The sequence below is a fragment of the Dyadobacter frigoris genome (assembly GCF_005280585.1).
Lineage (GTDB): Bacteria > Bacteroidota > Bacteroidia > Cytophagales > Spirosomataceae > Dyadobacter > Dyadobacter frigoris.
In genome coordinates, this window is record NZ_SZVO01000016.1 from 1 (window position 1) to 115343 (window position 115343).

Below are 115343 nucleotides of genomic sequence, written 5' to 3' on the forward strand. Positions count from 1 at the left end.
CGGGGGGCGAACGTGGGGAACTGAAACATCTAAGTACCCACAGGAGAAGAAAATAATAATGATTCCGCAAGTAGTGGCGAGCGAACGCGGAAGAGCCCAAACCGGCCTGGTTACGGCCAGACCGGGGTTGTAGGACTCACCAAGTGTATAACAATTGAACTGGAATGGCGTGGGAAAGCCAACCATAGAGGGTGAGAGTCCTGTACAGGTAAGAGCGTTATATGAGTGAGTATCCTGAGTAGGTGGGGACCGGAGAAATCCCCTTCGAATCCGGCGGCACCATCCGCCAAGGCTAAATACTCCTGAGAGACCGATAGTGAACGAGTACCGTGAGGGAAAGGTGAAAAGTACCGCGAGCAGCGGGGTGAAATAGAACTTGAAACCATGCGCTTACAAGCGGACGGAGCCTGGGGCGCAAGCCTTCGGGTGACGTCGTGCCTTTTGCATAATGAGCCTACGAGTTACGGTCACTGGCGAGGTTAATTCATTTAAATGAAGGAGCCGAAGCGAAAGCGAGTCTGAAATGGGCGATTAGTCAGTGGCTGTAGACGCGAAACTTGGTGATCTACCCTTGGTCAGGTTGAAGCGCTGGTAACACATCGTGGAGGACCGAACCGGTAAACGTTGAAAAGTTTTCGGATGAACTGAGGGTAGGGGTGAAAGGCCAATCAAACTGAGAAATAGCTCGTACTCCCCGAAATGTTTTTAGGAACAGCGTCGTGGTTGAGTCATGGTCAGGTAGAGCTACTGATAGGGCTAGGGGGAGTCAAATCCTACCAAACTCTGACAAACTCCGAATGGGCTATGATATACACGGCAGTGAGGGCTGGGGTGCTAAGGTCCCAGTCCGAGAGGGGAACAACCCAGAGCATCAGCTAAGGTCCCAAAATATATGCTAAGTTGAACTAAGGGGGTCCGACTGCAGAGACAGCCAGGATGTTAGCTTGGAAGCAGCTATACATTTAAAGAGTGCGTAACAGCTCACTGGTCGAGCGGGGCGGGCATCGATAATAAACGGGCATCAAGCATATTACCGAAGCTATGCGATAGTAATTTATTACGATCGGTAGGGGAGCATTCTCACAGGGGTGAAGGTTWGGCGTAAGCYGGGCTGGACTGGTGAGAAAAGCAAATGTAGGCATAAGTAACGATAATGCGGATGAGAAATCCGCACACCGAAAGACTAAGGATTCCTCCGCTATGCTAATCAACGGAGGGTTAGGCGGGGCCTAAGGTATAGCCGAACGGCGATTACCGATGGACAGCAGGTTAATATTCCTGCCCCTGCGTTCAGTGTGAAAGAGTGACGGAGCAGTGTGGTATGTACGTACTGACGGAATAGTGCGTTGAGCATAGCCTACGGGCGAAGCGAACATGCGAAACAGCTTCCAAGAAAAGCTTTTGAAACATCAGCTGAATGCAGCCCGTACCGTAAACCGACACAGGTAGTCGAGAAGAATATTCTAAGGTGCTCGAGTGAATCACGGCTAAGGAACTCGGCAAATTAACCCTGTAACTTCGGGAGAAGGGGAGCCTCCTCGCAAGAGAGGCCGCAGAGAAATGGCCCAGGCGACTGTTTAGCAAAAACACAGGGCTCTGCCAAAACGCAAGTTGACGTATAGGGCCTGACACCTGCCCGGTGCTGGAAGGTTAAGAGGGGATGTCAGCCGCAAGGTAAAGCATTGAATCGAAGCCCCAGTAAACGGCGGCCGTAACTATAACGGTCCTAAGGTAGCGAAATTCCTTGTCGGGTAAGTTCCGACCTGCACGAATGGTGTAACGATCTGGGCACTGTCTCGGCCGTGAGCTCGGTGAAATTGTAGTAGCGGTGAAGATGCCGCTTACCCGCCACGGGACGGAAAGACCCCGTGCACCTTTACTATAGCTTTGCATTGTTTTCGGGTCAGGGATGTGTAGGATAGGTGGGAGGCTTTGAAGTTGCGTCGCCAGGCGTGATGGAGCCAACGTTGAAATACCACCCTTCGCTGGCCTGGGATCTAACTGCTCAAAGAGCAGGACCGTGCATGGTGGGTAGTTTGACTGGGGTGGTCGCCTCCAAAAGTGTAACGGAGGCTTCCAAAGGTCTGCTCAACACGCTTGGTAACCGTGTGTGGAGTGCAATAGTACAAGCAGGCTTGACTGTGAGACCGACGGGTCGAGCAGGTGGGAAACCAGGGTATAGTGATCCGGTGGTTCTGTATGGAAGGGCCATCGCTCAAAGGATAAAAGGTACGCCGGGGATAACAGGCTGATCTCCCCCAAGAGCTCACATCGACGGGGAGGTTTGGCACCTCGATGTCGGCTCGTCACATCCTGGGGCTGGAGAAGGTCCCAAGGGTTGAGCTGTTCGCTCATTAAAGTGGCACGCGAGCTGGGTTCAGAACGTCGTGAGACAGTTCGGTCCCTATCTGTGGTGGGCGTAGGAAGATTGACGGGGGCTGCCCTTAGTACGAGAGGACCGGGGTGGACCCACCGCTGGTGAATCGGTTGTCCCGCCAGGGGCATGGCCGAGTAGCTATGTGGGGAATAGATAAGCGCTGAAAGCATCTAAGTGCGAAACTAGCCCGAAGATGAATCTTCCACACAAGGGTCGTTGTAGACTACGACGTTGATAGGCTGCAGGTGTACGTGTAGAAATACATTCAGCTGAGCAGTACTAATTACCCAACAGCTTGCACAATCTTTTCTCATTCTCTTTTGCTTCCAATATGACATGAAATTCAATGAGTGAATTTTGAATGAGTGAATAAATGAATGACTGCATCGGCAGCCACCATTCAAAACTCTATCATTCGGCCTCAACTCTTCTCATACCACAAATCAACAGAAAATCTTGTTGGTGGCTATTGGAACGGTCTGGGGCGACACTCGCTTCAACTCTTCTCATACCACAAATCAACAGAAAATCTTGTTGGTGGCTATTGGCTCGGTGTTCACCTCTTCCCATCCCGAACAGAGAAGTTAAGCCCGGAACCGCCGATGATACTTGGGTCAAACCTGGTAAAGTAGGTAGCCGCCACAATACTATTAAAATCAAAAGACCATCTCGAAAGGATGGTCTTTTTTTGTTGTTCACCTCTTCGGCGATGCGCAGTCCCAAGCCTGCGCGGCGCGGTATAATCGGATCAAGTCGAAAACTCGTGGAGTGCATAGGATTTTTCTAGGTTTGTATTTTTAATCAAACCTATTTGTTTTGGAGAGTTTCTTACCATTATTCAGTTCTTATTACCTGAATTTATTCTTGACTGGCGTCTTTGTGAATTTTGAATTAACCTATGCATCGTGAAGACGGTACTTTTCACGTTCACATCGTTATCTGAGCAACGAAGCTAAAGATCTCTAATAGTGTTTTGTACAATAGGATAGTTTTATGGAAGTAATGTCTTGTACACCAATATCGTGATTGCCAGACTGGATATTGGAACTCTCAGTCTACTCTTCATCGTATCATTATAAATGAAAAAATATTCTTAATCTGATGCTTCATTGGTTCAAAAGTTTCCGGATTATTCAAAAGGCTCAATATGAATAAGAACAAATTCTATTTCCGGAATTTCCAGCTGTAACTTGTCTTTAAGTCTGTGAGCTAACAGGTGCCCTTGTTTTACTGAAATATGGGCATCCACGGTTGCATGTAAATCAACCAGATATTTCATTCCTGATTTTCTGATCAGGCACTTTTCCGTGCCTAAAATGCCGTCAACGGTTAATGCAATTCGTCTGATTTCTTCAATTAAATCTTCATAAAGATTTTCATCCATAATCTCTCCAAGAGCCGGTCTGAAAATTAAATAACTGTTGTAAAGAATGAAACCAGATGCGAAAAGTGCCGCCCAGTCATCGGCAGATTCGTAACCTTTTCCAAATATAAGTGCAATGGAAATTCCGATAAATGCAGCTACTGAGGTAATTGCGTCGCTTCTATGATGCCAGGCATCTGCTTTTAAAGATGAGCTCTTAGTTTCCACACTTTTCTTCAGCACCAGTCTGAACGAAATTTCTTTCCAGACAATTATCGCTCCTAAAACTAAAAGTGTGAAGGGTTTGGGTAAACCATGTGGGGTGCGAATATTTTCTATGCTTTCATAGGCAATCACAACGGCAGAAGTGATCAAAAAACCAACGACAAGAAATGTAATCAACGGCTCAGCCCGACCGTGTCCGTAGGGGTGATTTTTATCGGCAGGACGACTGGCATATTTAATTCCGAAGAGTACCAGAAGGGATGAGAAAATATCACCTGTTGATTCAATAGCATCAGCAATAAGCGCATAAGAATTACCGAAATAACCGGCCAAACCTTTTATAATTGCTAAACTGGTATTACCAATAATACTAAAATAGGTTGCGTTGACCGCCTTTTCTTCGTTTGTCATTACTTTTGTGGCGGTTTAGTTTAAGCGTAGAAAAATTCGGATTTCAAATACAAAATTATATGATTAACAGGGAATTTTTCTCATCCCGACAGATTTGTTTGCCCCAAAATGTAAAATGGAATGATAACCTCTTTCAAATAGATAAACCATACCGCTAACCAGTTTACAAATGCAACCAATGCAGTTTTCACTTCCAATGCGATTGACGGAATTGCACCCGCCTATGCGCGCAGCTTCTTTTTTACCTTACAGTTTAAATTGTGATCATTATGATTTAACTTCAAAAATCTCAAACAGAGCAAAATCATGAATAACACAAAAATAGGTTGGATAGGTCTTGGGAAAATGGGAATTCCTATGTCCCGGCAATTAATCAAAGCAGGATTCCCTGTAACCGTTTTTAACCGGAGTAAGAATAAAGAAAAAGATTTGAAAGAGGCCGGGGCAGAGATAGCTTCTACTCCGGCAGAACTAATTCAGCAAACGGATGTGATAATCATGATGGTATCGGATGATCAGGCGATCCGTGATATTTTTAGTGGAGACAAGGGACTTTTAAGAGCCGGAACGCATGGTAAAATCATCATCAATATGAGCACAGTTTCTCCCGCGATCAGTAAAGAGTTTGCCGGCTTGTGTAAAAATCAGGAAAATGATTATCTGGATGCTCCTGTATCTGGCAGCGTAAAACAGGCTGAGGAAGGACAGCTCGTCATAATGGTCGGTGGTGACGATGAGATATTTCAAAAGGTGAAAGCTGTGTTGGAAAAACTGGGAAAACTCGCAATACGTGTAGGCGATAGCGGTGCCGGGAACTCGGCCAAACTGGCAGTTAATACCCTACTTGGATTCCATGCTCAGGGGCTTGCCGAAGCTGTGATTTTTGCCAATAAAAACGGAATATCTACCGAAGATTTAATGACAGTCATCAACAACAGTGCCATAGGAAATGTGTTTGGTAAAATCAAGGGAGAAGCGATTATCAATGACAATTACCAGGCCGCTTTTGCCTTGAAACATATTGCCAAAGATTTACGTCTGGCAAAAGCTGAAGGGCTGGATACACCTTTGGGTGAGACGGTTTACAAAACTTTTCAGCAAGCGGAATCGGGTTTTGGAGAAGAAGATATAATTGCAGTGATTAAACAGTTGAAGTAAGACCCGTTTGTAAAGCCGGTGTGTTAAGTAAGGTAACCTTATTAGGTTTGTAAAAATAATTTCCGGAACGTATGTTAATTACAAGTGCGCTCTTTTAAAATACTGATTAACAGTTTTACATATGAAGTTTGCATAAAATTGAAAATGCCAGCAAAACAGTTGCACCTGGCAACAGGATAGTTAATATTTTTGAAGACTTTGCCATAGCCTTATCTGTTTAAAATTGGAAACCTAACGTCATCTGGCATGAAAAGCGGTCGGCGCTGCTAATGCCAAAAGCTGAATTTTATATGATGAATGCTATGAGGTATAACTCAGTGAAATTGCTGGCGCTAAGTTTCGTCACCAAACGACATTAAGTTTCATATTACAAGATATTGCATTCTTAAAGCCCGTGAAATGGCTCAATAATGGGATTGATTGTATATTAAAACGATATTCTTGATTACCACTTTCTATATTCCAACACCTAATTCTAAATATTTTCAATTCAGGATTTTCGCAATTCGTGCAATCAGATAATGTTTTTACATTTTCTTTATGATAACAAAATTGCAGTATAATGACTGGAAATGAAATGGTTAAACCGTGCATTGTGATGTACTAATTATGGTTTTAACAAAAATGTAAGGTTTTGGTTTTAAGTGATATTATACGAAAAAGCGCAAACAGAAATAAATCTGTCTGCGCCTGTAAAAAATTCAAATCCGGCGAATTAATTATTTACCAGTTTCATAGAGCCTTCGTTGTATCGTTCGCCGGTATTGGGATATCGTGCTATTAATTCATCAACTGTTTTCAGGTCGTCAGCTGATAAATTAACGTCAACTGCACCGGAATTTTCTTCCAGATATTTCCGTTTTTTTGTACCCGGAATTGGAATAATATCCTCTCCCTGAGCCAATACCCACGCAAGTGCCAATTGGGCCGGTGTACAGTTTTTACCGGCCGCAATTTCCGCAAAACCACTTACGAGCTTTGCATTATTGTCGGCATTTTCCTGCTGATAACGCGGTAATGATTTGCGAAAATCATCGTCGGCCAACGTGTCAAGATCCAATTTGTTTGTAACAAGTCCTCTTGCCAAAGGAGAATAGGGAACAAGCGAAATACCAAGCTCACGTATTGTTGACAATATTTTACCTTCGACATCCCGCGTCAGTAAAGAATATTCGCTTTGCAATGCAGCAATCGGGTGTATTGCCTGCGCTTTGCGGATAGATTCTGCCGACGCCTCACTCAATCCAAGATAACGCACTTTTCCTTCTTTAACCAATTCTGCCATAGCGCTAACAGTTTCTTCGATTGGTACGTTTTTATCAACTCTGTGGGCGTAATAAAGGTCGATAGTATCTATTTTTAACCTTCTCAGACTTTTTTCAACCGCCACTTTTATCCATTCGGGAGATCCGTCAAAATAGGTTCCGGCGGCATTGCTTGGACCTGCAACGTCGTCTTTGAAACGGAATCCAAATTTGGTGGCTATAAAAATTTTGTCCCTGTTTGGAACCAGTACTTTTGATACAAGTTCTTCATTCAAACCATTGCCATACATATCGGCCGTATCCCAAAAATTAATGCCCAAATCCAGTGCTTTGTGCAATGTGGCGATACTTTCGGTGTCGTCAGTAGGGCCGTAAGCAAAGCTCATACCCATGCAGCCCAGCCCCAGGGCTGAAAGTTTTTCTGCTGTTGTTCCAAGATTTCTGTACTTCATAATTCCTGATTTTTGTTGGAACAAAATTAACAGAACCGGCCATGAATTATTCTAAAATATTCAAACAGATATTTGTAAAATTCAAACAGTCGGATTTCTTATTTCACCGGGGGGGACGCCAATATGTTTTTTGAAAAAATTGGTAAAATAGGCAGGATATTCAAAACCCAGACTATAAGCAATTTCCGAAATATCCCAGTCGGTATGTTGTAATAATGCATGAGCTTCACGGGTTATTCTTGAAGCAATATGTTCTGTGGTAGTTTTTCCCGTAGTTTCCTTTACCGACCGGTTCAAATGGTTAACATGCACTGAAAGATTAAGGGCATAATCGTTTGCCGTTTTCATTTTCAGAGCGGCTTCCGGCGTATCGATAGGGAATTGTCTTTCAAGCAGTTCAATAAAAAGCGAAGTGATCCTGGAAGATGCATTTACATGTTTCTCAAAATTTTCCGCAGGATTCATTTTCATGGCTTCATGAATGATCAAATGAAGATAATTTCGCAGCAAACTGTACTTATGCGTGTATTCGGAGGCAATTTCACGCATCATTTTTTTGAAAATGCCCGATACTTCTTCCAATTGCAAGTCATCAATAAAAAATATGGGATTTCCTCCGATTTTGAATAAAGGTGATTCTTGTAAGCTTTGATTGCGTTCATCCGGTTGCAGAAAGGCCTCGGTAAAAAGGCAAAACCAGCCTTGTTGTATTTGAGATTCAGCCTCCCAGGAATAGGGTACCACGGGATTTGAAAAGAGGAGCGCAGGTCTGTCAATAGCGATCCATTTATCTGCATAATGTAGTTTTCCTGTGCCAATAATAAGAGAAACTTTATAAAAATCACGGCGACTGTATGGTGTAATGACAGCACAGGATTCTCGTGAAAAAACATTGAAATGCCCTGCGCCGGCATTGTTCATGGGCAGACCAAGTCGGTTAGCTGCTGGCACACGACTGTAAAATTCCTGAACAGTTTCTGAATTAGTCATTGTTTAAAGTTATAAAAATCAAACGTGGGAGGGTAATGTATCTGGTATTTTCTTGCTCGCAAATTTATTACTAAAAGTCAGTTTTAAAATTACAAGCTCCTAAAATATTCCTAAGAACTTATTTTACGGAAGGTTTTCTTCTGGCGGATTTGCTATGGAAGAGAAAGTTCAATTAAGTTTTAGAGGACACAATCCATACTTATTTAGAACGTATGCGTATTATACTTCATTTCTTCGATGTTGATAAAGTCCCCATAAATTTCCGTAAGGATCACTGAATTGGGCTGTGATTTCAGGTAAATGTTTCCCCACTTCTTCCGTTATTTTTCCGCCGTTTTTTGTTATCAGCTTCATGGTAATATTGATATCATCCACCATAAGCGATATCATTAAACCAATTTCTGTGCTTGCTTTTCTGTCTGTAATCCAGGTTCCGCTTACTTCACCGGCGCCATCATCAAAGGAGACGCTTCCGTCATCGCGGCGACGTATTTTCCAGCCAAAAACGGTTTCATAAAATGCAGATGATACATCTACATCATCCGAAGGGATTTCAATGTAACAGACTTTTCCGTTTGCGAAAGTGGGATGTGTATTTTCCATTTCCAGATTTATAAAGATTTTATAATATGCTGAATCACAGAAGAAATATAAAGATTTAATTTGTCTTTTTGGGATTAAAAATATTGAAATGCGTGCTCAGTGATTTTATTGCTATTGAAAGTGGTAACTCCGATAGCAGTTTTATCTTAAATACCGTCTTTCGCCCTCAGATTTATAATATTGATCACAATTTTGACATGCTGAACATTCTTTCCGGTAACTTGTAATTTATTAAGATAAAGTTCTGAATGAAAATGGCGCAACCTAAAAACCAATATCTGTATCACATTCTGGGATGTCTTGCATTTCTCGTTTTGCCGCTTACCTTATCTCCCAGACCGCCCGAAGAGGTTGGCTTTTTTTTATCCAGGCCAACGCAAAGGGACTTTGTAGTGAACTTGCTGATGCTGGTTTTTTTTTATATCAATTATTACATCCTGATACCAAAGGTTTATTTCAAAGAAAAATACCTTATTTATTCGTTATGCCTCGCTGCTGGTTTTGCGTTGCTTTTATATTTTCCCTCCTTTGTTACAGGCAACTTTTTTTGGCAGGATCATCCCGGCAGAATGATTGTTCCGAATTCAGCGAATGGTCACTTTATGCCTGCAAGACCTGCTGGCAGTGTCTTTTTTGAAGAAGTAAAACATCATATTTATCTGTTTGCCGTGGTTGCTCTTTTTTCAATTTTATTGCAGGTCAACAGTCGTTTATTGCAGGCGGAAAAGGAACGGCTTGCGGCGGAACTGGCACATCTGAAAGCGCAGATTCATCCGCATTTCTTATTCAATACGCTCAACAGTATTTATGCCCTTACGATCAGAAAGGATGATAAGGCGCCGGATTCAATTGTGAAACTTTCGGAATTTATGCGCTATCTGTTAAAGGATGCCAATGAAAATGAAGTTTTCGTACATAAGGAAATCGCGTATATTACCAATTATATCGACTTGCAGATTTCACGTTTAAGAGATTCTGTCAAGCTGAATTTCGCGGTAAACGGAACGGCAAAAAATCAGAAGATTGCTCCGCTTTTACTTTTTTCATTTATTGAAAATGCATTTAAGCACGGTGTAAACCCGGATGAAGATTCGGAAATTGATATTCAGGTTGATATAAAAAATGAATCTGTTTATTTATTGGTGATAAATAAAAAAGTAACGATCCGGAATAAGGAATATTCAACCAATATCGGTCTGGCGAATACAAAGGAGCGTTTGCATCTTTTTTATCCCAATAAACATAAGCTGCAGATTGACAACAATGCTGAATTTTTTAAAGTTGAACTTGAAATTGAACTGACATGATCACGGCGATGGCATTGGATGATGAACGACCTGCCTTGGAAGTGCTGGACGCATTTTGCAGTCAGGTTAATTTTATTAATCTCAAAAGAACGTTTTCAAAGACCGGTGAAGCAAATCTTTATCTGGAAGAAAATCCGGTCGATCTCGTATTTCTGGATATTAATATGCCGGCCGTTTCCGGAATAGATTTTTACAAGACAATGCCGCATCCTGCCATGGTAATTTTTACTACTGCTTATAATGAATATGCGGTTGAAAGCTATGAACTTGATGCAGTGGATTATCTGCTGAAACCTTTCACGTTTGACCGGTTTTTGAAGGCAGTCACCAAGGCACAGGGTTTGCAAAAATTACATCAGCAATCGTCAGATAATCAGGAAAGGTATCTCTATTTCCGGGTCGATTATAGTCTTGTAAAAGTGGCCATAACCGATATTATTTTTATTGAAGGACTGGATAATTATCTTAAAATTCATTTAACCGGACAAAAGCCAGTTGTTGTAAGATTAACGATGAAGGCAATTTTGGAAAAACTTCCTGAAAAGGGTTTTCTTCGTGTGCATCGTTCCTACATTGTTTCTCTTGACAAAATTATTCTGGTTCGAAACAAGATCATCAAAGTTGGAGAAGAGGAAATTCCACTTGGAAGTAGTTTTGAAGAGGGATTTAATGCGGTGTTTGGCATTTAACTATTTGTCTGTTAATCCTTAAATGACATTTTCGAAGGCCGCTTTTTTATTTAACCGGCCATTCACCACAACAATCTACCAGTTCACCACAAACATTTGATGAAGGAAAAAAGTACTGCGTTATAGGTTTATATCTGATCACCTAATTTCATTTACATGAAAGCGCAACGATTTTCGTCCAAATTATTACTATTATTCTTTTTCGCTTTTTTCATTTGCTGCAAGTCAAGTACGGATGACGATGTCACTTCTGAAACTGCTGCAATTACGGCTTTAACATGTACTTCTGCCACTTTTTCATCCACCGCAATTAACGGATCAGCGTATACCGGAACGGTTACTGTACCTTATACTGGCGGAAATGCAGTGGCTTATAGTGCTGGTTCTGCAATTTCTTCTACCGGTGTAACAGGTCTCACTGCTACTTTACAGGCAGGAACATTAGCGTCCGGTGCAGGAAATCTGGCTTATACAATCACAGGGACACCGACTTCGGTAGGGACGGCAATTTTTGCAATTACTTTTGGAAGTATGAGCTGTAATATTTCCTTGACAGTTTCGGCTGCTACAACCAGTACTGTCGATTGCAGTACGGCCACAACAACGGTTGCAAAAGTTGTTTGTGCGGTTGAGGCATTTAAAGCAACACTTTCTGCAACGCAGCTTGCAACCGTTCAGATCAGTCTTACAAAGGCAAATGCTATAAAATGGTCAAACCTTCCGGGGGGAGTTTCAATCCGTAACGGAATTGAATTCAGTACGTTGAGTGCAACCCAGCTGGCTGCGGCAAAAGCCGTGATTGCGGCCGCATCCGGTACTACGTCTAATGATGGGTACGATGAATTTAGCCAAATTAATGCAGCTGATAATGTTTTAAATTCCAAAGCAGGAAGCGGGTATGGTTCAGGATTGTATATCATTGCATTTTTGGGGACGCCAAGTGTGACAGGAACCTGGATGCTGCAATTTGGTGGCCATCATTATGCTCAGAATATAACGTACAACGCCGGAGCTGTGGCCAGTGCAACGCCTTCTCATCAAGGAATTGAACCAAAAACCTGGACTACCGGAACAACTACTTATGCGCCTTTGGCTGTTGAACACGATGCGATGGCTGCAATGCTGGCGTCACTTTCAACAGCTCAGCTGGCATCTGCAAAATTATCAACAACTTTCAGCGATGTTTCTTTGGGGCCGAATAAGGATGGACAATTTCCAACTACCAAACTGGGTGTTGCCGTTAGTACATTAAGTGATGCCCAGAAACTTCTGGTACTGGCGGCCATGAAACCGTGGACAAATGATGTAGATGATGCAACAGGCATTGTAAATCTCAAACTTTACGAAAACGAGCTGGCAGGAACATATATTTCCTTTTCCGGTAATGCCACGCTTGCCAATAATGCAGATTATGTTCGGATTGATGGGCCAAGTGTATGGATCGAATTTGTTTGTCAGTCAGGCGTGGTTTATCAAAATGAAATTCACTATCACTCTGTGTATCGTGATCATACACGGGATTATAACGGGCTGTAACAATTGCTCAGCAATATGAATAAATCCATTTCAAACATCAGTCGCCGGTATCAGCGACTGATGTTAATGCTTCTGATTCTGTTTTGTATTTCGGGAAATGTGTCAGCGCACCCGATGCCAAATTCCGTTGTATTTCTGGATATACAGCCTGGTAAAGTCTTTGCAGAATTACAACTTCCTTTAAATGAGCTTGAACTGGCATTCGGGCATCAGGTAAATCAGCATCCGGAAGCACTTGTAAGCCGACTCTCACCCGAACTGAAATCTTACATTATCAGTCATATTCACCCGGTGAGTAAAGATGGAAAAACGTGGACCGTTTCCGTTGAGGATCTTTTGGTACAAAAAATTCCGGCCAGCGCCAGCGGGCCTTATTACGAGCTTCATGCGAAAGTTTTAATGATTCCATCGCAAGGTGAAAGTACTAGAGAATTTGATCTGAACTATGATGTGATCATACATCAGGTCGTTACCCATTTTGCTTTGATTTCAGTCCGTCAGGATTGGGAAACAGGGCTTTATGGAGAAAAACCGGTTGAGCTTGGTGTAATTTCCCTGGATATTCGGAGCAATACCATTTTTCCGTTTAAAGTAAATCTGGCAGAAGGCGGGATTTGGAAAGGATTTAAGCAAACCGTAGTTTTGGGTATGCACCACATCGCTGAAGGAACGGATCATTTATTATTCCTTCTAGTACTTTTACTTCCGGCGCCTTTGCTGGTCAATCGCAAACGTTGGGGAACATTTGGCGGCTGGCGTTACAGCTGGGTCCGGCTTTTAAAAATTGTAACAGCCTTCACAATCGGTCATTCGCTTACGCTAATTGCAGGCGCCTTAGGTCTGTTTACTTTTCCTTCGCAGATGGTTGAAATTGTGATTGCTTTTTCCATTATTATTTCAGCCATTCACGCTTTTCGGCCCGTTTTTTCAGGAAAAGAGGCCGTTGTAGCGGTGGGTTTTGGATTGATCCATGGCATGGCTTTCGCGGGAACACTCGTCAATCTGGATCTTGATATATACCATTTAGGACTGAGTATTCTGGGATTTAATCTTGGTATTGAACTGATGCAGCTTTTTGTAATTGCCGCCGTATTTCCCTGGCTGATTATTTTAAGCAAAAGTAAACTTTATTCAATTATCAGGATATCGGGTGCCGTATTTTCTACCATTGCGGCGTCAGGATGGATGGTGGAAAGAATAACACAGAATCCCAATTTTATAACGGTATTAACGCAAAGAATAGTAGGTCACGCGCCGTGGCTCATTTTATTTGTTGCTGTTGCTGCAATTGCAAGTTTGTCAATAAATATTGTTTCAAAATTCAACCGGAAAAACGAATTTTCAAAAGCTGTTGAAACATAGTTTTGCCAATAGTCTTTAAAGCTAAATGATTACGCAGCAAAAAGTCAAATTTTAATTTAAAACCGCTGTTAAGGTAAAGCAAAAGAAACAAACGGATCACCTGATTTTGTATTAAGCTTTCCGCCGCCGCAGGCAATGACAATGTACTGTTTGCCATTTACGGAATAAGTGCTCGGCGAGGCGTAACCGGCAAAAGGGAGTTTGGCACTCCATAGAATGTTACCGGTTTCCTTGTCAAAAGCCCGGATATATTCGTCTTTGGAAGCGGCAATAAACAGCAATCCGCTTGCCGTTACCAGCGGACCGCCATAATTATCTGTTCCGGTTGGATTTATTCCTTTGGCTGTCAGTTCTTTATATTCCCCTAGCGGAACCTGCCATTTTCGTTGCCCGGAATTTAAATCTACGGCAGTAAGCGTTCCCCAGGGCGGCTGACTGATCGGAAATCCGTTTCTGTCATACCATCGATTATAGCCTGTATGCTGGTATGGAACTTCACTTTTTTGTGTTGATGTAATTTCTTTTTCAGATTTTTTACCAAAAATAAAATCGACAATGGACGTTCTTTCCGCTTCTGAAATATGCGAGAAAGATGGCATCATGCCCCGGCCTTTTAATAAAAGCTGATGAACTTGTTTTTGATTTAATCTTTTGTCGATATTGATCAAAGAAGGATAGGAGCCGTCGTGATTTCCATTGCTGTCTGCTCCGTGACAAGCTGCGCAATTGAGCTGATAAAGTCTGGAAGTACCCGCTGTATTTTCATTGGTTGAAGGTTTTTTGACCAGAGAAGTGTAAACCGGAATTTCTTTGGCCGGGACATACAAAATTCCTTCATTATCTGCCGCTGCGCCTCCCCATTGTGCACCTCCGTCAGTTCCTGGATAGAAAATGGTCATGTCAAAACCAATCGGAATATAAGGGCTTCCCGTTCTTGCTTTGCGGATGAGCCCGGCGAGCGAATCCCTGTCTGCTACAAACGGATTAAGGTCTTTTTCGGTAAAACTTTGACGGGTAAATGGTAAAGGAAGAGTTGGTATCGGCTGCGTGGGATTTGGCTTTTCACCTGGAACTCCATCCATTGGAAATGCCGTTTCTTTGATCGGAAATAACGGTTTTCCATTTTCCCTGTCAAAAACAAAAACATAACCCTGCTTGGTAATTTGCACAACGGCATCGACTTTTTTTCCATCATGTACTACCGTTACCAGGTTAGGCGGACAAGGCGGATCGCGGTCCCAGATATCATGATGCACCAATTGATAATGCCAAATCATTTTTCCGGTTTCAGCATTTAGCGCGAGAAGACAATTCGCATAAAGATTTTTTCCGGGCCTGTTGCCACCATAAAAATCGTAAGCTGCCGAACCCGTTGGGATATAGACAATCCCCCGTTTTCTGTCGATAGCCATGCCGGCCCAGGAATTTGCCCCGCCGATATTTTGCCTTGCCGGTTGTTTCAGCCAGGTTTCATAACCCGGTTTGCCTTTTTCCGGAATGGTATGAAACGTCCAGATTTTCTTGCCTGTCATTACATCAAATGCGCGGATATCTCCCAGCAGGGCAGTTTCAGATTCACTGACCCGGGTTCCGGTAATGATCAGATTTTTGAAGATCGTATTTGGTGTGTTGGAAAGTACATAATCATCCGCGCCGGGGCGTTCTATGCCTTCTTTCAGGTTTATTCTTCCATGCTGTCCAAAATTTTCAATTGGTTTTCCTGTATTGGCATTTAATGCATAAAGCCATTCCCCCGCTCCGAAAAAAATCCTTTTATCTTCTTTGTCTGACCAAAAAGTTACACCACGACTGGTGGTTCCGCCGTTATCGGATAGGTTTGTTTTCCAAAGCTGCTTTCCGGTAACAGCGTCAATAGCAAACGCCTGGGTTTCGGCGGAAACGCCATACAAAATGCCTTTTATAATGATGGGATTACACTGCATCTGTGTCCGGTTTCCGGCAGTATCAGAACCTCCGGAATGATAGGTCCAGGCAACTTTAAGCCGAGTTACATTTTCCTTATCAATCTGTTTTAAGGCAGAGAAATGATTTCTGTCACCATTTCCATTGTATTCCGGCCAATCTTCATCCGGAATATCTGGTATTGAAATAAAAGCGCAGACCATTATTGTCAGTATGGATACCAGAAAAATAAGGTACGTTTTCATTTGCAGGTGGAATTTTATTTGAAATTAGTCAGATAACTTTTTGATATACAGAAAATTGAGACGCGATAGTAAAGCACTACTTCGCCGATAAATTTAAAAGATCAGTAATGAGAAATTATAATATCTAAAAATAAATTAACAGCTATTATAATTTTCCTTAAATTTGCGTAATCAGTTACGTAATTAATATTATATGGATTTTTTCAATCATATCGGCAAAATGGCTTTAGGCAGCAGGCTTAGAATGCTGACAGAAAAGATAACAGAAGATGCAGCTCAAATTTATAAGTTGTACGACATTGATATGCAGCCAAAATGGTTTCCGGTGTTTTATGTTTTATCAAAAGGAGAAGAAAAAACGATCACGGCTATTGCCCGGGAAATCGGGCATTCGCATCCTTCGGTGAGTAAGATTATTAGTGAAATGTCAAAAAAAGGTTTTGTCACGGAGAAAAAGGACGAAACCGATGGCCGCAGAAATGTGGTTTGTTTATCAGAAATAGGAATGCAGGTTACGCATCAGATTGAAGATCAGTATGTTGATGTTGCAAGTGCCATTGACGAAATTGCAGCGCAGACGCGGAATGATCTGTGGAAAGCGATAGAAGAATGGGAATTTGTTTTGGAACAAAAAACACTGCTAAGAAGGGTACAGGAGCAGAAAAAGTTACGGGAAAGTAGCCAGGTGAGAATTGTGGATTACCGGCGTGAATATCAACTAGCTTTCCGGAATTTGAACCAGGAGTGGATTTCTGCTTACTTCAAAATGGAAGAATCAGATTTCAAAGCGCTTGATGATCCGGAAGGTTATATTTTGAATAAAGGTGGAAAAATTCTGGTCGCTCTTTATAAGGAAGAACCACTGGGAGTATGTGCTTTAATCAAAATGGACGATCCTGATTATGATTTTGAACTTGCCAAAATGGCCGTTTCTCCCAAAGCTCAGGGAAAAAGTATCGGCTGGCTTTTAGGTCAGGCCATTATTTCAAAAGCAAAAGAACTGGGTGCATCGAAGATTTATCTAGAAAGTAATACGATTCTGAAACCTGCTATTAATCTATACCATAAACTTGGTTTTCAGAAGGTTGCGGGCAGGATCACGCCTTATGAACGCTGCAATATCCAAATGGAATTAATTATAAAATAGCTACTGCATATAAGTATGAACGACAAAGGAACCTTTTATTCGGTAACGAGCGGCTTGGTGCTCCCTGTACCTCCTAAAGAACGGCTGGAGATGCAGTCAAAAATCTGATCGGGTTAGATATTTTTGTTGCTAATAATATTATCTAAAAGTATTGTACATATCACAATGGGAATGATTTGTTATCTTTTAAATTTCTCTTGTTTTAACCAAATATAGTAAAGATAAAATTGTATTTTAATAAGTAATGTTTAGGAAATCTGCTTAAAGTTCTAGCAAAAAAATGGCAGACTAAGGTTTTTAAAATTGCTTTCTTTTTACAAAAAGATAGTTTTGATTTGCTTGTGATTAGTCCGATTTAGCTATTAATTTTCAGTAAAAATATTTCTCATGGAACTCAGCGTTAATGAAGAATTAGTTCAGCCTAAACTTCCAATACCCAAAAATGAGATGGCAGGGATCATCAGCCTTTCCGAACTGGATATGGATTTTTCCGATCCTCACACTCACTTTAAAGATCTTGCACTTCCGGCACTACTGACGGAGGTACGGTTATGGCTTTGGACTGGCTTGGTAAAACACCTTATCGAAAGTCTGAAAGGTAATTTGAGTATTACATCCGTGCCGGGAGAAGGAGATGTTTTTTATGTTGAATTACCGCAGAACTAAACAGAGTGTTCCGGATTCCGGAACACTCTCTGGGACTTATTTAGTTTAGGTTATTGTTTTAATTTACTGTTAGCCAGGAAGATTCGTTTTGTGCTAACACCGGAAGCTTTTCCTTGTAATTACTTCTTGGTGTGAAGATTTCGTTTGTTAAATTTAGTGATGAAAGTGTAACGCCTCTGACTGACCGAAACTCATGGTAAGAGGAAAGTGAACCTGTTTTCCAGCCTTCTTTATTTTCTCCTGCTTTAAAAAAGGTTTCCATTAAACAAAAGAATATGTATCCCTCCGGTGTTTCTCTGATGGCATAAGCGTAGTAATCGTCTCTGCTGTTGCTATTTTCGTAACGTATTATTTTTTTATTATTCATTGCTTCCGAGAATAGACTAAAATATTCCTGGTTTGTCATTCCAAATCGTTTTCGTTGAACATCGTACCGTTTTGAAAAACTTACGCTTTTAAAGATGAGATAGATTTTTAATACTTAAATTTTTTATCTTTTTCTTATTAAACGGTTGGGGAAATGTTCTGTCAAAGTGTTAAGTAAAATTGATTTGCTTCCAGGATTGCTTCATTCCCGATACGTATTACGTTCGTTACCGACGTAGCAAGTGTTTCTTTATCAGGATTTTCACTTTCAATTATGTCCAGGTTTTCGCTCAAAAGGTTGTCAAGGCCCATGATAGAAATACTGGTTTTCATGTTGTGGCCAATGCGTTTAAGATTTTCGTTATCCTGATTTGTAAATGCCTCAGACAGTGCGGATAATTCTTTTGGAAGTAAGGTTATGAATTGTTCAGTGACCAGTTTTTCATAATCACGGTCGCCCTTGCTGATTTCTTTCATGTAGTGCAGGTTGATAACTAGGAAGTCATTTTCAAGGTCAGACTTTTCTTTTTTGAAAGATCGGATAGAAAAAATACTATCTGAATATCGGTTTATCATGTCAATCAATGCACTTTCCCGTACCGGTTTTGACAGATAATCATTCATCCCCAGAGCCATGCATTTTTCGCGTTCACCAGCCATTGCATTGGCAGTCATGGCTACAATCGGAATATCAAGTTCCAGTTTTTGCCGGATATGGTGCGCCGCCGAATATCCATCCATTTCCGGCATTTGGATATCCATAAAAACAAGATCGAAATATTCATTTTCAATAAGCTCAATAGCTTTTTTTCCATTTCCAGCGATTGAATAATGCATATTCCATTCTTGTAAAAAACGTGACATCAATCCCTGGTTAATTTCGTTATCCTCAACGATAAGTATCTTAAGATCAGGTTTGAAATTGGGTAAAATGACGTTGTTTTCAGAAATGGTATTTTTATTTTGACCAGCCGGTTTTCTGTAAGAAATTGAAAAAGAAACTTTTGTGCCTTTACCCGAGCTGCTTTCCACGTCAATATTACCATGCTGCAAGTATACCAGATCTCTCACAATGGATAAGCCCAGGCCTGTACCGCCGTATTTTCTGGTAGTGGAATCTTCTGCCTGACGGAACCTTTCAAAGATCGTTTCGAGCTTTTCAGTCTCAATGCCAATGCCGGTATCGGAAATACGAAATCCGATCAGGATCGCTTCTGAACTTTCCGTTTTTTTATAAATATCAAGACTTATACTGCCTTTTGAAGTAAACTTGACGGCATTTCCGAGAAGATTTACCAGGATTTGGGTCAGTCTTGTTGCATCACCTGAAAGCGTTTCCGGAATGTCAGTTGCTATGGAAATAAACAGTTCTAAATTTTTCTCCTCGATTTTGTGGTGAAACATTGCTGTTACAGCATGAATAACAGCTCTGATATTAAATGGCGCCATTTCAATCCGCATCATACCGGATTCAATTTTCGATAAATCCAGAATATCATTCACGATAGATAATAGCGTTTCGCCGGATTTGTGGACTGTACATACATGAAGCATGGTTTCTTTATCCAGATTTTTCCGTTGTAATAAATGTGTATATCCCAATATGGCGTTCAGAGGCGTACGGATTTCATGACTCATATTTGCCAGGAAATTCTCTTTTATTTGTGCAGCTTCTTTTAATTTCTTTTCGCTTGTATTAAGCTGATTTATCAGTTCTGCCTGTTTTTTCATTCTGTTTACGATAATTAGAAAAACAGCTGTAAATAGAAATAATACTAATAAGATGATATAGTAATTCCAATCCAAAACGCGCTGCCCGCTTTTATCAACATATTTAATTTTTTGAGCCAGGGCTATTCTGCCGCTGGTATCAATTTTATGGGTAAGGTTTGTGATCGTTTCTGACAGTTTAAGCCCATGATCCGTTGCCAATATGTTTTCTGAGGCGGGCCGTCCGGCGCGATAAAAGCTATCAACCATTTGATGGCTGAATACTATTTTCTGATTGATCAGTGCATCCAGTTCCTGCATGTATTTCAATGAAGCAATCTCTCCATCGGTCTTTTTAAGGTTATCCAGATCTTCCCTGACCTTTATAATCCCTAGTTTGAAATCCTTTATTTGGGTTGAATCTCCGGTAATTACAGCGGTTTTTGTTTTGTTATCCAAAAGAAGAAGATCTTTCTGAAGCCTGACCAGTTCATTGCTGACTTTATATTCCTGCAATAAATTTTCATTGCTGCTGATCAGTTCCTTCACGTTGTTACTGGTTATATACTGGACCAAAACAAGTGTTATTGTTCCAATAATAAAGCCGGTAATAATGTAATAAAGAAGCGTCCTGATTCTCATTGTATTAAATCATGAAAAGTAATTGTACAGCTGATTTTAAAGTTATAACGAACGTTGAGGTATAGCAATAGCCGAAAGATGGAAAGGGTATTTCAGCAGTTGATACGGTAAAAAGGAACCGCAAAGTGTTATAAAATTTTTAGTCGCTGGTTGAGAGCAGCCCTGTATGTGTCGGCAACAGGAATCATTTTACGGTTGATGATCAAAGTGCCGCCCTCGATGGTATCTATTTTTCCAACCTGAATAATAAATGAACGGTGAACGCGCAGGAATTTACTTTCGGGAAGTTTGCTTTCTACTTCTTTTAAGGAAGAATGTACAGAATAAAATTTTTCGGAAGTGTACAATTTTACATAGTCACCCATGGCTTCTGCAAAGAGAATTTCATCCAGTTTCAGGCGCCGAACGATGTTGGAATCGCGGATGAAAATGAAAGAATCTTCATCCTTTTTTATAATCTGCTTTTTGCTTTTATGAATTTCCCATGCTTTTTCAATAGCTTGTAAAAACCTGACAGTAGTAACTGGTTTTGTAATATAATCTGCCACGTGCAGCTCGAAAGCTTCTGCTGCATAATCTTTTTTTGATGTTGTAAAAATGATAATCGGATGCTTTTCTCCCAGACTTTTCACCAGTTCAATGCCGCTCATACCTTTCATTTCAATATCCAATAGCAGCAAATCGACAGGCATAGATGTAATGGTACGATACGCCTCCATGGCATCCGCGCATTCTCCCGCAAGAATAAGTTCGGGATTTTGTTTTACCAGTTGTTTCAGAGTTGTTCTGGCAATAATGTTGTCGTCTACAATCAAACACTTCATAGCAGCGTGCGGTATTTATCCATGAAATAATTTCATACAAAGTACGCATTATAAAGACACTTTGACGCTGTTCAACTATGACTTTTGCCTTTCTGCCTATTTGCTGTTTCGTGGCTTTCTTTTGGCAGTTAGCTTTGGATTATTAATTCACTTTCAACTTAAAAAAACAGCACAATGAAAAATTTAATCGCACCCGCCATTGTTTTCGTATTCGCCGCAGTTACTGTGCCGTTGCATGCACAATCCTTAGCGAAAGCAGATAGAAAAGAATTGAAAGCAGAAGCCCGCCAGGAGCGCAAGTTAGAAGCGGATGATGTGCGTACTGCTTCAAAAACCCGCTTTCTTGAAGATTTTGGAAATGTAAATGATGTGAAATGGGTTAGAGGAGTTCAATTTGACGAAGCCACTTTCACTTTAAATAATCAGTTGACTACTGCCTTTTATGACTTCAACTCAGAGTTGGTGGGTACAACAATGATCAAAAAATTTGCAGATATACCTGCAAATGCCCAGAAGGAAATCAAAAAACGTTATAAAGGTTACACGATAGGAGCGGTTATTATGTTTGACGACAATGAATCCAACGATACCAATATGTACATGTATGGTAACCAGTTTGAAGATGCTGACCACTACTTTGTTACAGTGGCAAAAGGTAAATCTGAAATTATTTTGAAAGTTGCTGCGGATGGGGAAGTTTCGTATTTTAAAGAAGTCTAGGTATTACTTTTCCCTTCTTGAATCAATAATCCTGCGATTTTTTAGTCGCAGGATTATTGATTTATAGCACTTTCAGGAATATTAGGTTTACGAAAAGTTACTACGTGTATTACCAAACGTTAATATTATAGTAAGAATAAATACTTGTTAATTTGAGATAATTTCGAATGCCGGGTGAAAAACAGGAAGTAAAAGTATATCTTTCAGCTTCTGACTAATTATGAGTAGAATAAGCAATAAAAATCTTTTATTCGAGTTTGATTAGTATTAGAACTTTGAATTGTGCAAGTTGGAAATGTTAAAGAGGGGCTGTTTTACAGGAGCAAAAGATTGGCGAAGAATAGACTTAAAATTACGATATCTGAATAATTACGTTGGAATAACCCGTTTTGAAAATTTAGTTTTATATCAAGTGATTGATCTGCTGCCATTTTTCAAGACAGTCGGCAAAGAATAGGACTGTTAATACTTTTAAATATAATAACTCAATGGCATTTTTGGATCACGTATTACAAACCCCCTCTTATGGATGGAAGGATGATGAAGGCAATTTAATTAAACCGGATGCAGGTCAGATTTTTAAGGAATTTTTTGCAAAACTTAACGTTTTTGGAGATCTAAAGAACTGGCTTCCGTTTTTTAGCTGGCTAAAAGTTTTATGTCTTGCCCCTTTCTTTTTTCTGTTTATTTTTCAGTTTTTCAGTTTTCCTTTATTGGCAATTGCTTTTGTATACAGCATGATAATCATGGGGACGCATGGTACCATCTGGCATCACAGATATTGCACACATGGAGCTTATAAGTTTAAAAATAAATTTTGGCGTTTTTTTACACAGAACCTGACAATCAACGTGATACCGGAAGAGATTTACGTAATCTCTCATCATGTTCACCACGCAAAATCTGATCAGCCTGGCGATCCTTACAATGCAGAAGCAGGTTTTTTATACTGTTTTTTAGCCGATGTAAATCACCAGCCGATCGCAAAAGATTTGAGCGAAGCAGATTATGACCGGGTCAAATTATTGATGAAACACACGGGTGTAACAGCAAATACTTATGCGCAATATTTGAAATGGGGCTCTTATGTAAATCCGGGCCGGGCTGTTCTTTCATGGGTGCTGAACTGGGCATTCTGGTATACTACCTTCTATCTTCTAGGCGGACATGCGCTTGCTTGTACACTGTTTGGTGCGGCAGGATTCTGGGCAGTTGGCGTTCGTACATTTAACTATGAAGGTCACGCAAAAGGAGAGGATAAACAACAGGAAGGTGTAGATTATAACTTTAAAGATAAGTCGATCAATCAGTTATGGCCAGGTTTGGTTGCGGGTGAGTGGCACAATAACCATCATCTTTTTCCAAAAAGTGCAAGAAGTGGTTTCAAACCTTATCAGATTGACATGGCTTTTTATTATATTAAATTCATGAGTCTTACAGGTGCAGTAAGCTCTTATACTGATTCAAAAAAACAATTTAATCAGCAGTATTATTTACCGTATTTGGCTAAGAAAAAGGCGGTTGTGAAGTTTGAGGAAAAGGTGGAAGTGGAGTAGGGAATTCTTTAAAATAACAAATATAAAAATGAAGAATGCGGTTATGCATTCTTCATTTTTTGTTCTATAAAGTCTTTGTGGCGTTTTAATTCTTCGTTGACTATTGTGTTGATTTCGTCTTCTGTTAGCTGGTCCTGATAATTTTTTTCTAATGTTTGGTTAGTTCTTTCGTTTCTAACGATATATGTGTTACTATTTAGCATAACATCTATGTTCGTAAAGAAGTCGAAATTTCCATATTCAGAATGTCTAAATACTTTGTAGGAGGCTGAAAAGCCAAACGTAGTTATATCGAAATTGATTTTATTCTTGACAATGGGAATCGCAGTTGTAATATTATCACTGGCATAATCAGTTGCACGAAGAAAACGCTTTGTTTCAATGTAAAATGTATCGAATTTTTTGCACCCCTCTACAAAGTTTAGTATTAGCGGTACAACTGATTTGTCATACAATTCATAAATCAACTCAACTGTCTTTTCCACTTCCTGATTTCCTCTGTTCAACCTCGCTTCCAAAATCGCTAATTCCTTATCCAAATCATCCGGTTCTTCGATACTTTCACCTTTCGCGCCACGTATCATTATTTCAAGAGAATTTACCAGATTATCGGCAATGTAGTTTACGAAGGCTTCGATCAGCCCACTATCAGCCTGTCTTAAAGCAAAAAAGTATTTATTTTTCTCTTCTGTTTTAATAATGACGGGTGGAAACTGAAATTGCATTAGAATAAAATTCATCAGAATCCTTGCTGTTCTACCGTTTCCATCGTCAAAAGGATGAATTCTGATAAAGCGATAATGAAATTCTGCTGCAAGTAAAATCGGATTGACGTTATTTTGACTGCTTTTATCACGATACCAGTCGATCAATTCGCCCATCATGGCTGGCGTTTCTTCGGGTGTAGCGAAACGGAAAATTTCACCTGTACTTGTCAAAACGTGGTTAGGCTGACTTTTATATTTACCAATTTCCACACGTTTTGTTGTGGGCAACCCTTCTGCTGTAATGGCATTAACCGTGTAAGATTCCTTTAATAAAAGCGAATGTATTTGACGAATAAAGGATTCCGTCATCGGATATTCTCCCTTGATTATATCCAGAATCCACTCAATCGCCTCATTATGTCCCTCTATTTCAATATGATCTTTTAAAGGCTTTCCTTGCGCAGTCAGGCCAAAAAGTATTAATGCTTTCGTTTCTCCGTAGGTAAGTGAATTGCCTTCCAAATTGTTGGAATGGTAATTCCAATCAAGCCGAAATTTTTGCATTATCTTTAATTCCTGCGCTTTGCTGATTGGTCTTAAAGAATCAAGTTGTTCTTTAAGTTGCAAAGCTTTTTCTATTGATCCCATTGGCAATACTATTGTTTTATGTAAAGCTATTTAATCATAGCGCATAAATTAAGAAATGCCGGATAATTTTTGAGAATCTGTAACCTGAATGTGAAAGAGAAATATTGATCTATATCAAACAGATTAATGATAAAATTATATTTTCAAAAGCTTTCAAAAATTCAGCCACGAATACACAAATTTTCATGAAGTAACATTAATGAAAAATTCGTGTATTCCTGGCAAAATAACAAATAGCTAAAACGTAATTTATTCTGATTTCAGAGATTTTACGGGATTCATCAAAGCAGCTTTAACACTTTGAAAGCTCACCGTGAACAAAGCGACACTAACGGCAATTCCACCCGCGAGCATAAAAATGCCCCAGGATAAATCGATATGATATACAAAATCTTGCAGCCATTTGTCCATTACGTACCATGCAAGTGGCGAAGCAAGAACAATAGAAACCAGAATCAGCTTAATAAAATCTTTCGAAAGCAAAGCGATTACACTGGCAACATTGGCGCCCAATACTTTTCTGATCCCGATTTCCTTGGTACGCTGTTCGGCCGTAAAGGCTGCTAAGCCTAATAGTCCAAGACAGGAAATGACGATGGCCAATATTCCAAAATATTTGATCAGCGTATTGACAATCATTTCTGAACGGTACATTTTTTCATAATCCTCATCCAGGAAATGGTAGGTAAAAGGATAGTCAGGATTAAATGAACGGGTTATTTTTTCAACATAGGCTATCGCCTCTTTTGTTTTTCCGGGTTTGGTTTTGATCATCATATATTCCGTGTTCAGGCCTTTATAATTAACCAGAATAAGCGGCTGAATAGCCTGATGAAATGAACTAAGATGGAAATCTTTCATGACACCAACGATGGTTCCTTTGCCCATCCAGAATTTCACCTGTTTCCCTACCGGATCTTTCATTTTCATCATCTTGACTGCCGCTTCGTTGACAATATAATTAGCGGTATCCGCAGCAAAATCCTTGGAGAAATCCCGGCCATCCAGCATTTCAATATTCATCGTTTTGGCAAAATCATAACCAACAAAAGTTGCGCTGACGGTATTGACCAAATCCTTGTCACGACCATCCCAATCCAGATCACCGGAGCTTCCCTGAATATTTGTCGGCATAGAACCGGTTGTGGTAGCCGAGGAAATGAAAGGAGAATTCAGGACTTCCTGGCGAAAAACTTCAAGTTTGTTATATAAATTGCCTTCCAGTGAAATGTAAAGTACATTTTCCTTATTCAGTCCCAGGCGTTTTGTTTGAATATATTTCATCTGACGGCCAATAACCAGCATGCCTATAATCAGGAATATTGAAAGTCCGAATTGAAAAACCACAAGCCCTTTTCTTAGAAAAGCACCTTTGTTGGTAAATGTCAGTCTTCCCTTTAAAATTCTAATGGGCTGTAAGGAAGAGAGATACAAGGCCGGATAACTGCCGGCAACCATTCCTGTAATCAGCACCAGAGAAATAATTGAAAGCCATAAAACCGGATCCAGCGCTTTAAGGCTGATCTGTTTTTGAACTACTTCATTAAATGCCGGCAACAGACTGATTACGAAAACCATGGCTAAAAGTGCAGCAAGTCCGCTTACAATCAGTGATTCTCCTAAAAACTGCATCACCAGAAATTTTCGTTCCGCACCCACGACTTTTCTGACACCCACTTCCTTAGCTCTTTTGACGGAACGTGCAGTAGACAAATTCATGAAATTAACACAGGCAATCAGCAAAATGAATATAGCTACTATGGAAAAAACACGTACATATTCTATCCGGCCACCGGAAGGCCTCAGATTTTCATATTCGCCGTAAAGGTACAGATCTTTTAAGCCCTGAAGAATCGGGAAACTTACAAACTGTGGAGGCATATTTTTCTTAATTACCTTTTTGATGATTGCATCAGCGTGGACGGGATCAGCCTGCGGGTTAAGACGAACAAATGTTTTGAAGCTGAAATTTCCCCAGGTTTTCATCCAGTCCTGTTCCTGAACTTTAAAATTGATAACCCAGTCGAGCTGGACTGAGGCATTTTGCGGTATATTTTCGAAAACCGCGCTAACAGTATAATCCTTTGAGTTGTCCATTTTAAGTGTTTTTCCAACTGCATTTGAACTGCCGAAATATTTTTCTGCCAGTTTTCGTGAAATTGCGATGGAGGTTGGCTGTTCAATTGCGGATTTTGCATTACCATCTAAAAAGGGTGTTTGAAATACCTTGAAGAAATCCGGTGTAGCATAAATCCCATTTTCCTTGGTGGATTTTTCACCAACTTTAACGAGTAAATCTCTATTCCAGGTTATTTTGGTGAGTGCTGCAACTTCCGGTACTTCTTTCTGAATAACTTCCGACCACGGCCCGGGCGTTGCTTCTCCTACAATTTTTTCGCCTTTCCAATCAGAGCCTGCCCGAACCAGATAAATTTGTTCGAGGTCGGGATAGAAACTATTGTAGGAAATTTCGTCTCTTACCCAAAGCCATATCAGCATACTGCACGACATGCCCAGCGCCAGGCCAAAAATATTGATAAACGAGAAAAGTTTATTTTTCAATAAACTACGGATCGCGATTTTAAAGTAATTTTTGAACATGGCCGGAAAGTGTTAGAACTTTATGTAAAGGATTGAATTTCAGGGATAGGACTGCCTGTGATGCACAAATTATGTACCAAACTGAGTATTGTTTTTTAAGGGTCTGAAAGTCAAATTGTTATAATGGATACCTGTTTTTGGAATGTTCATTTTTGAACAGTATTTTAACGTAAATGAACGCAGGCATCGTTAGATTTTCAGGTAGCAGGAACATTCTTGAATCCGAAAATGTAATAGAAATAAGTATCTTACTCGTCCGGTTTCGCTAAAATTAATTCGCATTCATGTTATCCGTTTTTAAAAAATACCTTACAGAAAAAGCCACGCTATCCGAGGAAGAATGGGAGATTATCGCATCCGTTTGTATTGTAAAGAAAATCAGGAAACAGCAATTTCTTTTGGAGCAGGGCGAAGTTTGGCGGTATAATGCATTTGTTTGTGAAGGATGTTTGAGAAGATATAGTATTGACGATAAAGGGATTGAACATATAATCCAGTTCAGTACCGAAAACTGGTGGGCAGGTGACCGACAAAGTCTGATGCATGAGACGCCGTCGAAATATAATGTTGATGCCATTGAAAATTCGGTAGTAATTCTGATTCGGAAGGCAGATTTTGAAATAATCTGCAAAAAAATACCAGCCTTTTACGAGCTTTCAAATGCGATATTACAGAGAAGTTTTAACGCTTCACAAGAAAGAATAAACGCAGTGATCAGTTTGACTGCGGAAGAAAAATACCTCAACTTTTTAACTTCATTTCCGGGTTTGGCCAATCGTGTTCCCCGTCATATGGTGGCTTCATATCTGGGTATTACGCCTGAAACGCTTAGCAGGATAAAAAAACAGGTTATGGGAAAATGATTTTTTACTGCTCCTTGTTTCGATTTTAAATCAAAATTATTCTAATCAATAACCTGAATGACGGCTTCGGAGTGGATCGTATTTCCTCTATTGGTAATGCCCTCAACAACGACCCGGAAATTCCCCGTTTGTTCGGATGTGAAAAAAGAAAGCTCAGCGGGTACATGGGTGGATATTATTTCAACACGAGGATTCCAGTAGAGCGTTGAACGATTATCAGCACGACTTGCATCTGGCTTGAAAATATCATAATCCGGTTGTGGAAAAGGCATTGTCCGGTCAAACCCTTGCGCACCAAAATAGGATAATGCCCTGGCATCAACTTCGTTAGTCTTTTTTGTGAAAACGCTAACAAGACCATTAGCGCCATTTGCTCCCTGGTTGGCGGTGATCATGCCGTTGACTTCAATATGATCAATCATAGCGGGATTAAGTTGGAACAATCTGTTACCCGCAGTTTCACCGGTAACCATCACATTGTCAATATACAGGTTTGGTTCGTTCGGACGTCCGTCTCTTCCGGTTATTGTAAAGCGATTCCATATTAAATACCAGTTATTATCCTCGGAAATTAATTTGAAACCCGGAACCTTGGCCGCAATAGCTTCGGCCGCACTGCCGAAATTTCCCATACTTTGGCCTTTAATATAGAAATCCGGATTTGCATATCCATTCTCCTGTTTAACTATTTTGCTGCCTGTTACCTTAAATTCTTTGAGCAAAGTGGCCCGAAGTGTATCATTAGAATTGTAAATACGAGGAGTCGCAAGAAATTTATGCTTCAAATTAGATACGGGTAGTTTCTCGGGAAGATAGGGCGAGTCTTTGTTTACGATAATAACTTTCCCTTCCGAAGGCTGAAAAACGAATTTCGTGCTATCATAAAACGTCAGATTTTTCAGAGAAAATTCGCCATTATTGGTTGTGGAAGCCTGGTAAATTCCACCCATATTTTCAGGAATCAAGGTCAGTTTCGCTTTCTTCGGTTTCCCTTTTTTGTCCTGATAAATTCCTTCCAGCGAAATACCCGATTCTATTGGATATTTAAAATCCGGAGCTATTTCTTTGGGCATGGCCGACATCTCAAAATCATTTTTGATACCTGTCGATTCTGTTGTCGGAATAGTCAGCTTTTCGTCCAGTACGGTAACGGAAAAGCTGCCTTTTTCCAGATTATTTAAAAGGGCGCTGTCGAGTCCAATAGTCATTTTGACCTTACTTTTTGTCTTGTAGTCCGTTTTATCAAATTTTATTTTTAGCAAATTATCAGCAACAGGTTGGGAAGAGATTCCATCTATACCTTCTGTCGGACTTAAAATTACAACAGGTTTATAAAAGAACTGCTCAATACCATAGTTTCTCATCCATTGTGTATACGCCCTCAAAACATAGTTTCCAGGCACTATTTTCGAAGAAATTTGTATGGATCCCGCCGCTCTTCCGCTATCGATCGGGATAACAAGATTTTTACTGATTGTTTTGTCAGCCGCAATTAGATCAACATATAAAACCTTGCTTAACGTATCCATAAGCCCGGGAGTGTTGTAATTCATGAAACCGCTGAACCAGATATTTTCTCCGGGATAATAATAAGGCCGGTCGGTTTGCAGATACACTTTTTCCTGAAGGCTTTTTGCCAGCAAACTTTCTGGCGACTGGACTGTAATGATACTACCCGGCTTGTAATCAAACGGCAGCATTCCGGATACGCGCCCATCGGCCATAGCGCCGGAAATAGCAACATCTGTAGGGTTCAAAATGGTGCCTTCTTTATTGATCAGGACGTAGCCATTTCTCACTTCAAGCCAGCTGACGGGATTGCTGACATCCATATAAAAACGATTTTTGGTATAATCCAGTTTGTTATGAACCTCCATTTTATCTTTCACACCAATCCGGAACTCATTGATTCCCGATAGGCGGGCAACCATGCCTGTTGTATCATAAGGCAAAAGATTATGCTTTATTTCCAGACTGAAATTATCGCTTCGGGGGCTTCCTTTTAATTTATCTTTATACAAAACAAAACCATGTTTGCTCATGTTGCCATCCAGTATGGACTTCATCAGAAATTTCGCAGAAGCCCGGTAAGCACTTTCCCGGTTTTTCATCCAGGTTGCGGCCACGGACTTATCGGTTGTTTCCATTTCTGTAAACCTGATATTACCTACAATAGAAAATTCAGTGGCCGAAAAGCCGAATTTTTTTAACTGAAAGAAGAGTTTGTAGCCTAGTATATTGTTTTCAATTTCCAGCGGAATAGGCGCTTTGGCGGTCATAGCATTGTTTTCCTCAGTAAAATCAAGTACCCAGGAATTGAGTATTTTGCAATTGGCGGTATTCCCAAAGAAAACTTTCTCGAATTTTTTTAATTGCTTTTCCCAGTTTTTATCTCTTCCGGATTTTATAGCAACTTCCAATAATTGCTGGGAGTCGGCGGTCAGTGAGATAGTTAACGGATTGTTACCAGTTTCCTTCACTACAATTTTCAATTGCTGAGGAATGTACCCTATGAAGGAAAAAACAATTTCAGTTGAGCCTAATGGCAGATTTGGCAGAACAAACTTACCGGATGTATCAGTTGTGACACCGATGGTTGTGTTGTTGATATACACATTGGTAAAAGGCAGCGGTTCCAGCGTTTTAGCGTCAATTACACGGCCGGAAATTTTTCCTGTTTGTGCAAATACATTACTGAAAATAAAAATAAAGAGGATGAGGAGTGAAACGTGCTTCATATATTATGATTTATGACATCAATATACGTCAAAATTCTCTGTTTTCTTTAAGCAAGTAACTATAATTTATTTGCTTAACCGGGAAGTCGTTTTCTTGATATTTGTCAAGACCGATTGTATCATTTATCAATGGAGCGGGCCTATCTGCCGGGTAACTTTGTATCAACAAATTTAAACAGCGATACAAAATGTCAAGTATTATTTTAATAACAGGAACAAGTACAGGTTTTGGTAAATTGATGACTATAACCTTATCAGAAGCAGGTCATACCGTGATTGCGGGTATGCGCGGCGTAAATGGCAAAAATGCAGAACCGGCAAAAGAATTATCCGCTTTGCCTAATGTTGAGGTTGTGGAACTTGAAATAACCAGCGAAGAATCCATTCAAAAAGCAGTGGCTCATACCTTGGCCAAATATGGTAAAATTGATGTATTGATCAACAATGCAGCCGTTTCAGGTTTTGGGCTGCTGGAAGCTTATTCTATCGGGCAGGTTAAAAATATGTTTGATGTAAATTTCTTTAGTGTATTGAGAACTTACCAGGCAGTTTTACCATCCATGCGTCAAAATAAAAACGGCTTGATTATCAACATTACTTCCGGTGCAAGTGGACACACTTTGCCATTTATGATTCCATATTTGGCTTCAAAATTTGGCGTGGAAAGCATTACGGAAGGTATGCAGGATGAATTGAGCGATTATGGAATTGAAAATGTCAGCATTCAGCCAGGCGTTTATCCAACTGAAATGAATAATGGAAGCAAATCCGGAATGAGTGCTGACAAGCTAGAAATTATTGAGGAATATGGTAACGCAGCCACTCAGAAATTCAATGCTTTGGGCGCAGCTTTATTTGGAAAAATGGCAACTTATAATATGAATCCGCAAACCATTGCCGACGGTGTGTTAAAACTTGTCAACATGGAAATGGGGACGAGACCTTTACGTTTACCATTGGATGCCATTGCAGAAGGAACTGATATTGAGTTTATTAATGCCAGGGCAGAAATAAAAAGCAAATGGGTAGCCAAGTATAATTAAAGTTAAGTTTTATAACAAAAAATGTCCTTGCTACATCGGCAAGGACATTTTTTGTTATATGTGCCTCAGTTAATTTTCAGCCATCCGGTAATGCTCATTCTGGGTTTGTTAGTCAGCAAAACTTCATGTTCCAGTTCACTGCTTTTGAAAAAAACGCTTTTCCCGTTATTTGGGGATATATTTTGTAAGTTATCTTCATGGTGAATGCATAATTCTCCGCCGTCATTTTCCTGCCAGTCGGCGTTCAGGTACATGATCATGGAATATTGCCGACTGCTGTTGTTTTTAAACTGATCAATATGTTTTGTGTAAAAACTGCCTTTTTCGTACATCGTATAATGGAATTCGTACCCTGTGATCCCGGTGTAACAAGTGCTGTTCAGGTGACTGATAAAACCATCCATCAGATCGAAAAAGTCATTTTCAAAGGGATCGTTATGCTTGCGGTCGAGCCAGTAAATTTTATCACTTCTTACCAGTTTGTTGTGGGAAGAAGTGATATCATTCCCGGTCCCTGCCGACAAGAGCCGTTTTCCTGAATACAATTCGTTCAGGTTATCTTTCAAATGTGCAGCCAGTGACGGGCTTAAAAAATTTTCTGCAATGCCCACCTTGTTGTCTATGAAACTGTCGATGAGGGTATTAAAGATATCTACCAAGCAGATGTGGAGAAGAATGAATTTAGCAAAATGCCCTTTATGTAAGGTACGTCTTATTTATGGTTTATTAACCTGAAATAATCCACTCGGAAAATACTGTACGTTCGCGAACTGAATTGTTCGGAAATGAACAGTTTTTGATTTTTACAAATAAGTTAATGTATTGATTATGAGTTGTTTATAAATTTAAGAACTTCTGGCAGGTTATTTGTACGACAAAATAGAAACTAATCATTCTGGCGGATGAAACGAACTTATTTGGGTGAATTTGAAGAAATAGTATTGCTCATGGCAGTCATTCTGGATGAACATGCTTACGGAGCGACAATCAATCAGGAAATCGAAGAGCGAACCGGGCGCAAAGTTACCTTCGGGACGGTTCATAACACCTTGATAAGATTGGAAGAAAAAGGATTTCTAACGTCACGTCTTGGTGGCGCAACTACGGAAAGAGGAGGGCGCCGGAAAAGGATTTTTACGGTGACTGCCTTGGGCAGCCGTGCACTTCATGATATTCAGCAGTTGCGTAAGGAACTTTGGGAACTCGTGCCTCCAAATGTAATTCAACTGAGCAGTTTATGAAATCTTCAAACAAAAACTATCCGCCGCGCTGGATTGAAAGATTGTTAACCTGGTTTCATCCCGAAGAAACCAGGGAAGAAGTATTAGGAGATCTGGAAGAATTGTATGCTTACTGGTATGGGGAAAGGGGAAGCTATTATGCAGCCTTCCGCTATATTTTTAGTGTATTTTCTGTTTTACCTCCGTTTGTTCGTCGTCGAAAACCTGCACATAAATATTCAAAACCTTTAATTTTTCATCCGGATATGATACAAAATTATTTTAAGATCGCTTTCCGAAATCTGCAAAAGAATAAGCTGTATTCTTTCATTAACCTGACGGGCCTGACGCTCGGTCTGGGAGTGGCCATTGCTTTGTTCTGGATTGTAAGGTTTGAATATAGTTTTGATAATTATCATTCAAAAGCTGACCGGATTTATAGAGTTTCTTCTACTGATAAATTTGGAGCGGAACAATCCCATATACCTCAGGGTGTAATTAAAGCACTTAATACGCAAATCCCGGGTGTTGAAATGGCAGCGAACTTACAAGCCGTTAGTTCGGCCAGTATTAAAGTGGGAACTGAAATATTTGACCAGAAAAATGTTTTCTTTTCGCCCCCCCAAATACTGAAAATTTTGGACGCCAAATGGATTGAGGGCTCACCGGAAAATTCTTTGAGCGCCGTAGGAAATGTGGTTCTGGATGAAGAAACAGCTAAGAAATTGTTTCATGGTGATGATGCTATGCACAAGACTTTTCGTTTTGATAATCAAGTGGATCTGACTGTTTCCGGAATTATTAAGAAGGTGCCGTCCAATTCTGAATTTCCTTTTCAAATGATCATTTCGAGAGAAACCTGGAAGCAAATGCAACCGGAATTTCAGAATGAAGAATATTGGGGCGGGGGAGATTCCATGAATCAAGGTTTTGTTCTGATGAAGGAAAAAAGTTCTCCGGAATCAGTGAACCGCCAACTGACAAAAATGGTCCAAAAACATAAATACGAAACCATTATCAGCTCCTATGAATTGCAGCCGATTTCGAAAATGCATTTTGATACGTACAAAGACAGCTATAACTATTCCATGCCACAATGGCTGATTTACACGCTAATCAGCATCGGTCTGTTTTTGATTTTTATTGCTTGCATCAATTTTGTAAATCTTGCTACTGTTCAGGCCATTCAGCGTAGCCGCGAAATTGCGATGCGAAAAATACTCGGAAGCGGAAAAGGACAATTAATCGCACAGTTTTTCGGAGAAACTTTTGTGTTGGTTTTCATTGCTCTTCTGTTGGGCAGTTTTTTTGCCACAAACCTGATACAATATTCAGCCGAACTTATCAATACAAAAGTTGCTGATTCAGCCGTCTGGGGTTTCAGTACTATGGTTTTTCTTTTTTTTCTGGGTTTGGTTGTAACATTATTGGCTGGTATATATCCTGCTATGTTACTAACAGGATTTCAGCCGATCAAAGCATTGCAAAACAAAGTTTTTGTGCCGACAGGAAAGGGAATTTCATTGCGTTCAACACTCGTGGTTCTTCAATTTGTTATTGCGCAAGTACTTATTATCTGCACCATTCTTGGTATAAAACAGATCAGATATTTTTATGAAAAAGACCTCGGTTTTGAAAAAAGTGCAATTTTAACGATACCAATGCCGGAACGTGGAAATAATAATTTAAGAGAGCGTTTCAGGCAGGATTTATCACGTCACGCTGAAATAAAAGGTGTCACATTCGGTCTTACCACGCCCGCCAGTAAAAGAAATCACTGGTGGGGTACTGTATTAAATCCGAATTTTCAAGGAAATGAAAAATCATTCCGCATCCAACACGTGGATACAAATTATTTCAGTTTTTTCCATATTCCTTTGCTCGCTGGCCGTGGACTTACTTCCTCCGATACCACAACCGGTATGAAGACCAGTTCAGAAAATACGGATGTACTTATTAATGAGAAGGCAGCCAGAGACATGGGTTTTAAAGATCCGGAAAAGGCGCTGGGGCAGAGACTGGAAATTTGGGATGGTAAAGCGACGGTCGTTGGTGTAGTAAAAAATTATTATTCAGAGAGCCTGAAGGGTAATCTCATGCCGCATGTTTTTTTATACCGCTCCTGGAATTTTCAGCTCGCCAGTATTCGAATTGATCCTGCTCACAAAGCAGAGGCCATCCAACATATCGGTCAGGATTGGAAAGTTCTTTTTCCAAATAATTATTACGACCCTAAATTTCTGGAAGATGACATTAAAAGTTTTTATGACAATGAACAAAAGCTTTCAAATTTTCTCACACTTTTTGCCGGCGTCGGTATTATCATCGGAAGTCTGGGGCTTTTCGGACTTGTTTCGTTTGTTGTGACGCAGAGAACAAAAGAAATCGGCGTTAGAAAAGTGCTTGGAGCGACTGTAGGTAGTATTATTACACTTTTGTCAAGAGATTTTCTGGCAATGGTAGCTATTGCTTTTGTGATCGCTTCACCGTTGGCCTGGTATGTTATGAAAGTATTTCTTTCGGATTACACATACAAAATTGATATTGAAATCTGGGTTTTTGCTATTGCCGGAATCGTTACAATCGGCGTGGCTTTTTTGACAGTCAGTTTTCAAAGTATCAAAGCCGCTTTAATGAATCCGGTCAAAAGTTTGAAATCGGAATAATTGGATTAATCCGGTTTCCGGAATACAAATTAATATTGTATCCTGGCCTGGGATCCGAGTCCTGTTTGCATGGTTTTTGTATCAGTTTAAAAATAAAAAAGAATTTATGACCGCAGAAGAAACCGATAGAATAATTGAAATGGCCTGGGAAGACAGAACGCCATTTGAAGCCATTGACGCTCAATTTGGAATATCCGAAAGCAAAGTGATTCAATTGATGCGAGGCGAATTAAAACGAAGTAGTTTTAATTTATGGAGAAAGAGAGTCAACAGCGGAATCAGTCAGAAACATCTGCTAAAAAGAGACTCTGCCATAAACCGTTTCAAATCCAAAATGCAACGAGCCGTTTCAATGAACGCTATTAGTAAACGTTAGATATGAGCGTGTTTACAGTTCTGCCAGAATCGGTAACAAATAATCAATCTCGTTTTCCAGTTCGGTCAGTAATTTTTCAATAACAGTTTTGTCAAAAATAAGAAGGTGTTCCAACAGACCGGCGAGTTTGGCAACTTGATTGAGATAGACAGATGAAGATGAGCCTTTCAATTTATGTCCGGAAGCTTTGATAGCGGCCAGGTCTTCTTTTGCGTAGGATTTTTTCAAATCCAACAAATCATTATTTAACCCGTTTATGGTCAGATCCAGCAATTCACGAATGAACTCCTTGTCATTCATGAAAGTATTGTTAAGTTTTTCAATATCAAAATGACTGATATCGGAAACAAAAGTGTTTTCTGTTTTTTTCTCCTTATTTTGAGGACTGTCCAGTCCAACAAATTTATTGAGCATCTGCCAGATCATGTCTTCAACAAAGGGCTTGGTAACAAAGTCGTCCATACCTGCTTCCAGGCATTTTTCCTTTTCACCTTTTACGTTTCCGGCTGTCAGCGCAATGATCGGGACATGGTTTTCTCCTTCAAGATCTCTAATAGCCACAGTAGCTTCGTAACCGTTCATTTCAGGCATTTGTACGTCCATAAAAATGATAGCAGGCAATTGTTTCTTACATAACTCTACCGCTTTTACCCCGTTTTCGGCTTCGATAATCTCAGCGTTTGGTGCGATTTTTCTTATCACTGTTTTAGCCAGAAACATATTGACCGGATTATCTTCTGCTATCAGGATGAGAAGTCCGCCAGTATCGATCTCATTATTTCCAGGCAAAAGATTGTACTCTTCGAATTTTCCTTTTTGGGATAACCGGGAAAGAGAAAGAAAAATATCATTAAGCTTGATCGGTTTCATCAAACGATAATTTACTTTTAAATCTTCACAGCCTTTTAAAACAATGGCGTCGTCCGCGGAGCTGTTCAGCAACACAATTGGAAGTTGATCTGCATTCATCCCGTAAGTTATTCTCAGTAACTTTATTGTTTCCAGTCCATCCAGTTGGGGCATATGATAGTCCATCAGGACAGCGTCAAAAACCGTTTTTCCATTCATGATCATTTCCACAGCTTCCATGCCGTTTTTAGCCTGAGAAGATTCAATTTTCAGGATTTCAAGCATTTTTTCAAGGATGATACGATTGTTGTCGTTGTCATCTACGATTAAAACACGCTTGATGGAATCGACATGCTCCCAGATAATAGGCTCTCCGGGTTCTGATTTCAGGGTAAGGTCAAAAAAGAAAGTACTGCCAATTCCGGGAATACTTTTGAGTTGAAGATGACTTCCCATCATCCCCAAAAGTTTGTTTGAGATCGTCAGCCCCAGCCCCGTACCTCCATATTTTTTTGTTGTGGAACCGTCTTCCTGTAAAAAGGCTTCGAAAATTTTCGCCTGTTTTTCTTCTCTGATTCCAATACCGGTATCACGTACTGAAAACCGGCAGGTAACTTCATTACTCTCTTCCGGCGTGTATTCCAGCATTTCAATTTTTAGCTCAATTTCTCCGCTTTCGGTAAATTTGGCTGCGTTACTTAGCAGATTAATCAAAACCTGTTTCAGCCTGATTTCATCTACCCAGACAAACCGCGGTAAATCGGCGGGAATATTTAGCAGCATTTCCAAGCCTTTGTTTTGAACAGGAAATGAAATAATATCGGCGGATTGAGAGGCTATTTCGAAAATATCAGATTTGTCAATATCAAGTTCCAGCTTACCTGCTTCAATTTTTGAAAAGTCGAGTATGTCATTGATAATGTTGAGAAGCGCCGTCCCCGATTGATTCACAATTCCTAAATATTGCTTTTGCGTGTCAGTTAGCTGCGTCTTTAACACAAGATCCGTAAAGCCGATTATTCCGTTAAGGGGAGTTCTGATCTCGTGGCTCATGTTTGCAAGAAATTCTGACTTGGCGATATTGGCTTGTTCAGCCAGAAGTTTGGCGTGCTTTAATTCTTCTCTGCCCAGCGCAATTTCTGTAATATCCTGTGTGAACATCATTATCCCACCGATCGAACCATCAAACTGATACCACGGCCGGACTTCCCATTTAAGATATTGTTCATGATCCCATCCCGGTGGTATCCACATTTCCTCTTCTTTTGTGATAATGGCACCTTGCAAAGCTCTTTGATGAATCTCTTTCCATTGATCGCCAATGGTGGGAAAAACTTCATAATATGTCAATCCAATAATATCGCGGTCTGTCAAATGATATTCTTCCAGCCATTTTCTGCTGATTGCCAGATATTTAATGTCTTTATCAAACATGGCAACCGCTGCTGGCGCGTGCTCGACAAATGCCAGCAATCTGGCTCTTTGTGTAATAAGTTCATGCTCCGCCTTTTTACTTGCCGACAAATCCGTTGCTACACCCAGATATCCTATGATTGCATTGTCAAGATCGCGAATCATTGTTACTGCCAGCGAAACTGGAAAAAGTACACCTGTTTTTGTTTTATAAGTCCATTCTTTTACTTCAAAACCATCTGTTTTTGCTTTTTCAATCAGAGCTCCGAGTCCGTTAATTTGTATACCATATTCTTCACCCAATTCTTCTGAGCGCTTTTTTAACTCTTCGGGAATGTGAAAGATTTCAGGTGTGAAATGCCCAATTACATCTTCGCACGCATAACCCAAAAGGTTTTCAGCACCTTTATTAAATACCGTGATAATGCCACTGGTATCGGTGGCTATAATACTGACAGCAGAAGCTGCGTTCAGTACGTCATCAAGTAATTTTCGGGATTTGGCTGTTTCAAGTTCGGCTCTTTTTTTTGCGTCAATATCCTGAAATGTTCCGTAAATTCTTTTGCATTTTCCATTTTCTATTTCCGCATTGCCGATGCTTCGGACCCAGACAGAATTACCCTTTGCCGTAGTTAATTCAAGTTCAAGATCGTAACCTTTTCCATCGGAAACGGCCAGGTCGACAGCCTTTATTAGTGTTTTGCGGCCATCTTCATCCTGGTAAAACTGAAATGCTGTTGCTAAATCCGGTTCATAATCGACATCAACCTCATGGATTTGTTTGGTAACTTCGGACCAGTTTACTTTCCCGGAAAGAATGTCAACTTCCCATCCGCCTACGCGAGCCGTGCGATTGGTCTGCACCAGCATTTCCTGAGTTCTCTGAAGGCGTTTAGCAAGTTGCTGGCTTTCAGTTACATCGATAGAATTGCCTACAACATAATCTTCACCATATGGATTATGAACAAGAATATTATGATAACTCCATATCAGATAACCTCCGTTTTTATGCTGAGTGGTCATCAAACCGCTCGACTTTCCAGTTTCCCTGATTTCCCACAAATAATATTTCAGGGCTTGATGATGTTTCACAGGAATCAGATCGGCCAGCCCCATCGTCAAAACCTCCCTTGTGGAATAGCCAAGTAATTCTGCACCGGCCGCATTAACTGTTATAAAATTCCCTTTGAGATCATGTGTACACATTAATCCTTGTGAATTTTCAAAAAAAGACCGGAAGTTATCTTCACTGGTCTGTAATTTCTGCTCTTGTATTTTTTCTTCGGTGATATTTCGTGCGATCGCGAAGAAATTTCCAGTTGAAGGTTCAGGCGTGGCTACCCATTGCAAGTATAAATATTCGCCGCTTTTTTGACGGAATCTTTGTGTGAAATTTATGCCTGGGATTCCGGACGAAAGCTTTGAAATCTGCTCGTACGTTTTTTCAAGATCATCCGGATGTGTAAGCTCAAAAAAAGAAGTTTTGAGAAGAAATTGCTCATCCCAGCCCAGCAATTGTTCAAAAGCAGGATTGATCTGCCTGAAATATCCATCAGCGCCCGCAATACAGATCAGGTCGTTGGATAATTGAAAAAGCCGTTCAAAATATTTCAATTCCTGACGTTTTCGCTGATCCACGATTAGTGACATGACCTGCTCGGCAATAAGTTTCAGAGCACTTTTTTGTTGGTGGTTAAGTTTCCTGACTTTATTATCAATAACGCACAGCGTCCCAAGGGAAAATCCTTTTGGATCTATCAAAGGATAACCTGCGTAAAAACGAATATGCGGATTTCCCGTTACGAAAATATTATCCTTAAAACGTTCATCACTGGTAGCGTCTTCAACCTCAAAAATTACATTTTCCATAATTGCATATTGGCAAAATGCAAGATCACGTGACGTCTCAGGAATATCCAGTCCTTTGTTCGATTTGAACCACTGCCGTTTTTCATCAATAAGTGATATGAGTGAAATAGGAGTGTCGCAAATGACAGAAGCAAGCTCAGTAAGTCTGTCAAATTCTTTTTCACTATAGGTGTCCAGAATCTGGTAGTCTTTCAGTGCTTTTAACCTTTCATTTTCATTATGAGGAATGGGAAGGTATTTCATTGTGCGTTGAGTAATTCGAGTTCAAAATCTTCTAAATATGCAATTTTTTTCTGGATTAATAAAGAAATGTAACCGATATGTACTTTATCAAGACCTATTTTTTTTCTATTTCATATAAACCGAGGACGACGGGATATTTTCTGAACCGGAAAATGCGCGCATGTATTTTGTTTTATAGGTTGCCAACTGATCATTTTTCCGTTGCGCTTTCAGACTTTTTGACAATCCTATTAAAGACCAGCCATTACCGGGATTTAATTCCAAATCTTCGCGGTACACTTTTTCTGCCAAAGCAGATTTTCCGGTTTTCAGAAGAAAAGCGCCTAAAAACTGTCTCGCCGGAATCGGCCAGTCGGTTGGCTCAGTATAGACAAGGTTGTCTTCAATTTTAATTGCTTTGTTCAGGTCGCTAAAAGCTTCATCATATTTCTTTTCAGAAAACAGGATGGACGCATGCAGGATTTTTCCGGCGATGCTGGCCATGGAAACCGGCGCATTAAAAGGAATCCGAACTTTGGTCAATATGGGGTCTTTACTATTCTGGTGGAGCAATTCCAGCTGTTTTTTCGCAGCGGTTACCTCACCCGTATTTACATACGCAAGCCCTTTGGCAAAATTGGAAAGGAGTGAAGCATAGCTCCATTTAGGATCCGGCATAATACTGTCTTTCAGGATTTCATTCCATTTTCCAAGTCTTACCAAAGTAAGGACCGGCATCATAAACATATATTGGTCGTAGGTTTGCTGAGCCGTTGGAGCAACACTTTTCCTGCATCGCAACGCATCCCGCATTCCTGTTTGGTACATTCCACCGCTCAATGCACAATAGGTTTGCACCGCATAGTAGTGCGTACTGCGTTTATTCAATTGCAGATAAGGGGCCAGAGAGTCATAATGAAGCAAATTTCCATCCGCAAGATCGTTGACTTCAACCCCTTTTGCATACATGCCATTTCGCTGATATTCATGACTTGACATGTGCACCATATGGGCAACTCCCGGCAAAAGATTTTTCAGTTTATCAGCATTTGGCAGCGCAGTTTCGGGGTGTCTGGAAGCTTCGGTGAGATGGATATGATAATGTAGCGCCGCCGGGTGGTTGGGGTTTTCCTTTAAAATGGTCTCACATAAAGATACCAGTTCTTGCGTCCATGGTTTTGCGGAACCGTCTGCATTCCAGAAGTCCCATGCGTGAATAAGCATGACCGCATCCACGTACAATGCCTTTACATCCACATTACTCGTATGTGACGTCACGAGTTTTTTCATAGCATCTGCGTAAGCAATATTTAAATTTTTCCTGTTTGCATCGGAAATATCATTGCTGTAACGCAGTGTCATTGTTTTGATCAGCGTATTTTCATCATCATTTCCATACGTCGCTGTCTCGTTCATTTTGGTTACAATTTCCGGAATAGCTGCGGGCAAAAGATAGGAATGCGCCGCATTGTAGTAGGGCCCCATCGCAAGCGCCTGTCCCCAATAGGGCATAGGATGACGCGGATCAAACCGGGAAGCTTCCATGAAAGAAGCCAATGCTTCTTTCATATGATAACTGTAATACATCGTCAGTCCCTGGTTGAAGTAGAACTGGGCACTGTCGTTGGTGGTAGAAATTTTATAGGAATATTGTCCGGAACCAGGTAAAGGCATAATAAATTTACCGTTTTCACTTTTTCCCGGATTTCCTGATGGCTGCTGTCCGCAAAAGGGAATTGTTTCCTGTTTATAAAAATTAGTCTGTGCGGCGTTTTCCTGATTATTTTTAAGTACGAAAACGCCTGAAACTATAACGAAAAAAGCGAACGATAGGAGCAAAGTTTTCATTGGGCACAATTAGTTAAGCGGATTTGATTTTCTGTTATCCCGCTGCCGGATGTCAATAAATCATCTTTAAAGGTAAAAATAGTACGCAACATTACAGAATAAAACAACCGTTAAGGTAAAGATTTGGTCAAAATAGTTAATGGGTTGCTGGATTTTGAAATATTTATATATTTTTCGAGTATAAGTTATTGATGTTTAGTTTATTAACTTAAATAATTATTGTCAGATTCATCAATTATGGGTTCAAAAGCGATTCAGGGAGAACTTTGGGGACAACAGCCAAAAAACTGGGCAGAAATTCAGGAACAAACCGGTAAGGCAGGTTACGATTATGCACTGAATTTTCTGGATCTAAAAACGGGAGACAAGTTGCTTGACGTTGGTTGCGGATCGGGATTATTCAGTAGTTTCGCGAGTGCAGCCGGTGCAGAAGTCACTGCGATTGACGCGAGTGAAAAATTAATTGAAGAGGCAAAACGACGTACAAATTCAGTTGATTTTTTAATTGGGGAGATGGAAGAACTTCCTTTTGATCACAACACTTTTGATATTGTCTGCGGTTTTAATTCATTTCAATATGCTGCAAACGTGAAAAATGCACTGGAAGAAGCCGGAAGAGTTTTAAAAAAGCACGGCAGGATCGTGGTGATGATTTGGGGAAATAAGGAAGATTGTGAGGCTGCCACTTATTTAAAAGCTGTTGGGAGTTTGCTGCCGCCTCCGCCTCCGGGAGCGCCGGGCCCTTTTGCACTTTCAGAAAATCGTTTGCTCGAAAATATACTGGAAGAGTCAGGATTTAAAATTATTGATAATACCGATATCAGTTCGGTTTGGGATTATCCGGATAAAGACATAGCACTTAAAGGATTAATTTCCGCCGGACCTGTTGCAAGAGCTATTCAGAATAGCGGATTTGAAAAAGTATATGAAACGGTATCAAAAGCTGTTGGGCCTTATGTCAAAAATGACGGACACGTGGTTTACCATAATAAATTCAGGATTGTTATCGCGAAAAGTAACAAGGTTGTGTAATGTTTGTGATGAAGTAAAAATAGCCGAAATTATAACCTTTAAGTAGTAGCGGAAAATTGTTATCATATCAAAAGCAATGGTTTCAAAATTATCGCATTTTATATGACCATTCTAATTCACTCAATCCAAAAATGCCCGGCGGCGTATGTTTTTGCTTTTCCGCCAATTAAAACCCGATCGCCTTGATCGAAACAAAGCAACTTTCCGGATCTTTCCGAAATTTGTTCAGCTTTCATTTCTTTTTTACCAAACTTTTCACTCCAATAGGGTATAAGTGTACAATGCGCTGAACCCGTAACCGGATCTTCCAATATGGAAGCCTGCGGTGTGAAGAAGCGGGAAACAAAATCACAATCATTACCCTTTGCCGTTACAATAACACCGCCGGGATCCAGGTTGATCTGATCAAATAAATGCCTGTCGATTTTGATATTTCTGATTTCACTTTCGGTATCATAGACCAAAACGTAATCTCTTGCTTTTAGAACAGATTTTGGCTCTATGTTTAATGATTTTTTGATGTTTTCCGGTAAGTCGGCAGGTATGGCTTTTCTTGATGGGAAATTTAAAAAATACATGTCCTCACTTGTGGTCACCACAAGCTCTCCACTCAAAGTGTCGAAAATGATTTCATCTTTCGGATAGTTTGAAATCGTTTTAAGCGCATGTGCCGTAGCTAATGTGGCATGTCCGCAGAGATCCATTTCAATTTCAGGCGTAAACCATCTAAGGTGAATGCGGTCACCGGTTATTACAAAAAAAGCAGTCTCTGCGACGGCATTTTCCTTTGTTATTTTTAAAAGCAGATCATCCGGCAGCCAGTTTTCCAGCGGTACCACACAAGCCGGATTTCCTCCGAAAATTTTTTCCGTAAAAGCGTCAATTTGATATAACTCGAATTTCATTGTTTCCTTTTTGATATGAAGTCAGAATATTGACTAAAAGTAGCCGCCAAGGTCCCTGGCAATTTAGCAGAAAGAGCAGTAAGTTGATATGGAAAATCGTTTTAGTTCTTCCTTTTTATTATTGATTTTAAAAATCGATGACAGATTCAGTTGTTTATTTGAAGAAATATGCATTGGATGAATTTACAGTTTGTTTAGTATTAATTAACATTTACTTAATATAAGTTAAATTTAAACCACTTAATTTTACATCATTAAAATTATTTTTTTCTTATATTGTTAAATATTTATTAACTTTTATTTGGTGATATTTTATATTTAAAGTATTTTTAACTTGTAAATGTAATAGTTAGCAAATATTAAAAAATTGAAAAGTTAAGTAATAGTATATTTTCTGTGTTCACATGTTTCAATAATTTGTTAGTTAACTATTTTTTGGATTTCTTTAAAGTTTAGTATTAGTTCACCAATTAAACAGATATAAAATGTCAATTGAACTTGTTGTGTTTGATATGGCCGGCACCACAGTAAAAGATAAAAATTACGTGGGTGTAGCATTTCAGAATGCGATGGATAATTACGGCTACCCGATTGCGATTGAAAACATCAATCCGATTATGGGATATGAAAAACCGGTTGCTATTAAAATGATGCTCGAAAAGCACGAGCCCGAAAAGCAAAAAATAACAGCAGCGCTAATAGATAGCATTCATACTGAATTTGTTGACAGCATGATTAAATTCTATGAAACCTCGGATGATATTGTTCCGCTTCCAAATGTGGAGGAAACATTTTTGAAACTGCGTGAGGCAGGGATAAAAATTGCGCTGGATACCGGTTTTTCAAGAAACATTGCAGATGTGATAATGGATCGTCTGGGCTGGGCAGACAAAGTTGATTTTCTTGTAGCAAGTGATGAAGTGGAAAATGGTCGTCCTTTTCCTGATATGATAGAAAAAATTAAGGCTGCACTTGAAATTAAATCTTCTGAAGTGATAGCCAAAGTAGGCGATACCGAAGTAGATATTAATGAGGGAATTAATAGCGGCTGCAAATACGTGATTGGAATTACAACCGGAGCTTTTACACGCGACGAATTAATTCCATACAACCCTACGCATATTATCGATGATATTTCGGATGTCATCAATATCATTATGCCTCAAACAGTAACGACTCAACAAGATTAGATAGAAAAATGGGCAAATCAGCAATTGTGATCGGTGCAGGAATTGTTGGGCTGGCAACGGCACGCGCATTAGGTGCAAGAGGCTATCAGGTCACGGTTATAGAAAGATCGAGTAAGGCAGTTGGCGCATCGATCCGGAATTTTGGTATGGTTTGGCCGATTGGTCAGCCGGAAGGAAAAATGTATGAAAGAGCATTAAAAGCCAAAAGCATCTGGAAAGAGGTCTTGACGGGAGGTAAACTCTGGTTTCACGAAGGCGGAAGTTTGCATATGGCTTACCATCAGGATGAGCTGAATGTAGTGAAAGAGATCGTTGAAGTGAGTGATAAACGACCTGTTCGGGTACTTTCTGCTCAGGAAACACTGAATATGTCGCCGGCTGTGAATGCAAACGGATTGTTGGGTTCTCTGTTTTGTGAAGATGAAATGATTGTGGATCCAAGGCAGGCAATCGCAGGAATTCCTGCTTACCTGACTGAAAAATATGGTGTGGATTTTATCTGGGATACGGCAATTTCTGAGGTTGATCATCCAACGGTGAGATCAGGTGCGAAACAGTGGGCGGCGGACGAAATTTTTGTATGCAGCGGTGCTGATTTTGAAACGCTGTATCCGGAATTATTTTCATCGTCACCTTTGACAAAATGTAAGCTTCAAATGTTACGCCTTGAAGCGCAGCCTGACAACTGGAAAATTGGTCCGTCGTTGTGCGGAGGACTTTCTTTAATTCATTATGACGGTTTCAAAGCAGCACCGTCTCTTGAAATTCTGAAAGCAAGATATAAAGAAGAATATGCAGAATATTTGAAATGGGGAATTCACGTGATGGCTTCACAAAATGGCCTTGGTGAGATTACAGTGGGTGATTCGCATGAATACGCACTGACTTTTGATCCTTTTGACCGTGAGTTTATCAACACCATGATCCTTGATTACCTGGCTACTTTTGCGCAATTCAAATCGCCGAAGGTATTTGAGACATGGCATGGAATTTACCCGAAAATGACAAATGGAAATACCGAAATTGTTTTAAAACCTGAAGGCGGTGTGACAATCATTAACGGATTGGGTGGTGCAGGAATGACACTTTCATTCGGCCTTTGCGACCAGGTGATCGGCGGAACGTATCAATAGAAATAATTTTGATCTGTGAGGATTCTTAATCCTCACAGATCATAGAAAAGAATACAAATATCGGATCAGGTAATTGAGCCAATTTGCAGCAAGCAGAGTGGTAATGGCATTGTATTGAACATATGGCAGCTTTTTGCCTGTGTTTACCGGACAAGGATTGAATAAATCAAAGCATATACCCATAAACTTGATACTAGTATGAAACCTCTCTCTACAAAACGTTTCCAGCTGAAAAGGGCCGGATTGTTTGCGTTTGGGATGCTGATTGCCAACGGGACTTTCGTCCCGGTACATGCCGCAGTCAAAACCCGATTTCCGGATTCGGAAATCAGCAAATCCGAGACAAATACCTTGGCTGGAAAGCATAAGGCGATAGAAAATGTTCTAGCGTATAACATTAATCGTTCGATATCAGGCGCCGTAAATGCCGATATTAACATCAAAGGAAGAATTACCGATTCGAAAGGACAGACACTTCCAGGTGTTAATATTGTTATCAAAGATTCACAAAAAGGTACCGCCAGTGATGCTGACGGAAATTTTCAGATTACGGTCGGTTCATCGGCTGACATACTTGTATTTTCTTTTATCGGTTATAAAACCCAGCAAGTAATAGTAGGTGGAAAAACCTCTATAGACATAACCATGCAAGAAGATAACAACGTTCTGGATGAAGTTGTTGTAACAGCACTTGGTATCAGCAGAGAGAAAAAATCACTTGGATACTCGACACAGCAGGTTAAGGGAGAGATACTTAACGAATCTCCTGCTTCCAACTTTGTCAATAACCTTTCCGGTAAAATCGCAGGTGTTAATATCAGCGGAGCAGGTGGTGTTGGGTCATCTGCCAGGATTGTTATCAGAGGAGAATCTTCCTTGTCTATGCAAAGTCAGCCACTTTTTATTATTGACGGTGTGCCGGTTGGTAATGACAATACTAATAACAGTGGATCAGCGGATTATGGTAATAGTGCTTCTGAAATTAATCCGGCTGATATTGAGTCGGTTAACGTGTTGAAAGGTCCTGCCGCTGCGGCTTTGTACGGCTCACGTGCGGCGAGAGGTGCGATTGTGATCACCACAAAAAAAGGCAGCAACAGAAAAGGAGTTGGCGTGAGTTTCAATTCCTATTTATTCGTTACCAAAGTAGGCCGGTTACCGAAATTTCAAAATAAATTCGGACAAGGAAATAATGGACAGTATGATGGATCCAACTTTGGAGCAAGCTGGTCGGCATATCCAAATGGAAATAATGATGATTATGATGAAAGCTGGGGCCCAAGAATGGATATCGGAACAACAAGAGCTCAGTTTGATTCTCCAACAACGAACGGTTACCGCGGAGGTGATGTCGCGATTAGCAACAGAGGTGATGTTCTTCAGACACCATGGGTTTCTCAGCCGAACAACATAAAGAACTTCTTTACAAACGGAAAAAAATACTATAACAACATCGCGTTTTCTGGTGGAAATGAGCATGGAGATTATCGTCTTTCACTTACTTCATTAAATGAAAAAGGCGTTATCCCAAATAACAATCTTGACCGCTATCAGGTTAATTTGAACAGCTCTTATAAACTGTCGAAAAAACTTACTTCTTCGATCAATATCAATTATGTTAGACAAACGAGTGATAACCGTCCGGATAATGGTTACGGCCGCAGTACATTCATGTATTTCTTTACCTGGATGGGAAGAAATGTAAACATGAACAGTCTTAAAAATTATTGGCAGCCAGGTTTGGAAGGAATTCGTCAGTATCAATATAACTACGGTGAGAATCATAACAACCCTTTCTTTTTACAATATCAGGATACAAAAGGGCAGAACAAGGATCGCGTTTATGGTAATGTAGCCTTAGAATACGCTTTCACAGATCATTTGAAATTAAAAGCGCGTGTTGCAGACGATTTTTACAACGATTTCAGGCCGATGCAATGGGCTGTAAGTACGGTTGATTATGAAAGTGGCCGGTACGAAATTGTTCAAATTAAAAATGAAGAACGCAATGCCGATTTCTTGCTGACGTATAACAATACAACCAAAAACGGAGATTTCGGTATCAATGTTTCTGCTGGTGGAAACCGGTTTGACAACAACGGTCATAGTGAAGATGTTGCTGCTCCGCAATTATTAATTCCGGGTGTTTATAGCATTGGAAATACCGGAACAGCTTTAACGGGTTCTTCAAATAAATTCAAAAAACGTATCAACAGTCTTTACGGTACTGCCAATTTGAATTACAAAGATTACGTATATCTTGACGTTACTGCACGGAATGACTGGTCGAGTACTTTACCAGCCGGAAACAATTCTTATTTCTATCCGTCGGTCAGTGTCAACGGAAACCTGAAAAGTATTTTCAACCTTCCCGAAGTTTTTAGTCAGGTTCAGTTAAGAGGAAGCTGGGCGAAAGTGGGTAACGATACAGGCCCTTATGCTTTGAAAAATACTTACAATTATGCGTCGCCATGGGGCAGTAATTATGCGCTGGTTGGTACAGGATCTCTTTTGAATCCAAAATTGAAGCCAGAAATTATCACAACCTACGAAATTGGAACAGCAGTAAGCTTTTTCCAAAACCGTTTGGGATTTGATGTGACCTATTACAATGCGTTATCCAAAAACCAGATCATTAGCCTTCCGTCTGTGCAAAGCTCAGGCGCTACCAGCAGACAGATCAATGCAGGTGAAATTAGAAATAAAGGTGTAGAAGTTGTCTTGAATTTCACACCAATAAAAACGGCTGATTTCAAATGGAATATTACAGTAAACTGGGCACACAACGTCGGTAAGCTACTTTCTTTGACCAGTGATGTTGATAAAATCGTTCAGGCTGCACCGGGCGAAGATGCTTCTATTCAGGCTCGGGTTGGTCAAAAAATGGGATCAATCTGGGGGCCTGGTTACCAGAGAGTTCAGGACGGACCAATGAAAGGAAATGTCATTATTTTCAATGATTCATACCCAAGAGGAACAAGCGAGGATATTTATCTGGGAAATTATCATCCGGACTGGACTGGTGGTATCTATAACCAGTTGACATACAAAGGGCTGAGTTTGAACTTTATGTTCGGTGGACAATACGGTGGCAAATTTGTTTCTCGTTTTTACAACAAAGCCACGGGCGCGGGTCAATTGGAAGAAAGTGCATTGGGCCGCGGCGCTCGTACGCCGGGTCAGGAATACGATGGGAAGTACTACATTCCGGGTGCTGCACTTATGGCCGACGGATCGTACCAGCCTAATAATACAAGTACAGATGGAACGTACAGTGCAGGTGTTTACGGAACAAACGCACGATATTTTATCAAAAAACCGCTGGATCATATTTCAGAAGCGCAGCTTTTCAGCTCTACGTATTTCAAACTGCGTGAACTTTCGATTGGGTATGCTTTGCCTTCAAAATGGTTGGCTAATGGCAAATTTATCAAAACGGCTAAAATCTCGGTTACCGGTAGAAACCTGTTCCTGGTCACGCCGAAAAGTAACAAACATTTTGATCCGGAAGTTACCACGGCGACAGATGGCAGCGGTTTGATCCCGGGATTTGAAAACATGAGTACTCCTTCCACAAGGGAATTGGGTGTTAGTTTGAATTTGATTTTTTAAACGGCAAAACCAGAAATTATGAAAAAGTTAAGCTTTATACCATTCTTGTTACTGCTGCTGAGTTTAAGCTGTACCAATGACTTTGAAGAAATAAATACAAATCCCAATTCGCCTGATGAAGTGACCAATGTTGGCCTGCTTCTACCAAATGTGATCCGTTCCGCTGTCAATAGAAACTTCGAAAGTTCATACGACAGAGGAAGTGTTGCTGCGAATTTACTTGCTTCTGATTATGCAAGTAATTTCAGTAACTGGGCCAGAGCTGATGCGAGCGGCTACTTTTTGTGGAGTAATTATGATTATATCCGCGATCTGAACGAAGTCATTATGCTTTCTGAAGAGAAAGGTTTGAAAAATTACAAAGGAATTGCGATGGTACTTCGGTCATGGATGTTCCAAAACCTTACCGATATCTACGGTCCGATTCCTTTTCGTGATGCTGCAAGTGCAAAACTTACGGGTATAAGTAACCCGACCTATGAATCTCAGGAAGCTGTTTATGCGGGATTATTGTCGGATCTTGACGAAGCGAATACTTTGCTAAGTACAGGAACAGAATCTGTAACGGGTGATATTCTTTATAACGGAAGTACTGCAAGCTGGAGAAAATTCGCGAACAGTTTAAGATTGCGGTTATTGATGCGTCAGTCGAAAAGAGTTGATCCGACGGCTGCAATGAAAAAAATTGTGGAAGACGTGGCGACTTATCCGGTTTTTACATCAAATGCAGATCAGGCGTCGCTGGAATATCTGGCTGATATTCCAGCGAATGAATCTCCGTTTTATCGTTCAGGAAATGGCGGAACAAGTACAAAAGTTACCAAACAGCTGATCGATTATCTTGCGCAAATGAACGACAAAAGAATGTACGTTTACGCACTTCCAACCCCAGCGAGCAGCGCTGTTGACGCAAGCGGAAATCGCCCGGATCCTTCTAAATTCGTTTATGCAGGAGATTTGAACGGAATTGGATCACTTCCAAATGCCAATATTACTTCGCCATCGGGTATGTTATGGATGTCGATTCAGTATAGTCCGGATCTTGCTAATGCAAAAGCAGGTGAGGGGATTTTGATGAGTTATTCAGAAGTACAATTTATTCTGGCTGAGGCTGCCGAAAAAGGATATATTTCGGGTGGAAGTACAGCGGCTGAAAGTTATTATCTGAAAGGAATAAAAGACCAGTTTACTTACCTGGCTTCCCGGATTCCGGCCAATTACGCAACATCTTATCTGAAATTGGCTCCGGCAAGTATTACCGCTGATGACACCTATTTCAAACAGGACGCTGTTTCTTACACAGGTACGTCGGCTAAAAAGCTTGAAAAAATAGCGATTCAAAAATGGATTTCCCTTTATCTTGTTGGTTATGAGGCTTGGTCAGAATGGAGAAGAACTGGAATTCCTGTTATTCCGGTAGGGCCCGTAGGGCCTGGTTATGTGCCAAGAAGAATGTTCTATCCCGCGGATGAATTACGGATTAATGAAGCAAATTATGCAAAAGGCGTTGCTTTGCTTGGCGGAGCAGATGATTTAAAAACACATGTTTGGTGGGATAAACAATAAAATATAATTGATTTCGGGTAGTAAATATTTGATGTAATGAAATTTAAAACTTCCAAAACCCTTACTTTTCTTGCCTTTGCAGGTCTATTTATATCCTGCAAAAAAGAAAGTGAAAAATTTCCTGACGGTATTGAGCACGTAATAGTCATTGGTGTGGACGGTTTAAGTCCGGATGGAATTCAAAAATCCAAATCGCCGATTATTCATGACATGATTGCCAATGGCAGCGTGAAGTGGAACGTCCGCACGGTATTGACTTCGAGCAGCAGCCAAAACTGGGCATCGATGATTTCCGGAGCCGGGCCCGAACAGCACGGCGTGATCAATAACGACTGGGAGCTTGATGATCATAGTTTGCCACCGATTGTACAGGAGGCGGATGGTCGTTTTCCAACCATTTTCAGCGTGCTTCATCGCGAAAAACCTGAGGTGGAAATTGGTACTGTTTATCATTGGGACGGTTTTGGAAGATTATTTCAAAAAAGTGCTGTCAATTACGATAAACGCTTTTCTACGGAAGATTCTACTGCAACTGATTTTATTAAGTATATCAAAGAGAAAAAACCTACACTTGGTTTTGTTCATTTTGATCATGTGGATCATGCCGGGCATCACGGTGGCCACGGTTCTCCGGAATATTATCAGTCGGTAGCGAAAACGGATTCTCTGGTAGGTCAGATTTTGAAAGGAATTAAAGACGCCGGAATTGAAGAAAATACACTGGTTATTATTTGGGCGGATCATGGAGGAATTGGGTATGGACATGGTGGTGCAACACCTCAGGAAGCTGAAATTGCCGGTATTTTTTATGGCAAAGATGTGAAAAAAGGTTATAAAGTTGAGCAGCAGGTCTATACTTACGATTTGGCAGCCACAATTGCTTTTGCATTAAAATTGACGCCTCCGTACGCATGGATCGGCCGACCTGTCAAATCTGTTTTCGAAGGATTTTCGGAACCTGAAAATTTGTATCTCGGAGAAAAAACGGTTGATCAACCCGTTATTTATCCTGAAAGAAAACTGTATCAGCAAGCCGGTGGATTGTATACTACTGAAACAGCAACAGTGAAGATTGATACAAAAGCAGAAAAAGGTGTAACACACTACACGACAGACGGATCTGATCCAAAAACTTCGTCTCCGGTTTACAAAGTTCCTTTTACAGTAAATAAGACAACGGTAGTAAAAGCAAAAAGTTATGATGAAAAAGGCAATGGAAGTCCACTTTCAACCGCGTATTTTCGCCTTGTCAAACCGGGTTTGGGAAATGGTTTGAATACAACATTTTATCAGGGAAAAGATCTGACGAAAGTTCCTGTTTTCGCGAATTTGAAAAAGGGTTCGGCCTGGGTTAGTCCTGAATTTAACATCAACCGCGACCAGATTAACGGCATTGTGGAAAATGATAATTTCAGTTTTGCGTTACAGTTTTCGGGTTTTATACAAATTGATACCCCTGGAAAATATATTTTTTCGACGCAGTCCGATGATGGCAGCAAACTTTTTATTGATGGCAAAGAAGTTGTCAATAATGATGGAAATCATGGCGTTCAGGAACAAACGGGTTCTGTTGAATTGACAGCTGGAAAACATACGATCCGGGTGGATTATTATAACAACGGAGGCGGTTTCTGGCTTGATGCATTTTATAAAGGCCCGGGCCTAACTAAACAGCTGATTCCGGCCGACAAACTTTTTACCAAATAATACCCGACTATTCCTAAACTACCCGGGGCGAAAGTCCCGGGTTAATTTAATATCTTGGATAACCAATTCTGATACGGTGAAATTTTTATTATAATGAGTGAAAAACAACACAACAGAACCGAAGGAGACATTAATCTGACCTCAGAAAGAAGCAATTGGTATGCTATCATTGAAGATGCAGATACGCTTTCTTATCTGGAAGAGGATGCAGAATATTTTTTACACCAGGCATTGTCTACGCCTTGTCTGGATGTTCTGGCGTCTTGCGAAGGAATTTATCTGACCGATATTCAGGGGAAAAAGTACATGGATTTTCATGGCAATAATGTTCATCAGGTCGGTTACCGGAATCCTTACGTTCTTGATAAAATTAAGGCGCAGCTGGATATTCTTCCTTTTTCTCCGAGACGATATACCAACGTTCCTGCCATTGAACTGGCCAAAAAACTGGGTTCACTTTTACCAGGTGATTTAAAACGTGTTTTATTCGCTCCAGGCGGAACTTCTTCCATCAGTATGGCGCTTAAACTGGCGCGTATTGTAACCGGAAAACATAAAATCATTTCGCTCTGGGATTCTTTTCATGGCGCATCTCTTGATGCAATTTCGGCTGGTGGAGAACTGGATTTTCGTAAAGATATGGGACCACTTATGCCCGGCGTGGAAAGAATTCCTCCGCCGATGACTTACCGCGGACCTTTCTTTTCTTCCGGTAACAGTGATTTGGCTTATGCAGATTATCTTGAATATGTGATTGAAAAAGAAGGTGATATCGGTGCTTTTGTCATAGAAACAATAAGGAATACAGACGTTCAAATTCCGTCACAAGCCTATTGGGATAGGGTTCGGGAAATATGTACGCGTCATAAAGTACTGCTGATTTTAGATGAAATTCCAATTGCTTTCGGCCGTACAGGTAAAATGTTTGCCTTTGAAAATTATGGTTTTGAACCGGATATTATTTGTCTGGGTAAAGGACTTGGGGCGGGAGTAATGCCTATGGCCGCCATCGTTGCGCGTGAAAGTTATAATGTTGCCGGAAGTATTTCATTGGGGCATTTTACCCATGAAAAAAGTCCATTAGGAAGTGTAGCTGCATTGGCTATGCTTGAATTTATTGAACAAAACAATATCCTGGAAAAAGTGCAGAATGACGCTTTATTCATGCAGGAAGAAATTGACAAGCTGGCTGAAAAATTCCCGCTTATTGGCGACATTCGAGGAATAGGCCTGCTCTGGGGGATTGAATTGGTAAAAGATAAAGAGACAAAGGAAAAGGCGGTGCGCGAAGCAGAAATTGTGATGTATGAATGTTTGAAAAACGGCATGAGCTTCAAGGTTTCCCAAGGCAATGTATTGCAACTATCACCTCCATTGACGATCACGCGTGAGGAATTGAAAGCAGCATTACAAATTCTGGAAAATGCCTTGGAAGTAGCCTCCTTGGTAGAAAAATATTAATTGAAAATACCGGATCATGCAAGTGAAGAAAGCATTGTTAAACTCAAATACGTTATTTGTTATCTGGTCAATTGTAGCGTCTTTTGGTGCCTACTTTTGCATGTATGCTTTCAGAAAACCCTTTAATTCTGGTCTTTATCAGGGGTTGGAGCTTTGGGGAATTGGCTATAAATCGATATTGATATTAGCTCAGGTTGCGGGTTATACTTTGTCCAAATTTGCCGGAATCAAAGTCATTTCGGAATTAAAAGCATCGGATAGGGTTAAGCTGATTATTCTCCTGATCGTGGTTGCAGAGGTTGCGCTGCTATTTTTTGGCTTGGTTCCTTACCCTTATAATTTCATTTTCCTGTTTATAAATGGCTTGCCGTTAGGCATGGTTTATGGCGTTGTTTTTAGCTTTCTGGAAGGTCGCCGTTTTACCGAAATGATTGCAATGGGTTTGAACATCAGCATTATAGCAGCTTCCGGGATGCTTAAAACTACTTATTTGGAAGTTCATTACTGGTTACCTTATATTACAGAATTCTGGATGCCGTTTCTGATGGGATTATTGTTTCTTCCGTTTTTCCTCTTTTTTGTCTGGATGTTGCATGTGATGCCTGCGCCGACAAAGGAGGATGTAATATTGCGTACTGAAAGAGAACCCATGACAGATTTTGACAAAAAAAATGCGCTTAAAGAATATGGTTTTCCTGTCTTATGTATACTTGTTTGTTATGCCCTTCTGATCGTAGGACGGGATTTTCGGGATAACTTTACAATAGAGATATGGAATGAAATTTCCGCGGGTTGGGTAAGTTCTGTTTTATCACAAACAGAAATGATTACCGGATTTGTGGTACTGATCGTCGTTGCAAGTCTGGCTTTTATCAAAAATAATCTTATCGGTTTTCGAATGACAAATCTTGTCATTTTCACGGGAGTTGTCATGAGCGGGGTTTCCAGTTTTCTTTTTGAAATGCATCTGATCAGCGGTTTTTACTGGATGTTAACAATCGGAACAGGAATGTTTTTGGGATTTACTGTGATTCAATCTGCATTGTTTGACCGCATGATCGCATTGTTCCGGATCAGGGCCAACGCCGGATTTTTTGTTTACATGTGTGAAAGTATCGGATATCTGGGCAGCGCCGGACTTTTGTTATTCAAGGAATTGTTTATGAAGCAGTTAAGTTGGTCAAAAGTATTGATACAGTTTACTTACCTGCAAGCCGCTGTCAGCCTGACTTTGCTTATATGCGGAAATCTATATCTCGAAAGACATCGAAGAAATTTAAAGAAAAAGGAAAGCGAAAGATTAGTATCTGTTGCTTAGTATTATCATGTAATAGCTAAACGTCCGATGTTTTTGTGGTTTTACTGCAAATACTTCGGACGTTTAGCTATTAAGTCTTAAAAAGTTATACATTATTCTAAGGTAATACTGCCGCGCGCTGACCCGAAATAAACTCAATTCTTTTCACAGCAGTTTCAAAATCCCGTTTTCCTAAGTGTAAATTTTTCCCTTTATAATATTCCAAAATTGCTGAATCCGGAGCCTGGTATTTTACGATTTCAATGGATTTTATTTCCCCGGGAATATTCGCGCCATACCAATGAATATCTTCTTTCTGGGACCAGGTGACAAGCGACAATTCTGACCCAATAGGATAGTGGTGATCAACCGAATTTCTTGCATGTTCAACCGCAATATCGTTCCCATATAACGTAGACATGGTTTTTTCTTTTTTATCAACCATCGAAGTGATTACTTTTCCCTCCAAAACCTGCGTGATTTTGGTACTATCAGCAAGAGAAGCACTTTCATTATATAAGTTTTCTTTTGAACAACCTGTCAAAATAAGCGTTGCTAGAAAGCTTAATACGATTAGATTTTTCATGATTATTTCGATTTAAGATGAAGGGGCATCGTGAAAACAAAATCATTGTCTTTCACAGGTTTGTGACAGTTAATACATTCCTGGGTAAATGTTTCGGTTTTCCCATAAGGTGCCAGTTGTATTCCCTTCCACCTGGCCCATCCCCATCCGGCCGTTTTTTCGTATTTTTTATCGTCCTTAATCATAAATTCAACCTGCTTGAATTCTCCCGTCTGCACTTTTCCGGTTGAATCTATCAACTCTTCCCAGGCAATTTTTGCAAAAGTTGCCCCGTTTGGCCATGGATTTATATGATTTTCCTTAATCGCTTTTATGGCAATATCATTCGCCACCATAACCCGCATAGTCCCGTTATCAAAACGATCGGAAGTGCTGATTGCTTTCCAGTTTCTAAAATCCGGAATGTATTCAATACCATTGGGTGCAGGTTTTACTTTTACAAATCTAGTTTTGGCGCCTATCCATTCGTTATATTGTTTATTCGCAGCATTAATTCTGGAAGTATCAGAAGTTTTAACAGAAACCAGACTTGATATATATGTCTTTAAAATTGAAATATCACCAGCGGTTAATTTCGCTTCGGAATGAAGCGCGGAATATTGTTTCAGAGGCATAGCGCCTAAAGAAATCTGGTTGAAGGCCTCAAATAATTTTCCCTTCTGGTCTGCTGGTGCAAGACTGCCCCAGGTTGAAAAATTGAGCACTTTTCTGGCATCGGTAATATCCTTTGCGACCATCCAGGAAGCCGGTGCGATTTTGTCGAACCATAAAAGTTTGGTTTCATTGGAATGACAATCGTAACAGGCTCTTTTCAGAATAACGCGGACATCGTGCGGAACGGATAATTCTGTGGTAACCGGCAAATTTTTTATGTTTGGTCCGGCAAATTGGATTCCGGTAAAAACGGCCAGAATTATGGCAATAATCAATAGATTATTTTTTTTAGCTCTTTTCATAAAGTATACGTTTACCGATTGAATTTCTTTAACTGAAATAATGCTCTTTGAAACGATTCCTTATATTAATCATTAACGGGACCGAAATCGACATCCCGGGAGCTAATATTTTCATAATCAGCCAAAAATATTTCAACTGGCAGATTAGAATAACTTTAATTGTTATAACACACAACAATTTGCATCAAATAGTACCTACTTTGCGTAAAATGCAAAAATGGAGGATCTTTGTGCAAAAAAATAAGTAGAATAATTGCAATAAAAAATATAATTTTGTTGAAATGCACGTTTACTGATTTAAGCAAAGTCCAATTACCGGATTGTGAACAAATTGACAATGGTAGATTATAAAAAACCGTCCGAAGGGGATTTGATTGAGGGTTTGAAAAACGGAGACAGGGGTGCCTTTACTATCATTTATAAGGAATACTGGTACAGAATGTTTACGGTAGCGCACCGCAAATTACAAAACCGTGAACTGGCGGAAGAACTCATTCAGGACATTTTTACCAGACTTTGGAAAGAGCGGGAAACAATCCGGATAACACAACTGGATTTTTACCTTTTCTCGGCGGTTCGTTATGAGGTAATTGACCAGATCCGCGCGGCCAGCCGCCAGCATACGTATGCTGAATATTATAAAGCGTTTTCTTCTTTTGAAGATTTAAACACCGAAAATACAGTAGCCTTTAACGATCTGGTACAAATGATTGATAAAGGACTGGAAATCCTCCCTGCCAAATCCCGGGAAATATTCAAACTGAACCGCTTTCAACATTTAGCTGTGGCTCAAATTGCCATTCAAATGGAATTGTCGGAAAAAGCAGTAGAATATCATCTTACCAAAGCCACTAAATCCATCCGAATTTATTTAAAGGAAATCTTGATTTCCATTCTTGCACTGACTATTGCATTTCTGCAATAATTCCCATCACTAAATTCTTTCTGACGAAACTTTGATAGTATTATTTAAAGTTTGTTTAGTTATTAATACCTATATCGTATAAACTTTCGAAGAATAAATAAAATCATTTAGGGTGCGTGAGCAGTTGTACGGCTTGTAAGTATAGTCAGGTATCAAACTAAGCCCATTAATTTTTTTACAAGTAAAGTTATTTTCAAATGTCAGATCGCGAAATTCAGGAACTCCTTTTACGTTACCGACATGGAAATTGTACGGCAGATGAAATCACGAGGATTCATTTGTGGTATGAAAGCCTGAATAAAAATTTTTCTTCTTCTCTTGATTTTGATGAAAAATCTTTTCTGGAAGAGAAACTTTTGGCAAAAATCAGTCATGAAATAGAACAGCCTACATTACGTATATACGAAGAAGAACCGGTTAATCCCAAGGCATGGTGGAAGTCGACCCCGGTTAAATATGGCATTGCAGCTTCGGTTATCTTACTGCTTGGTCTTTCATTCTTATTTAAGAAGAGTCAGGAGCATGTTGCCATGAAAAGCGAATCTCTGGTAATTCATTCACAAAAAGGGAATTTAAAATCCTCCCTCAACAGTTCAAAATCGGTACAGCGGATACGTCTGGAAGACAATAGCCTGATCACATTATCACCCGGCAGCCGCATTTCTTATCCTAATGTATTTTCAGACGATAAACGAGAGGTCCAGCTGGAAGGAGACGCATTTTTTGAAATATCAAAGAATCCTGCAAAACCTTTTTTTGTATACAGCGGTAAGTTGGTTACCAAAGTTTTGGGTACAAGTTTCTGGGTCAAAACAAATGAGGAAACTTTTACAACCGAAGTGGAAGTGATAACCGGAAAGGTATCTGTTTTTGAAAATCATTTTTTGAGTAATATTAACAGTAGAAAATTGGGTAAGGGCTCTCAGGGAGTAGTTTTAACTCCAAATCAAAAGGTTTCTTATTATGAGGAAAGTGGCCATTTACTGACAAGTATCGTGGAGGAACCCATGATAATCCCTGAAAATGATACACCTGTAAACCTTGTATTCAACAATGAATCCTTATCATATATAACAGCCGCTCTCCAAAAAGAGTATGGCATCGAAATTGTATTTGCTAATGACCTGCTTGAAAAATGCACGTTCACCGGCGATATATCCGAAATTCCGCTTTATGACAAACTGGAATTAATATGCAAGGCAAATACCGCCTGTTATGAAATAAAGGGGACGAGAATATTGATCAGCGGAAACGGATGTGACTGATCAGCTAAAAAAATTATTAACAATAAACCAGTGCATATGAGAATATAAGCTCTCCAGGACTTATCCTCTTCTTAACCGGAAGGGATAAAAAAAGCCGATAACGGTGGAACGCTACCGGCTTCGTAATACCTTCTTTCCAACAAGTATCCGGCAAGATACGGGAGGGAGAAAATATCAAACTTATTTTTTTTACAAAAAACAATCGAAACTATGAAAAAAAATCGACAAAGGAAAGGTCGTGCCTGTCTCTATCTGCTCATGAAAATTTCGTTGACACAAATTATATTTTGCTTATCCTTCGCGGGATTCACGTATGCCGGACATGTAGGAAGAGCTCAGGAAGTTTTGGAGCGCACAGTTACTGTAAATGTTGAAAAAACGGAATTAAGACATATTTTAAACCAGATTGAAAGCAGGGCTGATGTAAAATTTGTATATAGTAACAAAGCGATCGGTGCAAGCCGTGAAGTCGTTTTTCATGTGACAAATCAAAAATTATCTGCTGTTTTAAATTCACTTTTGATACCGCTGGGAATTTCTTATGAGCTGACGAAGTCGGGGAGGATTTTACTTACTGCTGAAAAACCAGTTATTTCAAGAGATGAGTCTTCACTTTTAACTGAACTGAAAACATTCGCTGATCTTAAAGTTTCAGGGAAAGTTACAGATGAAAAAGGTGAGGGGCTTCCCGGGGTGAGTGTCCGGGTAAGAGGCACGCAATCCGGTACCGTTTCTGACGTAAATGGTGGATATAATGTTGAAGTTGCGGATAAATCGGCTGTGCTTGTATTCAGTTTCGTTGGTTATAAAACTATGGAACTGGCAGTAGGAGACAGATCCGTTTTTGATGTAAGTTTGGTTCCTGACGACAAATCGCTGAATGAAGTAGTCGTAATTGGTTATGGTACTTCACGAAAAAAAGACGTTGTAGGTGCTGTGGACATCGTTTCTGCCAAAGATGCGGGTTCAACAACGGCAACAAATGCATCTCAATTATTGATCGGTAAATCTGCCGGGGTGCAGGTTTTGCAGTCAAACGGTACGCCAGGTTCTGATTCCCAGATACTTATTCGTGGAACAGGTTCTTTTACGGGCGTTGATCCTTTGTATGTCATTGACGGAATTCAGGGGAGTAAAACGATGTTTAACACACTAGGCCCTCAGGATATTGAAAATATCACCATTTTGAAAGATGCGTCTTCAACGGCAATTTATGGTTCTGCTGCTGCAAATGGTGTGGTTATTATCACCACGAAAAAGGGAATTTCAGGTGCGCCAAAAATTAGTTTCACTTCGCAGTGGGGTGTGGCAAAAGCGTGGAAACAACTGGATTTGCTAAATGCTTCTCAATATGTTGATTTATTAAAAGATTTTGCTGCTACTACCAATTCAGTTTTGCCGGAGAAATTCAGCACAGCCGACGTTCGTGTTGACAGAAATGACTGGCAGAAACAGATTTTCCAATCCGCACTGGTATCTCAGAATAACCTTAGTATCAGCGGAGGAAGTGAAAAGGTTACTTACAATTTCTCGCTTGGTTATATGAACCAGCAGGCCATTGTGAAAAACTATACTGACAAAAGGGTAAACGGAAGATTTAGTCTTGACGAATCACTTGGCCGTTTTCATTTGGGACAAACACTGAATGTCCGTTATGTAAAAGATGAAGGGCAGCTGGCGAATATTACTGAAGCGGTTTCGTATGCCCCTTATAAGGACATTCTTGATCCAAAAATTCCGGGTGGTTATTCTATCACAACAAACGTGGATGACTTCAACGGTGGAAATAATCCTTTGGCAGCAATTAATTTGAATCATCCTGTAACACAAGGATTCGTATTCTTTCCACAAGTGTTTGCAGAAGTGGATCTGATCAAAGGTTTGCGTTTCAGGACACAGCTTTCTGCTGAAATCGGTGGCGGCAAAAACAGTGGTTATCAATATGGCTACACAGCAGGTAACAATCTTACGCAACCTCAGCAAGCTACTTTGGGATATAATAATTATTCATTTTACACACTTGAAAATTATTTCTCCTACAATAAATCATTTGGAAAGCATTCGATTTCAGCCACTTTGGGTAACAGTTATCTTGATCCCGGACATTCATCAAGTGTGGATGCAAAGGGAACAAATATCCCTAATAACTCTATTCAGAATATCAGTGTAGCGCAGTCGCAAACAGTTTCCGGTTCAAGTTATGGATATGCACGGGCCTCGGTAATTTCTTATTTTGCCCGCGGTATGTATTCCTTCAACGACAAGTATGTTTTGACGGGAAGTTTTCGCCGGGATGGTGCCTCCAACTTTGGAGCGAATAACCGTTTTGGTAATTTTTACGGAGTTGGATTAGCATGGAGATTTATTGACGAGGATTTTGTTAAAAACAATCTGTCATTTCTTTCTGATGGTAAGTTGAGAGTGGGACAAGGACGTACGGGAAATAATACTATTCCGACAACCGGAATCACCAACGTTTTGACTTTCAGTGGAAATCCTAACGGAAACCTGGTTTATTCTTTGGGTACAAATGAAGGATTTAATCCTGGAACAACCATTAGTACGCTATCAAATCCAAACATCCGCTGGGAAACTACGGACCAGACTGACGTAGGATTAGACCTGGGTTTTCTGCACAATAAATTGTCTGTGACCATCGATTATTACAACCGAAAGAGTACAGGTTTGCTGGTAAGTGTACCAGTTTCTGGTAGTACAGGCGCATCTTTGAGCGGTACACAGCCAAGCAAATATGCCAACGCTGCGAGTGCACAAAATAAAGGGCTGGAATTTTCGGCAGGATACAGAGGTTCAACGGGCAACGGTTTGACTTACACCATCAACGGTAATATTGCGCACAATAAAAACATAGTAAATTCTTTGGGGAGCCAATTCGCTGCGCCTATTCAGGCAGGTTCTTTTAGTAACTTACCAACTTTTACTTACACGGCGGCGGGTTCTCCAATCGGATCTTTTTACGGATATAATAAGGATCATGTAGCGAAAGACCAGGCAGAAATTGACGCCTTGAATGCCGCAGCGAAAGCAAAATCGGGCGACGCCTCGGCTGTGTATCAGGCAGGTTTGCTACCAGGTGATTTTATCTTTAAAGATCTTAACGGAGACGGAAAAGTGGATGCAACGGATCAGAAGATACTTGGTAACCCTATTCCGAAAATCGTTTACGGTTTCAATGCCGGACTTAATTTCAAAAACTTTGACTTCAATATGGTCGTATCCGGAGTTTCGGGATTGAAATTGCTGAACGCATTTAAATTCGTAACACTCAATGAATCTACCGGACATAATGCAACAACCGGTATTCTTGACAGATGGAAAAAATCAGGTGATGTAGCCGCACTTCCAAGAGCAGGACAAAGTGCAACAGGTGACGGAAACCTTAGGCCGTCCGATTGGTGGCTGGAAAATGGTGCTTACATGCGACTTAGAAATATCACACTAGGTTACACAATTCCAAAGTCCCTTATTAGTAATATTGGTAACGGACACGTTTTCAGCAGTATCCGTTTTTATGTTGCAGCTCAGAATTTGCTGACTATTACCAAATATAAAGGTTATGATCCTGAGGTAAGCGCACAGAATACCGGAGGTAGCACCGCTAATGGAGTAGGGATTCAAAATGGCGGAAGTTATATATTTTCACGTGGTATTGATGACCGCACGCAATTGCCTCAGCCAAGAACCTTCCTGGGCGGTATACAACTTGGATTTTAATAATTGGGAATTACTAACAGAGAATCGAAATGAAAAAAATAGCAATATATATTTTGGGGTTGTTGGCCGTAGTTAATATAGCCGGCTGCGACGAATCAAAACTGGAACTAACAAGTCAGAGCAGTTATGATTACAGTACTTATTTTACGACAAGTGACGGACTGAATCAGGCAGTGATTGCGACTTATGCAACGCTTCTACACGACGGGTTATGGTCAAGAGAGTATTATTTTATCTTCGACCTTTTGGGTTATGATGCCAAAAAGACTACGAATCTTCAAGGGGATATGGCACAGCTGGCTGATTATTCATTTGGCACAAGTCAAACCCAGATCGGGCAGCTTTGGAATAGCCTTTATCGTCTGATCCTGCGCTCTAATGTGGTGATTGACAGAGCCAATGTATGGGCGCCAACCGTTGCTGCGGACCAGGCCAATGCAAAACAATACATCGCCGAAGCCAGATTTTTACGGTCTTATGCCTATTTCAATATTGTGAATCTTTGGGGGAAAGCTCCTTTGATCACAACCTATGATAGTACTGTTGCCAACAATTATTTTCCTCGCGCTGCAACAGGTGCCATGTGGAGTTTTATTGAAAACGACCTTACACTTGCTGTTGCGGATCTTCCTTTAACATACCCCGCGGCCACAGGACTTGGTCGCGCTACGAAGGGTGCTGCGCTTGCTTTGTTGGGCAAAACATATCTTTATCAGGGTAAATTTGCTCAGGCACAGGCGACATTTACGCAGCTTACAACAGCTCCTTATGCTTATACTTTGGATACTTCCTATGACAACCTTTTCAGCACATCCAACCAGAGCAGTCCGGAAAATATTTTCCAGGTTATGAATGCGGCATGGACGGATTGGGGAATTGGAAACCAGTATTATGTTTTTGGCGGACAAGAAACGTGGGGTGGCAAAGCAACCCATTCGGACCGTGCCCAGGAATATGGATTTAACGACTGGTTTAACGTGTATGTAACCACGGCGGCGGTAAAAGCGTTTAAATACACAAATCCTGCGACAGGGTCAACGTATACGGATCCACGGGCATATTCAACTTTTTATGGAAGCGCAGAAAGTGGTGGTGATACCGTGTATTGCGAAAAATGTGCGTCGGGTAAAATTTCATTTCCGTTCAAGACAGCGGATCCGCAAGGATATTATGTTTGGAGAAAATATGAGTATTACAATGAAGTAGCAACTTATGGCGGACCTGCAAGCAGTATCAACGGGCAGGTGATCAGATATGCCGATGTTTTGCTTATGCTTGCGGAATCTTATATCAAACAGGGGAAAACCGGAGCTGAGCCGCTTGCGTTAATCAATCAGGTTAGAAAAAGAGTAAATGCATTCCAGTATACAACATTGGGTGCGAGTCAAAGTGATGCAATGGCCGTTTTGATGCGAGAGAGACAACTTGAATTTACTGGAGAACAAACCCGCTATTTTGACCTGATCAGATGGGGAATTGCCAAACAAACCATCAATGCAACAAGAGCCGCAGAACCAGGTGATGGGAAATCGCCATTCCAGGATAAAAACGTTTTATTGCCAATCCCGGATGTTGAAAAAAATTATAATCCGAATGTGGCAAAAGACATTGCAAACAGCTGGAATTAAAGATTGCCTGAACTGAAATTTGAATTTTTGGAAAAGAGACACCGGAGATATTCTTTGGTGTCTCTTTTATTGTTGAAATTTAATAGCTTTCTTTTAACAGCTGCCCGATATCGGCAGATAGTTGTTGTACTTCAAGTTCCAGTGTTCCATTATAAATCCCGCGTATTCGTCTGTGTTTGTCAACGAGGATTATATGTTCTGTATGGAGAAATTGCGTACTGTCTTTTGTGAAACCCAGGTCTTCTTCCGCAAAATATGATTTGCGCGCAAGTGTGTATATCTGGGAGGTACTTCCTGTTAGCAAGTGCCAGTTAGGCACTGTAATCTGATTTTGTACGGCAAATTGATGTAAACGTTTTACATTGTCTATCCAGGGTGTTACACTGAATGATAACATCACCACCTCCGGATTGTTGTAAAACTGTTTTTGAATGAGCTTCATGTGCTTGGTCATTACTGGACAGATACTGATACAGCTGGTGAAAATAAAATTGGCAATGTGAATTTTACCCTCAATTTTACGGTCAGTTACCTGCTTTCCGTTTTGGTCGGTAAAAGAGAAGGAGGGAATCGTATGGGTTATCTTTTCTTTAATTTCTTTGGTTGAGGATAAAAATTGAGGTGAAAAATCTGCTGTGTTATAGTAGGGCAGATTTCTTGTTTCCGTTTTTCCTGAGCACTCAATAAAGCAGGCAGAAATAAAAGCGATACTAATTTTTAAGTACACTGTCCGAGACATTAACACAGTTTTTGGTTCCGAGTAATCCATATCTTCTTCCGTTTAATATGACATAATTCGCCCTTACCTTTCCATTGTCATAATACAGCTTTTGCGGACCTTCCTCATGACCATTAGCATAATTCATCTCTCTGATCAATCTCCCATAACGGTTCCATTCCTGACATGTCCCATCATATTCATCGTTTTTGAAATGGTATTTGAGCATTTTATCTCCATTGTCCCACCAGGCGTAATATATTCCCGTTTTTTTACCCTGGTTAAATTCTCTTTTCTCCCTCAATCTCCCGCCGGGATAGAATTTCTTACGTATGCCATGCTCGTTGCCATCCAAAAATCCTGAAATTTCTGCTGTATCTCCCGAAGGGTACAGATCATAGATGTACCCTGTGAACAGTGTTTTTCCCAGAAACTTGCGACCATTTACGGAACTCAAATGAGGTGTTTCGCTACTGATCAACATCTTTTTGCTATTTGTATCGGAGTTACAACCTGTAAAAATCAATAATAGGCATAAGAAGCTTAAACTATTGAGAAATAGTGCCCGCTGTGCCATAAAATCCACTTCCGTTGATGTAAGGATCTGTATTTGTAATGTGGTAATGATATATACCGTTTGGATAATCTGCCGTAGCTGATGTGTGTCCATGGTAAGCATCGAGGGAAGCGGTGGTTACAAGTGCTCCGTTTTCCTCGGGTCCGTATACAGGAAATCCGTCAAGCAGAAAACCTAGTAGTGCCGACTTGGATGTTTTAACCGTCGTTAAATAAAGCGGCTCAACATGATAATGATATTGACCGGTTTGCTGAGGATGTCCCCAATACTGATCAAAGCTGGTTACCTCATTTGTGAGCGGCTGATTCGGACCCGCATATTGATTAAAAAAAGGCACTCCGTTTAGTGCTACACCAATAGGGCCAAGAGGCGTTGCAGCATGTGCGGAGGCAACTTTGGGATCAAGCGGGATTTTGAAAGTAAATGTTTGTTCGGAAATGGAATTTGGATTTTTATTAAAGGTATTTCCCCCAAAAGTGCTGCCACTAAAATTCTCGTATAGGCTGTTGGACGTTGCATAATAAATACTTTTGTGATCAGGGAGGCCTGTTGTTTTAATGGTGAGATAAGTGCCATCCGAAGTAATGCTTTTAGCTCCATAAATTTTGGAATAAATGGCCGGGATTTCTTTATCCGTTTCGGTCACATCGTCATGATTGTTACTGCATCCGATGAAAAGGATCGAATAAAATGTAAGCAAGAGCGGGAGGTTTTTTTTCATAATTGTCCGGGTTATAAAATAGAGTATAAACTACCTGCAAATTATCTGATAAACTAATAATCTGCCTGATTTATGATTTAGACAAATTTTGCGTTTTTAGGTAACGGAAGAATTGCTGCCTGGAAATAAGTAATTTGTCTTTCAGGATTAAAACCCTCGTTATTTGGACTGACATGCCGGAGATATAGTTAAGACAGGTTAAGTATTAATAATATGGTTTTTCAGAGTATTAATTGACATTTTGCTGCTTTTCTATTTGTGTTATTAAGCTTTAAAGTTTTGATTTCAAATTAAATCGCTGATATTTTTGATATGAGTATTCTAAGATCCCTTCCACTCTTTTTGCTTTTTATTTTCCTGAACTTAGGTTTCCCCTTTCAGGAGAAAAAGGAGGAGCATAAAGGAAAACTTGCAAAAGATTCCCAGCTCCACATTGTCCAAAATCAATCTGCTGAAACAATCAGTATTTTCCGGGAAAATGAAACGAAACCGATTTTAACGCAAAATGCCAAAGCAAATTTCCGGCCTTATCTGCATCCGTTGGTTGCACCGGATGGAAAAGGTGTACTAACGGAATATAGTCCCGGGCATCACAAACACCAAACCGGAATTTATTGGGGTTATACCCGAGTGAATGGGAGAGATTATTTCCATCATCCGGATCAAGGTTATTGGCGTCGGGTTTCGGCAAAAGTGATTGAAGCAAAAGGTGTGGAAGTAAAATGGCAAACAGTGTATGATCTGCTTGATTCCACGGGGACGGCTGTTTTGACAGAAACGCAAAACTGGTCGATGCGCGAAAAAGACGGAAAATATTTGCTGGATCTGGAATGGAGTGGTGAGGCCCAAACTGATGTGACAATCGGGAAATATGATTACGGCGGATTGTTTGTTCGTATGCCCTGGAAAGAGGGAATTAAAGGTGAAGTAATCAATGCTGCCCGTCAGCGCAATGAAAAAGCAGAAGGCCAACCCGCACTTTGGGTTGATATAGCCATGCAGGTAGAAGGAAGAAATGACCTGGCACATATAGCCATATTTGATCATCCTGAAAACAAAGGATATCCGCAAACCTGGCGTGTTGACAGTCAATTGGGTGCTGGCCCAGCCCGTGCGCGGAAAGAAGACTGGCATATCAAGAAAGGTGAAACAGAGGTAATTAAGCATGAATTGGTAGTTTATACCGGTGAGCTTAATGACGTAACATTGACAAAAACATTCGGCGATTTTATTGGTAATAATGGTACTTACAATACGGCTGCGCTTTGGGCAATTGCACAAAAAGAAGGCCGGGAAGCAAAATTCCTGAATGCGCAGGAAGCTGTTGCCGCGATGACAATTAAAGATGGTTTTATCGTAAATGCCTATGCATCCGAACCGATGATGACGCAGCCTATGGCATTTTGCTGGGATGACCGTGGACGGATGTGGATTGCTGAAAATAAAGATTACGAATCCCGCGGAAAGGGTTTTTCCAATGCAGGAGACAGCCGGATTCTGATCTTGGAAGATACTGATGGAGATGGCGTTGCGGACAAACGGAAAGTTTTTATGGAAGGAATTGCATTTCCTTCGGCATTGGCGGTTGGTTTTGATGGTGTTTTTATCGGAGCGCCGCCAAATCTTCTTTTTGTCCCTGATAAAAATGGTGACGACAAAGCAGATATGGATGATATTGAAGTCAGGTTGACGGGCTGGGGAATTCGTGACCGGCATGAAACGCTGAACAGTTTTCACTGGGGACCCGACGGTTGGTTATACGGTTTGCAAGGTTTTGCCACACCCTCAAAAGTAGGTAAACCAAAAGGAAAAGGTAAAATTTACAAACATAAAGATGCATTTCCGGAAGATATTCTTGAAGGTGAAGGAACGGATATCAATGGTGGTGTTTGGCGGTATCATCCTACAAAAGATAAGTTTGAAGTAGTTGCTCATGGATTTAGTAATCCCTGGGGAATTGACTATGATGCGAAAGGACAATTGTTGATGACGGCCTGCGTAATTCCCCATCTTTGGCATGTAATTCCGGGTGGGATTTATCACAGACAAGGCGGACAGCATTTCAATCCTTACGTTTATAACGATATAAAAACCATAGCAGATCATAGCCACCGTTCGGCTCATGGAGGCGCAAGAGTTTATCTTTCCGACGCTTTTCCCCAGGAAGAAAGAGGTAAGATATTTATGGCCAATATTCATGAACATGGTATTTTATCCGATATTCTGGTACCAAAAGGTTCCGGTTTTGTTGGAAAACACGGCGATGAATTTATGATGGCAAACAATGCGCAATGGGTAGGTTTCAGCATGGAAATCGGGCCGGAAGGTGGTATGTATGTGCTGGATTGGCATGATGCAGATATTTGCGGATCTGATGTTTTAAATTCTGAAACCGGACGGATTTTCAGGATTATGCCAAAAGTTTCAAAAGCTGAAAACTGGAAAGATCGTTATGCAGATCTTGGTAAATTCTCTGATTTGCAACTGGCAGAATTGCAGGCAAGTCCAAGTGAATGGCATGCGAGACGCGCCAGAATTATTTTGCAAAATCGGGCGTCAAAAGGGAAAATGGAAAAAATTGCTTACGATCGATTATTTGATTTGTACCAAAATAGCACTAATCCCGACTGGCGTCTTCGTGCGATGTGGACTTTACAAATAACTGGTGGTTTTACTCCAAGGGCACTTTTTGATGCACTGAACAATAAAAATGAATATATCAGAGCCTGGGCTGTTCAGTTTTTAAATGAGGATAAAGACGCGGTGCCGGAGATGATCACAAAGTTTGAAGAAATGGCAACATCAGATAAATCGGAGATTGTTCGTCTATATCTGGCTTCTGCTTTGCAAAGAATTGATCTGAATTCCAGATGGAAACTTGCAAGTGCGTTGATAGCGCATGGAGAAGATAGCGAAGATCATAATCTTCCTAAAATGATATGGTATGGAATCGAACCTTTGATCAAGGAAAATCCGGCTCGATCGATGGAACTGGCAAATCAAAGCAAAATTCCGATGGTAACGCAATTTATTGCAAGAAGGGCGGTAGATGCTGATGCGGTTGAAATATTGGTAACGGCTATTGGAAAAGCAACCAAAAATCAAAAAGCGTTATTGGAAGGAATGCGTGATGGACTGGAAGGAAGGACAGATTTGAAAGCGCCAGCCAACTGGACTGCAGTTTATGCAAAACTAAAATTGAAAGAAAAACGGATAGCACAAATGGCTCTGGATATGTCGCAACATTTTGGAGATACAGAAGCAGCAAAAAATGCGCTGATTATTTTGAAAAATAAAAAAGCAACGGTTGAAGAAAGACGAAAATCATTACAATTATTAAGTTTAAGGCAAAGGCCGGAATTAGTCAAAGAACTTCCGGTTTTGCTGGATGATGCAAATCTTCGTCTGGATGCCATTCGTGCTATGGCCGGTTATGATAGCGAACCTTTGGCTAAACTGCTGATTGAACGTTATCCGAAATTTGACGCTGCTGAAAAATCCGAAACCATCCAGACATTGGCATCCAGGCCAAAATCAGGCTGGTTACTAACACAGGCCATTTCTAAAAATGTTATTTCAAAAAAGGAAATTCCAACTTATGTGGCCAGACAGCTCAGAAGGGTAGTAGGCAGTGGTTTTGTTGAAGTATGGGGACCAATTGATCATGTTGCTTTTGATGAAAAGGCTTACAAGAAATATAAAAATCTATTGACTGATAAAGCTGTATCTGGCGGAAGCACTGCTAATGGCCGATTGGTTTTCCGGAAAACCTGTGCGCCTTGTCATAAAATGTATGGGGAAGGCGGTATTATCGGACCGGAACTTACGGGTTCGAATCGTGCAAACCTTGATTATCTGTTAGGAAATCTTCTGGATCCGAGCGGAGAAATTCAGGATGATTACAAAATGGTGGTTGTGACCACAAGAGATGGCAGAACTTATGTAGGGAATATTGCCAAGGAAACTGAGAGGCAAGTGACTTTGCGAATTGTTGGTCAGGATGCCGTTGCGATCAATAAATCAGATATTCAGACCAGGGAAGTGACGCCGGTTTCCATGATGCCTTCCGGACTTTTGGAAACTTTGTCGGACAAGGAAATCACAGACCTGATTGGTTATATGCGGACTACAAAACAGGTTGTAGTTCAAAAGTAGATTTTCGGAGGAATCGCTTTAAAATGATAAGAACTTAATAAAATAAATTATATGCAAAATCAGGATATTTCAAGACGGGAATTTCTAGTTAATTCGTCACTGGCAGCGGCAGGATTTGCACTTCTTTCCGGATCGGCTTTTGGTGCACCCGCCTATATCAAGAATCTGGGCAAGCCAAACTCGCTTTTTAACGGTGTGCAAATTGGTGCAATAACCTATTCCTGGCGTAGTATGCCGGGCAGCGCAGAGCAGATTTTGCAATATTGTATTGATTGTAACATCAGCGCAATTGAATTAATGGGCCCAACCGGTGAATCTTTCGCAGGTGCTCCAACGGCGCCGCCAAGACCATCTATGGCACCAGGACCAAACGGACAGCGTCCTGAAGTTACCCCTGAACAGAAAGCTGCACAAGAAGAATATTCCAAAAAACTGGCCGAATGGCGGGCGAAAGTTTCGATGGATAGATTCGTCCAGCTGCGTAAAATGTATAACAATGCCGGAGTAAGTATTTATGCTTTCAAACCTTCTGCGTTGGGCGTAAATAATACGGATGCGGAAGTTGATTACGCGTTTCGGGCAGCCAAAGCGTTAGGTGCAAATCAGGCTACTGTTGAGTTGCCAACAGATCCTGCACAAACGAAACGTCTGGGTGATATTGCTGCAAAAAATAAAACGTATGTTGGTTACCACGGACATTTGCAGCAGACTTTTGATGCCTGGGACGTTGCCCTTGGCCAGTCAAAATACAATGCGATGAATTTTGATATGGGGCATTATGTGGCCGCAGGTTTCGATCCGTTGGTATTTATTCCTGCCAAACATGAGCATATCGTCAGTATGCACACAAAAGACAGAAAAAATAAAGCAAATGGCGGACAAAACGTTCCCTGGGGTGAAGGTGATACGCCGATTGTAGCAGCACTTGAAATGATACAAAAAAACAAATATAAATTCCCGGCAACGATTGAACTGGAATATGATATTCCGGCTGGTTCGGATGCAGTGAAGGAAACAGCTAAGTGTGTTGAATTTGCGCGGAAGGCGTTGAAAGCTTAGGAAGAAATTACAACTAATCCTGCTTTTTTATTGGTAGGGTTAGTTGTTTACAATAACACGATGTCTGTTTTTGCCATCTTTTTAACCTCATTTTTTGAATCTAAAATCTGCCAGATTTTTCTAGCCAAACGATCAAAGTTGCCTGAATTCGTTCGTTGCGTTTTAAATTCACATAGGGAAGTATTCCTTGACCGTTTAAATTTTTTATTATAAGTGACACTTATGACGGTTGTTGAGTTAGGTTCTTGAAACATACCAAATTTCTCACATTCGAATTCTTTAGGGAAAGTAAAAAATTCAAACTCCTCAAAATCTTCAAATATTGATTGTAATTCTTTTTCGGTTAAAGATACTTTGGCTGATGAATCTCCATTAGAATAGCCTCTTTTATATATTTGCGTTTCAGAGTCGTAATCGTCAGACCACCCATCAATTCGAAAAGTAAAATCTGAGGGATAATGATCCGGCTCACTTTTGAAATTGCATCGGCAAATAAAAAACGATAATATTAAAAGTGTAATGTAAGACGTTACTTTCATTATTACGAGGTAAAGAAAATTATTTCAATATATAAATTAATTATATATAAATCTAATTCATAATATAAGCAAATGCAAACCGACGACCTCTTAAAACAAATCGAATTCATCAAAGAAATTGATAAACTAAAATATATCCAGCGCCGTACTAAATTATTCAACAGTGACAGAAATGAAAACGATGCCGAACATAGCTGGCATTTGGCCATGATGGCCATCATTTTGTCAAAACATTCTAATGTTGAAATTGATGTTTTGAAAGTAGTGAAAATGGTATTGATCCATGACATTGTGGAGATTGATGCAGGTGATACTTTCATATATGATACCACCAAAAATCATACAAATACGGACGAGGAATTACTTGCTGCCAAACGGATTTTTGGACTATTACCAGACGAACAAGGAGATGAACTAATTGCAGTTTGGGAAGAATTTGAAGCAGGAGAAACCGCGGAGGCGAAATTCGCAAAAACCATGGACAGACTTGAACCGCTACTCCAAAATGCATCCAATAATGGCGGAACCTGGAAAGAATTTGATGTAGATTATCAAAAGGTCTATGACAAGAAAAAAGTAATGCAATACGGTTCCACTCCAATCTGGAATTATGCAGAAAATTTGATCAATGAAAGCGTTGAAAAAGGAATATTGAAAAAGGAAAATTCCTGAAAAATCGTTACAATTTTTAAAACGTTAAATCATGTTAAAAACGAATCTCAGATGATTAACAGCGGTTTAAGATTCATAAATTGTCAGCCAATACAGACTATGATTGAATCACCATGTTAAAAAATTACTTTCAAATTGCAGCAAGAAATCTGAAAATAAACCGGTCCTATGCCATTCTCAATATCTTTGGACTGGGACTTGGGATGGCAGGTGCCGTTTTAATTTTTCTGTTTATTCAATTCCATCTGAGCACAGACAGGCACCAGCCTGATTTTGACCGAATGTATAAAGTAGTTCTGGATCTTCATCTGGATGAGGGCGTTGAGCACGAGTCAGGTTCTGCCTATGCCTTGTCAACGGCTCTTTCCCAGGATTATTCCCAAATCGAAAAAGTTGGTTTTATAAGTAAATTGCCGAACGTAACGTTATCAGCAAATTCAGGTGGTAAGGTTAAACGCTTTATCGAAAAGGAAAATGTTGCCTATGCGGATCAGGGCTATATAAATATTTTTTCATTTGACTGGATAAAAAATAATGGATCTATTTTGCTGAGTGAGCCTTTTACCGTAGTGCTCAGCGAAAAAATGGCGCTTAAATACTTTGGTACGTCTGACGTGATAGGCAAAACAATACGGCTTAACAACACAAACGATTTAAGAATTGTCGGAGTACTGAAAGACCAGAATAAACCCACGGATCTTGATTTCAACATTTATATTTCTCTTCCAACGCTAAAAAAACTGGATCTCACCAACTGGCCTGAGCAATATGGCTGGATCAGCAGCAAGAATTTTACTTTTGTCAAAAAAACAAAAGGCAGCAATAGTGCTGATATTGAAAAAGCCTTAAAGTCAAACGGGACAAAATATTACGGAGAAAATTCAAAATATTATCAACATAAACTTCAACCCTTATCCGATGTCCATTTTGATGAAAGATATGGCGGCCAGATTCGCAGATCCATTTTATGGGTGTTAGCCGGTGTTGGATTTTTTCTTCTGATCATCGCAAGTATTAATTTCATAAATCTGGCTACGGCGCAAGCGTTGAAGCGCGCAAAGGAAATCGGAATTAGAAAAGTTTTAGGAAGCACAAAAGGCCAGTTATTTTGGCAATTTATGGCTGAAACCGCTTTGGTCACAGTTTTGGCCTCGGTGTTGGCATTAATCTTCGTAATGATATTGCTTCCTTCTCTCAATAACTGGACACATACAAAAGCATTTCACTTTGGCATGTTGTTTCAGTTTGAAGTTGTCTCATTCTTGCTTTTGGCAGTAATGGTTGTTATTGGATTTGCCGGTTTTTATCCAGCCGTTATCATATCAGGATTCAATCCTATTGCGGCTCTTAAAAGTAAGTTGAGCACACAACAAATTGGCGGAATCGGACTAAGACGTTCTCTGATAACCGTTCAATTGATCATTGCACAAATCCTGGTTATAGGGACACTGGTTCTGGTTTTACAACTGAAATTTTTCAAAAATACAGATCTCGGCTTTGATCAAAATGCGGTGATAACAATTCCTTTACCGAAATCTGATACATTACAAAAAACAAAGGATGCGCTACGAAATGACATGCTTCAATATCCTGATATTAAGTCAGTTTCCTATCAATACGAAGCCCCCGCATCCAATATGGGTTTTGGTGGTTCTGTTCGTTTTGACAATCGGGCTGAATGGGAGAAATTTGTGATTCGGGATCGTTTTGGGGATGAAAATTATTTGCAAACGTATAAAATGCAGCTACTTGCGGGACGCAGTTTAATGAAACGCGATTCTGTGGTTGAATTTGTAATTAATGAAGAATTGATGAAAAGGTTAGGCGTTCGGGATCCCCAATTAATTCTTGGTAAACAGCTGGAAGATGGTGCGTCAGGTTTCAAAGGAGACATTGTAGGCGTAGTAAAAAGTTTTCATCTCAAATCTTTACAAGAAGCTGTTGAGCCTTGTGTTATTTTTGCAAATCCGAAATTGTATAAAGAAGTTGCTGTTAAAATTGATACAAGAAATCTTGCTCAATCCATTCAGCATATCAACCAGGCCTGGCAAAAATCGTATCCCGACGAAGTTTTTTCTTATGAGTTTGTAGATGAAAAGATTGCAAAATTTTATGAAAAAGAAGAGCAGTTGACTTCGCTCATCCGATCATTTGCCATGGTTGCGATCCTGATCTGTTGTCTTGGTTTGTACGGGATGGTTTCGTTTATGGTAACCCAAAAAACAAAGGAAATAGGAGTCAGAAAAGTATTGGGCGCGAGCGTCAGCAATATCGTTTCATTATTTGGAAAAGAATTTTTGATTTTAGTAACGGTTGCTTTCTGCATTGCCTCACCAATAGCCTGGTACGCAATGAAAAACTGGCTGAATCATTTTGCTTACCGGATTGATCTGGAATGGTGGATTCTGGCTTCCGGAGGAATCATAATTCTTCTGATTACATTGATTACGGTTGGCTATAAAGTTGTTATTGCGGCTTTGATGAATCCGGTGAAGAGTCTGGCGTCTGAGTAATTAACTTTATTGGATTTGCCATTCTTCAAGCCTACCCAAAGATTGAACTCGGTTCACGACCTTGTTGAACTTGTCACTTCTAAATCAAATAAGGTTTGAGACCTTGCCCAAAACTTTGTTGGACTCGCCTTTTTCTAAAATTAACCCAGGGTTTCAACCCTGGGCAGTAAATCTCTACCAGCCATAAGGCTTTAGCCATGCGAATTTGCGTCCCACCAAGTACGTGAACTTTGACTCCTCAAAAAATAAACCTCTTTTTTTGCCCATTCCAGCGCAGGGAATCTTATGTTTAGGGTAAAATTCCTAAACATTAATTCTTTGATAAAATGAGTATCAACTTTAAAATCTTAACCTTCCTTTTTTGTTGTATTTTATTCCGGACAAATGCCCAAAATCTTCCCATTTGGAAAACTGATCTTGAAAACAAAAAACCGCAAGACTGGCTAGTTCATCCCATAACCGAAAAGGCGGAAATTTTCAAGAGTCAGGATGGGAAAGACATCATCCTGTATAATGGATTGTTAAAAAGAACATTTCGAATCGCGCCGGACCTTGCTTGTGTGGATTTTAAAAATCTTTCAAACGGACAACAACTGCTTCGCGCTGTAAAAGCAGAAGCCAGAATTACAATAAATGGCCAGAATTACAATGTCGGTGGTTTGTACGGACAAAAGGAAAATGCCTATTTATTGCCGGAATGGGTTGATAAGTTAAAAACTTCGGATAGCGCTTTTCATTATTCCAAATACACAATTCAGGAAATAAAGCCGTATCTGAACTGGAAAACCTCCATGTGGACAGGCAATAAGAAAAACGCCTCGGGTAAGACTATTTCTTTTTATTATGCTTCGTCGTTACCGGCATTAAAGGGTTTGGAAGTGATTGTTCATTATTCACTTTATGATGGCATTCCCCTTATCAGCAAATGGGTTACCATTCAAAATAATATAGGTTCTTCGCTAACAATCAATCAGGTTGTTAACGAAATTCTGGCTGTTGTGGAAGAAGAAAGTGCGGTAGTCGGGACACCGGAGGAAATGACAAAACCCAATGGGATTTATATTGAAAATAACTTCGCGTTTAACAATGCGATGCGCTATCCTTTGAGTGATCAGGCGACGCATTGGAAAGTTGATCCGCTTTATACTTCACAGGTAAATTATGATTTCAAGACGCCATGTTTATTAGAAGTTCATCCGAAAAGAGACATTGGTATTGTACTTAAAAAAGATGAATTTTTCGAATCCGTCAGAACATATGAGTTGTTGAATGATAAGTATGACCGCGAAAGAAATGGGTTAGCCGTACGGAAAATGTACAGGACAATTGCACCTTGGACAACCAGTAATCCGATTTTTATGCACCTTGTCAGTAAAAATGATGAAGAAGTCCGCACTGCAATTGACCAATGTGCCGCAACCGGTTATGAAGCTTTGATTTTAAGTTTTGGAAGCCATTGCAACATGGAAGACACGACAGCTGCAAATCTCAAAAAGTGGAAAGAACTGGCAGATTATGCGCATGGTAAAAATATTTTTATCGGAAGTTATTCTTTGTTCAGTTCAAGAAAAATAAGTCCGGAAGATGACGTCATTGACCCAAAAACCGGAAAGCCCGGAGGAGCGTTTTTTGGAAATGCCCCTTGTATGGGAAGTAAATGGGGACTGGGGTATATCGAAACGCTGAAACGTTTTATGACGGCTACCGGATTCAATATTTTTGAAAACGACGGACCTTATCCGGGTGATGTTTGTGCATCAACAGCACATCCCGGTCACCAGGGCCTTGAAGACTCGCAATGGAAACAAATGGAACTTCAAAAAGGATTGTACCGCTGGTGTAATCAAAACGGGATTTATGTGAATGCGCCGGACTGGTACTTTCTGGACGGAACAAATAAAATCGCGCTTGGTTATCGTGAAGTTAATTTTTCGCTGTCTCGTGAACAACAAATGATACTTAACCGTCAGAATATTTTCGATGCCATGTGGAATGAGATTCCTTCGATGGTCTGGGGTTTTGTACCGTTAACGAAATACCAGGGAGGAGGACCAGAAGCGATTCTAGAACCGCTTTCTGAACATCTTGACGCTTACAAACAGTTGATGATGCAATATTACGGAGCCGGAATCCAGGCTTGCTATCGCGGTCCGAGATTGTATGACACGGAGGTGACGAAAAAAACGGTGATTGAAGTAGTTGACTGGTACAAAAAATACCGTGATATCCTGAATTCAGACGTAATTCACCTGCGTCGCGCGGACGGCCGGGACTGGGATGGTATCATGCATGTTAATCCGGGTTTGAAAGAAAAAGGATTGGTAATGATTTACAATCCTTTGAGTGAAAATATTACCAGAGATATAAAACTGCCTGTTTATTATACTTCAAAACATGCCAGTTTAAAAATCAGGGAAAAGGAAGGTGTGGCAAAAACATATCAGGTCGACAGAGAATTCAATGCTCCGATAACGGTTCAGATTCCGGCCCGGGGGTATACCTGGCTGGTTTTGGAATAGAATAAATAAACAATTACTCACCACAAGATAATAACATAAAAATGACTTCTAAACTTTCAATAACCCGGTTAGATTCTATAGACATTTTCAGAGCGCTGACTATGTTTCTCATGATTTTTGTAAATGATCTATGGACACTGGAAGGCGTTCCTCATTGGCTTGAACACAGTGCTGCCAAAGACGACGCGATGGGTTTTTCTGATATTATATTTCCGTGTTTTCTATTCATCGTCGGCCTATCAATCCCTTTTGCAATTGCAAACAGAAAATCGAAAGGTGATAGTGATCTGACCATCGTCAAACATATTGCTGAACGAACTTTTGCACTTCTTTTGATGGGGATTTTTACTGTTAACCTGGAAAGTGCAAATGATGGAATGATTATTAGCACCTACGTTTGGGAAATATTTATGGTCATTGGCTTCTTTTTGATCTGGAATGTTTATCCCGACAAGCCGGAAAATAAATCGATATACAGTCTGCTGAAATTTATTGGTTTTCTGATCCTGATCGGACTTGCTGTGATTTATAAAGGGGGAGAGGATGATAATGTTGTCTGGATGCAGACACATTGGTATGGTATTCTTGGACTTATTGGCTGGTCGTACCTGATATGTGCGCTGGTTTATTTGCTTATAGGGGACAACGTTGCGTTAATCGTTCTTGCCTGGGTGTTTTTTGCGGTTTTCAGTATGGCAGATTTTTCAGGCGCACTTGGTTTTCTGCATCGGATAAGACCGCATGTCTGGATAGTCGGCAGTGGGTCCATGCCAGGTTTTGCAATGGGCGGTATTGTAGCTTCTGTTATTTATAGAAAATACTCGAAGCAAATTAAGCCGGCTACATTTTTGCTTATTTTAGTAGGTTTAGGGATACTATCTTTCGCTTACGGTTTTGGAACACGGCCTTTTTGGGGAATTTCAAAAATTAGGGCAACGCCAGCCTGGGTCGGTATTTGCAGCGGCATCAGTTTTATGACCTTTGCTTTTTTCTATTGGTTAACCGATTTGAAAGGAAAAAAAAGCTGGGCGGAAATTCTTAAACCTGCCGGAACTTCTACGCTGACCTGCTACCTGATTCCTTATGTTTGGTATGCTGTAATTACCCTGGCCGGAATCAGTTTGCCAATATTTCTAAGAACCGGAATGATCGGAATCATCAAATCATTACTCTTTTCTCTGATCATCGTTTTGATTACCGGTCTGATCAACAAGATTGGTATCAAACTTAAAATTTAATTTTTTAAATATTATGAAGTATCAAATTAATTTTTTCTTTTCCCTGCGCCTTTTGCGGCTGCTTCAATCACATCTGCTTTTGGCTGCGAAACCTGAACTACATGGCTGGCTTTTGATCTCTGTAACTACCGATCTGCCACGTTTGTAGATATTCCTTTCAATAACAAATATTTAAAAAGAGATAATTAACTTTCAGATATCTGGTTAATTGGATTTTATTTTTAATTCAAACTCTTGTCATTTCAATAGTTTGTGTGATCCGGGTTGGTATATTTTCAGGTATTTTACTTTATAGTTTGAAATCAGTTTATAAAAATATATCAGGATGAATACACGACGTGAGTTTGTTAAAAAAGGAGTTGCAGGTTTAATGGCTGGTTCTATGGTTTCACTGCCCGAAACCTTTTTTGCGCCGGTAAAAGAAAAGAAAGAGGATTTATTTAAGCTGGCTATGGCTGGTTTTAGTTTTGTCAATTTCAATCTGGACCAGTCGCTTGAAATGATGAAAAAAACGGATGTGCATTACCTTTGCATTAAAGATTTTCATCTTCCTTATGCCAGCACCCCTGAACAAATCGCTGCCTTCTATGAAAAACTGAAACAGTCGGGTGTAACAGGTTATGGAGTTGGGCCAATTTATGCCAAAACAACAACAGAAATTGACAACGCTTTTGACTATGCAAAAAGGGTTGGAGTTAAATTGATTGTCGGTATTCCTAACCATGAAGATTTACCTTACGTTGCTAAAAAAGTTAAGGAAACGGGAATTCGCTATGCCATCCATATTCACGGTCCGGGTGATAAATTATATCCAAATGCAATTTCTGTTTATAATCTGATCAAAGATCTTGATCCGGGTGTTGGAATATGTTTTGATATGGGCCATGATGCGCGCTACGGAAATGATCCGATTGCTGATCTGGAAAAATATCAGAAACGGATTTTTGATATACACCTGAAAAACGTAACATCCGCCACGCACGACGGAACAACCTGTGAACTGGGACGTGGTGTTATTGACGTTCCGCTCTTCATAAAAATGCTTAGGAAAATCAAATATTCAGGGATGTGCAGCCTTGAATATGAGAAAGACATGAAAGATCCTTTGGCCGGGATTGCCGAGTCTGTTGGTTATTACAAAGGAGTTTGTGATGCAATTTGACAATGCCATTTCCTTTCAAATAAGCTAAAACAGGTTTTTTGATTCATTTGTTGTTTCGAATGCATTGATAAACAACTGTTTAAGTTTTTGTACTTTATTTTCATTTTTTTCTGGTGCTCATAAGAGTCTTAAAACGCTACTTTTGTGTTAAGGTAATAGCGGCCTTTTTTAAAACGGCCTAAATTTTCAACTGATTTTTCAACATAAATTCGTTAAACTCATGCTTCAATCGACACCTTTTGATCAGACGGCAGCATATAAAAAGCTGAAAACCCACCATAAAACAATCTCCCAAAAACATTTAAAAGACCTTTTTCTTGAAGATCCGGAGCGTGCCCGTAAATTTTCTCTACGTTTTGGCGATATCGTTCTGGATTATTCCAAAAATAGAATCACGACTCGTACAAGAGCATATTTGATACAACTTGCAGAAGAATGTGGTTTGTCGGATGCTATTGAACAGATGTTCAGCGGTGAAAAAATCAACGCTACCGAAGGTCGCTCGGTTTTGCATACTGCTCTGCGTAATCGTTCCAATACACCCGTTTTGGTTGATGGAAAAGATGTGATGCCGGATGTAAACGAGGTACTGGCGAAAATGAAAGATTTTTCCAATAAAGTACGTTCGGGTTCATGGAAAGGATATACAGGAAAAGAAATCACGGATATCGTTAACATCGGTATTGGTGGAAGTGATTTGGGCCCTGTAATGGTGACAGAAGCACTTAAATCTTACGGCAAAAACGGGCTGAACGTGCATTTCGTATCCAATGTAGATGGAACGCATATCGCCGAAACTGTAAAGTCACTAGATCCTGAGACCACTTTGTTCATGATCGCTTCCAAAACTTTTACTACGCAGGAAACCATGACAAACGCGTTAACTGCACGTGGCTGGTTTTTGGAAAAAGCAGAAGATGAGGAGCACGTGAAAAAACACTTCGTTGCCATTTCAACAAACCGCGCAGAAGTAGAAAAATTTGGTATCGATCCTGAAAATATGTTCGGGTTCTGGGACTGGGTTGGCGGTCGTTATTCGCTATGGTCGGCTATTGGTTTGTCTATCGCTTGTTTTATTGGTTTCAACAATTTTGAGCAATTGCTGGCTGGTGCGCATGATATGGATAACCATTTCAGAACTACAAAACTGGAAAGAAATATTCCTGTGATTTTGGGCTTATTGGGTGTTTGGTATAACAATTTCTTTGATGCCCAAACACACGCAATTCTTCCTTACGACCAGTATTTGCACCGTTTTGCCGCTTATTTCCAGCAAGGAGATATGGAAAGCAACGGGAAATATGTAGGCCGTAATGGTGAAGCAGTTAATTATCAGACCGGACCCGTTATCTGGGGTGAGCCCGGTACAAATGGGCAACATGCTTTCTATCAGTTAATTCATCAGGGAACAAAAGTTATTCCTTGCGATTTTATAGCACCGGCTGTGAGCCATAATCCTATCGGAGAACATCATAAAATGCTTTTGTCAAACTTTTTTGCTCAGACAGAGGCGCTTATGAATGGTAAAACGTATGAAGAAGCAAGTGAAGAATTAAAGGCTGCGGGTAAAAGTAAAGAAGAGATAGATTTTCTTACACCGTTCAAAGTGTTCCTGGGTAACAAACCTACCAACTCGTTCCTTGTGAAAAAGATCACACCAAAAGTATTGGGAAGTCTCCTGGCGATGTATGAGCACAAGATTTTTGTTCAGGGGATTATCTGGAATATTTTCAGCTTTGACCAGTGGGGCGTTGAGCTTGGGAAGCAACTGGCCAACAAAATTTACCCTGAACTTCAAAATGATTGGCCAGCTACCAATCACGATGGCTCAACCAATAGTTTGATCAATCAATACAAACGTTGGAGATAACGGTCGAGCACGATTGCTTTAAAACCGAATCCTAAAAAAACACCAACCGAATCTGCCACTATATCGAGCAAGTCAAATGTTCGGTCTAGTGGCATTATTTCCTGGTAAAATTCAATCGCTACACCATAGGCAATCCCTGCCAAAATCACAGTAACAGCTTTTTGAGGATACACCAAAAGCCATAAAACAGTAAAACCAGCAAAAAGTCCGGCGTGTACCAGTTTGTCAAAACCTGTAACAGGCGCCTCCGGAATATCCTTTCCTGGCCAGCTGCAAGCCAACAAAATAAGTAGGGTCCAAAGGATCGCAATCCATGCATGTTTGGAAAGAAAACTTAAAAAAAGCTGAAAAGGATTAGCAGGCCGCATGATTGAGTTTGAAATTTTATCTTGACAAATGTAAACTGACTTTTTGGTAATCCATCTCATTAGCTGGTTCTTACTTTATTTGTTAATAAATGATTCGTATATAATTCAATATAAAAAGCTGCACCAAAATAATTGATGCAGCTTTTTAGCAAAAGGCACTAAAAAAAGAGGTTACGATTTATATTTTCTCTATGGTAAGGCTTACTTTATAATCTTCCGGATTTATCGTTTTAAAAATTTCAGGATAGGGAGAAACCTCGTGGATTTTGATGGAATAAGATTGGTCGCCTAACTTGAAAGACTGGACCGTCTTATCTTTTTCATCGTTAATTAATTCTATTGATGCCTCAGTGTTATTGGCTCCATCAGATAAACTAAATTTAACGATCACCTTTCCTACTGAAATACAATCGGCATTGATCGGGCAACGGCTGTCATTTATTTCCAAAACTGTTACTGATAACGGAATTCCTGAAACCATTACAGAAGTCAGCTTGCGGTATGAAATATTACTTACAAGTTCCTGCGCTTTTGGCATGTCCTCATATTTATTGTCACATGCTATGCAGACAAAACAGAACAATGTGATAAGGATATATTTTTTCATGGCTAATGTCTTTTATAGTTATAAGATACAAGTGAACTAAAAAAGGTTGGAAAGAGGAATTGAATTTTTTACAATTTTTAATTATGTACGTCTACTGTATTAGCCAGAAAGTGTATTTCAGAGTACTTTAAATGCAAGATGCCTTCATTCTTGTAGTAGTAATATTATATTAATTGTAATATTTATTTTAAATATAATTATTTTCTATATTGTTGGAAAATTATAATTATTTGTAAAATAAATCCTCATTTTTAAAACTAATTATTATGAAAAATCTTCTAATCACGTTGTTGCATGTAAGAAATTATAAGAAAAATGTAAGTTTTTTTATTGTTATTTTAATATTTGTGTGCTCTGGGATATTTAATTCCTCTTTTGCTTTGAGTATAACAGGGCCTAATAGGGTTTGTCCGGGAAATACTGCTACTTATATAGTTAGTGGTCTACCTATTGGAACTGAGCGATGGAGCTATTCATTTTATGAGCCAACCGACTCTGAACATTTCAGAAATCCATTTGAATCAATGAGTATAAGCCATGCTTTTGGCAATTCTGCGGGAGATGTGGTGATCACAATAAGGGCATACGGAACTCCGGCTGGCTTAACGTTAATATCTTCTCAGTCTATAACGGTTTCAAAAAGTCCTCCATCTCCATATACACCAAATAATTGATTGGTAATTGGGTGTAGCGCAAATGAGGCTGTTGCAATATCATCCTCTCCATATTTGCAGAATAATGCAGCTGACTGTTATTTTCACTGTGCATATGAGTGGTCAGCATCAAGCGGCTGGAATCTGAATAATGGAACCATAACTGGTAATCCCGTAAGAGGTGCTAACAGTGTTATTTTTCCATCAGGACTTACAAATGGAAATGTTGGAACATTGACTGTTACAGCGTTATATACCGAATGCGCTGGTTTTACAAATACATCTTCATCAGCTCCACTTTTTTATGGAACTCCGATTTTGAGCAATCCCCAGGTAAATGGGGGCACTAATCAATCGTTTAACGTAATTCCCGGAGGCTGGGCAAATTTAAGCGTAGCCGGCCAAGGTGTTGGTAGTTACTCCTGGACAATAGAGGGAGGGAGCGGAAGTTTGTCTCCGAATGGCTCCTCCTGCCAGGTCTCATTTTCAAGTTTTGTCAGAGTTGTTGTTACGCCGACTAACAGGTGTGGACAGGGCACGAATTATCGGCAAACATTTTACCTATCAACTACTTCTGCTGGCGGTTTTTATAGAATATATCCTAATCCATCAAAAGACGTATTATCAATTGAATTTGAAAATGTAGAAGCTGCCGGTTATCTGTTTGAAAGTGCTACATTACTAGATGAGAAAGATAATGTAATTAGACAGACTGGTGTGCAAAGAGGAAAAGACGGGGCAAATAATTATTTTAAAACGCAAAACAACATTAAATGGGATATTAAAGACGTTTCAAGAGGGGTGTATTTTGTACATTTAAAAATGGGTGATGAGATTACTAAATCGAAAATTATTTTAGAATAGTTAATAACCGGGCTGGAGGTCTCAGCTATTTCCAGCCCATTATTTTTAGATATGAATTTATATGAAAATATATAATCTAATTATTTCGATCCTGTTGGTAAATTCAGGGACATTTGCTCAAAACACCCACAAGTTTGTAAAGCTTAATTCAATCCAGTTGGAAGCAAGCGGTGGAGACGATTCTTTTGTACCTATTTCAATTAATTACGAAAGAATATTTTATTCGACTCAAAAGCTAGCCTGGAATGTGAAAATCGGTGGCATCTATAAAAATTGGGGAGATACACATCAAAAGGCTATTACCGCGGAACTTGGAGTGATCAGCCAAAGTATAAAACATCATTGGGAGTTGGGTCTTTTTACCATGCACCAGGATAGAAAGAGATATGAAACTTATAAAAGCAGCACCCTTATAACCCTGTCTGCACCCTGGTACATGGCTGTTCGGGGAGGATATCGGTATCAGGCTGCGCAAGGGAAATGGTTATTCCGGGCGGGTCTTTTACTGCCATTTATAAAGAATTTCTCAGAGGATTCAAGCGAGAAATTCTCCCCTAAATTCAAAGCTAAAAACCTTCTTATGCCATGGCCTGTCATTTCACTCGGACGTGCATTTTAACATGTTTGTTTTTTTCGTCTTTATTAGGATTACATGGACAGAATTTAGTCCCTAACCCTGGATTTGAACAAGTTAAAAAAAGACCTTGCGGGATAATACCAACGGATAGCCCTTTTGGAATTCAGGATTATATTGAAGAATGGTATACACCTACTTCCGGGAGCAGTGATGTATGGTATTCCGATACTTCCAGGATCTGCTACCCGGCATTTCTTGCCAATAGCAGGCAACTGACGCGTAACGGTAAAATGTGTGCGGGATTGATCACATCTTCTGCCAATAATCTTACTGTAAACAATTTATCAACTGTTTCCGAATACAGGGAGTATATTCAGGTGAGATTAAAACAACCTATGAAAAAGGGGAGTGTATATTATGCCGAATATTTCGCCATACGGGACTTTGGAAGTTCTCTAGCCACCAATAAACTTGGAGCAGCGTTCACAGTGGAACCGATAGGGACTGTTGAAAAAAAGAAATATCCGGTAATTCATGCCAATCCTCAAATTGTTTCTAACGCGGTAATAAAAGATACAAGTCAATGGACAAAAATATCGGGCTGTTTTATTGCAGCTGACAATTATGAGTATTTAACAATTGGGAATTTTTCTGATGATCGTTCGACTACTTTTATACCCACTTTTTATACAACCCAAAGATCGCCATATTATTTAATTGACGACATACTGGTTGAAGAGCAAGATGTCCCGTTTATCCCTCCAACAGGTTTTTTAGGCAAGGACTTGGTATTTTGCCAGGATGAAAGCTATAACTTCAACCTTGATAGTCTAAAACCTTATAATTTCCTTTGGCAGGATCGGAATGTCAACAGTAATTATCTCATAAAGTCGGGGGGGGAATTTAGTCTGACATTATCCTATAAAAGCTGCCAGTTCAGGGATACGGTAAACGTAGAAGTAGTTTCTCCGGTAAATCTTGGTCCTGATTTAAGAAGTTGTGAAGACAACGCTATTCAGTTGCGGAATGAAAATGGTGGAGTTGTGAAATGGCAGGATGAAACTGAAAACAGTGAATTCAAGGTACAAAATTCAGGAGAATTTATAGCTTATTCTTTATCTTCCCAATGTCCTTCATCTGATACAGTCAAAGTGGAGCTATATCCTTGTCCTGGTATTATACCTAATGTTTTTACCCCAAATTCTGATGGTAAAAATGATTTCTTTGAAATTGATCATGTTACATTATCAACTTGGAAACTGGAAGTGTATAACAGGTGGGGGAAACAAATTTATCTACATGAAAACTATGACAATACCTGGGACGGTAATAATTTGTCTGGAGGAATGTACTACTACGTTCTGTCAAATCCAGTGTTACAAAAAGAACATAAAGGCTGGGTCACAATTATGAAATAATAAAAAAGTCTAGAGCATAAAATTATCCCCTTTCACAAAAGCATCAGACAAAATCGTCTGGTGCTTTTTCATTTTCAGCCTAAAAAAATGATATTATCAGCCATTATCCGCAAATTCAGGATACAGCGTCATACCTCCATCAGTGTAAAGTGTTTCACCGTTCACATAGTCAGAATCGTCAGAGGCTAACCAGCCAACTGCTTTTGCTACATCCTGTGGTGTTCCAATTCTTTTGTAAGGAATCAGATTAAGCAAACCTTTATATTTTTCAGGATCCGACCAGACTTCCTTATTAATGGTAGTTTTGATAGCGCCCGGACTGACAGAATTTACACGAATTTTGTGAGGAGCAAGTTCCTGTGAAATGGATTTCATGAACATCATAATCCCACCTTTTGAGGCTGCATAATTAACATGACCGGCCCATGGAATGATATCATGAACAGAACTCATCAATATGATTTTTCCGATAGATAATTCGCTATGATTGGGTTCATCTTTTGATGCGGCGGCTTCCTGAGCAACAAACTGACGAGCTGCTTCCCGGCAGGCAAGAAACTGACCAGTAAGATTTACGTCAATAACTTTCTGCCACTGCTGCAATGTCATTTCAAGAAAAGAAGAATCCTGCTGAAGTCCGGCATTGCTTACAAGAATATCCAGTCTTCCATAAGTAGCAATGGTTTGGTTAAACATTGCTTTTACTTCTTCCTCTTTACTCACGTCCGCTTTTACGAGAATGGCAGTTCCGCCATTTTTTGTAATCTCTTCTAAAACTTCATTACCGGCATCCGCATTTGCACTGTAATTGACAACAACCTTGGCACCAAGCTGACCAAAATAAACGGCACAAGCCTTACCAATTCCCGAGCTGGATCCTGTAACAATAACTACTTTGTCTTTAAACCGCTGATCAGGAGTGCTCATATCGCTTCGTTATCGATTGATTTTAATTTTTTCCAAACACTTCTTGTCACATTTTTAACGGCCCAGTTTTTTGCTATCAAAATGGCTTTTGATATTGCATCTTTGGGCGAAATGTTGGATGTTCTAATTAATTCCTGCGCAATGGTCATTGCTTTTTCACGTGTCGTAGGAGACAAATATTTCAATTCAGGTAATGTCATCATTGCGTCCATAAAAGTCGGTTTGATCTGATTAATTGTTGAATGTGTTGCTCTTAGTATTAAAAATTTATGCCAGGATTTTATCCAGCTTAATGACGTACCCATGAAGATTAATTACGCACTTTTTAAATTTTAGCTGAAAAAAAATCCCCAACTTTCGAAGGGGATCTTTTCATTTTGTATTCCTTATTTAACTTCTTCGAAATTCACGTCTGTAACGTCTTCCGCTCCGGCACTTTCGCTGGCAGTTCCATTTCCTTGCGGGTTAGGAGCACCTTGCTGACCTTCGCCTCCCTGAGCATACATTTCCTGGGAAGCAGCCTGCCATGCAGCGTTAAGTTTTTCCATTGAAGAATCAATAGCAGCCAAATCCTGAGTCTGATGTGCAGTGCGTAATTCAGCAAGAGCACCTTCAATAGCAGTTTTATTTGGTTCAGACAATTTATCTCCAAATTCTTTCAACTGTTTGTCAGTTGAGAAAATCAGACTGTCCGCTGTATTGATCTTTTCAATTTTTTCACGTTCTGCTTTATCAGATGCTTCGTTAGCTTTCGCTTCTTCACGCATACGGTTGATTTCAGCATCTGTTAATCCACTTGAAGCTTCAATACGGATTTTTTGTTCTTTTCCAGTTCCTTTATCTTTTGCAGAAACGTGCAGGATACCATTCGCATCAACGTCAAACGTTACTTCAATTTGAGGAGTACCGCGTTGTGCTGGTGGAATATCAGATAAATGGAAGCGACCCAAAGTACGGTTTTGATTCGCCAAAGGACGTTCTCCCTGCAAGATGTGGATCTCAACAGAAGGCTGGTTATCAGCAGCAGTTGAGAATACTTCCGTTTTCTTGGAAGGAATAGTCGTGTTAGCTTCAATCAATTTTGTAGAAACACCACCCAAAGTTTCGATACCAAGAGACAAAGGAATAACGTCTAACAAAAGAACATCTTTCACTTCACCTGTTAATACACCACCTTGAATTGCAGCTCCAACAGCAACCGCTTCATCAGGGTTAACACCTTTCGAAGGTTTTCTTCCAAAGAATTTCTCAACTTCTTCCTGAACACGAGGAATACGCGTTGATCCACCAACAAGAATTACTTCGCTGATATCGCTGTTTGAATAATTTGCGTTTTTCATTGCTCTTTTGCAAGGTTCCATCATACGTTGGAACAAGCTGTCAGCCAATTGTTCAAATTTGGCACGAGTCAATGACCGAACAAGGTGTTTAGGAATACCATCTACCGGGAAAATGTATGGTAAATTGATTTCCGTTTGTGTTGAGCTCGACAATTCAACTTTTGCTTTTTCAGCAGCTTCTTTCAAACGCTGCAAAGCCATAGGATCTTTTGTAAGATCTACACCTTCGTCTGTTTTGAATTCAGCAGCAAGCCAGTTGATAATTACCTGATCAAAGTCATCACCACCAAGGTGGGTATCACCATCTGTTGATTTTACTTCGAAAACTCCGTCTCCCAATTCAAGCACAGATACGTCAAACGTACCGCCACCTAAATCGAAAACAGCAATTTTCATATCAATATGTTGCTTGTCAAGACCATAAGCCAAGGCAGCAGCAGTAGGTTCGTTTATGATACGTTTTACATCCAAACCAGCAATTTGACCTGCTTCTTTGGTAGCCTGGCGTTCAGCATCATTGAAATAAGCCGGAACAGTAATTACTGCTTCTGTTACTTCTACTCCTAAATAATCTTCAGCAGTTTGTTTCATTTTCTGTAAAATGAATGCCGAAACTTCTTGTGGAGTGTATAAGCGATCTCCGATTGGAATTCGTGGCGTGTTGTTTGGACCTTTTTCAACACTATATGCGATGGTTTTCATTTCACTGGAAACCTCGTCATATTTTTTACCCATGAAACGCTTGATGGAGCTAATCGTATGCTTGGGATTGGTGATTGCCTGACGTTTTGCAGGCGCACCTACTTTACGTTCGCCATTGTCCATGAACGCAACTACAGAAGGAGTCGTACGAGCACCTTCGCTATTTGCGATTACGACAGGCTCATTACCTTCCATGACAGCTACGCAGGAGTTAGTGGTTCCTAAGTCTATGCCAATAATTTTTCCCATTGTTATATATTAAAGTTAAATATTATTTATTTCCTGATTCGCGACGAGGCCTCTTTCAATTTCCTGTCGTGTTTCATTACTCTTTAAAAAGCCCGTACCAGACTATACAAATGGATAATTGCAGTGACAAAGTGTCAGTTTTGACAGCCTTAAAAAAGAGTCTTTTAGACAGCGGAAATTGTTAAGAATTAAACCTGGCCCAATTAGGTAAAATCGGGTTTCAGGATTGATTGACGCCAGGTTTATCGGTAATTTAATGTTAGCTGTGATAGCTAATACGTTGATCAACAGGTGGTAAATATTCAAATATAAGAGGTGTAGATATAAATTCTCTTACGGCTCATGTTTGTTTTATTTTTCACAAAACGGGTGGGAGAATTTTTTGTTCAATACACTTTAACCTTTGCGTTGCGTATTCCATTGGACAACTTTCCCGAAGCTGTAAATACTGACTTGAATGGCGGTTTTATCTGAAATGTGAAGACTGATATGCCATTTCTGTCAGTCAGGGTACCTTTCAATTAAAAAAATGCTATGATTGACGATTATTACATCAGGAAATAACCAGTACGGGACTTTTGATAATAAAAATCCACGTAATTAGTGGAGAAATATTCTGGCTATTATTTGCCACCTTATTTTATTACCTATGACGATAGGCTTGAAGCATAGGAAGAAGAAAAGGGCGAGTAAATTTTATTCGCCCTTTTCAAAGAAATCAGGAAATTCGGCCCATCAACGGATCACTTATACTTTCCTTACCTGTTTCCACATGCCCTGCAAATCTCTTTTGAGTTTCTTTATGTCCCTCAAAATTTAGACTGAAATCATACCAGCTGTGGCTTTTTTCAAGGTTTAAGACAATTACAGTAGTTGAAGATTTTGAGCCTGCAGCTTCAAGAGTCTTTTTTTGCCCCGCGCTTTTGTATGCATTGTCTGCAATCTCAACTGTTATTTTATTTTTAGGATCTGTATTTTTTATAATCAGCTCAATATTTCCGGTAGGCTTTTTATTTTTATCAAGTTGATATTCACATTGAACATCAACCAGCGGGTCATTTACATTGCCGGTATATTCACGAAAAAAACCATTCGGCCCGTAAGCACGAAGTTGGTAATTCTGGTTTTCAAAATTTCCAATTTTATAAGAATCGTTCAATACATCACCCGGTTTGACTGCGTAATTCCAGACTTTTACATTTTCATCTTTGTATTTTCCGGGAGCATAAACCATAAATGGAGAACCCGCAGAATCTTTTCCAAAAATAGTATTACCCGATTTTAATTTTATTTCAAAGGATTTTTTATCCGCACTGAGGTGACCATCAGCATATAACTGATAGGGCAGGGCACGGGCCGGGCGCGTCCCTTTTTCCTGTTGAGGCATATATTGTGAGGCTGACGGATCCTGATTTATTTGGGAAATTTCAGTAGCTGATAAGGATTTGTAACCATTTGGTAGCCCTTTGAATTTTGCCTTGTGAATTCCCTCAATAAATTCATCATGTTTAACAAAAGCTGGCAGCGGAATTTTCTGTCCGTCATAAGGTGTAAAAGTTGAAGTCAAATCACCGCAAATAGTCCGTCTCCATGCACTGATGTTTGTTTCTTCAATTTTCTTACCGGATTTGTGACTTGTAAATTTTTCCAGAAATTGGATTACCGATGTATGGTCAAATACTTCCGAACAAACATTTCCGCCACGATTCCACGGTGATGCTACTAAAAGCGGAACTCGGAATCCTAAACCAATAGGGCTCTCGCGAGATTCCTTTTTGGCTTTTTTCTTCATATCCTGCTCCAAAGTCACAAATTCAACCTTTGTGTCAATACCCTCAGATGTTTTTCCGGTATCTTCTTTGTATGGATTTGGAACGACATAAGGAGGAACGTGATCGAAATATCCGTCGTTTTCGTCGTAACAAAGAATGAAAATGGTTTTTTTCCAGACCTCAGGATTTTTTGTCAAAATGTCCATAACTTCTGACACATACCAAGCGCCATACCAGGGAGAAGTTGGGTGATCGGAAAAGTTTTCAGGAGCCACAAGCCAGGAAACTGTTGGTAATTTTCCGGTTTTGACATCATCTCTGAATTGATGAAGTACATCACCCTTTGGTAGTTTTACTTCACGACTTGTTTCACCTTCTTCATATTTGAAAGAAGTGACTTCATGATAATCCGGATCTTTTATATTAGTAGTAAATGCTTTCTGATGAAGATTTTTCTCTCTCTGGGATAGCTTGGCAAAATTTTCAGTGCTCCATTCTGACAGCTCTTTTTTTACAATTTCCTGTAAACCAAGCTTTTCCTTTAATGCATTTTGTGCTAAATCAGCATCTTTTCCCGGCGCCAGTGTTTTGATTTTATTTTCAAGGTCAGTTATTTCTTTTGGTAATTGTGCAGCCTGATTTTTTAAATGTTTTTGAAAGCCTGTCGAATAACGAACATGATACTGAGTAAACCACTCAATCGGATTATCCGTAAAATTGGCCAGCCAGGATTCTTCTTCACCTTCAAAGCCCATCGGAAGACTTATTTCATTCTGATATATTCTCCATGAAACGCCATGATCTTCCAGTCTCTCAGGGAAAGTTGTCCAATTGGCCTGCTTTTCGTATTCTACATTTTCATTGCGGACGTTTGCATATGCTTCTGTATTTTGTTTTTCACGAACCGTTCCTGTCCATAGAAAAAGACGGTTTGGCGTTGTTCCGGTCAGTGAAGAACAAAAATTCTGATCACAAACGGTAAAAGCATCAGCGAGTGCATAATAAAACGGAATGTCTTCGCGGTTGTAAAAACCCTGCGTTAAAGGCATTTTTGTGTAATCCTTATGGCCCGCCTGTTTCGCAATAAGCCATTTGTCATATTTCCCTTCATTTCTCGCATCCACCTGATTTGGCCATGAATGAGGTAAGGAGCCCATCCAGGTTGCTTTGGAATCCTTCATGTTCAGGCGAAACGGTGTGTAAGTTTCACCAGCTGCATTAGTTTGCAGCCATACAAGATTTTTATTTGGCAAAGAAATAGCTCTTGGATCATTAAAGCCTCTGACACCACGAAGCGAGCCATAACAGTGATCAAAAGAACGATTTTCCTGCATTAAAATAACCACATGTTCAGCATCCAGATAGGTACTTCCTGGTTGAGGATCTATGGCTAATGCTTTTTGAATTGAGAGAGGTAGTACACTTAAAAGGCCGGCTCCGCCGGAAAGCATGGCCGCTTTTTTAATAAATTCTCGTCTTGAGTCCATGGGTTGAATATAACGGGTTTGGGAAATCTCATTCAGTATTACCTGAAATTTTCGCTAATGTACCACGCTTTATAATTTCCGGCTCATTAAATTACGGTTATCTTTTAAAAGGAAAATACTTTTAATAACTTTTTTTTATTAAAAAAAGCTGTAAACCGGGATATTCCCTTGTTTACAGCTTTTATATATTATTTAAATTATACCTACTTTCCGCCGAAAAGTCCGCCAAGCATTCCGCCTAAATCAAATCCCTCTTCTTTTGGTTGATTTGGTGTGGCAGGAGTGCTGCTGCTTCCACCCATAAAACTTTTTCCAATTGACATTACATCATTCATATCCAGTTTTCCATCGGCCAGGGCATAACCTATTTGATTGAAATCAAATCCGGAACTTGCTGTCGCTGCCGGAGATGCTGCTGTTGCTCCACCGCCACCCAGCAAGCCGCCAAGTATACTGTTAAAGTCAAGACTGCCATCAGAAGGATTGCTTGTTTTATTGATAAGGCCGCCTAAGACGCCAGGAAGAACTGATGAAACAATTCCACCTGCGGAACTGCTGCTAAGACCGAATTTTTGCATGATAGCAGAAACTGCATTTCCGGCAATCGAGGCAACAATAGGATTGTTCATGATTCCGCCGCCGGTTTCTTTTCCCGACAACAATCCCATAATTCCCTGAATATTTCCTGATTGTGCCTGGTCTTGAAGTCCGCCGGTAATAGATCCCATCAAAGTGTGCATTACATCTGCATTCTGACTATTCGGAATTTCGGGGTTTTGTACGATTGCCTGTTGGGAATGTTCCTGAATAAGGCCTAGAAGTTGGTCGAGCATGATTGTTACGTTTAGTTGTATATAGCTAAGACTAAAATTTAACTAAAAGTAACGATACCCCTAAACATAAAAAAACCCGCCGAAGCGGGTTGCTGTTTTATTTTACCTGATCAACGACTGCTTTAAATGCATCCGGGTGGTTCATTGCCAAATCGGCAAGTACCTTACGGTTTAATTCAATGCCTTTCGCATTAATCTTGCCCATAAGAGCAGAATATGATAATCCGTGTAAACGTGCTCCAGCGTTGATACGTTGGATCCACAATGCGCGGAAGTTACGTTTCTTTTGTTTACGGCCTTTGTACGCGTATTGCAAACCACGCTCAACAGCGTTTTTAGCTACGGTCCAAACATTTTTACGACGGCCGAAATAGCCTTTCGCTAACTTTAACACTTTTTTACGTCTTGCGCGTGACGCAACATGATTTACCGAACGTGGCATAATATTAACTGTTTTTGATTGACGGCGCTCATTATCGAGACTTTAAGGCCGGCTATCGGGTTGAACAAAAAACCGAAATGGTATTTGGTATTGTTTTGGCTTTTCGGAATTACTTCCCAAGCAATGCCAATACTTGTTTGTGGTTAGACACATCAATAAGACCTGTTTTAACCAAACCACGCTTACGTTTGTTTGATTTTTTGGTCAAAATGTGACTGTGGAACGCATGTTTGCGTTTAATTTTACCAGTACCAGTAAGCGCAAAACGCTTTTTAGCACCAGAATTGGTTTTCATTTTAGGCATGATACAAAAATGTAATAGTTGAAAAAATATAAAACAGCGCGCAAAATTAGTCATTTTCCATTTAAAACAAAAATCGTGTCAAAGACAATTGTCTCTAACACGATCTTTTGTTCTTTTAAAAAGAAAAATATATCTATCAAATCAAGCCATGATCTTGTTGCGCCTACTTAGCTAACTGCAAATCGCTAAAAGCCAACAGCTAAAAAAAGCTATTTTTTTGGAGGCAAAGGAGCCAGAATGATTGTCATTCTCTTTCCTTCCAGTTTAGGTTCCATTTCGACCTTACCATATTCCGTAAGTGCTTCCGAAAATTTATTAAGCAAATTAACACCTCTTTCTTTGAACACGATCGTACGACCGACAAAGTGAACGTATGCTTTTACTTTAGAACCTTCTTTAAGGAAATTGATAGCGTGTTTAAGCTTAAAGTCAAAATCGTGGTCATCTGTATTTGGGCCGAAACGGATCTCTTTAATGACAACTTTCTGAGCTTTGGCTTTAATTTCTTTCTGTTTCTTCTTTTGCTCGTATTTGAATTTTGAATAGTCAACTACTTTACACACCGGTGGCACAGCGGTAGGTGCTATTTCAACTAAATCAAGATTCTGTGTTTTTGCGATTGCTCTCGCGGTATTTATATCTACAACGCCAGCTTCAATATTTTCGCCAACCAGACGAACTTCTTTTGCTGTGATGCGCTCATTGATTTTGTAAGGTTCTTCTACTACTCTGAAACGTCCACTCGGGGGTCTTAATGCCATATTACTTGGTTTGGTGATTTTTGTTTTTTAGATGGAAATCAGAAAATTAACAATGCTGATACAAAAATAGTGCGTTAATACGGGAATAATAAGAAAAATTGTAAAATCATCCAATTATTTTTGCTTCTTTTTGAAAATAGTCAGCAAATTCCTGAATTGCCATGCTTCCTAAATCCCCTTCACCTTTTCTACGCACCGATAATGTACCGTCTGCTGCTTCTTTTTCTCCTACAATTAACATGAAAGGAACTTTGGTAACTTCCGCATCACGGATCTTACGACCAATTTTCTCATCACGATGATCAATAAATCCACGGATATCATGTTCCTGTAATTGCAAAAATACCTGGTCCGCATATTCTGCATATTTTTCAGAAATAGGTAAAATCGCAATTTGATCAGGTGATAACCATAACGGGAATTGGCCCGCGGAGTTTTCGATCAAAATAGCAATGAAACGTTCCATCGAACCAAACGGTGCGCGGTGGATCATTACAGGTCTGTGTTTCTGATTGTCAGAACCGGTATATTCAAGTTCAAAACGTTGCGGAAGCTGGTAATCAACCTGAATAGTTCCAAGCTGCCATTTTCTTCCCAAAGCATCACGCACCATGAAATCCAGTTTTGGACCGTAAAACGCAGCCTCACCAAGTTCGGTAACTGTGCTCAATCCACGCTCAGCAGAAGCTTCGATGATCGCACTTTCAGCACGTTCCCAATCCTCATCTTTCCCAATATATTTTTGCTTATCGTTAGGATCACGCAGTGAAATCTGTGCGCTGTAATCGTCAAAACCTAATGATTTGAAAACATACAAAACAAGATCAATCACCCTGATAAATTCTTCTTTCACCTGATCAGGACGACAGAAAATATGCGCATCATCCTGAGTAAACCCTCGTACACGGGTCAAACCGTGTAATTCGCCGCTTTGCTCGTAACGATAAACAGTTCCAAATTCAGAGAAACGTAATGGAAGATCTTTGTAAGAACGCGGTGAAGTTTTGTATATCTCGCAGTGATGCGGACAGTTCATCGGTTTCAACAAATATTCTTCTCCCGGGTTTGGTGTTTTAATCGGCTGGAATGAATCCTTGCCATATTTATCCCAGTGGCCAGAAGTTACATATAATTCTTTGCTACCAATATGCGGAGTAACAACCGGCAAATAACCTGCTCTTGACTGCGCTTTGCTCAAAAATGCCTGCAAACGTTCACGCAGCATGGCACCTTTTGGAAGCCACAACGGTAAACCCTGACCAACCTTTTCAGAGAAAGCGAACAATTCAAGTTCTTTTCCCAGCTTACGGTGATCGCGTTTTTTTGCTTCCTCCATCAAAACGACATACTCTTCCAGTTCTTTTTGTTTTGGAAAAGTAATCCCGTAAATACGGGTCAGCATTTTGTTTTCCTGCTTGTTACGCCAGTAAGCGCCAGCTATATTGGTAAGCTTTACAGCTTTGATAATGCTTGTATTTGGAATATGCGGCCCGCGGCAAAGGTCAGTAAATGCACCTTGCTCATAAAGCGTAATCGATCCATCTTCCAGACCATCAATCAGTTCGAGTTTGTATTCATCACCTTTTTTGGTAAAGAAATCAAGTGCATCCTGCTTGCTGATCGGAATACGTTTGTATTCATTTTTCTGACGTGCCAATTCAAGCATTTTTGCTTCAATTTTTGGAAAATCATCAGATGAGATTGTGTTTTCACCCAAATCCACGTCATAATAAAATCCTTTTTCGATCGAAGGGCCCGTGCCTAATTTAACTCCCGGATACAGCGCTTCCAATGCTTCGGCCAATAAGTGGGCAGAAGAATGCCAGAATGTTGCTTTACCATCCTCGTCATTCCACGTGAGTAAAACTACCAGTGAATCTTTTTCAATAGCGCGCGTAGGATCCCACACTTCACCGTTTACTTTGGCCGCAATAACATTACGGGCCAGACCTTCACTGATACTCAGTGCTATACCATGGGCAGTGATGCCTTTTTCGTATTCACGCACGCTACCGTCGGGCAGGGTTATTTTAATTAGAGACTCGTCTTTCATTCAAAAAAATAATTCTATTACTCGTATATCTTACAAATCTATTGAATTTTAGCATTTCGAGAGGAATCAATTCTCATATTTGTGGTTCCCCGCGGTTTTATCATGTCAATTTTCACCCTTGAACTATCCAGCGTTTTGTAATCGATCTCAATAGCATCTTCCGGATAATAAGAGGGGAACAGTCGTCCATTTTCGCGTTGTTTAACACGCCACAAACCATTCAAGGCCATTTGATCAGCCGGATTTTTTTCTGTTTCGTAGGTGAAATATTCTTTGGCTTTGATATCATTCCCTAATTTTTCGTAACAATAAGCTACCAGGTAATTAATCTGTGGATGATTAGGATTAATCTGGATCAACTTCTGAAAAGCAAGTAATGCGTCATAATAACCTCTCTGTTTTACTTCCAGAGCGCCAATCTGGAAAAACGCCTCACCCAATTTAGGGTTTATAGAGGTGGCTTTGCGATAATAAACAAGCGCCGTATCTGTCACAGAAAGATTTTTATAAATATCACCCCTCTCAAAATACAATTCAGCATTATTTGGAAACCTTTTAATAGCCTTGTTATTAAAAGCAAGTGCCAGATCAAAGTTTAACAATTTTCTGTAAATAATAGTGCTTTGCTGATAAGCCCGTATCAAACGCGGATTCATAGCAATTGCGCTGTTTAAATTTGCCAGACTTGCCAGAGAATCTCCCTGGCGGGCAAGCAGCATTCCTTTTACATAATAAGCAGAACCATCATAAGGGGCCATTTTCATAGCCTGGACAAGATATTTATTTGCTTCCCGGAATTTATTTTTAACCTGGAAAATATCTGCCAGCAAAACATATAGATCCGGACTGCTTTGCTGCAAGGCCTCGGCACGTTCGGCATCTTCGAGGGCATTATCAATTTCGCCAATTTCGCGGTTAACTTTTCCTCTCAAAAGAAAATATTCACCCACATTATCTTTTTCATTAATTGCCTCATTGATATCTTCAAGCGCAAGTGAATATTGCTCGCGGTCAAAATAAATACGAGCTCTTTTGAAGTAGTTTAAATCAGTATCGGTATTGCGGATAATAAGATCCGACAAAGATTGCAGCGCATCATCCTGCCATTGTTTTTTTGCTTTTTTGACAGTGGGAGGTATGCGCGTAGCGTTTCTTGCATCACTTTGACATGACTGTAATATGCTTCCCGACAAAGTTGCCAGAAGCATTAAAACACTAAATAAGAAACGGCGTTTTTTCATTTAAAAAGAATTCCTCTCAAGCAATACTGTTGAATTACCTAATACTATTCAACTGCAAATGTCATCAAACTGTTCAAATTTATACTTTTTGATCGGAAAAACGTGAAAATACGCCTAATGGTAAGTTTTTGCCAAAAGAATCGGGGATAAATAATTCACCAAATTCATGATTAATCTGATCACCAAAATGTGCTTTAATCAGGTTTTCCAGTATCAAAGCAGAGAATCCCAAGGAATATAAATTGATAATAAAAAAGAAGTTTTCCTTTTTCAATAACAAAGCACAAAGGCGAAGTATCTCATTCAGATTTTCTTCCAAAAGCCATTTTTCTCCATCCGGTCCACGTCCGTATGCAGGAGGATCAAGAATTATTCCGTTGTATTGATTTCCCCGACGAACTTCGCGGTTTACAAATTTCAACGCATCTTCAACAACCCAGCGAATATTATCCAGTCCGCTCAGTTCCATGTTTTCTCTCGACCAGTTAATAACCTGCTTCACAGAATCCACGTGTGTAACGTCCGCGCCGGATGCTTTTGCCGCCAGAGAAGCTAGGCCGGTATAGGCGAATAGGTTTAAAACATTTGGTTTATCCTCTGGAATCTGCTTAACTTTTTTAGCAATATAATCCCAGTTTGTTGCCTGTTCAGGAAAAACGCCCACGTGTTTAAAAGAAGACAAAGCCAGTTTCGCACGTAAATGTAAGGGGCCCGAACGATATTGCATCACCCAACGATCCGGCATATCCGGTTGGGAAACCCACTGACCTTTTTCCTGGGAATTTTTATCCCGTTTGAAAACGGCGCTGGATTTGTCGGCCCATTCCTTTTCGCTCATAGACTTATCCCAGATTGCCTGAGGTTCGGGACGAGAAAGAATAAAAGATCCAAAACGTTCCAGTTTTTCAAATCCTCCGGTATCAATTAATTGATACTCTGTATGTTGTTCTGGTGAAAGAAGTATCACTTATTTAATGATTAATTATTAGTGGTAAATTGTTAATGGCTTTTGTTACGACCTATTCTATCGTTACTTTGAGCTAAGCGCCAACAACTTAAAATGAAATTTTGTTTAAATAATAAACATTACGCCTGCCACGTGTCTGGGCGTCTCCCTGAGCGTTGCTGATACGTTGTTCGCCCCAGGCAATATAGAAATTATCAAACCAGTAATCGATATCGTCCGTAGATGTTTTCCGTACTTTATCGCCTTCAACAGTAGTACCGTTGTCAACAATTCGGTTGTTGTCCAGAACCTTGCTGCCTTTTATTATTTTGCTGCGAATACCGCCGTTATGGCTGTATACAAGTTGGGTAGTACCGTTGGCTTCACTTTGTACTTTTATTTTTTCACGAAGCTCCATACTGCGTACATTATCAAAGCTGATGCTGTTGTCCCAAAGTAGTTTTCCGTTTTGATCAACATCGGCTACGATTGCGTGCGTATAAGTAAAACCGTCAAAAATTTGCTGATTGTAACCTCCCCGCCCACCGTACATCGGGTTCCATAAATAAGGATTGTACAAACCCGTTCCGAATGGATAACCTCCCATCATCATAGAGCCATAGCCAAATCCGCCCATCATATTCTGATTCTGGTATCGATATTCAGGATAGAAAACCTCAGCAACCAGCAAAAACTGGTTGTTTTTTGGAACGATATCATGTACCAAAAGCCGGTAGTTCAGTTTGAGATCATCACCGTTTTCTTTCTTTTTACGAATTTTGCGCTCCATTTTTTCCTGTTGTCGCTCATTCATATAATTAAAGAAATTGCTGAAATCGGTGAAGCTGTGGTAACGGGTGAAAACAATTTCGTCGTTAACAATTTTGGTAATGTAAAGTCCCTGAGAAGCCGCATTGCTGGTACTCTGCATGTTGCGATATCCATACGTTCCTATTACCATGCGAACCGAATCGTTTAATATCTGTAAACGGCCGCTCAACAACGAAAAGTCATCTTCCGGGTCGATAGATGCCTGCACATAAAGTTCTCCTGTTTCTTCATAGGAACGAGCCACGATTTTTGTCTGACGTCCTTTTTTTACAGCAAAACAAACATTGACCAAATGATGTGTGGTGTCTACTTCGACAGTTTGAATAGCGTTGGAGCCTTTAATAGCACTTGGCAACACCCGAGTTTGAGAAGTGGTTAAATTAGTATGGATCAAAACTGGTTCGTTCCTCACCATTCCGGCCATAAAAACGGCATAACCTAAGGTTTTAAAATCAGTGATTTCAAACCTGTCAATTGTATTGATTGTGAAAGTTTCTACAAAACCCGGCCCAATATTAACCTTGACGATCTGGTAAAGTGAGCTGCGATATTTGCTGAATAGTAGGAAAACGGACTGGCCGTCGTAACACGAAGCGACATAATCCAGATTAGATTCTACCGGTCCGTCTATTGACCAGACGCGGTCAAGATTGGTATCGAATTTTTGAACATTGTACGTTCCTCTATCTGGCTTTGAAATCAATAACACGCCTTTGTCACCCAACGGCATTGTTTGAAATGCTGCATTTATATTTTGTAAAGGGAGTTCTATCCGTTTTACAACCTGTGCGGATGCGCGGTAAGAAATAATCAGAAAACAAAACACTACCTGTGTTGCCAGGTAAAGGAAACGATGATTTTTAAGCATGTGCTAATCCAACAATATGATCAAATTCTTCTGCTTTAACCGGAATTACGGACAATCTGGACTGACGGATCAACGCCATATCCTTTAAACTTTCGTCTGCTTTTATTTGTGCTAATGTAACGGTTTTTGGGAAACGTTCAACGGGAACAAATTCCACTACCACCCAGCGATCATCCTCTGTGGTTGGATCGGGGTAATGTTCTTTCGATACTTTTGCCAGACCGACAACTTCTTTTCCTTCATTGCTATGATAAAAAAGAGCAAGATCGCCGGCTTTCATTGCCATCATATTATTACGTGCCTCGTAACTGCGAACCCCGTCCCACATGGATTTTCCCTCTTCAACGAAGTGGTCCCATGAATATTTGAAAGGTTCAGATTTGATAAGCCAGTAGTTCATTTTTTTTAGTTGAAATTGAGAGTTGAGAGCGGCCGGCGCCCGGGTGAAAGTTGTTGTGCGAGTGTTATTCTGGAGAGTTGAAAGTTCATTTATCAGTAAATTTGAAGATCCTAATCTTCCAAATTGCCAAACTTTCAACTCTCCACTATATCAAGGAAATTTTGGAAATTTACTAAAATCAGGATCCCGTTTTTCAAGGAAAGATCTTTGTCCTTCTTTGGCTTCTTCGCTTAGATAGTATAGCAACGTAGCGTTTCCGGCAAGTTCCTGGATTCCGGCTTGTCCGTCAAGTTCTGCGTTGAAAGAACTTTTAAGCATACGGATTGATAAGGGACTTTTTTGCTGAATTTTTTTACACCATTCAACGGTTGTCGTTTCAAGGTCTTCCAAAGGAACAACTTTGTTGACCAATCCCATCTGTAAAGCTTCCTGCGCATCATACTGATCACAAAGGAACCAGATTTCCCGTGCTTTTTTTTGTCCAACAACGCGGGCAAGATAAGATGCGCCAAAACCACCGTCGAAACTTCCAACTTTTGGACCGGTTTGCCCGAAACGTGCATTTTCAGCAGCAATGGATAAATCACAAATTACGTGAAGTACGTGTCCTCCGCCAATAGCCCAGCCAGCAACCATCGCGATTACGGCCTTAGGGATCGAACGAATCATTCTTTGCAGATCCAGGACATTTAAGCGCGGAACATGATCTTCGCCAATGTATCCTCCATGTCCGCGAACGGATTGGTCACCACCGGAACAGAATGCTTTTCCGCCTTCGCCCGTTAGTATAATCACATCAATTCGTGTATCATCGCGGCAAATGTGCATCGCGTCAATCATTTCTGTGACAGTCAGCGGAGTGAAAGCGTTATGTACTTGTGGGCGGTTAATACTGATTTTAGCAATTCCTTCGTGTATTGTAAAAAGAATTTCCTGATATTCTTTAATGGTTTCCCATTTTATTGAACTAGACATACAAGCAATCTGTGAATGAGTGGAAATAAATGATCACTGTCGTTTTGAAGCGATCATTCGAACTAATTGGCGAAATTACGGATTGTTTATCTTTCCGTCAAAAACAAAATGATAACTTTCGGGCATTGGTACATCCGGCAATAAAATGATTTGGAATACAAACACAACTTTAATACAAAGACAATCTCCTCCCGAAGATCCGTATTTCCGTAAGGCTTACGATTTTATGATTTCCTGGCAGAACGGACAGTCGGAATTCACACTGCATACCTCCGGCTCGACTGGCACGCCAAAAGATATTTTAGTAAACAGAAACCAGTTAAGCAGCAGCGCGGCGATGACCGGTCAGGCACTTGATCTTGGAAAAGGAACCCGAGCTTTGGTCTGTTTAAATGTGTCCTACATTGCAGGAGTTATGATGCTGGTTCGGGGGATGGAATTAGGGTGGGAGCTAAGTATTGTAGAGCCGTCGTCAAATCCATTGTCTGAATTTAAAGATCCTTTTTTCGATTTTGTAGCGATGGTGCCTTTGCAACTTTCAACGATTTTATCGGATGAAAATACGAATAAGCATATTCGAAATCTGGGGAAAATTCTGTTGGGGGGAGCTCCTGTTGGTATTCAATTACAAAAACAAATTGATTTGTTACCCATCCCGGTTTATCAAAGTTATGGTATGACGGAAACTGTTTCTCACGTGGCATTAAGAAAACTTAATTGTCCGGAAATCGAAAAGGATTACAAAGTTTTACCAGGAATTGAATTTGGACTGGACGAGCGCGGGTGTCTTTTTGTTGGAGGAACGGTAACAAATGGAGAAAAAATACAGACAAATGATTTAGCTGAAATAACGTCTGAAAATACTTTTAACTGGCTGGGAAGAATTGATAATGTGATTAATTCCGGAGGCGTTAAAATTGTTTTAGATAAAGTAGATGAGATAGTTGCCGAAGTATTTTATGATTTGGGATATGAAAATAATTTCTTTTCCTGGTTTGAAGCTGATGAATTACTTGGGCAGAAATTGATATTAATTGTTCAAAAATCGTCAGAAACTTTGTCGGGCAAAATGCTTATTGACGAAATAAGAAAAGGTATTTCAACCTATGAAACACCAAAACATGTTTACTTTGTGGACGAATTTATAAAAACACCGACTGACAAGATCGATAAACGTCGCACAGCTTTTTTAATATTTGATCAAAAACTGTGAACCATTCGTCTTGTTAGTTTCTTATCAATACCATACATATAATTTACATGGATAAAAATATTCAAATTCCCGGTTTCTATATCATTCGCTATCAGACTGCACCAGTTGTTCCTGCGCCTTTTGCCAACTTTCAGACAATGAAATTACAGTTGGTTTCGGAAGATGATTTAAGTGTTGATTTTTCGATTAAATATACGGATCGCGAGGATCTTGAAGAAGACGAAATTCTGGATGAAGGATTTACAATGGACGATGATTTTAGCTGGAAAGGTGCTGTTCCTGCTAACTGGATCAAAGAATTTGAAAAGATTTATACCTCTTCCAAAATCATCCGTCAGCGTGAAGAGAAGGAATTTGAAGATTTTGTTGAAATAGAAATTGAAGAAAATGATAAGCGCGTAACGGTTTATCCGGTGGATAAAGAACGCTGGGTTTATTTTCTTCAGGAGTTTATGCAGGCAATTTTGGAAACATCAGGCCGCGAACTTCCGTTTGAATTAACATATCTGGATCTTGATGCAGAGCCTGCAAGTGAAGTAGCGTTAAAGGCATCTTTTGCTACGAAAATTTTTACAATGAGCGAAAACGGTGGTTCTGCCAAGTTACTGGACTGGGGATTTTTGCAAAAAGTAATGGATACTGTTTATCGTGCTGAATTTGTTTATGATAATGCTTCTGAGACAAAACCGAAAAAGGGTGGTAAATATATTTATACCGGCGACCAGCTTTGGTATCAGCTAGGTGTGGCGGTTGTAGAAACAACTGCCAAAAGCAAAGATCTTCAAATGATCGAATCTCTGTTTTCTAAATTAGTAAGGTAATCCGCCGAAAGGTTTAGTACGACTTAGTTCAATTTGCAGCTCATCAACCAATTGCCCGATTCGATCCATAGCAGGAGAAGGATTGGGCAATTGCAGGCTAATAAAAGCTTTTACCTCCCAAACTTCCAGCACATCATGCAGGGCAGCTTCCAGCTCAGGAATGCCGGAAATGTCAGAACTTAATAATAGTGTTCCTTTCGTTTTAACCTGGTTAAATGCTTTTCTGTAAAGAAAACCCTGGTTTTTAAGAACGAAAAGATAATTCGAACCATCCTTTATTTCGTACCAGTTTCTGATAAAAGAACCAACGAGTAAAGATCCGGGATATTCAAAATCGGTCCCGCTTTCAAAAGCACGGTAATACCCTGACGGCAAATTGGGCAATTGAAAAGAAGGCAAATGTGTTAAAAATGCCGGATTTTGGTAATTGGCAATGTATTCAAGCCATTGGTTTTTACTAACCCACTGGATCGTTGGATAATTCGTGGATCTGTCTTCTCTATAACTTGTGGTAGGCTCTGAACTAATAGCATACTGATTATTGAAAACAGGCATTCTGGGATCCATCGAATTTGACTGTGGTACAGGCGTGGGAGTGTATGATGGCTGTGTTATTGGTGGCTGATAAGTATTTCCATTGACAGGTTTAAGCGTCACTTGTCTGGCCACCACCCGGATCGAAGGCTCCGGCTGCTGATAATTGTCCATGATCTTGGATAGCGGCTGCGGTTCTGCGTACGTTGGCATCCGCGGAGGCGTCACGGACGCACCGGAATGCGAAACGGTCATGGGTCTTGTTCCGTTCAGGGGCAACGAAAGATCCGGCGTCTCCCGGATTCGCCTCAAATCATTTTTTAGCAAATTGTCTACCGTGATACCAAAAGCTGACGCCATATTTTTCAAATTGGTCAGATTTGGATTTGCGCGTGCTTCCTCATAAGCTCCCAGAAGAGACCTCTTGATAGCAATTTTACGTGCAAATTGCTCTTGTGTAAGGCCATTAAGCCTACGGAGATATTTTATATTATTGCTGACGATGCTCATGTAATAACCTTTGCGAGAAAGTTACAAAGAAATGACAAAATTTTTAGCAAAATTTGATTTGAGCAAGTTGAAATGGTTTATTATTTATAAAGACAAAGGAAAACCTGGGATTTATTCATTGTCATATTTGGCTCTAAAATTCCTGTCTAATTCCTGAAAAGCAATCATAATTTTATTTAACGCAGGATTATGTATTGAGATCAACAATGAGGCGTGAGCACAATTGGTGTCATTTTCATCACAAAAACTAATATCAGTTTTTAGAATGTTAAAATCTTCTGCTGATATTTTACTATTTTCATCAAACCAGTTGTTAAAAATCTTAAAACGAGCATCTTGTCTTTTGTCCGATGTGTCGCAGACAAAAATCAGCGCATTATTTGGTTTAGTCCTGAAATATTTTGCTAAAAATTGAATGATAGTATCCTTAACTCTCGGATCATTCTTAGTCGGAGTTTGATCCGGTTTGAAACCAAACATGAAGATATTAAAATTGAATTCGGGATAAGCTGGAAAATATCCGCTGGCGTCGGTCAGATAAATAAGATATTTTATTCCATACTCAGTGAGAAATATGGTATCAGTCGCATCAGAACTATCCGACGAAAAATAATTATAAGGGTTGGACAAATCTGATACCTTTAGAATCTAGCTCTTCTTTGGAAATCTCTCCATCCAGAAATGAGTGTATCGTTTTATTATCATCCAACATTTTTTGGAACATTTCGGACTTAGCTCTCTTTGTTTTGCTAACCTCTTTTGTTTCAGCCAGGATCAACTTATTCATAATCTTTTGGTTTATTTTATCAAACGTAATAAAACAAAATAAGTTTAAAAAATGAATGCGTTTGGTTAATCAAAATTTGAATAAAATAATCTGAAAGCAAAAAAGCAGGAAATGAAAAATGATTTCAATTTCCTGCTTTTAGCAATTCTTAATTTCCTGAGTCAATCAGAGAATTTACTTATAAATCTCTTTCCTCGCCGCTTTCAAAGTATTAGTAAGCAATCCACAAATAGTCATCAAACCAACTCCACCAGGAACCGGAGTAATGAAACTGCTTTTTGGCGCAACATCAGCAAAATTTACATCACCTTTAATCGCAAATCCACTTTTCTTGGTTGCATCTTCAACACGTGTAATTCCTACGTCCACAACAACGGCACCTTCTTTAATATAATCAGCTGTTACAAATTCAGGACGCCCCAGAGCGACGATCAGGATATCGGCAGTCTGGCAGATTTCTTTCAGATTTTGCGTTTTACTATGAGTGATAGTTACGGTACAGTTTCCCGGATATTCATTACGCTGCATCAAAATACTCATCGGCAAACCAACAATCTGGCTGCGGCCGATAACCACACAATGTTTTCCTGACGTTTCAATTCCTGCACGAATAAGCATTTCTAAAATTCCGAAAGGCGTTGCAGAAATGTATGCCGGAAGTCCTTTACACATTCTTCCCACATTAATCGGGTGAAAACCATCCACATCTTTCGACGGATCAACGGCTTCCATAATGGTATTTTCAGAAATATGTTTTGGCAAAGGTAACTGAACGATAAATCCATCGACATCTGGATTTTTGTTCAAGGAGTCTACCGCTTCCAGAAGTTCAGTTTCTGTCGTTTCTGGTCCAAAACGAAGCAGGGTAGAAGTGAAGCCAATTTCCTCACAGCTGCGAATTTTGGAAGCTACGTACGTTTCACTAGCGCCATCCTGGCCAACCAGAATAGCCGCTAAATGTGGTTTTTTCCCACCCGCAGCGATCCAGTTTTCAACCTCAATTTTTATCTCTGACTTAATTTGGGCCGAAATAGCCTTTCCGTCAAGTAGTTGCATTTTTATTTGAAAAATATAATGATCAATTTTAAATAAATAATGAAGAGTATAACAACGATGATTGTCTCTCTCCTAAAAGCTAATACCCAATTCTTCTTTCAGTTTTTCCATTCCGACAGAAGCTTTTTCCTGAATAAAAGTCATGTTGTTCTTGAAGCTAATATCAGGTTTGGCAGGATCGATGATATAAATCGGTATGTTATAACCTACGTAGTTAACAAGACCAGCTGCGGGATAAACTGCCATAGAAGTTCCTATCACCACAAAAATATCAGCTTGTTCCGTGATATCAATGGCGATGTCCATCTTAGGAACTGCTTCTCCAAACCAGACAATATGCGGCCGGAGCTGACTGCCCAATTCACACAAATCTCCCGTTTTCAATTCCCAGGAATCCATGTTATAAACAAGTTCCGGATTTTTTGTGCTTTCCGACTTAAATAGTTCGCCGTGTAAATGAAGGACGTTTTTAGAGCCCGCAATTTCATGCAGATTATCAACATTTTGTGTGATAATCCGCACGTCATAATATTTTTCAAGTTCAACCAAAGCATAATGCGCCGCATTTGGTTTTACAGAAAGCGCCTGTTTTCTTCTTTCGTTATAAAAATTTAATACCAGTTCCTGGTTTCTGCGCCAGGCCTCCGGTGTCGCTACGTCTTCAATCCGGTGATTTTCCCATAAACCGCCACTGTCACGAAATGTATTAATTCCGCTTTCAGCACTAATTCCGGCACCTGAAAGAACAACGAGCTTTTTCATATTTTGGCTTTCGGCCGTCGGCGGTCAGCTTTCGGCTCGTTAATAATACAAGATCCGGTTCAGATCATCTTAACTCTTAGTCGTTTTCTTAGCAGCTGTTTTTTTAGCAGCTGGTTTCTTAGCGGCTGGCTTTTTTGCTGCCGGAGCTTTTTCCGCTGCCGCTGCTTTTGGCGCTGCTTTTTTGAAACCGCCTCTTCCGGTTGGTTTATCGGGAGTATCAGCCGCTATTTGCAAGATAGCTTCGTAAGTCAAATCAGCTGGTTCTGTTCCTTTTGGAATTTTTAGATTGCGTTTCTCAAAAGCTACATAAGGGCCGTAACGTCCGTTAAGTACTTTCACATCAGCATTTTCTGCGAATTCCTTAATCGTTTTGTTACTATCTGAAACGCGTTTTACTTCAATGATTTCAACAAGACGATCTTCTGTCACTGCCATCGGATCATCCGTTTTGGCAAGCGAATAATATTTGCCGCCATGTTTTACGTAGGGGCCAAATTTACCAACACTCACAATCATTTCCGAATCTTCAAAAAGACCAACGGTACGAGGAAGTTTGAAAAGTTCAAAGGCTTCGTCCAGCGTAATGTTTTCCATCAGCTGGCCTTTTTTCAAACTGGCAAATTTTGGCTTGTCTTCATCTTCTGCATCACCGATCTGAACATATGGGCCATACTTCCCGATGCGTACTGTGATTTTTTTGCCGGTTGCCGGATCTTCTCCAAGTTCTCTTGACGTAAGACTGCGATCAATCGCTTCTTCTTTTGCTTCGTCTACTTTTTTATGGAAAGGCGTGTAAAAGTCAGTGATCATTTTCTGCCAGGCAAGTTGTCCGTCGGCGATATGGTCAAAGTCTTTTTCAACACTGGCGGTAAAAGAATAATCAATAATATCTTTAAAGTGATTGACAAGAAAATCATTTACAACCATCCCCGTACTTGTAGGGAATAATTTTGACTTTTCAGTCCCGTAAATTTCCTTATTTACAACACTTTTTATTTCGTCATTGGAAAGCGTCATTTCCTTAAATGCACGCTCCGTTCCTTCACGATCTTCCTTGATAACATATTCTCTTCTGATAATCGTAGAAATCGTCGGTGCGTACGTAGACGGACGTCCGATTCCCATTTCTTCCAGTTTCTTAACCAAACTCGCTTCAGTATAACGTGGCGGGTTACGTGTGAAACGCTCCGTCGCTTTCATATCCGAAAGGTTAAGAATCTGGTTGATATTTAAAGGAGGAAGCATTCCTTTTTGCTCTTCGTCTTCATCGTCATTCGATTCAAGATATACCTTCAAAAATCCTTCAAACTTGATAACTTCACCTTGTGCTACCAATTCTTCATTTGTTGTGGAAATGCCAATTGTTGCCGTTGTTCTTTCAAGTTGAGCATCAGCCATTTGAGAAGCAATCGCGCGTTTCCATATCAGTTCATACAGACGCTGCTCATTTCGGTCTCCGCTTCCCTGCAAAGTAGAAAAGTCTGTTGGGCGAATGGCTTCGTGCGCTTCCTGGGCTGATTCATTTTTAGTCTTAAAGACCCTTTTATTATAAAACTCAGGGCCGTATTCACTTGTAATCTGTACCCGTGCTTTTTCCAAAGCTTCTTCCGATAAATTCGTCGAATCGGTACGCATATACGATATCTTACCAGCTTCATATAACCGTTGTGCTACGGTCATCGTTTGAAGTACTGAAAAGCTAAGCTTGCGTGAAGCTTCCTGTTGTAAAGTAGAAGTTGTAAATGGTGGTGCAGGTGTTTTTTTAGCAGGTTTTACTTCGAGGTTTTTTATTGAAAATGTTGCTTTGATACATTTTTCTAAAAATGTCATTGCATCTGTTTCCTCAGCAAAGTTTTTTGGTAATTCTGCATTTAAAACTTTACCATTTCCCAAATTAAAATGAGCCGTGATCTTGAAACTTCCTTTTGATTTGAAAGAATCAATTTCTCTTTCACGCTCTACAATAATACGTACCGCCACAGATTGTACCCGTCCGGCGGAAAGGTTGGTTTTTCCAATCCGTATCTTCTTCCATAATATAGGAGAAAGTTCATAACCCACCAGACGATCCAGGATCCGGCGTGCCTGCTGTGCGTTTACAAGATCTACATCTATAACACGCGGCGTGGCAATGGCATTTTGTAAAGCTGTTTTGGTAATTTCACGAAAAACGATACGTTTTGTGTCATCCGGCAACCCTAAGGCCTCTTTGAGGTGCCACGATATGGCTTCCCCTTCACGGTCGGAGTCAGTTGCAAGCCACACTTCCGCGCCTTTCGCTAATTTTTTTAACTCATTAATGACTTTCACCTTGTCACCTGAGACTTCGTAAGACGGCAGAAAACCATTGTCTACATCGACACCCATATCATGTTCGGGAAGGTCACGTACATGCCCAAAACTGGATTTAACGATAAAGTCTGTCCCTAAATAACTTTCTATGGTTTTGGCCTTCGCCGGTGACTCTACGATCACCAGATTTTTTGACATAATTTTTGAATTAAGATACTAGGTGGTTCTTTGGAGCTCAAATATAGGGCAGAAAGCAGCAAAAAATCAAAGTACTTGTCAAAAGGTATGTTATAAATTTGATTTTGAAGTCCTCTGAGTCATTTCCTAAGTAAGGTAAATTACCAATTAAACCTGCTGTTTAAGAACAAAATCCGCAGCTGCAGGGTTGTATTAACAGGACAGTAGTTCATAATGATGCTAAATAGTATCAAAATACGTCACGAACACTGTCTCATATTATGTAAATTTTGTATTTTCGCACGATTTAATGACAACAGATAATCCCAATTTTGATTAATGAATATTTATAAGGATTACATCAAAGAGATTGAAGAAAGAAAAGCTCAGGGGCTTAATCCGAAGCCAATTGATGGTGCCGAATTGCTAGGTGAAATCATTGCACAAATTAAAGATTTAGCTAACGAGCATCGGGAAGACTCTCTTAAATTTTTTATTTCCAACACCTTACCAGGAACCACTAGCGCTGCGGGTGTAAAAGCCAGATTCTTAAAAGAGATCATTCTCGGGGAATCCGTATTGCCGGAAATTTCGCCTGCTTTCGCTTTTGAGCTATTGTCTCATATGAAAGGTGGCCCTTCCATTGAAGTACTACTTGACCTGGCTTTGGGTGATGATATCTCTATTGCAAAAGAAGCTGCAAAGGTTCTTAAAACGCAGGTTTTCCTTTATGATACGGATGTAGACCGTTTACGGGTTGCATTTAAAGAAGGAAATGAAACCGCTATCGAGATAATTGAAAGTTACGCACAGGCTGAGTTTTTCACTAAACTTCCAGAGGTACCTGAAGAAATCAAGATAGTTACTTTTATCGCTGGTGAAGGTGATATTTCAACCGATTTACTTTCTCCGGGCAACCAGGCTCACTCTCGCTCAGACCGTGAACTTCACGGTAAGTGTATGATTACGCCTCAGGCACAGGATGAAATACAATCCTTGCAAGCTCAACATCCTGACAAAAGCGTTATGCTGATTGCTGAACGTGGCACCATGGGTGTAGGATCATCCAGAATGTCAGGGGTGAATAATGTTGCTCTTTGGACTGGTAAAAAAGCGAGTCCGTATATACCATTCGTAAATATTGCTCCGATTGTTGGCGGTACAAACGGTATTTCTCCGATTTTCCTTACTACCGTTGACGTTACAGGTGGTATCGGTATTGACCTGAAAAACTGGGTTAAAAAGCTTGATGCGGATGGTAAAATTGTCCGTAACGAAAGTGGTGATCCTGTTCTTGAAGAGGTATACTCTGTTGCCACGGGCACTGTTCTTACAATCAATACGAGAACGAAGAAATTATATAATGGCGATCAGGAATTGATTGACATTTCTAAGGCACTTACGCCTCAGAAAATGGAATTTATAAAAGCTGGTGGTTCATACGCTATTGTATTTGGTAAAAAGATCCAGACAATCGCATCGAAGATTTTGGAGATCGAAATTCCTCTTGTATATGCTCCGTCAAAAGAGATTTCTTACGAGGGACAAGGTCTTACAGCAGTTGAAAAAATATTTAATAAAAACGCTGTCGGTCTGACTCCGGGTAAAGTTTTACACGCCGGTTCAGATGTTCGGGTAGAGGTTAACATTGTTGGATCACAGGATACAACGGGTCTTATGACTTCTCAGGAATTGGAGTCAATGGCTGCCACGGTTATTTCGCCAATCGTTGACGGCGCATACCAATCAGGCTGTCACACGGCATCAGTATGGGATAAAAAAGCGCAGGCAAACATTCCAAAACTGATGAAGTTTATGAATGATTTCGGTCTTATCACGGCACGTGACCCGAAAGGTGAATATCACTCCATGACTGATGTGATTCACAAAGTTCTTAACGACATCGTTGTGGACGAGTGGGCGATCATCATCGGTGGCGACTCTCACACAAGAATGTCTAAAGGTGTTGCTTTTGGTGCTGATTCCGGAACAGTTGCGCTTGCACTTGCTACGGGCGAGGCATCCATGCCAATTCCTGAGTCAGTGAAGGTAACGTTCAAGGGCGACATGAAGGATTATATGGATTTCCGTGACGTGGTTCATGCTACACAAGCTCAGATGCTTCAGAAGTTTGGTGGAGAGAATGTATTTCAGGGTAGAATCATTGAGGTACATCTTGGAACACTTCCTGCTGACCAGGCATTTACTTTTACAGACTGGACCGCGGAGATGAAGGCAAAAGCCTCCATCTGTATCTCTGAGGATGACACCCTGATTGAATCACTGAATATTGCAAAAGGCAGAATCCAGATCATGATCGATAAGGGCATGGACAATCACAGACAGGTTCTTCAGGGACTGATCAATAAAGCTGATAAGAGAATCGCAGAGATTAAATCAGGTGAGAAACCAGGTCTTATTCCGGATTCGAATGCAAAGTATTACGCCGAAGTCGTTATTGACCTGGATGTGATTGTAGAGCCAATGATTGCAGATCCTGACGTCAACAATAAAGATGTTTCCAGACGTTACACGCACGATACCATTCGGACGCTCTCTCACTATGGGGGAGATAAAAAAGTCGATCTTGGTTTTGTTGGCTCCTGCATGGTTCATAAGGGAGATTTGAAAATTGTTTCTCAAATGCTTAAAAACCTGGAAGAGCAACAAGGTAAAGTTGAGTTCCATGCACCGCTTGTAGTGGCAGCACCTACGTATAACATCATAGAAGAGCTGAAAAAAGAAGGTGACTGGGAAGTATTGCAGAAGTACTCTGGTTTCGAATTCAACGATAATGCCCCGAAAGTAGCGGCACGTACCGAATACGAAAATATGATGTATCTTGAACGTCCCGGCTGTAACCTTTGCATGGGTAATCAGGAAAAAGCAGCGAAAGGGGATACCGTTTTGGCAACCTCGACTCGTCTTTTTCAAGGCAGAGTTGTTGAAGATTCAGAGCGTAAAAAGGGAGAGTCGCTACTTGCATCTACACCCGTTGTTGTTCTGTCTGCAATCCTTGGGCGAATTCCTAATATGGATGAATATAAAGCAGCAGTGGTCGGCATTGACCTGACCAAGTTCGCACCTCCTGTTAAGCAGTTAAGCAGGTAGAATCTGTTTAGGAAGTCGTTGGTGGTTCGGTTTTTGATACGTGTGAATGTTTAGACATTAAATTAATTACTATGGCTTTTGACTTAGATATGATTAAGGGTGTTTACACCCGCATGAAAGA

86 protein-coding genes and 2 rRNA genes (1 of these 88 running past the window's edge) are annotated in these 115343 nt (G+C 40.1%); 45 read left to right on the forward strand and 43 right to left on the reverse strand.

The window, feature by feature from the left end:
- Both FDK13_RS27200 and rrf read left to right on the forward strand, forming a co-directional pair.
- Positions 1-2681, forward strand: a 23S ribosomal RNA gene (locus FDK13_RS27200); the annotation flags it as partial.
- 229 nt (positions 2682-2910) lie between these two features.
- Positions 2911-3022: ribosomal RNA gene (gene rrf, locus FDK13_RS27205) — 5S ribosomal RNA — on the forward strand.
- A gap of 484 nt (positions 3023-3506) precedes the next feature.
- Here rrf and FDK13_RS27210 read toward each other — a convergent pair.
- On the reverse strand, positions 3507-4376 hold the full coding sequence (locus FDK13_RS27210; protein ID WP_137343181.1) for a cation diffusion facilitator family transporter: 870 nt from the start codon (positions 4374-4376) through the stop codon (positions 3507-3509).
- A gap of 306 nt (positions 4377-4682) precedes the next feature.
- On the opposite strand from FDK13_RS27210, the gene FDK13_RS27215 reads away from it, so the two are divergent.
- Complete coding sequence (locus tag FDK13_RS27215) at positions 4683-5534, forward strand: NAD(P)-dependent oxidoreductase (RefSeq protein ID WP_137343182.1); 852 nt, start codon at positions 4683-4685, stop codon at positions 5532-5534.
- Positions 5535-6249: 715 nt separating this feature from the next.
- Here FDK13_RS27215 and FDK13_RS27220 read toward each other — a convergent pair.
- From FDK13_RS27220 to FDK13_RS27230, 3 genes are all read right to left on the reverse strand, one after another.
- A complete protein-coding gene (locus FDK13_RS27220) occupies positions 6250-7251 on the reverse strand; it encodes an aldo/keto reductase (protein WP_137343183.1) in 1002 nt (333 codons plus the stop codon).
- 81 nt (positions 7252-7332) lie between these two features.
- Entirely contained in the window at positions 7333-8241 is a 909-nt protein-coding gene (locus FDK13_RS27225) for a helix-turn-helix domain-containing protein (protein ID WP_137343184.1), read from the reverse strand.
- 219 nt (positions 8242-8460) lie between these two features.
- The gene (locus tag FDK13_RS27230) at positions 8461-8844 is read right to left on the reverse strand and encodes a VOC family protein (protein WP_137343185.1); all 384 of its coding nucleotides are present in this window, start codon (positions 8842-8844) and stop codon (positions 8461-8463) included.
- A gap of 254 nt (positions 8845-9098) precedes the next feature.
- On the opposite strand from FDK13_RS27230, the gene FDK13_RS27235 reads away from it, so the two are divergent.
- The 4 genes from FDK13_RS27235 to FDK13_RS27250 all read left to right on the forward strand — a co-directional run bounded on the left by FDK13_RS27235 (position 9099) and on the right by FDK13_RS27250 (position 13738).
- Positions 9099-10151, forward strand: a complete 1053-nt coding sequence (locus FDK13_RS27235; protein ID WP_170982930.1) for a sensor histidine kinase — start codon at positions 9099-9101, stop codon at positions 10149-10151.
- Entirely contained in the window at positions 10148-10840 is a 693-nt protein-coding gene (locus tag FDK13_RS27240) for a LytR/AlgR family response regulator transcription factor (RefSeq protein ID WP_137343187.1), read from the forward strand. Before FDK13_RS27235 ends, FDK13_RS27240 begins: the two co-directional genes overlap by 4 nt.
- 156 nt (positions 10841-10996) lie before the next feature.
- A complete protein-coding gene (locus FDK13_RS27245; protein WP_137343188.1) occupies positions 10997-12376 on the forward strand; it encodes a DUF3500 domain-containing protein in 1380 nt (459 codons plus the stop codon).
- Between the two features lie 15 nt (positions 12377-12391).
- Positions 12392-13738, forward strand: coding sequence for a HupE/UreJ family protein (locus FDK13_RS27250; RefSeq protein ID WP_229216233.1), 1347 nt, complete (start codon positions 12392-12394; stop codon positions 13736-13738).
- 68 nt (positions 13739-13806) lie between these two features.
- On the opposite strand, the gene FDK13_RS27255 is transcribed toward FDK13_RS27250, so the two are convergent.
- Complete coding sequence (locus FDK13_RS27255) at positions 13807-15906, reverse strand: outer membrane protein assembly factor BamB family protein (RefSeq protein ID WP_137343189.1); 2100 nt, start codon at positions 15904-15906, stop codon at positions 13807-13809.
- A 193-nt stretch (positions 15907-16099) separates the two neighbouring features.
- On the opposite strand from FDK13_RS27255, the gene FDK13_RS27260 reads away from it, so the two are divergent.
- Positions 16100-17053: a bifunctional helix-turn-helix transcriptional regulator/GNAT family N-acetyltransferase gene (locus FDK13_RS27260; protein ID WP_137343190.1), complete on the forward strand. Its 954-nt coding sequence runs from the start codon at positions 16100-16102 to the stop codon at positions 17051-17053.
- A 387-nt stretch (positions 17054-17440) separates the two neighbouring features.
- Entirely contained in the window at positions 17441-17719 is a 279-nt protein-coding gene (locus FDK13_RS27265) for a hypothetical protein (RefSeq protein WP_137343191.1), read from the forward strand.
- Positions 17720-17777: 58 nt separating this feature from the next.
- On the opposite strand, the gene FDK13_RS27270 is transcribed toward FDK13_RS27265, so the two are convergent.
- The 3 genes from FDK13_RS27270 to FDK13_RS27280 all read right to left on the reverse strand — a co-directional run bounded on the left by FDK13_RS27270 (position 17778) and on the right by FDK13_RS27280 (position 21261).
- The gene (locus tag FDK13_RS27270; RefSeq protein ID WP_137343192.1) at positions 17778-18125 is read right to left on the reverse strand and encodes a hypothetical protein; all 348 of its coding nucleotides are present in this window, start codon (positions 18123-18125) and stop codon (positions 17778-17780) included.
- 122 nt (positions 18126-18247) lie between these two features.
- The gene (locus tag FDK13_RS27275) at positions 18248-20437 is read right to left on the reverse strand and encodes a response regulator (RefSeq protein WP_137343193.1); all 2190 of its coding nucleotides are present in this window, start codon (positions 20435-20437) and stop codon (positions 18248-18250) included.
- Between the two features lie 128 nt (positions 20438-20565).
- Entirely contained in the window at positions 20566-21261 is a 696-nt protein-coding gene (locus FDK13_RS27280; RefSeq protein WP_137343194.1) for a LytR/AlgR family response regulator transcription factor, read from the reverse strand.
- A gap of 174 nt (positions 21262-21435) precedes the next feature.
- Between FDK13_RS27280 and FDK13_RS27285 the strand changes: the two genes are divergently transcribed.
- Positions 21436-21981, forward strand: coding sequence for a hypothetical protein (locus FDK13_RS27285; RefSeq protein WP_137343195.1), 546 nt, complete (start codon positions 21436-21438; stop codon positions 21979-21981).
- Positions 21982-22469: 488 nt separating this feature from the next.
- A complete protein-coding gene (locus FDK13_RS27290; protein WP_137343196.1) occupies positions 22470-23537 on the forward strand; it encodes a fatty acid desaturase in 1068 nt (355 codons plus the stop codon).
- A gap of 41 nt (positions 23538-23578) precedes the next feature.
- On the opposite strand, the gene FDK13_RS27295 is transcribed toward FDK13_RS27290, so the two are convergent.
- Positions 23579-24892 (reverse strand): Fic family protein, encoded by a 1314-nt coding sequence (locus tag FDK13_RS27295; RefSeq protein WP_137343197.1) that lies wholly within the window; start codon positions 24890-24892, stop codon positions 23579-23581.
- Between the two features lie 249 nt (positions 24893-25141).
- Entirely contained in the window at positions 25142-27493 is a 2352-nt protein-coding gene (locus FDK13_RS27300) for an ABC transporter permease (protein WP_137343198.1), read from the reverse strand.
- Between the two features lie 284 nt (positions 27494-27777).
- Between FDK13_RS27300 and FDK13_RS27305 the strand changes: the two genes are divergently transcribed.
- Complete coding sequence (locus tag FDK13_RS27305) at positions 27778-28356, forward strand: Crp/Fnr family transcriptional regulator (RefSeq protein ID WP_137343199.1); 579 nt, start codon at positions 27778-27780, stop codon at positions 28354-28356.
- 41 nt (positions 28357-28397) lie between these two features.
- On the opposite strand, the gene FDK13_RS27310 is transcribed toward FDK13_RS27305, so the two are convergent.
- Positions 28398-31094 carry a TonB-dependent receptor gene (locus FDK13_RS27310; RefSeq protein ID WP_137343200.1) on the reverse strand — a complete coding sequence of 899 codons (2697 nt, stop codon included), beginning with the start codon at positions 31092-31094 and terminating at the stop codon, positions 28398-28400.
- Between the two features lie 188 nt (positions 31095-31282).
- Here FDK13_RS27310 and FDK13_RS27315 point away from each other — a divergent pair, with 188 nt between their 5' ends.
- Complete coding sequence (locus tag FDK13_RS27315) at positions 31283-32137, forward strand: SDR family NAD(P)-dependent oxidoreductase (RefSeq protein ID WP_137343201.1); 855 nt, start codon at positions 31283-31285, stop codon at positions 32135-32137.
- A 65-nt stretch (positions 32138-32202) separates the two neighbouring features.
- Here the strand turns inward: FDK13_RS27315 and FDK13_RS27320 are convergent, their stop codons facing one another.
- Positions 32203-32796, reverse strand: a complete 594-nt coding sequence (locus tag FDK13_RS27320) for a 2OG-Fe(II) oxygenase (RefSeq protein ID WP_137343202.1) — start codon at positions 32794-32796, stop codon at positions 32203-32205.
- A gap of 243 nt (positions 32797-33039) precedes the next feature.
- Here FDK13_RS27320 and FDK13_RS27325 point away from each other — a divergent pair, with 243 nt between their 5' ends.
- The 3 genes from FDK13_RS27325 (at position 33040) to FDK13_RS27335 (ending at position 36399) form a co-directional block, all read left to right on the forward strand.
- A complete protein-coding gene (locus tag FDK13_RS27325) occupies positions 33040-33378 on the forward strand; it encodes a PadR family transcriptional regulator (RefSeq protein ID WP_137343203.1) in 339 nt (112 codons plus the stop codon).
- Positions 33375-36023, forward strand: coding sequence for an ABC transporter permease (locus FDK13_RS27330; protein ID WP_220417435.1), 2649 nt, complete (start codon positions 33375-33377; stop codon positions 36021-36023). Before FDK13_RS27325 ends, FDK13_RS27330 begins: the two co-directional genes overlap by 4 nt.
- A 106-nt stretch (positions 36024-36129) precedes the next feature.
- On the forward strand, positions 36130-36399 hold the full coding sequence (locus FDK13_RS27335) for a TIGR03643 family protein (protein WP_137343204.1): 270 nt from the start codon (positions 36130-36132) through the stop codon (positions 36397-36399).
- Positions 36400-36411: 12 nt separating this feature from the next.
- Here FDK13_RS27335 and FDK13_RS27340 read toward each other — a convergent pair whose 3' ends face one another.
- Both FDK13_RS27340 and FDK13_RS27345 read right to left on the reverse strand, forming a co-directional pair.
- On the reverse strand, positions 36412-40773 hold the full coding sequence (locus tag FDK13_RS27340) for a PAS domain S-box protein (RefSeq protein ID WP_137343205.1): 4362 nt from the start codon (positions 40771-40773) through the stop codon (positions 36412-36414).
- A 105-nt stretch (positions 40774-40878) separates the two neighbouring features.
- A complete protein-coding gene (locus FDK13_RS27345) occupies positions 40879-42600 on the reverse strand; it encodes a tetratricopeptide repeat protein (protein WP_137343206.1) in 1722 nt (573 codons plus the stop codon).
- A gap of 219 nt (positions 42601-42819) precedes the next feature.
- Here FDK13_RS27345 and FDK13_RS27350 point away from each other — a divergent pair, with 219 nt between their 5' ends.
- Positions 42820-43632 carry a class I SAM-dependent methyltransferase gene (locus FDK13_RS27350; protein ID WP_137343207.1) on the forward strand — a complete coding sequence of 271 codons (813 nt, stop codon included), beginning with the start codon at positions 42820-42822 and terminating at the stop codon, positions 43630-43632.
- A gap of 116 nt (positions 43633-43748) precedes the next feature.
- On the opposite strand, the gene FDK13_RS27355 is transcribed toward FDK13_RS27350, so the two are convergent.
- Entirely contained in the window at positions 43749-44537 is a 789-nt protein-coding gene (locus FDK13_RS27355; protein WP_137343208.1) for a PhzF family protein, read from the reverse strand.
- 485 nt (positions 44538-45022) lie between these two features.
- Here FDK13_RS27355 and FDK13_RS27360 point away from each other — a divergent pair, with 485 nt between their 5' ends.
- The 7 genes from FDK13_RS27360 to FDK13_RS27390 all read left to right on the forward strand — a co-directional run bounded on the left by FDK13_RS27360 (position 45023) and on the right by FDK13_RS27390 (position 56524).
- Positions 45023-45727 (forward strand): HAD hydrolase-like protein, encoded by a 705-nt coding sequence (locus FDK13_RS27360; RefSeq protein WP_137343209.1) that lies wholly within the window; start codon positions 45023-45025, stop codon positions 45725-45727.
- Between the two features lie 8 nt (positions 45728-45735).
- Complete coding sequence (locus FDK13_RS27365) at positions 45736-46860, forward strand: TIGR03364 family FAD-dependent oxidoreductase (protein ID WP_137343210.1); 1125 nt, start codon at positions 45736-45738, stop codon at positions 46858-46860.
- A gap of 198 nt (positions 46861-47058) precedes the next feature.
- Entirely contained in the window at positions 47059-50472 is a 3414-nt protein-coding gene (locus FDK13_RS27370) for a SusC/RagA family TonB-linked outer membrane protein (RefSeq protein ID WP_137343211.1), read from the forward strand.
- An 18-nt stretch (positions 50473-50490) separates the two neighbouring features.
- The gene (locus FDK13_RS27375; RefSeq protein WP_137343212.1) at positions 50491-52038 is read left to right on the forward strand and encodes a SusD/RagB family nutrient-binding outer membrane lipoprotein; all 1548 of its coding nucleotides are present in this window, start codon (positions 50491-50493) and stop codon (positions 52036-52038) included.
- 36 nt (positions 52039-52074) lie between these two features.
- Positions 52075-53745, forward strand: a complete 1671-nt coding sequence (locus FDK13_RS27380; RefSeq protein ID WP_137343213.1) for an alkaline phosphatase family protein — start codon at positions 52075-52077, stop codon at positions 53743-53745.
- Positions 53746-53838: 93 nt separating this feature from the next.
- Positions 53839-55206 (forward strand): aspartate aminotransferase family protein, encoded by a 1368-nt coding sequence (locus tag FDK13_RS27385; protein ID WP_137343214.1) that lies wholly within the window; start codon positions 53839-53841, stop codon positions 55204-55206.
- Between the two features lie 16 nt (positions 55207-55222).
- The gene (locus FDK13_RS27390; RefSeq protein WP_137343215.1) at positions 55223-56524 is read left to right on the forward strand and encodes a DUF5690 family protein; all 1302 of its coding nucleotides are present in this window, start codon (positions 55223-55225) and stop codon (positions 56522-56524) included.
- A gap of 97 nt (positions 56525-56621) precedes the next feature.
- Here FDK13_RS27390 and FDK13_RS27395 read toward each other — a convergent pair whose 3' ends face one another.
- Positions 56622-57089 (reverse strand): cytochrome P460 family protein, encoded by a 468-nt coding sequence (locus FDK13_RS27395; RefSeq protein WP_137343216.1) that lies wholly within the window; start codon positions 57087-57089, stop codon positions 56622-56624.
- A gap of 2 nt (positions 57090-57091) precedes the next feature.
- Entirely contained in the window at positions 57092-58045 is a 954-nt protein-coding gene (locus tag FDK13_RS27400) for a heme-binding domain-containing protein (RefSeq protein WP_137343217.1), read from the reverse strand.
- A 322-nt stretch (positions 58046-58367) separates the two neighbouring features.
- On the opposite strand from FDK13_RS27400, the gene FDK13_RS27405 reads away from it, so the two are divergent.
- From FDK13_RS27405 to FDK13_RS27420, 4 genes are all read left to right on the forward strand, one after another.
- Positions 58368-58970 carry an RNA polymerase sigma factor gene (locus FDK13_RS27405; protein ID WP_229216234.1) on the forward strand — a complete coding sequence of 201 codons (603 nt, stop codon included), beginning with the start codon at positions 58368-58370 and terminating at the stop codon, positions 58968-58970.
- A 197-nt stretch (positions 58971-59167) separates the two neighbouring features.
- Positions 59168-60235 carry a FecR family protein gene (locus FDK13_RS27410; protein WP_137343218.1) on the forward strand — a complete coding sequence of 356 codons (1068 nt, stop codon included), beginning with the start codon at positions 59168-59170 and terminating at the stop codon, positions 60233-60235.
- 210 nt (positions 60236-60445) lie between these two features.
- Positions 60446-63970 (forward strand): SusC/RagA family TonB-linked outer membrane protein, encoded by a 3525-nt coding sequence (locus FDK13_RS27415; RefSeq protein WP_137343219.1) that lies wholly within the window; start codon positions 60446-60448, stop codon positions 63968-63970.
- Positions 63971-63999: 29 nt separating this feature from the next.
- The gene (locus FDK13_RS27420; protein WP_137343220.1) at positions 64000-65598 is read left to right on the forward strand and encodes a RagB/SusD family nutrient uptake outer membrane protein; all 1599 of its coding nucleotides are present in this window, start codon (positions 64000-64002) and stop codon (positions 65596-65598) included.
- Positions 65599-65677: 79 nt separating this feature from the next.
- On the opposite strand, the gene FDK13_RS27425 is transcribed toward FDK13_RS27420, so the two are convergent.
- From FDK13_RS27425 to FDK13_RS27435, 3 genes are all read right to left on the reverse strand, one after another.
- Complete coding sequence (locus FDK13_RS27425; protein WP_170982931.1) at positions 65678-66337, reverse strand: SCO family protein; 660 nt, start codon at positions 66335-66337, stop codon at positions 65678-65680.
- Positions 66309-66800, reverse strand: coding sequence for a toxin-antitoxin system YwqK family antitoxin (locus tag FDK13_RS27430; protein WP_137343222.1), 492 nt, complete (start codon positions 66798-66800; stop codon positions 66309-66311). The genes FDK13_RS27425 and FDK13_RS27430 overlap by 29 nt, the downstream gene beginning before the upstream one ends.
- 64 nt (positions 66801-66864) lie before the next feature.
- Positions 66865-67614 (reverse strand): YHYH protein, encoded by a 750-nt coding sequence (locus FDK13_RS27435; protein ID WP_137343223.1) that lies wholly within the window; start codon positions 67612-67614, stop codon positions 66865-66867.
- 312 nt (positions 67615-67926) lie between these two features.
- Here FDK13_RS27435 and FDK13_RS27440 point away from each other — a divergent pair, with 312 nt between their 5' ends.
- Positions 67927-71769 (forward strand): PVC-type heme-binding CxxCH protein, encoded by a 3843-nt coding sequence (locus FDK13_RS27440; protein WP_137343224.1) that lies wholly within the window; start codon positions 67927-67929, stop codon positions 71767-71769.
- Positions 71770-71820: 51 nt separating this feature from the next.
- Positions 71821-72828, forward strand: coding sequence for a sugar phosphate isomerase/epimerase family protein (locus FDK13_RS27445; protein ID WP_137343225.1), 1008 nt, complete (start codon positions 71821-71823; stop codon positions 72826-72828).
- 47 nt (positions 72829-72875) lie between these two features.
- Here FDK13_RS27445 and FDK13_RS27450 read toward each other — a convergent pair whose 3' ends face one another.
- Entirely contained in the window at positions 72876-73367 is a 492-nt protein-coding gene (locus FDK13_RS27450) for a hypothetical protein (protein ID WP_137343226.1), read from the reverse strand.
- A gap of 72 nt (positions 73368-73439) precedes the next feature.
- Between FDK13_RS27450 and FDK13_RS27455 the strand changes: the two genes are divergently transcribed.
- From FDK13_RS27455 to pgi, 7 genes are all read left to right on the forward strand, one after another.
- Positions 73440-74039 carry an HD domain-containing protein gene (locus FDK13_RS27455; RefSeq protein WP_137343227.1) on the forward strand — a complete coding sequence of 200 codons (600 nt, stop codon included), beginning with the start codon at positions 73440-73442 and terminating at the stop codon, positions 74037-74039.
- A 113-nt stretch (positions 74040-74152) separates the two neighbouring features.
- On the forward strand, positions 74153-76552 hold the full coding sequence (locus tag FDK13_RS27460; RefSeq protein WP_137343228.1) for an ABC transporter permease: 2400 nt from the start codon (positions 74153-74155) through the stop codon (positions 76550-76552).
- Between the two features lie 326 nt (positions 76553-76878).
- Positions 76879-79071 carry an alpha-galactosidase gene (locus FDK13_RS27465; RefSeq protein WP_137343229.1) on the forward strand — a complete coding sequence of 731 codons (2193 nt, stop codon included), beginning with the start codon at positions 76879-76881 and terminating at the stop codon, positions 79069-79071.
- A 41-nt stretch (positions 79072-79112) separates the two neighbouring features.
- Positions 79113-80309 (forward strand): DUF5009 domain-containing protein, encoded by a 1197-nt coding sequence (locus tag FDK13_RS27470; protein ID WP_137343230.1) that lies wholly within the window; start codon positions 79113-79115, stop codon positions 80307-80309.
- A gap of 13 nt (positions 80310-80322) precedes the next feature.
- On the forward strand, positions 80323-80457 hold the full coding sequence (locus tag FDK13_RS36450; protein ID WP_262711832.1) for a hypothetical protein: 135 nt from the start codon (positions 80323-80325) through the stop codon (positions 80455-80457).
- A 177-nt stretch (positions 80458-80634) separates the two neighbouring features.
- Entirely contained in the window at positions 80635-81471 is an 837-nt protein-coding gene (locus tag FDK13_RS27475) for a sugar phosphate isomerase/epimerase family protein (protein WP_137343231.1), read from the forward strand.
- A gap of 220 nt (positions 81472-81691) precedes the next feature.
- Entirely contained in the window at positions 81692-83341 is a 1650-nt protein-coding gene (pgi, locus tag FDK13_RS27480) for a glucose-6-phosphate isomerase (protein WP_137343232.1), read from the forward strand.
- On the opposite strand, the gene FDK13_RS27485 is transcribed toward pgi, so the two are convergent.
- Positions 83320-83709: a VanZ family protein gene (locus FDK13_RS27485; RefSeq protein WP_137343233.1), complete on the reverse strand. Its 390-nt coding sequence runs from the start codon at positions 83707-83709 to the stop codon at positions 83320-83322. The genes pgi and FDK13_RS27485 overlap by 22 nt on opposite strands.
- Positions 83710-83887: 178 nt before the next feature.
- Entirely contained in the window at positions 83888-84316 is a 429-nt protein-coding gene (locus tag FDK13_RS27490) for a hypothetical protein (protein ID WP_137343234.1), read from the reverse strand.
- Positions 84317-84582: 266 nt separating this feature from the next.
- Between FDK13_RS27490 and FDK13_RS27495 the strand changes: the two genes are divergently transcribed.
- From FDK13_RS27495 to FDK13_RS27510, 4 genes are all read left to right on the forward strand, one after another.
- Positions 84583-84990: a hypothetical protein gene (locus FDK13_RS27495; RefSeq protein WP_137343235.1), complete on the forward strand. Its 408-nt coding sequence runs from the start codon at positions 84583-84585 to the stop codon at positions 84988-84990.
- Between the two features lie 54 nt (positions 84991-85044).
- The gene (locus FDK13_RS27500) at positions 85045-85833 is read left to right on the forward strand and encodes a T9SS type A sorting domain-containing protein (protein ID WP_137343236.1); all 789 of its coding nucleotides are present in this window, start codon (positions 85045-85047) and stop codon (positions 85831-85833) included.
- 61 nt (positions 85834-85894) lie between these two features.
- Entirely contained in the window at positions 85895-86452 is a 558-nt protein-coding gene (locus FDK13_RS27505; protein ID WP_137343237.1) for a hypothetical protein, read from the forward strand.
- 5 nt (positions 86453-86457) lie between these two features.
- Positions 86458-87828, forward strand: coding sequence for a T9SS type B sorting domain-containing protein (locus tag FDK13_RS27510; protein WP_170982932.1), 1371 nt, complete (start codon positions 86458-86460; stop codon positions 87826-87828).
- Between the two features lie 96 nt (positions 87829-87924).
- On the opposite strand, the gene FDK13_RS27515 is transcribed toward FDK13_RS27510, so the two are convergent.
- The 14 genes from FDK13_RS27515 to menB form a co-directional block, all read right to left on the reverse strand.
- Positions 87925-88755: an SDR family oxidoreductase gene (locus FDK13_RS27515; RefSeq protein WP_137343239.1), complete on the reverse strand. Its 831-nt coding sequence runs from the start codon at positions 88753-88755 to the stop codon at positions 87925-87927.
- Complete coding sequence (locus FDK13_RS27520) at positions 88752-89060, reverse strand: hypothetical protein (RefSeq protein WP_229216235.1); 309 nt, start codon at positions 89058-89060, stop codon at positions 88752-88754. The genes FDK13_RS27515 and FDK13_RS27520 overlap by 4 nt, the downstream gene beginning before the upstream one ends.
- Positions 89061-89141: 81 nt before the next feature.
- Positions 89142-91046, reverse strand: coding sequence for a molecular chaperone DnaK (dnaK, locus tag FDK13_RS27525; protein ID WP_137343240.1), 1905 nt, complete (start codon positions 91044-91046; stop codon positions 89142-89144).
- Between the two features lie 718 nt (positions 91047-91764).
- Positions 91765-94305 (reverse strand): phosphocholine-specific phospholipase C, encoded by a 2541-nt coding sequence (locus tag FDK13_RS27530; protein WP_137343241.1) that lies wholly within the window; start codon positions 94303-94305, stop codon positions 91765-91767.
- A gap of 203 nt (positions 94306-94508) precedes the next feature.
- Positions 94509-95138: a DUF937 domain-containing protein gene (locus FDK13_RS27535; RefSeq protein WP_181956154.1), complete on the reverse strand. Its 630-nt coding sequence runs from the start codon at positions 95136-95138 to the stop codon at positions 94509-94511.
- 97 nt (positions 95139-95235) lie between these two features.
- Entirely contained in the window at positions 95236-95580 is a 345-nt protein-coding gene (rplT, locus tag FDK13_RS27540; RefSeq protein ID WP_137343242.1) for a 50S ribosomal protein L20, read from the reverse strand.
- 109 nt (positions 95581-95689) lie between these two features.
- A complete protein-coding gene (rpmI, locus tag FDK13_RS27545; RefSeq protein ID WP_137343243.1) occupies positions 95690-95884 on the reverse strand; it encodes a 50S ribosomal protein L35 in 195 nt (64 codons plus the stop codon).
- Positions 95885-96093: 209 nt separating this feature from the next.
- Positions 96094-96645, reverse strand: coding sequence for a translation initiation factor IF-3 (gene infC, locus FDK13_RS27550; protein WP_137343244.1), 552 nt, complete (start codon positions 96643-96645; stop codon positions 96094-96096).
- Positions 96646-96751: 106 nt separating this feature from the next.
- Positions 96752-98698: a threonine--tRNA ligase gene (gene thrS / locus FDK13_RS27555; RefSeq protein ID WP_137343245.1), complete on the reverse strand. Its 1947-nt coding sequence runs from the start codon at positions 98696-98698 to the stop codon at positions 96752-96754.
- Positions 98699-98736: 38 nt separating this feature from the next.
- The gene (locus FDK13_RS27560; protein WP_137343246.1) at positions 98737-99939 is read right to left on the reverse strand and encodes a tetratricopeptide repeat protein; all 1203 of its coding nucleotides are present in this window, start codon (positions 99937-99939) and stop codon (positions 98737-98739) included.
- 79 nt (positions 99940-100018) lie between these two features.
- Entirely contained in the window at positions 100019-100906 is an 888-nt protein-coding gene (locus tag FDK13_RS27565) for a class I SAM-dependent methyltransferase (protein WP_137343247.1), read from the reverse strand.
- 88 nt (positions 100907-100994) lie between these two features.
- Positions 100995-102584, reverse strand: coding sequence for a hypothetical protein (locus FDK13_RS27570; protein WP_137343248.1), 1590 nt, complete (start codon positions 102582-102584; stop codon positions 100995-100997).
- A complete protein-coding gene (locus FDK13_RS27575) occupies positions 102577-102984 on the reverse strand; it encodes an EVE domain-containing protein (protein ID WP_137343249.1) in 408 nt (135 codons plus the stop codon). The genes FDK13_RS27570 and FDK13_RS27575 overlap by 8 nt, the downstream gene beginning before the upstream one ends.
- Positions 102985-103134: 150 nt before the next feature.
- The gene (menB, locus tag FDK13_RS27580) at positions 103135-103959 is read right to left on the reverse strand and encodes a 1,4-dihydroxy-2-naphthoyl-CoA synthase (RefSeq protein WP_137343250.1); all 825 of its coding nucleotides are present in this window, start codon (positions 103957-103959) and stop codon (positions 103135-103137) included.
- 145 nt (positions 103960-104104) lie between these two features.
- Between menB and FDK13_RS27585 the strand changes: the two genes are divergently transcribed.
- Entirely contained in the window at positions 104105-105172 is a 1068-nt protein-coding gene (locus FDK13_RS27585; protein WP_137343251.1) for an AMP-binding protein, read from the forward strand.
- A 47-nt stretch (positions 105173-105219) separates the two neighbouring features.
- Positions 105220-105993 (forward strand): hypothetical protein, encoded by a 774-nt coding sequence (locus tag FDK13_RS27590; RefSeq protein ID WP_137343252.1) that lies wholly within the window; start codon positions 105220-105222, stop codon positions 105991-105993.
- Here FDK13_RS27590 and FDK13_RS27595 read toward each other — a convergent pair.
- From FDK13_RS27595 to topA, 6 genes are all read right to left on the reverse strand, one after another.
- Positions 105982-107037: a helix-turn-helix transcriptional regulator gene (locus tag FDK13_RS27595; RefSeq protein ID WP_137343253.1), complete on the reverse strand. Its 1056-nt coding sequence runs from the start codon at positions 107035-107037 to the stop codon at positions 105982-105984. The two genes, FDK13_RS27590 and FDK13_RS27595, sit on opposite strands and share 12 nt — an antisense overlap.
- Before the next feature lie 111 nt (positions 107038-107148).
- Positions 107149-107517, reverse strand: a complete 369-nt coding sequence (locus FDK13_RS27600) for a DUF6169 family protein (RefSeq protein ID WP_137343254.1) — start codon at positions 107515-107517, stop codon at positions 107149-107151.
- Positions 107518-107650: 133 nt separating this feature from the next.
- Positions 107651-107824, reverse strand: coding sequence for a hypothetical protein (locus FDK13_RS35590; RefSeq protein ID WP_170982933.1), 174 nt, complete (start codon positions 107822-107824; stop codon positions 107651-107653).
- Positions 107825-107998: 174 nt separating this feature from the next.
- Positions 107999-108880 carry a bifunctional 5,10-methylenetetrahydrofolate dehydrogenase/5,10-methenyltetrahydrofolate cyclohydrolase gene (locus FDK13_RS27605; protein WP_137343255.1) on the reverse strand — a complete coding sequence of 294 codons (882 nt, stop codon included), beginning with the start codon at positions 108878-108880 and terminating at the stop codon, positions 107999-108001.
- Between the two features lie 72 nt (positions 108881-108952).
- Positions 108953-109642 (reverse strand): SIR2 family NAD-dependent protein deacylase, encoded by a 690-nt coding sequence (locus FDK13_RS27610; protein ID WP_137343256.1) that lies wholly within the window; start codon positions 109640-109642, stop codon positions 108953-108955.
- Positions 109643-109711: 69 nt separating this feature from the next.
- Complete coding sequence (gene topA / locus FDK13_RS27615) at positions 109712-112132, reverse strand: type I DNA topoisomerase (RefSeq protein WP_137343257.1); 2421 nt, start codon at positions 112130-112132, stop codon at positions 109712-109714.
- 318 nt (positions 112133-112450) lie between these two features.
- Between topA and FDK13_RS27620 the strand changes: the two genes are divergently transcribed.
- Positions 112451-115222: a bifunctional aconitate hydratase 2/2-methylisocitrate dehydratase gene (locus FDK13_RS27620; RefSeq protein WP_137343258.1), complete on the forward strand. Its 2772-nt coding sequence runs from the start codon at positions 112451-112453 to the stop codon at positions 115220-115222.
- 71 nt (positions 115223-115293) lie between these two features.
- A protein-coding gene (locus tag FDK13_RS27625; protein ID WP_137343259.1) for an aconitate hydratase crosses the window boundary here: on the forward strand, positions 115294-115343 show its start. The gene runs 2218 nt beyond the window's last position; 50 of the gene's 2268 nt are visible here — the first part of the coding sequence; its start codon is at positions 115294-115296; its stop codon lies beyond the right edge, outside the window.

What these genes read in the sequence shown, in the direction of transcription:
- FDK13_RS27210 (WP_137343181.1), bottom strand. Translation starts at nt 4,376, where the DNA reads ATGACAAACGAAGAAAAGGCGGTCAACGCAACCTATTTTAGTATTATT.
- FDK13_RS27215 (WP_137343182.1), top strand. Translation starts at nt 4,683, where the DNA reads ATGAATAACACAAAAATAGGTTGGATAGGTCTTGGGAAAATGGGAATT.
- FDK13_RS27220 (WP_137343183.1), bottom strand. Translation starts at nt 7,251, where the DNA reads ATGAAGTACAGAAATCTTGGAACAACAGCAGAAAAACTTTCAGCCCTG.
- FDK13_RS27225 (WP_137343184.1), bottom strand. Translation starts at nt 8,241, where the DNA reads ATGACTAATTCAGAAACTGTTCAGGAATTTTACAGTCGTGTGCCAGCA.
- FDK13_RS27230 (WP_137343185.1), bottom strand. Translation starts at nt 8,844, where the DNA reads ATGGAAAATACACATCCCACTTTCGCAAACGGAAAAGTCTGTTACATT.
- FDK13_RS27235 (WP_170982930.1), top strand. Translation starts at nt 9,099, where the DNA reads ATGGCGCAACCTAAAAACCAATATCTGTATCACATTCTGGGATGTCTT.
- FDK13_RS27240 (WP_137343187.1), top strand. Translation starts at nt 10,148, where the DNA reads ATGATCACGGCGATGGCATTGGATGATGAACGACCTGCCTTGGAAGTG.
- FDK13_RS27245 (WP_137343188.1), top strand. Translation starts at nt 10,997, where the DNA reads ATGAAAGCGCAACGATTTTCGTCCAAATTATTACTATTATTCTTTTTC.
- FDK13_RS27250 (WP_229216233.1), top strand. Translation starts at nt 12,392, where the DNA reads ATGAATAAATCCATTTCAAACATCAGTCGCCGGTATCAGCGACTGATG.
- FDK13_RS27255 (WP_137343189.1), bottom strand. Translation starts at nt 15,906, where the DNA reads ATGAAAACGTACCTTATTTTTCTGGTATCCATACTGACAATAATGGTC.
- FDK13_RS27260 (WP_137343190.1), top strand. Translation starts at nt 16,100, where the DNA reads ATGGATTTTTTCAATCATATCGGCAAAATGGCTTTAGGCAGCAGGCTT.
- FDK13_RS27265 (WP_137343191.1), top strand. Translation starts at nt 17,441, where the DNA reads ATGGAACTCAGCGTTAATGAAGAATTAGTTCAGCCTAAACTTCCAATA.
- FDK13_RS27270 (WP_137343192.1), bottom strand. Translation starts at nt 18,125, where the DNA reads ATGACAAACCAGGAATATTTTAGTCTATTCTCGGAAGCAATGAATAAT.
- FDK13_RS27275 (WP_137343193.1), bottom strand. Translation starts at nt 20,437, where the DNA reads ATGAGAATCAGGACGCTTCTTTATTACATTATTACCGGCTTTATTATT.
- FDK13_RS27280 (WP_137343194.1), bottom strand. Translation starts at nt 21,261, where the DNA reads ATGAAGTGTTTGATTGTAGACGACAACATTATTGCCAGAACAACTCTG.
- FDK13_RS27285 (WP_137343195.1), top strand. Translation starts at nt 21,436, where the DNA reads ATGAAAAATTTAATCGCACCCGCCATTGTTTTCGTATTCGCCGCAGTT.
- FDK13_RS27290 (WP_137343196.1), top strand. Translation starts at nt 22,470, where the DNA reads ATGGCATTTTTGGATCACGTATTACAAACCCCCTCTTATGGATGGAAG.
- FDK13_RS27295 (WP_137343197.1), bottom strand. Translation starts at nt 24,892, where the DNA reads ATGGGATCAATAGAAAAAGCTTTGCAACTTAAAGAACAACTTGATTCT.
- FDK13_RS27300 (WP_137343198.1), bottom strand. Translation starts at nt 27,493, where the DNA reads ATGTTCAAAAATTACTTTAAAATCGCGATCCGTAGTTTATTGAAAAAT.
- FDK13_RS27305 (WP_137343199.1), top strand. Translation starts at nt 27,778, where the DNA reads ATGTTATCCGTTTTTAAAAAATACCTTACAGAAAAAGCCACGCTATCC.
- FDK13_RS27310 (WP_137343200.1), bottom strand. Translation starts at nt 31,094, where the DNA reads ATGAAGCACGTTTCACTCCTCATCCTCTTTATTTTTATTTTCAGTAAT.
- FDK13_RS27315 (WP_137343201.1), top strand. Translation starts at nt 31,283, where the DNA reads ATGTCAAGTATTATTTTAATAACAGGAACAAGTACAGGTTTTGGTAAA.
- FDK13_RS27325 (WP_137343203.1), top strand. Translation starts at nt 33,040, where the DNA reads ATGAAACGAACTTATTTGGGTGAATTTGAAGAAATAGTATTGCTCATG.
- FDK13_RS27330 (WP_220417435.1), top strand. Translation starts at nt 33,375, where the DNA reads ATGAAATCTTCAAACAAAAACTATCCGCCGCGCTGGATTGAAAGATTG.
- FDK13_RS27335 (WP_137343204.1), top strand. Translation starts at nt 36,130, where the DNA reads ATGACCGCAGAAGAAACCGATAGAATAATTGAAATGGCCTGGGAAGAC.
- FDK13_RS27340 (WP_137343205.1), bottom strand. Translation starts at nt 40,773, where the DNA reads ATGAAATACCTTCCCATTCCTCATAATGAAAATGAAAGGTTAAAAGCA.
- FDK13_RS27345 (WP_137343206.1), bottom strand. Translation starts at nt 42,600, where the DNA reads ATGAAAACTTTGCTCCTATCGTTCGCTTTTTTCGTTATAGTTTCAGGC.
- FDK13_RS27355 (WP_137343208.1), bottom strand. Translation starts at nt 44,537, where the DNA reads ATGAAATTCGAGTTATATCAAATTGACGCTTTTACGGAAAAAATTTTC.
- FDK13_RS27360 (WP_137343209.1), top strand. Translation starts at nt 45,023, where the DNA reads ATGTCAATTGAACTTGTTGTGTTTGATATGGCCGGCACCACAGTAAAA.
- FDK13_RS27365 (WP_137343210.1), top strand. Translation starts at nt 45,736, where the DNA reads ATGGGCAAATCAGCAATTGTGATCGGTGCAGGAATTGTTGGGCTGGCA.
- FDK13_RS27370 (WP_137343211.1), top strand. Translation starts at nt 47,059, where the DNA reads ATGAAACCTCTCTCTACAAAACGTTTCCAGCTGAAAAGGGCCGGATTG.
- FDK13_RS27375 (WP_137343212.1), top strand. Translation starts at nt 50,491, where the DNA reads ATGAAAAAGTTAAGCTTTATACCATTCTTGTTACTGCTGCTGAGTTTA.
- FDK13_RS27380 (WP_137343213.1), top strand. Translation starts at nt 52,075, where the DNA reads ATGAAATTTAAAACTTCCAAAACCCTTACTTTTCTTGCCTTTGCAGGT.
- FDK13_RS27385 (WP_137343214.1), top strand. Translation starts at nt 53,839, where the DNA reads ATGAGTGAAAAACAACACAACAGAACCGAAGGAGACATTAATCTGACC.
- FDK13_RS27390 (WP_137343215.1), top strand. Translation starts at nt 55,223, where the DNA reads ATGCAAGTGAAGAAAGCATTGTTAAACTCAAATACGTTATTTGTTATC.
- FDK13_RS27395 (WP_137343216.1), bottom strand. Translation starts at nt 57,089, where the DNA reads ATGAAAAATCTAATCGTATTAAGCTTTCTAGCAACGCTTATTTTGACA.
- FDK13_RS27400 (WP_137343217.1), bottom strand. Translation starts at nt 58,045, where the DNA reads ATGAAAAGAGCTAAAAAAAATAATCTATTGATTATTGCCATAATTCTG.
- FDK13_RS27410 (WP_137343218.1), top strand. Translation starts at nt 59,168, where the DNA reads ATGTCAGATCGCGAAATTCAGGAACTCCTTTTACGTTACCGACATGGA.
- FDK13_RS27415 (WP_137343219.1), top strand. Translation starts at nt 60,446, where the DNA reads ATGAAAAAAAATCGACAAAGGAAAGGTCGTGCCTGTCTCTATCTGCTC.
- FDK13_RS27420 (WP_137343220.1), top strand. Translation starts at nt 64,000, where the DNA reads ATGAAAAAAATAGCAATATATATTTTGGGGTTGTTGGCCGTAGTTAAT.
- FDK13_RS27425 (WP_170982931.1), bottom strand. Translation starts at nt 66,337, where the DNA reads ATGTCTCGGACAGTGTACTTAAAAATTAGTATCGCTTTTATTTCTGCC.
- FDK13_RS27430 (WP_137343222.1), bottom strand. Translation starts at nt 66,800, where the DNA reads ATGTTGATCAGTAGCGAAACACCTCATTTGAGTTCCGTAAATGGTCGC.
- FDK13_RS27435 (WP_137343223.1), bottom strand. Translation starts at nt 67,614, where the DNA reads ATGAAAAAAAACCTCCCGCTCTTGCTTACATTTTATTCGATCCTTTTC.
- FDK13_RS27440 (WP_137343224.1), top strand. Translation starts at nt 67,927, where the DNA reads ATGAGTATTCTAAGATCCCTTCCACTCTTTTTGCTTTTTATTTTCCTG.
- FDK13_RS27445 (WP_137343225.1), top strand. Translation starts at nt 71,821, where the DNA reads ATGCAAAATCAGGATATTTCAAGACGGGAATTTCTAGTTAATTCGTCA.
- FDK13_RS27450 (WP_137343226.1), bottom strand. Translation starts at nt 73,367, where the DNA reads ATGAAAGTAACGTCTTACATTACACTTTTAATATTATCGTTTTTTATT.
- FDK13_RS27455 (WP_137343227.1), top strand. Translation starts at nt 73,440, where the DNA reads ATGCAAACCGACGACCTCTTAAAACAAATCGAATTCATCAAAGAAATT.
- FDK13_RS27460 (WP_137343228.1), top strand. Translation starts at nt 74,153, where the DNA reads ATGTTAAAAAATTACTTTCAAATTGCAGCAAGAAATCTGAAAATAAAC.
- FDK13_RS27465 (WP_137343229.1), top strand. Translation starts at nt 76,879, where the DNA reads ATGAGTATCAACTTTAAAATCTTAACCTTCCTTTTTTGTTGTATTTTA.
- FDK13_RS27470 (WP_137343230.1), top strand. Translation starts at nt 79,113, where the DNA reads ATGACTTCTAAACTTTCAATAACCCGGTTAGATTCTATAGACATTTTC.
- FDK13_RS36450 (WP_262711832.1), top strand. Translation starts at nt 80,323, where the DNA reads ATGAAGTATCAAATTAATTTTTTCTTTTCCCTGCGCCTTTTGCGGCTG.
- FDK13_RS27475 (WP_137343231.1), top strand. Translation starts at nt 80,635, where the DNA reads ATGAATACACGACGTGAGTTTGTTAAAAAAGGAGTTGCAGGTTTAATG.
- pgi (WP_137343232.1), top strand. Translation starts at nt 81,692, where the DNA reads ATGCTTCAATCGACACCTTTTGATCAGACGGCAGCATATAAAAAGCTG.
- FDK13_RS27485 (WP_137343233.1), bottom strand. Translation starts at nt 83,709, where the DNA reads ATGCGGCCTGCTAATCCTTTTCAGCTTTTTTTAAGTTTTCTTTCCAAA.
- FDK13_RS27490 (WP_137343234.1), bottom strand. Translation starts at nt 84,316, where the DNA reads ATGAAAAAATATATCCTTATCACATTGTTCTGTTTTGTCTGCATAGCA.
- FDK13_RS27495 (WP_137343235.1), top strand. Translation starts at nt 84,583, where the DNA reads ATGAAAAATCTTCTAATCACGTTGTTGCATGTAAGAAATTATAAGAAA.
- FDK13_RS27505 (WP_137343237.1), top strand. Translation starts at nt 85,895, where the DNA reads ATGAAAATATATAATCTAATTATTTCGATCCTGTTGGTAAATTCAGGG.
- FDK13_RS27515 (WP_137343239.1), bottom strand. Translation starts at nt 88,755, where the DNA reads ATGAGCACTCCTGATCAGCGGTTTAAAGACAAAGTAGTTATTGTTACA.
- FDK13_RS27520 (WP_229216235.1), bottom strand. Translation starts at nt 89,060, where the DNA reads ATGGGTACGTCATTAAGCTGGATAAAATCCTGGCATAAATTTTTAATA.
- dnaK (WP_137343240.1), bottom strand. Translation starts at nt 91,046, where the DNA reads ATGGGAAAAATTATTGGCATAGACTTAGGAACCACTAACTCCTGCGTA.
- FDK13_RS27530 (WP_137343241.1), bottom strand. Translation starts at nt 94,305, where the DNA reads ATGGACTCAAGACGAGAATTTATTAAAAAAGCGGCCATGCTTTCCGGC.
- FDK13_RS27535 (WP_181956154.1), bottom strand. Translation starts at nt 95,138, where the DNA reads ATGCTCGACCAACTTCTAGGCCTTATTCAGGAACATTCCCAACAGGCA.
- rplT (WP_137343242.1), bottom strand. Translation starts at nt 95,580, where the DNA reads ATGCCACGTTCGGTAAATCATGTTGCGTCACGCGCAAGACGTAAAAAA.
- rpmI (WP_137343243.1), bottom strand. Translation starts at nt 95,884, where the DNA reads ATGCCTAAAATGAAAACCAATTCTGGTGCTAAAAAGCGTTTTGCGCTT.
- infC (WP_137343244.1), bottom strand. Translation starts at nt 96,645, where the DNA reads ATGGCATTAAGACCCCCGAGTGGACGTTTCAGAGTAGTAGAAGAACCT.
- thrS (WP_137343245.1), bottom strand. Translation starts at nt 98,698, where the DNA reads ATGAAAGACGAGTCTCTAATTAAAATAACCCTGCCCGACGGTAGCGTG.
- FDK13_RS27560 (WP_137343246.1), bottom strand. Translation starts at nt 99,939, where the DNA reads ATGAAAAAACGCCGTTTCTTATTTAGTGTTTTAATGCTTCTGGCAACT.
- FDK13_RS27570 (WP_137343248.1), bottom strand. Translation starts at nt 102,584, where the DNA reads ATGCTTAAAAATCATCGTTTCCTTTACCTGGCAACACAGGTAGTGTTT.
- FDK13_RS27575 (WP_137343249.1), bottom strand. Translation starts at nt 102,984, where the DNA reads ATGAACTACTGGCTTATCAAATCTGAACCTTTCAAATATTCATGGGAC.
- menB (WP_137343250.1), bottom strand. Translation starts at nt 103,959, where the DNA reads ATGTCTAGTTCAATAAAATGGGAAACCATTAAAGAATATCAGGAAATT.
- FDK13_RS27585 (WP_137343251.1), top strand. Translation starts at nt 104,105, where the DNA reads ATGATTTGGAATACAAACACAACTTTAATACAAAGACAATCTCCTCCC.
- FDK13_RS27590 (WP_137343252.1), top strand. Translation starts at nt 105,220, where the DNA reads ATGGATAAAAATATTCAAATTCCCGGTTTCTATATCATTCGCTATCAG.
- FDK13_RS27595 (WP_137343253.1), bottom strand. Translation starts at nt 107,037, where the DNA reads ATGAGCATCGTCAGCAATAATATAAAATATCTCCGTAGGCTTAATGGC.
- FDK13_RS27600 (WP_137343254.1), bottom strand. Translation starts at nt 107,517, where the DNA reads ATGTTTGGTTTCAAACCGGATCAAACTCCGACTAAGAATGATCCGAGA.
- FDK13_RS35590 (WP_170982933.1), bottom strand. Translation starts at nt 107,824, where the DNA reads ATGAATAAGTTGATCCTGGCTGAAACAAAAGAGGTTAGCAAAACAAAG.
- FDK13_RS27605 (WP_137343255.1), bottom strand. Translation starts at nt 108,880, where the DNA reads ATGCAACTACTTGACGGAAAGGCTATTTCGGCCCAAATTAAGTCAGAG.
- FDK13_RS27610 (WP_137343256.1), bottom strand. Translation starts at nt 109,642, where the DNA reads ATGAAAAAGCTCGTTGTTCTTTCAGGTGCCGGAATTAGTGCTGAAAGC.
- topA (WP_137343257.1), bottom strand. Translation starts at nt 112,132, where the DNA reads ATGTCAAAAAATCTGGTGATCGTAGAGTCACCGGCGAAGGCCAAAACC.
- FDK13_RS27620 (WP_137343258.1), top strand. Translation starts at nt 112,451, where the DNA reads ATGAATATTTATAAGGATTACATCAAAGAGATTGAAGAAAGAAAAGCT.